The sequence below is a fragment of the Nitrosospira sp. Nsp14 genome (genome assembly GCF_900113575.1).
Taxonomy (GTDB): domain Bacteria; phylum Pseudomonadota; class Gammaproteobacteria; order Burkholderiales; family Nitrosomonadaceae; genus Nitrosospira.
The window spans coordinates 57,672-147,112 of sequence record NZ_FOPV01000008.1 but is presented as its reverse complement, the minus strand read 5'-3'; the positions used below and the strand labels follow the sequence as shown (position 1 = coordinate 147,112).

The following is an 89,441-nucleotide window of genomic DNA, read 5'->3' as shown; positions in this document are numbered from 1 at the left end:
TGCGCTCGCGCTCAACAGCGCGCCACATGCCAGCGTAACCACCCTCAGCCAAGGCTTAAATGCCATCTCTTCTCTCCTATCTTCCGTAGTAATTTCGGTGCTCAGAAAATTAACCCGCTTGCCACAAAAGTCGTCGCCTTGATAAATACCAAATGCAAATCTAAATATTAAATACAACAAAATGCAGATAGCGGCAACAGCAATAGCCGCGACTGTGAACAACCGCCAAACTCAGCAGCGTCCTTCCAGGTCGGCACACTCCTTTATAGTTGTTATATAACCATACTGTATCGCTGGTTTATGTAAACCGGTAGCACCAGTATCAAGACTCTTGCTGGTACCACCTACATGGTTCAAACCGCCTGCTAAAGGTCTCATACTATCTCATACCGGACTATCGATATCTATGAACTGATGAGCCACTCCAAATCTGTCGGAGATATGTTCGCCTAAAGCCTGAACTCCATACCGCTCGGTCGCGTGATGTCCCGCCGAGATAAATGCCACCTCCGATTCACGGGCGGCATGGACTGTCCGCTCGGAAATTTCCCCGGTTATATACGCGTCCACACTCAGCCGGATAGCCTCGTCGAAATAACCTTGAGCGCCGCCAGTGCACCAGGCTACCCGCAGTATTGGTTTTGCTTCATCGCCAATTACCAGAGGCTTCCTCGCCAGGGCATTTTCGATGGTCGTTCCCAACACTTTCAAGTTCGACACTCCCGATAGAACGGTTCCATGCATTGCAATATTTTGATCACCGAAACGACCGGCTTCAACGAAGCCCAATCGGTGCGCCAACTGTATGTTGTTGCCGAATTCGGGGTGGGCGTCGAGTGGCAAATGATAGGAGAGCAGGCCGACATTGTGCCGCATCAGATAGGCGATACGGCGGTGCTTCATTCCGACCAAGCAAGGGTCTTCGCCTCGCCAAAAATAACCATGGTGTACAAGAATGACATCCGCATTTGCGGCCACAGCGGCTTCCAACAGCTCAAACGAGGCTGTAACGCCGCTTACCAGGCAGCGCACCTCATTTCTTCCTTCCACTTGCAACCCATTTGGGCAATAATCGTGAAAGCGGGCCGTATCCAGCAGTTGATTCAAATAGATTTCGAGTTCGTTCAATTGCATCAGAATTCATCCGGTCATTATTGCAAACTATTTAGAATCGAAATCAATATCCACAAATGCGCAAACTCTGGCTGATTTTCGCACAAACGACGACCGTAGTCCTGGCGGCACTGTTCGTTGTCTCGACGCTGCGACCCGAACTGCTCCCGTGGAAGTCGCCTACGGGTGGTGGAACCATGGTCACCATAAAAGAAGCAGTCATTCCGCCGCCGACAGCGGAGGGCATCCCCAAAGCCGGTAGTTTTAGCGCCGCAGCGCAAAAAGCCATGCCGTCGGTGGTAAACGTTTTTACGAGCAAGGAAATCAAAGTATCTTCCCATCCACTGATGGAAGACCCGGTGTTCCGACGCTTCTTCGGTGATCGCTTCGAATCGCAGAGCCGGCGAGCATCGAGCCTCGGCTCAGGCGTGATTGTAAGCCCGGAAGGTTACATTCTTACCAACCATCATGTTATAGAAGCCGCGGATGAAATCAAGATCGCGCTTTCGGATGGAAGAGAGGCTAAAGCACGGGTCATCGGATCCGATCCGGAGACCGATCTGGCAGTGATAAAGGTCGATATGCAAGCCCTGCCGACGATGACCTTCGGCCAGTCGGATAATGCCCAGGTAGGCGACATCGTGCTCGCAATCGGCAATCCCTTCGGTGTGGGACAGACGGTAACCATGGGGATTATCAGTGCACTGGGGCGGACTCACCTGGGCATCAATACGTTCGAAAATTTCATTCAGACCGACGCTGCCATCAACCCCGGCAATTCGGGCGGCGCGCTCGTTGACGTCTTTGGCAATCTGATCGGTATAAATACCGCGATTGTATCGCGGACCGGAGGATCGCTCGGTATCGGGTTTGCGATCACCACCAGTGTTGCCAAGCAGATCATGGAACAAATTATACAAACCGGCGGCGTTGTCCGTGGTTGGATTGGAGTAGAAGTTCAAGACCTGACGCCGGAACTGGCCGAATCTTTCAAGCGTCCCAATATAAACGGCGCCTTGATTGCAGGCGTGCTTAAGGGTGGGCCTGCTGATCAAGCCGGCGTGAAGCCGGGGGATATCATCGTGGCGGTAGAAGGCAAGCCGGTCATAGACTCATCCGGGATGCTCAACCTGATCGCGGCATTGCTGCCGGGGAAGGCCGCAACCATTACAGTCATTCGCAACCAGGCCGAAAAACAAATCAAGATCAACGTTGGCAAGCGTCCCAAGCCGGCACCTCAAGACCAGTATATGGATCCGGAGGCCATGGAATGATTCCCTCATGGCAAGGGCTAAACTTACCCGTTAAAATATTGCTTCGCATGCCTGCGCCGCCCCATGTGACAGGCTTTCGCCCCTCCTGCGGCCTCAGCTTGCGTCAGTTCGTGCTACGCATCTTTTTCATCGATCGATCGAGAAACCGCTGATCTTTCCCGAATATCAGATTTGCCCAGAACAACGGCAACGAGTATTCCAGATTCATAAAGCAGATAAAGCGGGACCGCCAGCATGAACTGCGAAATTACGTCCGGAGGAGTAAATATGGCGCCAATCACAAAGGCGCCGACCAGAACATAGGCACGTATTTCCTTCAGTTTTTCAATCGACACGATGTCCATTCGCACCAGTACTATAACCAGTATCGGTACTTCGAAGGTGATACCGAAGGCGATGAACATTGTCAGCAAGAAGTCGAGATACCTGCCGATATCGGTCATGACAGCGACGCCTTCAGGAGCAAAGTGCGTAATAAATTCAAATACCAGGGGCAGAGCGGCAAAGTATGCGAAAGCCATGCCACATAAAAACAGTATGCTGCTGGCCAGCACCAGTGGCAGCACGAGGCGTTTCTCGTGCGAATATAGCCCGGGAGCGACAAAGGCCCAGATTTGATAGAGGGTGTGCGGCAGCGTGATGACAAAAGCGACCATCATCGCGACTTTCATAGGCACAAAAAACGGCGTGATAACTTCGGTTGCGATCATCTGTCCCCCTTCCGGAAGCTTGTCCAGTAGAGGCTGCGCCAGTAGAGAATAGAGTTCCCTGGCGTAAAAGGCACAGGGGACAAATCCCAGGAGGATTCCGCCACACGCACGGATCAGCCTGGCACGGAGTTCGACCAGATGCGAAATGAATGTCTCGTCGGTACTCATTGTTATGAACGTCGGCCGGTAAGTGGAGCGGATGTTATACCGGTTTATATTAGCGAAGTATAGATTATGGCCGGGCAAAGGCGTGTTCAAACGCCCCTTGGATACGGTTTTGCTGGCCTGCTGGGCATGGAATTGGGCGGGGCTCCAAATAACCAGCCACTCTTGCGAAAGCAGGCGTTCCCATAAGGATGGGCCTGTCCTGCCAATTCCCGTTTGTCATGTTCAGCCGGAAAGCGGCGCGCTGATCTTTATTTTATGGCGTCGTGACTAATCAGCAAAGCGCGCAAAAAGGGCCCGGTGAAGGGTCTGGTAAAAGTTTCCCGATCCTGCACGACACACACGCGTCAGGGTTGTGCCGAGCCTGACTTAGGCTGAAGCGGTGGGGTAGTGGGTTGAACCGGTGTAGCAGGCGGTTGTGCTGCTGGTGCGGGCTCCGCTGTGGTTTCGTGGGGCGGTTCTAGAGCCTCATCAGCGGGATGTTTTGGTTCCGCCTGGATTGCTTCCTGAAACTGGTTCAGTTCTGTGCGTACGGTAGTTTCAACCGAGCGCGCTGCCCCCTCCACCGAATTTTGCCACTTTCTAAGTTCCTCCAGTTCCATCTCGCGCTGGATATCATTCTTCACATCATTGGCGTACCGTTGTGCCCGTCCCAGCAGGTGGCCTAGCGTGCGTGCAACCTTCGGAAGCCGCTCCGGACCCAGCACGATCAGCGCAACCGCCGCTATAACAAGGATTTCGGAGAAACTTATATCGAACATTACGCTGGCGGACTACGAAAGGGAGCCCGGAAGAAAAGCGCCGAGAAGAAAAATGCCCGTGGCCGATTTGCCATTAACGATATTCCAGCGCCCGTCGCTCTCATGCTCTTCATTCTTGCGCTTACTCTCGGCGGGGCATATTCTTCGCTAGCCCCATAAATTCAGGATTTGGTCTGGGTGGTGTCCTTGGCATCAACGTCGATAATTCGAGACTCCGTTTGCTTATTTGGCGACGCTATCTCCTCTTCGTCCGCACTTTTGATTCCTTCCTTGAAACCTTTCACCGCGCCACCCAGATCGCTGCCCAGATTGCGAAGTTTCTTGGTGCCGAATACCAGCACAACGATCAGCAGAACCACAAGCCAATGCCAGATACTGAATGATCCCATGGTTTACTCCTTTATCTCGGGTGAGGGATCATGCCCGGCAGACGATCCCCGCCGCCTATGACGTGAATGTGGAAATGATAAACTTCCTGTCCTCCGACGCGTCCGGTATTGATGATAGTGCGAAAGCCATCGGTACAACCTTGTTGTCGTGCCAATCGGGGTACCAGTACCATCATTTCCCCGAGCAAGCTGCGGTGCTTGTCGTCGACCTCCGCAAGCGAGCTGATGTGCAATTTGGGTATCAGCATGAAATGCACCGGTGCCGCCGGGTGGATATCATGAAATGCAAAAACGTCCTCGTTTTCGTAGATTTTCTCGCTGGAGATTTCGCCCCGAACTATCTTGCAGAATAGGCAGTTATCCATTTATTTTGCTTTCCGCGACGCTTTTTCGTGAATTCCGGAGATTCCTTCCCGGCGCTGCAATTCATCCAACACCGCCTCCGGCCTCATGCCGTGGTGTGCCAATAGCACCAGGCAGTGAAACCACAGGTCGGCTACTTCGCGTACCACATGCGGTTTGTCGCCATCTTTTGATGCCATCAACACCTCGGCCGACTCTTCCGCGACTTTTTTAAGAATCTTATCCTCGCCATCATGCAACAGCTTCGCCACATAAGAGGCCGAGGGGTCGGCATCTTTGCGCGCTTCAATCACGTCAGCCAGATGGCAGAGAATAGTCGAGTTAGTCATTTTCTGTAGATTTCATCCGGGCTTTTCAGGATCGGCGTAGCCGCCTCCCATTGCCCCTTCTCCAGTTTATTGAAGAAACAACTATGTCTGCCGGTATGACAGGCAATCCCGCCGACTTGTTCCACCCTCAGCAACAGAACGTCATTATCACAATCCAGATGGATTTCCTGTACTTTCTGGACGTGACCGGATTCTTCGCCCTTATGCCAGAGCTTTTTGCGGGAGCGAGACCAGTAGTGCGCCTCGTTGGTCTGAACGGTTAGCTTCAACGCCTCGCGATTCATCCATGCGACCATTAACACGTCGTTGCTGCCTGCTTCCTGCGTGACTACCTGTACCAGCCCATCGTCGGACCAGTTTATCTTGTTGAGCCAAATATCGGACATAGATATGCTTGAAGATGAATGTACTACAACCGCACTTCGATACTATGTTGCGCCATGTACTCTTTGGCCTGACGTACCGTGTACTCGCCGTAATGAAAAATACTTGCTGCCAGCACCGCGTCGGCATGGCCGTCTACAATTCCATCAACCAAATGTTGCAGATTACCTACACCGCCGCTTGCGATCACCGGTACATCCACCGTGTCGGATACTGAACGGATCAGCGCCAGATCAAATCCGTTGCGGGTCCCGTCTCGATCCATGCTCGTGAGCAGTATTTCCCCCGCCCCCAGTGCCTGCATCTTCTTTGCCCACTCGATCACATCCAGACCGGTGGCGTTACGGCCGCCGTGGGTGAAGACCTGCCATCCATTTTCCGCCCGCTTGGCATCAATTGCCACCACGATGCATTGCGAGCCGTAGCGGTCAGCGGCCTCTCGGACCAACTCAGGATTCTGGACTGCCGAGGTGTTGATGCTTACTTTATCGGCGCCTGCGTTCAACAGCCTGCGCACGTCTTCCACTTTGCGAACGCCGCCGCCAACAGTCAAGGGTATGAAAACCTGCGCCGCTACTTCTTCGATAATATGCAAAATCAGGTCGCGATCGTCTGAACTGGCGGTAATGTCGAGAAAGGTCAGTTCATCCGCCCCCTGATCATCGTAACGTCGCGATATTTCGATGGGGTCGCCCGCATCCCGAAGCCCGATAAAATTCACGCCCTTGACCACCCGCCCGTTGGTCACGTCAAGGCAAGGGATAATACGCTTTGCAAGCCCCATACATTAAAGACCTTTATTCTAAAGGTAAACAGAAATAGATCCGAAAAAGACGTTGCCGGGGTAAAGGTACTGACGACGGTTTGTTTCTCGCCTTGGCCCAGAATTGATCTTCAGGAAGGGAGGGTCGCATCTACGGATGCCGCTTGAGCGCTGAGCTCATCAGCCAGCGCTTGCGCCTCTTTGAAATCCAGCGTGCCTTCATAGATCGCGCGCCCCGTAACCGCGCCGGCAATACCTTCCGATGCTATGTCGCAAAGGGCCCTTACATCGTCGAGGTTTCCGATACCCCCACTGGCAATGACGGGGATGGTTAGTGCGCGGGCAAGTTGCACCGTCGCCTGAACATTGACGCCGCTCAACATTCCGTCGCGTCCGATATCGGTATAAATAATTGCTTCAACCCCATAGTCCTCGAATTTCTTTGCCAGATCCACCACATCGTGGCCGGTGACCTTCGACCAGCCATTAACCGCCACTTTGCCGTCCTTCGCGTCCAGCCCCACCATGATATGTCCGGGGAACGCGTTACACGCATCATGCAGGAACCCAGGTGTCTTTACCGCTGCGGTGCCGATGATAACGTAAGTAATACCGTCGTCGAGATAACGTTCGATGGTTTCCAGATCACGTATGCCGCCGCCAAGCTGAGTTGGAATTTCGTCGCCGATCGCCTTAATGATTTCGCGAATGGCAAGCTCATTCTTTGGTTTCCCCGCAAACGCACCGTTAAGATCCACCAGGTGCAGTCGCCTCGCGCGCTGATCCAGCCAATGTCTGGCTGTGGCGCCGGGGTCATCGGAAAACACCGTGGCATTTTCCATCACGCCTTGTTTCAGACGTACGCAGTGACCGTCCTTCAGGTCTATCGCAGGAATGATCAGCATTTTAAGTCGGTATCGGGAGTATGGTTGAGTTCGAAGAAGATATGGCTACAGGGTCAGAACCGGCTGCGCGTACCCTTGAATACCGTGGGTTGCCAGTGCACAAAATTGCTTAGCAGCGCCAAGCCTGACTCCTGACTTTTTTCAGGGTGAAACTGGACGGCGAAAATATTATCTTTTGCCACCGCACAAGTAAATGGAAACGGATACTCGGTATATGCCGCGGCGGGCTCAGGGGTGGCCGTTTCGACGTAATAGCTGTGCACGAAGTAGAAGCGCGCATCCTGAGGAATGTCCTTCCACATAGGATGTGCGACCGCCTGGTGTACTTGATTCCAGCCCATGTGCGGTACTTTGAGCCTTTGCTGGACATTGGCGGTCGTCGCCGGAGCGGAGAAACGCCGCACCTTTCCACTCACGATACCGAGGCCCTTTACGTTGCCTTCCTCGCTGCTGTCGAACAGCATCTGCAGACCCAAGCAAATACCCAGAAAAGGCTTGTGCAGCGCTGCGTCCACGACTGCCTTCCGCAATCCAAGCTTGTCCAATTCGCGCAGACAGTCCGGCATCGCGCCTTGACCAGGCACTACGACACGGGAAGCGCTGCGCACCACCTCGGGATTGCTGGTCACGCTTATGGACGCACCTTGTGCGACATGTTCCAGTGCTTTGGACACGGAGCGCAGGTTGCCCATGCCGTAGTCAACGATTGCGATATCAGGCATATCGAGCAATTGAGAGTGAGGGAGCTACAGGGAACCTTTGGTGGAAGGGATGGTGCCAGCCGCACGAGGATCGGTTTCCATTGCCATGCGCAAAGCACGGCCAAATGCCTTGAATACCGTCTCCGCCTGGTGATGGGCATTCACCCCCGCCAGATTCTCGACGTGCAACGTCACCAGAGCGTGATTGACAAAACCTTGGAAAAATTCGTTGATAAGATCAACGTCGAAATCTCCTATCCTTGCCCGCGCGAAATCGACGTTGAATTTCATACCCGGCCTGCCGGAGAGATCTATTACGACGCGGGATAATGCTTCATCCAGCGGAACGTAGGCGTGACCGTAGCGGCGCAGCCCTTTTTTATCCCCAACTGCCTGGGCGAATGCCTGGCCAAGCGTGATTCCGATATCCTCGACGGTATGGTGAGCATCAATGTGCAGGTCACCCTTGGCCGCAATCTCCAGGTCGATCATGCCGTGACGCGCCACCTGGTCCAGCATGTGATCGAGAAAAGGGACTCCTGTGTCCAGTACTGCCTTTCCCGTTCCATCCAGATTGACATTCAGACTGATCTGGGTTTCGAGGGTGTTACGGTTGACCTCGGCTTGTCGCATGAGATTAGTTGGATAGAACAAGGATAGGGAGATCAGTCATTTACCGGTCATTCTTGTAAGGCTGGCGTTACGCGAGCGAACCTTCCAACGCGGCCAGAAAAAGCGCGTTTTCATCAGGCTTGCCCACCGTCACTCGCAGGCAATTTTTCAGCAAGGGATGTGTTCCATCCAGATTCTTGATCAATACGCCGCGTTTTTTGAGATTCTGAAACACGTGACCGGCTTCGCTCAGGCGAAATAGTATAAAGTTTGCATCCGTTGGAAAAGGTTCGATGCCGTGCATCGCCGCCAGCCGCGCACCCAACATCGCCCGCTCATTCTTGATCGCCGCAGCCTGTTGCAGCAGGACATCGCGATGCTGTAACACTTTTTCCGCGATCAGCTGGGTGACGATTCCTACATTATACGGCAATCGCAGTTTTTCCAACTCCCTCAGCCACTCAGGTCCTCCCGCCAGCAGACCCAGTCTCAAGCCAGCCAATCCCAGCTTGGAAAGCGTGCGCATCAACAACAGGTTGGGGTACTGCAACAGTTTGTCCATGAAGCTGGCATTGGCAAAGGCGTGGTAGGCCTCATCCACGACCACTAGGCCGGGTGCAGCTTCAATGATACGTGAGATTGCCCGGGCGTCAAACAGGTTGCCCGTGGGGTTATTCGGATAGGCGATGAAAATGACTGCCGGCTCATGTTGCGAGATCGCTTCAAGCGTTGCATCGATGTCGAGCGAAAAATCGGCCTTTAACGGAACGCCCACGTACTTCATGCCGGCGAAAGCAGCGATCATGCGAAACATGACGAACGCGGGCTCGACACTCAGCAACGTGGCGCCGGGCCTGGCGCAGGCCAAGGCGATGATCTGGATGATTTCGTCCGAACCGTTGCCCAGCATGATCTCCATCCCGTCGGGTACGGCCAGCGCTGCCCGCAACATGGCTTTCAGCGACGCCGCGCTGGCATCGGGATAACGGTTGATGGGTGCAGTAGCGACCAGCTGGGCGATGTCGTCCCGCAGACGGTCCGGTAGCGAATATGGGTTTTCCATCGCATCCAGCTTTACCATGCCGCTTGCGGGGGCAACATGGTAGGCGGAGAGCGATAGAACTTCCGTCCGGATGATCTGATCGGGCGACCTGGACATTATTAAGATGAAGTTGGAATTTGTATCGCACTCAAAGTCGGGGCGGCAAAGCGATAGGTTCACTTATGGAAGAGCCGGATCCATCCGGGATCGCAGCCGCGCTATTCTGAAACCGGTACTCGGCTGACATCGCATGCGCCTGTAACCCTTCGCCATGCGCCAGGGTCGAGGCAATTCGGCCAAGTCTTGCCGAGGCTTCTGCTGATACCTGAATAATGCTGCTTCGTTTCTGAAAATCGTAAACGCCCAATGGCGACGAAAATCGCGCAGTGCCGGAGGTGGGCAATACATGATTGGGGCCGGCGCAATAGTCGCCCAGCGCTTCAGAAGTATATCTTCCAAGAAAGATCGCCCCGGCGTGTCTGATCTTAGTCATCCAGTTTTCCGGCTGCTCCACCGATAATTCAAGGTGTTCCGGGGCGATGCGATTTGCGATGGCGCACGCTTCGTCCAGATCGCGTACCTGAATAAGGGCGCCGCGGCCTTCGAGCGAGGTATGTATGACCCGCTTCCGGGACATTGCTTCCAACTGGCGTGCAATGCTTGCGGCTACGGCGTCAATGAAAACCGGATCCGGAGAAAGCAGAATTGCCTGTGCCAACTCATCATGCTCAGCTTGCGAAAATAAGTCCATGGCAATCCAGTCGGGATTGGTCTTGCCGTCGCAAATCACCAGGATCTCTGACGGTCCTGCCAGCATATCGATGCCCACCACGCCAAATACGCGCCGCTTTGCCGCCGCGACATATGCATTGCCGGGGCCGACGATTTTGTCCACTTGCGGTACGGTATGAGTGCCATAGGCAAGCGCGCCGATTGCCTGAGCACCTCCAATGGTAAAAATACGATCCACATTGCAAATTGCAGCCGCGGCGAGGACTAGATCACTCGTTTCACCACGGGGAGTGGGTGTCACCATGATGAGCTCGCCAACGCCGGCGACTTTGGCGGGTATTGCATTCATCAGCACTGAGGAAGGGTAGGATGCCTTGCCGCCAGGCACGTATAACCCGACCCGGTCCAACGGGGTGATTTGCTGACCAAGCAATGTGCCGTCGGGTTCTACATAGCTCCAAGATTGCATCAACTGCTTTTCGTGATAAGCGCGAACGCGGGCAGCCGCCTCTGTCAGTGCACTGCGCTGATCCGCCGGCAGACTTTGCAACGCCGATTGCATGCGGTCATGCGGTAATTCAAGCTCTGCCATGGACCCCGCGTCGAGATGATCGAAGCGGCGGGTATATCCCAGCAGCGCTTCATCACCGCGTTTTTTTATGTCAGCCAGGATCTCCGCCGCCGCTGCGTCGACTGCTGCATCCTGCTCGTCTTCAAAAGCGAGAAGCCGCCCTAACGCTTCATCGAAGCGGCTGTCGGTTGAGGACAAGCGCCTTATCTGTATCATCCGGTCGGTATTTCTCTGTTTATTGGGCGGGTTGAGCAATGAGCTTGTTTGAAATTGCTGTGGAGAACGCATCAAGCATAGGCTGTATCGTTTCGCGTTTCAATTTCAGCGCGGCCTGATTGATAATCAGGCGGGCTGAAATTGGAATGATCTCTTCCACCGCCTTTAGATGGTTGGCCTTGAGCGTATTGCCACTCGAAACCAGATCCACGATCGCATCCGCCAATCCCACCAGCGGTGCAAGTTCCATCGAACCGTAGAGCTTGATCAGATCCACATGCATGCCTTTTTCGGCAAAGTGTTCGCGCGCCGTTTGCAGGTACTTGGTCGCAACACGTACTCTTGCCCCCCGGCGGACGGCGGATTCGTAATCAAAGTCGTCTCGCACCGCCACCATCATGCGGCAACAGGCGATATTCAAGTCCAGCGGTTGGTAAAGCCCAGCGCCACCATGTTCCAGCAATACGTCCTTCCCTGCGATACCCAGGTCCGCGGCGCCGTACTGTACGTAGGTGGGCACGTCCGACGCACGCACGATGATGAGCCGTACATTATCGCGATTCGTGGCCAGGATCAGTTTACGCGACGTGTCGGGATCATCCAGCGCGACAATGCCCGCGCCTTTCAATAGCGGAGCGGTATCGTCGAAAATGCGGCCCTTGGAAAGGGCAATCGTGATGCGCGTCATGGCAAATTCTTGAAAAGCTGCATTTTACTCCAAAAACGGCTCAGCCGGGCTCGCCCGGCAGTGTTAAGAGACGCGAGAATAGGGCGGGTTTTAAAAATAAATTCGCGGGCGACAAGGCTTTGGTGAGTGGGAACCCTGTTTGGTGAGTGGAACCCTATATAGACGAACAAGCGCTACGAGTTTTCTATTGATTCTCAGGCTTCAGGCCAGCCCACCGAGTGTTATATATGAATCGCGCGTTTCTCCACGCCCAGCGCTGCTTCATGCAGTACTTCAGACAGCGACGGGTGTGCGTGCACAATCCGCGCGATATCTTCGCTGCTGGCGGCGAATTCCATCGCCACCACCGCCTCGGCAATCAATTCGGAAACGTAGGGACCAATCATGTGGATACCGAGGATTCGGTCGGTGTTCGCATCCGCGAGCACCTTTACGAAGCCGCCGGTCTCCCCCAGGGCGCGGGCGCGTCCATTGGCCATGAAAGGGAATTGCCCTGCTTTATATTGGATTCCGGCCGACTTCAATTGCTGCTCGCTTTTTCCAACCCATGCGATTTCGGGGGAGGTATAGATCACCCAGGGAATGGCGTCGAGATTCACGTGCCCCGGTTGTCCAGCGATGCGTTCCGCCACGGCAACACCTTCCTCCGACGCCTTATGCGCCAGCATGGGCCCGCGTACCACATCTCCCACTGCGTACACATCAGGCAGGCTGGTGCGGCAATTCGCATCCACTTCGACGTATCCCCGTTCATCGAGCTTGAGCCCGGTATCTTCGGCCCCAAGGCCGACTGTGTTGGGCATGCGCCCCACGGCTACGATCACTTTGTCTACTTCCAGCTTTTGCGCATTGCCGTCCACGTCGGCATACTCCACTTTAATGCTTTGTTCATCGGTTGTGATGCCGCTTATTTTTATGCCGGTATGAATAACCAGGCCTGTTTCCCGGGTGAAGATTTTCCGGGCTTCTTTTGCTACTTGCTCATCGGCCGCGGTGAGAAATCCGGGCAGGGCTTCGAGGATAGTTACCTCCGAACCGAGCCGCCGCCATAGACTGCCCATTTCCAGGCCGATCACTCCGCCCCCTATCACCGCCAAACGCCGCGGCGCTTCTGTCAGGTTGAGCGCACCGGTATTGTCCAGTATTCGCTCGTTGTCCACTGGCGCGAGCGCCAGGGTGCGGGGCGTGGAACCGGTAGCAATAATCACGTGCTTAGCCTCGATGGTTTGGACGGAATCCGCATTCGTCACTTCGATTTGCCAAAGCGCGCTAGCGCGATTTTCCTGATCGCGCTTGAGTAGTGTCCCTCGTCCATGCATTGAGGCAACCTTGTTTTTTTTGAGCAGCATCGCCACGCCGCCGGTGAAGTTTGCAACGATTTTCTCTTTGCGGGACATCATCACCGGAATGTCGACCGACAGGGCTTCAACTTGAATGCCGTGACTCGAGAATTTATGGGCGGCACGTTCGTAATTCTCGGATGACTCGAGAAGGGCCTTCGAGGGGATGCAGCCGACATTTAGACATGTTCCGCCCAGACTGGGCTTCCCTTGCGGGTTTTTCCACTCGTCTATACAGACGGTATTGAGTCCCAGTTGGGCGCAGCGTATCGCTGCCACATACCCGCCCGGGCCAGCGCCGATTACGGCGACATCGAAGGATTGAGACATATTGGCGCCTTAATGGAACATAAGAAAAAAAAAGGTCTGGGTCGGATTCGGCAGCGTGAGGTCTGGCTTCAGTCTCCCAGCAACGGACTCATGGGATATTCAAGTGCTTCTTTCATCGCCACCAGTGAAAGTACCGCTTCTCGTCCATCTATGATGCGGTGATCGTAGGATAGCGCAAGGTAGCACATGGGACGGATAACCACCTGGCCATTCTCGGCCACTGGACGTTCCTTGGTGGCGTGAATGCCGAGAATCGCGCTTTGCGGGGGATTGATGATAGGGGTGGAGAGCATGGAGCCGAAGACACCTCCATTTGTAATGGAGAATGTACCGCCGGTCAATTCTTCGATGGTCAGTTTCCCGTCCTGGGCGCGTCTGCCGAAATCGGCGATTTGCCTTTCGATCTGCGCCTGCGACAAGGAGTCTGCATTGCGAAGAATGGGAACAACCAATCCGCGGGGGCTGCTCACGGCAATGCCGATGTCGTAATAACCGTGATAGATGATGTCACTTCCATTCACTGACGCGTTGACGATGGGAAACTTTTTCAACGCCGCTACCACGGCCTTGACAAAAAACGACATGATTCCGAGCTTGACGCCATGTTCTTTTTCGAATTTATCTTTATGCCGGGCACGCAAGTCCATTATTGCCTGCATATTGACTTCGTTGAAGGTGGTGAGTATGGCGGCAGTGGATTGCGACTGTACCAGCCGTTCAGCAATGCGCGCGCGCAGGCGCGACATAGGTACTCGCTGTTCCGGGCGGTCGCCTTCGATCTCCGTCGGAGCGGCGGCTTGCGGCGTTACCAGAGTGGGGGCCGACATAGGCTCAGGAGTCGGTTTCGGAGCAGGTTCTGAAGAGGTTGGGACCGAGGGCGCGGCGGCCTTGCGGTCGACATGTTCTGCAACATCCTCTTTAGTAATGCGGCCGCCCCGTCCGCTACCCTTGATCGAGCCGATTTCGGCGGGCGCGAGGTTTGCCTGTGCCGCCATGTTTCGCGCGGCAGGCATCATTGGGGGCACTTCCGATGTTACCGGGGAAGGGGCGGGCGCCGGTTGCCCGCTTGGAAGCGTCGCGCCCGCCCCGGTTTCGGCGGCAGCGGCAGTCGTAGCGCTGGTTGAGGCGATGGTTGAGGCTCCGGCTGCCTCAGTGTCTATGGTGGCGATAATTTCACCGCTGGTTACTGTCGTTCCATCGTCTTTGATGATCTTGGCCAGTATCCCCGCAGCCGGCGCCGGAAGTTCCAGCACGACTTTGTCGGTCTCGATATCAATCAGGTTTTCACCGCGGTCAACTTGTTCGCCTTCTCTTTTATGCCATGAAAGCAGGGTAGCTTCCGCCACGGACTCGGATAACGCTGGAACTTTGACTTCGACGAGCATAGTTCGTCCTCTAGGGTTAAATTTTCTCGCGAAACGCCGCTGCTATGAGTTCGTTCTGTTGCAAGGTATGTTTTGCCAGATATCCCGCTGCCGGGGACGCCGACGATGGACGCAAAGCGTAGCCCAAAACCTGATCCGGGCGCTTGTGCCGAAGAAGATAATGCTGGATGCGATGCCAGGCTCCCTGGTTTCCAGGCTCTTCCTGGCACCAGAGGATATCTTTTGCTTGCGGGTACCGGTCTACCTCAACCTCGAATTCTTCATGCGGAAACGGATACAACTGCTCAATGCGGATAATCGCCACATCCTCGAATTTATGCTTCCGGCGGTACGTCAACAGGTCGTAATATATCTTCCCGCAGCACGCGATGAGGCGGCGCACATTTTTTGGATCGAGTTTTTCAGCTTCTGGAATGACATTCTGGAAACTGCCTTGCGCGAGGTCTTCGAGGCTCGATACTGATTCCTTGTGACGCAAGAGACTTTTGGGGCTCATGATGACAAGCGGCTTGCGAAGCGGGCGGATCATCTGGCGCCGAAGCACGTGAAACATCTGTGCGGGGGTGGTCGGAATGCATACCTGGATATTGTATTCCGCGCATAGCTGCAGATAACGCTCAACGCGCCCCGAGGAGTGCTCGGGTCCCTGGCCCTCATAGCCATGAGGAAGCATCATCACCAGCCCGCACAAGCGGCCCCACTTCGCTTCTCCTGATGCGATAAACTGATCTATTACCACTTGCGCACCATTGGCAAAATCGCCAAACTGCGCCTCCCACATGACAAGTTCATTTGGCTCAGCGGTAGCATATCCGTATTCAAAAGCAAGTACCGCTTCTTCGGACAACACAGAGTCAATGATGACGAAATCAGGTTGATCGGGCGCAATATGGCGGAGCGGGATATATATCCCTTCGTTCCACCGTTCCCGATTCTGGTCGTGCAGCACTGCGTGGCGGTGAAAGAAGGTTCCCCGCCCCGAATCCTGGCCCGAAATCCTTACAGGATACCCATCCTTCAGCAGCGCCGCATAGGCAAGATTTTCCGCCATCCCCCAATCGAGCTGCAGCTTTCCCTCGCTCATCAAACGGCGATCGGCGATGATTTTTTCCACTCGTGCATGCAGCTTGAATTTGGACGGAATATCCGTCAGTCGTTCGGCCAAGTGCCTCAATTCCGTCAGAGGCAACCCGGTCTGTAGCTTTACATCCCATTTGCCACTCTTCAGGAATGGTTTCCAATCCACCCCATCCGGTGATTTGTACCCGTAAACGATGGTTTTGTTGGGGTTACGCCCCGCATCCATATCATCACGATAGGTTTTTACCATCAATTCAGCCTGGCCCGTATCAATGACGCCTTCGGTCTCCAGTTTATCGGCGTAAAGTTTGCGTGTGCCGGGATGGCGGCCGATGATTTTATACATCAATGGCTGGGTGACCATTGGTTCGTCCTGCTCGTTGTGGCCCAGCGTGCGAAAACAAACCATATCGACAACCACGTCCTTATGGAACGTCATCCGGAAATCAAGCGCGATTTCAGTCACCATGATGACAGCTTCCGGATCGTCGCCGTTGACATGAAAGATCGGCGCCTCAATCATTTTCGACACGTCGGTGCAATAAAGCGTCGAGCGCGTGTCGCGTGGATCAGAAGTGGTGAAACCGATTTGATTGTTGATGATGATATGCACGGTGCCGCCGGTTCCATAACCGCGCGTCTGCGACAGGTTCAGGGTTTCCATCACTACACCCTGGGCCGAAAATGCCGCATCGCCATGCAGCAGCACGGGTAGCACCTGATCGCCCTCCCTGTCCTTGAGACGGTGTTGCCGCGCGCGCACCGATCCCTCCACTACCGGGTCCACGATCTCGAGGTGGGAGGGATTGAATGCCAGCGTGAGACGCATCACTCCGCCCGGCGTGGATACCGCCGAAGAAAAACCCTGGTGATACTTGACGTCGCCTTCGGTCAGTTCCTGGCCGTGCTTGCCTTCGAATTCCTGGAACAAATCCGCTGGCAGCTTGCCGAGGGTGTTGACCAGCACGTTGAGCCGGCCCCGGTGAGCCATGCCGATAATGCTTTGCTGCACGCCCATGCCGCCGGCACGCTGCAGCAGATTGTCCAACAAGGGAATCAGGCTTTCGCTGCCTTCCAGAGAGAAGCGTTTCTGCCCGACATAGCGTGCATGAAGATATTTTTCCAGCCCTTCGGCTGCGTTTAGCCGCTCAAGAATATGGCGCTTGTATTCTGCCGGGTAGTCTGGTTGGGCGCGCGGTCCTTCGATGCGGCTTTGTATCCAGCGTTTTTGCTCGGTATCGGTAATGTACATGTACTCGACGCCGATGGTGCTACAGTAGGTTTGCCGCAGAATTTGAAGAATTTCGCCAAGCGGGGCGCGGGGTGGGCCGATCAACGAACCGGTGCCGAAAACGGTGCTCATGTCTGCCTCGGTCAGTCCGTAATAGGCGGGATCGAGTTCGGGAACGTGTGATTTTTCCTGGTGCTTGAGAGGATCGAGGTTCGCCTGGCGCACGCCGAGGAAGCGGTAAGCATTGATGATCTGCAATACCGATATCTGCTTGCGTTCGGTAGTCAGGCCATATTCATCCTGTCCTGTCGGGGGAATGGCAGCGTCGTGGGCGTGGGATGGTTTCCGGGAGCGCGATACATCTGGTGTCGCTCGTCCCCCCCCTGTTTGCTGCAGCTTGTCAAAGTATTCGTGCCACTCTGGCGAGACCGACTGTGGATTTCGCAGGTAAGCGTCGTAAAGCTCCTCGATAAAGGGCGCATTTGCGCTAAACAGCAGCGAATCATCGAACAGTGGGTTCATAGCAGATACCTTGCCGCTAGGCAGTGTTGATTACTCGCGTAACGCAAGCGGTACGACATCGCGTGTCACCGCGCCTGTGTAAAGTTGACGGGGACGCCCGATCTTGCGATCCGGGTCGGCGATCATTTCACTCCATTGCGCGATCCAGCCCACCGTGCGTGCGGTGGCAAATATCGCGGTGAACATGGAAGAAGGTATACCAAGCGCGCGCTGCACGATACCGGAGTAGAAGTCCACATTCGGGTAGAGTTTACGGGAAATGAAGTATTCATCTTCCAGCGCTATTTTTTCCAGCTTGAGCGCAAGCTTGAACAAGCGATCGTCGTGCAAGCCGAGTTCATCCAATACCTCGTGGCAGGTTTCACGCATCAATTTTGCCCTGGGATCGAAATTTTTGTAAACCCGATGGCCGAACCCCACTAGCCGGAAAGGGTCGTTCTTGTCCTTGGCACGGGCTATATATTCGCCAATGCGCGATTCATCGTGAATTTCCTCGAGCATGTTCAGGCACGCCTCGTTGGCTCCGCCATGCGCTGGCCCCCATAGACAGGCAATCCCGGCTGAAATGCAGGCGAACGGATTTGCGCCGCTGGAACCGGCGAGCCGGACGGTGGAGGTAGAGGCATTCTGCTCGTGGTCGGCATGCAGGATCAGAATGCGATCTAGCGCGTGCGCCAGCACCGGATTGGGTTTGTATTCCTCCGCCGGGGTGGCGAACATCATATGCATGAAGTTTTCAGCGTAGCTGAGGTTATTGCGGGGATAGATGAAAGGCTGGCCGACATTGTATTTGTATGCCATGGCGGTAATGGTGGGCAACTTCGCTACCAGCCGGAAGGCCGATAATTCCCGATGTGAGGCGTCCGATATGTCCATCGCATCGTGATAAAACGCCGACAACGCACCGACGACGCCGACCATTACGGCCATGGGATGGGCGTCGCGCCTGAAACCGGTGTAAAAGCGCGCCAACTGCTCATGCACCATCGTGTGTTCCTTGATGGTGTTGTCGAACGATTTCTTTTGCTCGTTATTGGGCAGCTCCCCATTCATCAGCAAATAGCAGACTTCCATGAAGTCGCACTGTTCCGCCAGTTGTTCGATGGGATAGCCACGATAGAGCAGAACGCCCTCATCGCCGTCGATAAAAGTTATCTTGGAATTGCTGCTGGCGGTGGAAAGAAAGCCGGGATCATAGGTAAAGACGCCGCCTTTGGCCTGTAACGTGCGAATATCCACTACATCCGGCCCCATGGTCCCGGATAGAACAGGAAATTCCAGTGGCTCGCTTCCGTCACCGAGATCGAGCGTCGCGTTACGTTTGTGTTCCATATTGTCCTATTCCCTAGTGATGATGGATTCCAAAAGCTAAATAGCCTGCAACAAGCTCAGTACGTACTGCAGCCTCATGTCCGTGGGTTTTTTTTTCAGCGCAATCATATCCCATAAGTCGTTATCAGAAAGGTCCAGCAACATTTCGAATTGCCGGCGCTCGGCTTCGCCAAGGCTGACGTAATGCTCGTCCACAAACCGCTCTAGCGTAAGATCCAGTTCCAGCAATCCGCGCCGGCAGCGCCAGCGCGCCCGCTCGAGCTGTTTCATACCGTTCGTTTCACCATCATATCCTTGATACTTTCGATCGCATTGGTCGGGTTCAAACCCTTGGGGCATACATCCGCACAATTCATGATCGTGTGGCAGCGAAACAGGCGATAAGGATCTTCCAGATAATCCAGACGCTCGGCGGTCGCCTGGTCGCGACTGTCGGCAAGAAAGCGGTAGGCTTGCAGCAGACCGGCTGGCCCCACGAACTTATCCGGGTTCCACCAGAATGAGGGGCACGCCGTGGAACAGCACGCGCAAAGGATGCATTCATACAGCCCGTCCAATTCAGCCCGTTCCGCGGGTGACTGCAACCGTTCAGTTTCCGGTGGCGGATCATTATTGATGAGATAGGGCTTGATAGAATGGTATTGCTTGAAGAATTGGGTCATGTCCACGATTAGGTCGCGTATTACGGGCAGGCCTGGCAGGGGGCGCAGTTCCACGGGCTCCTTCAATCCTGTGAGCGGCGTGATGCACGCCAGCCCGTTGCGACCGTTGATGTTCATCCCATCCGAGCCGCACACCCCTTCGCGGCAGGAGCGGCGCAGACTCAGGCTATCGTCGACCGTTTTGATTCGTACCAATGCGTCAAGCAGCATCCGATCGGCTGGTTCCAACTCGATGTCATAGTCCTGCATGTAGGGTGTCGCATCCGTGTCTGGATCGAAGCGGTAAATAGAAAATTTCACGGTTCTGTTACTCCGGTAATCGGGATTAATCAGTATGCGGTCTAGTACGTCCTTGGCTTGGGAGCGAAAGATTCCACCGTCAGCGGTTTCAAGCGCACGGGCTTGTAGTCCAAACGCCTGCCTTCATTAAAATACAACGTATGCTTGAGCCACTTGTTGTCATCTCGATCGGGAAAGTCATCACGTGCATGCGCACCGCGGCTCTCTGTCCGGGCCTCAGCCGACACCATGGTCGCCATTGCTACCTCGATCAGGTTGTCGAGTTCCAGCGCTTCGACCCGAGCGGTATTGAACACACGGCTCTTGTCCCGGATCGCAGTTTGTCTCGCACGCTCAGCAATGTCGCTCATTTTTGCCACACCCTGCTTGAGCATGTCGGGGAATCGAAATACGCCACAATGGGTTTGCATGGTTTTGCGCATTGCATCGCTCACCTGCGCTACGTTTTCACCGTCCTTTTGACCCTCCAGACGGGCCAGCCTCGCCAGCGCCTTGTCGGTAGCATCTGGGGGTAACTGTTTGTGATGCTGATTCTTTTTGAGATCTTCGATAATCTGATTGGCGGCAGCGCGACCGAACACGAGAATATCGAGCAGCGAATTTGTTCCCAGACGGTTGCCACCATGCACGGAAACACAAGCACACTCGCCAGCGGCATAAAAGCCCTGAACGACTTCCTCAGGTCCCGTTTTATATGGCGCGACGACCTGTCCGTAGAAATTGGTGGGAATACCGCCCATCATATAATGTGCCGTGGGCACGACCGGGATGGGATCACGGATAGGGTCCGCATTGGCAAACTTTATTGCGATTTCACGTATGCCCGGGAGTCGCGCCTTGATTACGTCCGCCCCCAGATGATCGAGCTTCAGAAGCAGGTGATCTGCATCTCTGCCGCATCCTCGCCCAGCCTGCATTTCCATTGTCAGCGCTCGGGACACCACGTCGCGACTGGCCAGGTCCTTGGCGTGAGGGGCATAGCGTTCCATGAAGCGCTCCCCATCCTTATTCAGCAGATAGCCGCCTTCGCCGCGCACCGCCTCGCTGATGAGTACGCCAACCCCGTACACTCCCGTGGGGTGGAATTGCCAGAACTCCATGTCTTCCAGCGGAATTCCTGCACGCGCCGCCATTCCGAGGCCATCACCCGTATTGATGAACGCATTGGTGCTGGCGCTGAATATGCGTGCCGCTCCCCCAGTGGCGAACAGTGTGGCCCGTGCCTGCATCGCCATGACTTCACCGGTTTCAATATCCAGCGCCGTCACGCCGCAAACGTCGCCGTCCTCATCGCGAATCAGGTCCAGCCCCATCCATTCTATGAAAAACTGGGTGTTCGCTTGCACATTGCGCTGGTAGAGCGTGTGCAGCATGGCGTGGCCGGTACGATCCGCCGCCGCGCATGAGCGCGTTGCCTGCGCGCCCCCGAAATTTTGCGACTGCCCTCCAAACGGGCGCTGGTAAATTTTCCCGTTGTCGAGGCGGTCGAACGGCATGCCGAAATGCTCCAGTTCATACACCACCTCGCTGGCTTGGCGGCACATGAACTCAATCGCGTCCTGGTCGCCGAGATAGTCCGAGCCCTTTACCGTGTCATACATGTGCCAGTGCCAGTTATCCTCGGTAACGTTGCCGAGCGCCGCCGCTATCCCCCCCTGGGCCGCCACGGTATGCGAACGGGTGGGGAATACCTTGGATAATATCGCGACCTTTAGTCCCGCTTCCGATAGTTGCAATGCGGCTCGCATACCCGCGCCGCCAGCGCCAACGATTACCGCATCAAATTTTCTTGTAACGATCGCCACGCTAACTCACGCACTCCATAGAATTTCAGCCGACCACACGGTATAAAACAGCAGGGATAGAATGACGAGTATCTGCAACGTAAGGCGCACGCCCGTGGCGTGGACATAATCCATAAGGATATTGCGAACGCCGATCCACGCATGCCAGAAGAGGCTGACAAGAAACAGAAATGCGGCAATACGCATCCATTGATTGGCGAATATTGCCTTCCACCCGGCATAACCCTGGGGCGGAGCAACGAGTAGCGCTCCCGCCAGGCAGAGGATAAAGACCGCCATCACCACCGCGGTGACTCGCTGCCCGAGCCAATCGCGCAACCCATAATTGGCGCCGGTGGTCAGCCGCACTGTGCGCTTTACCATGTCACGACGCCAATTAGGACGGTAATTATGACACCTGCAACCAATACTACTTTGCTGGTCAGACGGGCCTGCTCGAGTTCGATGCCATAATGGAGATCAAGCGCAACAAAACGAATGCCGGCGCAGAAATGATGTACGAAGAACCACAAGGATAGCAGTAGCCCCACCTTGGCCAACGGGCTGGTCAAAATAGCTTGTAATCGAGCATATTTCTCAGGAGAACTCAGGGCCATGTCCAGGCCACAAAGAAGGGCAGGGATACCCGGGAAGAATAGAAGGGCGCCGCTTATGCGGTGCAGCAGCGATACCACCGCCGGCATTGGTTGCTTGATTTGAAACAGATTAAGGTACTTGGGGCGGTTTTTCGGCAATTTTAGCTTTTCCCGGGTTCCATTCGGCGCTGGTTTAGTTTAGACGGTAATATCGGGCGATTCAACCAAGCTGAGCTAAAAGAAAGCCCCGTAGGTGATCTCTTTCGAATTCTGCCCGAAATGATATGGGATATCCACGTGATGGCAATTTGACAGCGAAGGTGAATGTTTTTATAGTCCGGTTCATTTGCCGCTGCTGAACATCGTTTCCAGTATGAATGACGAATGAAATTTGAGCGCATTCTACCGGTTGCAAATCAATAACCTTGGCGGGGAACGCCGGTCTCCGGACACCACCCGGAATTTTTCTGTAGTGGCATCTCCTACAGGAGCGCAAGAATGCGTCATCCCATTCGCGTCGCGATTACCGGCGCCGCTGGTCAGATCGGATATAGCCTGTTGTTTCGCATTGCGGCAGGGGAGATGCTCGGCAAGGATCAGCCGGTCATCCTGCAATTGCTGGACATACCCCAATTGCTGCCCTCGCTCAAGGGCGTGGTAATGGAGCTGGAAGACTGCGCCTTCCCGCTATTAGCCGGCGTTACCATGACTGACGATCCCAAAGTGGCTTTCCGCGACGTGGGAATCGCCTTGCTCGTGGGCGCGCGTCCGCGCAGCAAAGATATGGAACGCAAGGATCTGCTGGAGGCGAACGGCGCCATATTCAGCGCCCAAGGCAGGGCTCTTGATGAAGCCGCACGGCGCGACGTCAGGATCCTCATAGTGGGAAATCCGGCCAATACCAACGCCTACATTGCCATGAAGAATGCGCCGGGGCTGAAGCCCGTTAATTTTTCCGCAATGATGCGGCTGGATCACAATCGTGCTTTGTGGCAGCTCGCGGTCAAGGTCGGGCGTCCCGTTTTGACTGTAAGAAAGATGATCGTATGGGGCAATCACTCATCGACACAATATCCTGACCTGACGCATGCAGAGCTTGATGGGGACAAAGCTATAGACCTCATTGATGACCCTGCATGGATCGAAAGCTACTTCATACCTGTGGTGCAGAATCGCGGTACCGACGTTATCCGGACGCGGGGTTCGTCGAGCGCAGCCAGCGCCGCAAATGCCGCCATCGGACATGTCCACGACTGGGTTTTCGGCACGCGAGAGAATGACTGGGTATCGATGGCCGTTCCTTCTGATGGGAGCTATGACATTCCTGACGGCGTCATGTATGGTTTTCCTGTCGTATGCAGGGGTGGGCAGTACTCGATCGTGCCCGATTTGGAAATCAGCCCGTTCAGCCGGGAAAAAATGGAAATCACTTACCGGGAGCTGGTTGAAGAGCGCGATTCCGTGAGGCATTTGCTCTGATCAACATCTCTTTCGGCGTTTCCACCAGGTTTAGTCAATGATCGGCTCCGCAGGTTATCGTTTCCGCGCCGCGCTTGGTCAGGAAAAGCCTTTACAGGTGGCTGGTTGTATTAATGCCTATTCGGCGCTTCTGGCCGAGCGTATTGGCTTCAGGGCGCTCTATCTGTCCGGCGGGGGCGTGTCGGCCGCGTCGTTGGGCCTTCCGGACCTGGGTATTTCAACGCTTGACGATGTGCTGACCGATGTACGGCGGATTACCGACGCGACGAACCTGCCCTTGCTGGTGGATGCAGATACCGGCTTCGGCGCAAGCGCTTTCAATATCGCACGCACGGTGAAATCCTTGATTAAATCTGGCGCCGGTGCGATGCATATCGAGGATCAGGTGCAGGCCAAGCGCTGTGGCCACCGCCCGGGCAAGATGCTTGTCAGCGAATCGGAAATGGTCGACCGTATCAGGGCTGCGGTCGATGCCAGAGCCGATCCCGACTTCGTGCTCATGGCGCGAACGGATGCGCTGGCCATGGAAGGATTGCAATCCGCCATCGACCGCGCGTGCGCATATGTGGAGGCGGGCGCGGACATGGTCTTTCCCGAAGCGGTGGCGGAACTACACATGTACAAGGCGTTTGCCGCAGCAACGAAGACACCCATTCTTGCCAACATCACCGAGTTCGGCGCGACCCCTCTTTATACCGTCGAGGAATTGGCAAGGGTAGATGTTTCTCTGATTCTGTATCCGCTTTCTGCATTTCGCGCGATGAGCGCTGCCGCCCTGAACGTGTATCGGACCATCCGCAGCGAAGGGTCCCAGAAAAATGTGATCGCCGACATGCAGACTCGTGGCGAGCTATACGATTTTCTCGATTACCATTCGTACGAAGAAAAACTGAACACGCTGTTTTCAGGACCCCAGGGAAAAGCCGAAAATGAGTAAAGCTGTGGAGAGCACTCCTTTCAGGACCAAGAAGTCGGTCGTACTGTCGGGCGTGGTCGCGGGCAATACTGCCATTTGCAGCGTGGGCAGGACTGGAAACGACCTCCACTATCGCGGCTACGACATTTTGGACATCGCGGATAGTTGCGAATTCGAAGAGATCGCCTATCTGCTGGTGCATGAAAAATTGCCCACCTTGAAGGAACTGGTTGCATATAAGAAAAAGCTCGAAAGCCTGCGCGACTTGCCCGGTCGCGTTAAGACGGTCCTGGAAACAATACCTGCAACTGCTCATCCGATGGACGTGCTGCGCACCGGCGTTTCCGTGCTCGGCACTGTGTTGCCCGAAGCGGAGAACCATTCCATAGAAGGCACCCGGGACCTGGCCGACAGGCTGCTTGCGTGTCTGGGCTCCATATTGCTTTACTGGTACCACTATTCCCACCACCTTCGCCGCCTTGATCTTGAAACCGATGAGGATTCCATTGGTGGGCATTTTCTGCGCCTGCTCCATGGCAAGCCTCCGCCCGCGTCCTGGGTGAGAGCGATGCACACCTCTCTTGTGCTCTACGCGGAGCATGAGTTCAATGCGTCCACTTTTACCGGGCGCGTCATTGCCAGCACCGGCTCGGACTTCTATTCCGCCATTACCGGAGCTATCGGCGCATTGCGCGGGCCCAAGCACGGTGGCGCTAATGAAGCTGCGTTCGATATCCAGAAGCGCTACGACACCCCGGAGGAAGCCGAAGCAGATATTCGCCGCCGTGTGGCGAACAAGGAAATCGTAATCGGGTTTGGCCATCCAGTCTATACGGTTGCCGATCCGCGCAACCGGGTCATTCGTGAGGTGGCGAGGAAGCTGTCGATGGAGGCGGGAGACACGAAAATGTTTGATATTGCGGCACGTCTGGAGGCAGTGATGTGGGACATCAAGAAAATGTTTCCCAATCTCGACTGGTTTTCGGCGGTCAGCTATCACATGATGGGCGTGCCCACAGCCATGTTCACCCCGCTGTTCGCCGTTGCCCGTACCAGCGGCTGGGCGGCACACATCATCGAGCAGAGGATCGATAACAAGATCATCCGGCCATCAGCAAATTACATTGGGCCGGAGAAACGGGAGTTTGTGCCCATTGCGGTACGCGATGGTTGAGCATTATGAAGCGTGGAAATAGGAAAAGCGTAGTCGAGAATCAGGCTTATTGAGCCGGCTGGGGTGCCACCCGAAGCCAGCCGCCTGGGCACTTCCTGACATAGGGATAATACCCTTCGAATTCGCGGCAATAATGCCAGTAATAGCTGCTTGGTGCTTCAGGCTGAGATGGCAAGGGCTGTGGTTGCTGTATATAAACGGGAGGTGGTGCCGGCACAATAACCGGCGCCGGCGGGTAGCTGTAACCATAGCTATAGTTAGGTACAAAACCGTACCAGGGCAAAAATCCGTAGCGTGGCGCATAAGGCGCTCTGCCGTAATACCCCGATCCATAGCCACCTAAAAAGCCGAGTACAAAGGCAAGTCCAGAGTCAGATTGGCCCCACGCGGTTGCCGGGTTGACCAAAATCGACCCGAGCACAACGAGAGCAATGGAGGTTCGAGCGTTTTTATTCATTCGAAACTGCTCTCCGGCAGTTAACCTGGGGGTGATTAATCGACCGTTTACATACTTCGAGCGTCGCAAGACCGGATCGGCAGCATGGTTCCTCATATGACCCAATATAGCGCATTCCATTCACCACGCCACGTTAGGTTCATCCTTAGTATGCCATCCGCGAGTACCCGTTTACGATTGCCGCTTTTACAGAATAGGCTTTCTGAATCATGCTCTACTCAAAATAATACGAAACATGACCCTCCGTCTGCCTGATCTTCTTTCCCAACCTGATCAATTATTAGCGGACATTGCCGACTACGTCATCGATCGCGAGATTCGAAGCGACCTGGCTTACGCGACGGCGCGTCATTGCCTGATGGATTCGCTAGGTTGCGCGATGCAAGCGCTTACTTACCCCGCTTGCACCCGACTGCTGGGACCCATCGCGGTCGGCACAGAGGTGCCCCACGGCGCTCGAATTCCTGGAACTCGGTTCGTGCTTGATCCGGTTCAGGCCGCCTTTAATATCGGAACCATGATTCGCTGGCTGGATTTCAACGATACCTGGCTGGCAGCCGAGTGGGGACATCCGTCGGACAACCTGGGGGGCATTCTGGCGGTGACGGATTGGCTCTCACGCAAGGCCGTTGCGGAAGGAAAAGAGCCGCTTACAATGCAGGCAGTCCTGACAGCGATGATCAAGGCTCATGAAATTCAAGGTTGCCTTGCGTTGGAAAACAGTTTCAACAAGGTGGGGCTGGACCACGTGGTGCTGGTGAAGGTTGCATCTGTTGCAGTCGTGACGCATTTGCTGGGGGGCAGTCGCAGCCAGATCATCGACGCCCTATCGCAGGCATGGGTGGACGGGCAACCGTTGCGCACTTATCGGCATGCACCGAATACCGGTTCTCGGAAATCCTGGGCCGCGGGCGACGCCACGAGCCGGGCAGTATGGCTGGCGCTTCTCACGCTCCGCGGGGAGATGGGCTACCCTACTGCGCTGACTGCGAGAACATGGGGATTTTACGATGTGCTGTTCCAGGGAAAGCCCTTCGTTCTCCAGCGGCCGGTCGCGCAGTGGGGCTCGTACGTAATGGAAAACGTCTTGTTCAAGGTTTCCTTTCCGGCGGAGTTCCATGCGCAGACGGCAGCGGAGTGCGCGATGCGGCTTCATGCCCAGGTGAGGGAGCGACTCGGCGATATCCGTAACATCACCATTCGAACTCATGAAGCTGCGATCCGGATTATCGACAAGAAAGGGCCGCTCAACAATTTTGCCGACCGCGATCACTGTATGCAATACATTGTCGCTATTGCGCTTATTTTTGGTCGGCTTACTGCTGACGATTACGAGGATGCCGTTGCCGCCGACCCGCGCATCGACGAGTTGCGAAGCAAGATGACGTGCTTTGAAGACCCGGGATTCACTCGGGCTTATCACGACCAGGAAAAACGCGCCATTGCCAACGGACTCACCGTCGAGTTCGAGGATGGCGGTAGGCTGGACGAAGTGGTCATCGAGTACCCGATCGGTCACAGGTTGCGTCGGGAAGAAGGGCTCCCGTTTTTGGAAGAAAAATTCCGTGCAAATATTGCGCGCCGTTTTTCGCAAAAACGTCAGCAAACGATAATCGCCCTCTGGCAGGATCAACAAAAACTTGCGTCAAGCCCCGTTAACGAATTCGTCGATTTGTTTATGATTTAAGGGGAACGCTCTCCCACCCCAAGGCCAACGCCAAGCGAAACGATGTGACGTTGCTTGGGCTCGCTTTCTTCCGCCTTTCCACACTCTTCTTCCCCGGCGTTTTTATCCAGCAGTATTTTCAGCGCGGCGAGCCTGAGCTTCCATGATGCGCTGTCGGCCGGTTCTACGGATAAGGCAGGGACCAACTGTTGCACCCCATCGACGTTATTTGCATCGCAGGCAGACAGGAAGTACCGCAACTCTTCTCCCGTCGAAAGGCCTGAACGCCGGACAAAGTATGGGTAATCCTCCCGCAGATGAGAGGCCAGCCAAGCCTCGTCTATCCATTGTTTCAACTGGGGATAGCTGAAGCAGGTGCGTACCGCGAGGTCCACAGCGTCGGCATTACTCAAGTTTTCGACGTTGTCAAAGCCTTCTCGTTCCAATCTCAATTCGTGCGCATAGCTCATGCCGGCGAGCATGGAAAGCGGCAGCGCGCGGTATCCGTCACCTGGAATAATATTCCTCATGACCTTGAGTGCAACACGTTCAAGTGCCAGTGCTGCGCGCTTCGGATAAAAGCCAAAGAAAAAAGCCACGATCGGCAGCAGGCTCAGGCTTGCGGGTAACACCCGGTTCATTTCTTGTGCGAGGTCTTGTCTCTCCGTTTGTTCGCTAACCGGGCTGGCAGCGGAGGACGATTCCGTTGAACCCGTGCCTGCCGCAGCGACAGGACCCGGGTCGGATGCAATATCGCCAAGAAGGAGGAAGTCGTAGCCAAAGGAGAGCACGAGCGCGAGTATACTCGCCACGATCATGCGGATAGCGCCGTCCACAAACGTGTGGGAGGTCAAATCCATTGTGAAGTATGCGCGGACAACAGCACCGATGAAGTACACGTAAGCACCCAGAAAACCGAACTGGAACGCAGTCAGATTGCGTATAAGATGGGAATAATACGCGTCGGGATTTTTCGCATACAGCTCGGCAAAAGGCCCCATGGTCAACATATTTGCGCCGAGACTGAAATCCACGCCTACTCCGCCATCGGTAAAGACGGGCTTGAACAGCAACAGGATCGAGGTGCCAAGCAGAACGACCGTTGTCGTCAGCCAGACACTGCCACGGTATGTGCTAAACGATGCTCGGCGCATCATCCGCCTGCGGACCTCGGCGCGTCGCTCAAATGGCACCTCATGCTGGAGGCGACGTTCCTTGCGGGTGGCCATTGTCTGGATATAGCTCAAGGCAAGCGACGGCACCACCAGCACCGTGAGCAGCGCCATGACAAGGTTATATTGGAAAACTATTGGGTCAAACCAGTGGGCAATGGCGCGAAAGTCGCGATGTATGACGCCGTCGGCTGGGCCTGGACCCAGTGCGGACTCCACGCCAAGGCCAATGATAAAGAGTGCTGGTACTGCGAATACCAACCAGTCGTACCATGGCATGTCGTATTTTTTCGTATCGTTTTGATCCATGCTCTTTCCCGTTAGCTTATTTTATTTGCTGCTCCCGCTATAACCACTGCAGCTGCTTCACTCCAGAAAGCGAGGTGATCGAAGGGCCGTTTTGACCGGGCATCTGGCAAATCAATACTCCAGCCGATAAGTTCCAGGTGATCCGCTCTCATGATGCCGCGAAACTGGCCCCATTTTGTTGAGCTCACCGGGACCATTCCATCACTGTCTTCGCGAATGACGCGCCCGTAGGGGCGAAGCCAGAATGGAAGCTCATCAAGCCCCCGACAGCTCGCGTAGGAAGCATAGTCCACATCATCGCGGTCCGGGATCGGCATCGCTGCGCGTGCCTCGGGTGTCAGCTCGCACAGGCCAGGCCTGCCGATGTACCGGACGCAGGCGGGAATGGGCCCCCGTGCTTTGAGGAACCACGTGGCCAGAGGCGAGCCGCGGTGCGGCGTGGCGATGGTAAGGAGGCTCTTGACGCGTTTGTCGGGATCGAGGTGGGTGATCAAATAACGCGCGTCCAGTCCACCCATACTATGCCCCACCAAAGCAAAGGCAGATGCATCGGTGCTGAACAGTTCTCGCGCAAGCGCCTCTGCGCGCACGGCTATCGAGCCCGCGGACGGCAGTTTTGGTATGAGCGGGCGAATACCGGAGCGCAGCAGCATCTTTCGTATCCCACGAAAATACTCGATGGGTCCCCAACGGGAGAAGCCAAGGAAGCCATGAATGAGGACGATAGTAGGAGAGTCCATGACACATGCTCAACAATAAAATTGATACCGGACGGCGCTCCTTACCTAAATCGCGATTCACGCCGTCCGCCGCTTTAAGCATACATGTCGTTAATATTACATGACTTTCTTACTTCATGAGGAAATGATGCAGTGAACATTTTAACTGTGCGTATTCGGCCAGGGCAGGGAGTGGGCACGGGGTGGCGGAATAATTTTCCGGCAATGGGTAGAGATGTCGCGTAAGCAGACTATAATTTAACCACTTGCAAACGGTTAAACCAGTTGTTGGTGGGCCGCGACCCCGACGAAGTGAAGATAACGTGCAATATTGAAGGCAAGATCGCGCTAGTAACTGGCGCGAACAGGGGCATTGGCAAGGCAATTGTCGAAGCGTTCCTGCGTCGCGGCGTGGCGAAAGTGTACGCGGCAGTTCGTAACCCAGCTTCTGCGGACGCCCTTGTCGAGTGCTACGGCGAGAGGGTGGCCATTGTCCAATTGGATCTTGCCAAGCCCGAAACGATCACGGCCGCAGCGGACAGGACGAACGATGTGGAAGTAGTGGTTAACAACGCAGCTGTTTTCAAGGCTTGTACGCCGTTTGATGCATCCTCGCTAGATGCGCTTGAGCTTGGCATGCAAATCAACGTGTTCGGTCTCATGCGTATGGCGCAAGCGTTTGCGCCCATTCTCCGGAAAAATGGGGGAGGGGCATTCGTCCAGATGAACTCTATCGCATCGTTGAAATGCTCGTCCAGTTTTGCGACGCACTCCGCCACCAAGGCCGCGAGTTACTCGATTACTCAAGCCCTGCGTGACTTGCTGAATCAGCAGGGTACGGCAGTGCTGAGCGTGCACCCCGGTCTCATCGCGACCGATATGAGCAATGCCGCCGCCCTGCGGGGGCATGCCGAGCCTCCGTCGGTTGTCGCGGAGGGGATCATCGCTGCGCTGGAATCCGGAGTGTTCCATCTTTTTCCCGATACCATGGCCCAACGCATCGGTAGTGCGTACCAGAGTTTTGCGCACAGCGTAATCGAAGCGGAACTTTCGGAATATAAAAATAACTGATTATGAACGGTTACGTGGTTTTCATTATGAATCGCATAATTCGTCCAGTATCCCTCGACGGCTGTATCAGCTCAGCTGCGCCCATCGTATAAGTCCTTTTTCAATATCTCGGGAGCATCCATGATCCATAATCTGTTCGGCACCTTGAAAGAGATCCCTCTTTCTGCAACCAAACAAGCCCGGTTCTATTCCCTGCCTGCGCTTGAGGCGGCTGGGGTGGGCAGGATTTCACGGTTGCCCGTCTCCATTCGTATTGTGCTGGAATCGGTTCTGCGCAATTGTGATGGGAAAAAGATTACCGAGGCTCATGTGAGACGGTTGGCAAACTGGCAGCCCCATGCTTCCCGCCTGGATGAGATTCCATTCGTGGTATCCCGCATTGTATTGCAAGACTTCACTGGCGTGCCGCTCCTGGTCGATTTGGCCGCGATGCGTGGCGTTGCGGAGAAAATGGGTAAAAACCCCAAACTGGTCGAGCCTCTTGTACCGGTCGACCTGGTTGTGGACCATTCGGTCCAGGTCGATTACTACGGAAACAGCCAGGCGCTCCGCCTGAATATGGAAATGGAATTTCGCCGCAACAATGAGCGGTATCAATTCATAAAATGGGGGATGCAGGCTTTCGATACGTTCAAAGTCGTCCCGCCGGGAATCGGTATCGTGCATCAAGTCAACCTGGAGTACCTGGCGCGCGGTGTCTACCAGAAAGATGGTCTGGTCTACCCGGACACGCTGGTCGGGACCGACTCGCACACGACAATGATTAATGCCATTGGCGTGGTGGGGTGGGGCGTTGGGGGGATTGAAGCTGAAGCGGGGATGCTCGGACAGCCGGTTTACTTTTTGACTCCCGATGTGGTTGGCGTGAATCTCACCGGGAGGCTGCGCAGCGGCGTGACTGCGACTGATCTGGTGCTCACCGTGACCGAAATGCTGCGAAAATCCAACGTGGTGGGCACATTTGTAGAGTTTTTCGGCGAAGGGGCCGCCTCGCTAACCGTCCCCGATCGCGCCACTATCGCCAATATGGCGCCGGAATACGGGGCGACGATGGGTTTCTTTCCCGTGGATGAGGCTACAGTGGAATATTTTCGGGGAACCGGGCGGGACGAAGAGGAAATCGCCGCCTTGCAGTCCTACTTCAAGGCCCAGGAGTTGTACGGTATCCCTCGTAAGGGACAAATCGACTATTCGCGCGAATTGGAGCTTGATCTGGGTACGGTCGCGCCCTCGTTGGCTGGGCCCAGGCGTCCCCAGGATCGCATCGAGATCGCCAACCTTAAATCCAGGTTCATTGAACTCTACAGTAAGCCCGTTTCCGAAAGCGGATATGGAAAAAACGTTGCGAATTTGGATCAGCGCTATGCCGTGCGTGACTGTAGTGACGCCAGTCATGCAGAAAGTGGGGCGGTCGCCAGCAGCTCGAGCGAGGATAAAGCGACAGCGAGACCGGGGGCAGAGAGAAACATTGCCGAGATGTTCAACAATCGTCCGATCCTGGAACAGGCTGAAGCGCCCGTGTGCCTCCAAAATGGTCCAGTTGATCTCGGCCATGGTGATGTCCTGATTGCGGCGATCACATCCTGTACGAATACCTCCAATCCCAGTGTGCTCCTCGCCGCCGGACTGCTGGCAAAAAAAGCAGTGGAAAAAGGGCTGACGGTGAAACGGCATATCAAGACTTCACTGGCCCCGGGATCGAGAGTGGTGACGGAATATCTTACCGTCGCTGGCCTCATGCCCTATCTCGATAAACTTGGCTTTAACCTGGCGGGCTATGGCTGCACAACCTGTATTGGCAACTCGGGACCGCTGTCGGAACCGATCGAGGAGGCCGTGGTAGCGAATGATGTGGTTTGCGCCGCAGTTCTTTCTGGCAACCGCAATTTCGAGGCGCGGATTCATCCCAACATCCGCGCAAATTTTCTTGCTTCGCCCCCATTGGTGGTGGCATATGCCATAGCCGGCTCGGTGCGTCGAGACTTGACGACCGAGCCGCTGGGTTTTGGGGAGGGTGGCAAGCCAGTTTGGTTGAGTGATGTATGGCCGAGCGAGGAAGAGGTTCAGGAATTGATGAAGTTCGCGGCGAATGCGGAAACGTTCCGTCGGCTCTACAGCAACCTGACGAAGGATCATCCGTTATGGAACGAAGTATCCACGATCGCAGGGGAGGTTTACGACTGGCCCCCATCCACCTATATTGCCGAGCCGCCGTTCTTCCAAGATTTTTCTATGCGGCCAGTTCAACCCGGTGGGATTGAAAACGCGCGCGTGCTGGGCATATTTGGCGATTCAGTGACGACCGATCATATCAGTCCCGCGGGCGCGATCAAGGATACGTCGCCTGCGGGCAAGTATCTGCTTGCCAATGGCGTATCGAAGCCGGATTTCAACAGCTACGGCGCGCGGCGCGGCAACCATGAAGTAATGATGCGCGGAACGTTCGCCAATGTGCGCATCAAAAACCTGATGATACCTGGTAGCGAAGGCGGCGTGACCGTGCATCAGCCCGACGGTGAGCAGATGAGCATCTACGATGCAGCCATGAAATATATTGCAGACGGCGTACCGACCCTGGTGTTCGGAGGGGAAGAGTATGGCACCGGCTCCAGTCGGGATTGGGCTGCGAAGGGAACACAGTTGCTTGGAGTCAGAGCTGTAATTGGGCGCAGTTTTGAACGCATCCACCGAAGCAACCTTGTTGGAATGGGCGTAATGCCATTGCAATTCAAGGGCAATGACAGTGTTCAATCTTTGGGAATAAAGGGGAATGAGCAATTTGATCTCGTGCGCCTGCAGGACATTCGCCCACAACAGAACGTCACGCTTGGCATCCGCTACCCGGACGGTTCGCGCCGCGAAGTCGAATTGTTATGCAGGATTGATACCGCCATCGAGGTCGACTACTACCTGCATGGTGGTATCCTGCCGTATGTTCTTCGAGAACTCATGAGCAAGTGAAACAGAGCTTTCGCCCGTAAAAAACCGGTCTACTCAACGTGCACCAGGGTTAGGGGAGGGGGAAAACCTGGTGCTCGCTGAGTAGCCCGGGGCTCTCCTCAGCTCAGTGACCACAACTCTTCGCTTGTCTTTTGGGTTTTTTGCGTAACGGGACGAACGGCGGCGCCTGCAGTTGCGCAGGTATTGCTGCAGAGCAACCGTTCGTACTCATTATTGACCACTGAATAACACTCGCACACTGTATTTTCCAGTTCTTCGCGATCCAGCACGGCGATATGACCGCGGCTGTATTGAATGGCGCCGATCATTTGCAACTTGAGGGCCGCCTGCGTTACGCTTTCCCTGCGAACACCCAGCATGACGGCGATCTGCTCGTGTGTCATCTGCAACTCATGTCCGGGCAAACGGTCGAGGCTCATCAGCAAAAAACGGCACAGTTGCTGCTCGATATTATGGTGCCGGTTACAAACGGCATTTTGCGCCGTTTGCGTCATCAGCGCCTGTGTGAAGGACAATACCAGGTATTGCAGCTTTCCCTTAAAATCGAACTCCTTCTTTATGACATTCGTTTTTACCCTGTATCCATTGCCCGAGGTTTGCACCACAACGCCGGCCGGAGTGCCGCCGCCACCCAACAACGTCGAAATGCCGGTAAGTCCCTCATTACCGATAATCGCAAGCCGCACCGAGGCCCCGTTCTGCATTCCGTACAAGGGGGCAACGATGCTGTTCGTCGGAAAATACAAATGGGTAATAGGCGAGCCCGGCTCATAAATTGTTTGGCCCAGCGGCATCGGCGTAAATTCCAGATAAGGTAGAAGCCGTGCATAATCCTCCGCCGGCAGTGCGGCAAGAATCCGGTTTTGCTTCGGGCTATGCAGGGAAAACATAATGAACATACCTCCTTGTATTGGGCTGTGTCGCCAAATCCATGTCTCGTTGCGACGCCATCAAAGCAGGTGTCCGAAGGGGATTGCCTCAACTCGATGTGCGTCATGCTTTTGTAGCCGGGCCAGTTGTCATGGCTGGGCTTTTTTTCTACAGACTCATGGTGGGTTTGATGTGCTCGTTTTGGAGAACAGCATCCCACGGCGAGTCCCTGCTTCAAGTAAGCATTTTCCATGCCAATATTTATATACACGTTATAACAGGTACTTATCCGTGCATGAGGCGGTGATTTAAGTCTTTCCCGGTTGCTGATTGTTGCCTTCCAGCAACGAAAAACCAATCGGTGGATTTAAGAGCCTGAAAGATAAGTGTTTTTGCGTGTCGTCAGGTAGAGACGAAAAATAGAGTATTTAAATCAAGGAGTTGTGAGGTTAAAAAAATCGGTAGAGTAAGAGGTCGGTTTGACGACAGGACGCTCATATTCCCGTGTCTAACCAATGCTGGTGCACGAAACCACGTCGGAACATGAATCAGCATCGGGCTCTGGTGTGCGACGAAGGATTATGGAGCAGCTGCGAGCTTGATCGTTATACCAAGCTCATTGCGAGGTCGAAGACGACTTTCCCCCACCGAGAGTGTCGCTTGCCCAAGCTATTATGGGCGGAACTTATATTGGGAAGGTGTGATGTGATGCAAAATGACCTGGAAGAGTGAGAGTGGGGCTTGCGGGCGATCATTCCTTCGCGCACGATTCGCGTCGCAATTCCACATTGTCTATTAACCGGATTGTCCCCAGCCGGGCGGCGCCCAGTACCACCATGTCCTCATCTTCCGTCTTGGCCGGGGCAAGGGTATGTGCGTGCCGCACGGCCACGTAATCCGTTTTCCAGCCATGTTGAGAGAGAATTCGTGCCGCATTTTGCTCCAGATCATGAAAACATGTATTGCCGTCTTCTATTTGACGCTTCACTTGGGTAAGGACTTGATACAGCCGCGCTGCCTCGACGCGCGCCTCGGTCGAAAGATAGCGGTTGCGGGAACTCAGCGCCAGATTATCGGCTGCTCGCACCGTTTCCCCCGCCACAATTTCGACAGGATAATTGAACTGCTTCACCAGCTCGCGCATGAGGTGCAACTGCTGGTAGTCTTTTTTGCCGAACACTACGATCTGAGGTTGCACAATATTGAAAAGCTTTAGCACTACCGTTGCCACGCCCTGGAAAAATCCAGGGCGGAATTTGCCTTCCAGCGTGTTCGCCGCTGGCGCAGGTTCTACCATGAATTCCTGCCGGACGGGATAGAGCGTGCGCTCTGCGGGAGTAAAGACCACGGTTGCGTCCTGCTGCGCCAAGAGTCTACAGTCATCCGCCAAGGTCCGCGGGTACTGTTCGAAATCTTCGGTTGGCGCGAATTGCAGTCGATTGACAAAAATGCTCGCCACCACGCAGCCCGCCCTCTCCCGGGCGATGCGCACCAGCGACAGATGACCTTCGTGCAAACCGCCCATGGTGGGTACAAAAGCGACGGAAGATTCGTGCTTAAGCCGTGCCCGCAAGGACGAAATATCGGTTACGACTTCCATCCTCAGCCCAAACTAAAATGCATGCTCCGGGCCGGGGAATTCTCCACTCTTGACTGCCCGCACATAGGTTTTTACCGCCTCATGGATACTGTTTGCGCCGCTCATGAAGTTCTTCATGAATCTCGCTTTCTTGCCGGAGTAGATGCCCAGCATGTCATAAAGTACCAGTACCTGGGCGGAACAATTGGCGCCTGCCCCAATGCCAATGGTGGGTATAGATAGGGTTCGGGTAACCTTTTCGGCCAGCGCGGCAGGAACGACCTCCATCAAGAGCATGCTTGCCCCCGCTTTTTCCAAGGCAACTGCGTCCTCAAGAAGCTGTCGAGCCTGGTAGTCGGTCGTGCCCTGCACCTTGTATCCCCCTAACTGATGCACTGATTGGGGTGTTAATCCGATATGACCACAGACAGGTATGCCGCGCTGGGTTAGGAATTCGACTGTTTCAGCCATAATGGCGCCGCCTTCCAGCTTGACCATGTTTCCCCCCGCCGCGAGTAGCGCTGCGGCATTTTCGAAGGTTGCCTCGGGGCTTACCTGAGATGTCCCGAACGGCATGTCCGCCATGATGAGTGCCTTGCTCGAACCCCGCTTCACACAACGGGTGTGGTAGATCATGTCATCCAGCGTAACAGGCAGGGTGCTTTCTTCCCCCTGGAGCACGTTGCCGAGGGAATCGCCCACCAGCAGGATATCCACGCCGGCATTTTCGAGCAATACCGCAAAGCTTGCGTCGTAGCAGGTGAGGACGGCAATCTTCTCGCCGTCATCCCGCATCTTTTGTATGGCGTCTTGTGTGGTTCGCATGCCTGAACTCCCTACTGTAGTGCATCGGATGATTGAATCAATATGCGCATGCCGTGCGCCTTCAATTTCGTATATTTAATCGCAAAGTCGGCATTACGTGGGTGCGGATCATGCAAGTAGAACTGATGCCAGGAACGTTGAATAAGTCATCTGGGCCACGGGATGGATGCTCGACAGGTGACAGCGCAGACGGTTTATCCAATGAGCGCTCTCTTTCCAGGAGGACGACAAAGCAATCCTGCTCCAAAAGCCTCTTCTTTCCGCTTAGTGCAAAACTAAACGCTAAAGATATTACCGCCCGCACTCCTGGGCATCGTGGTCCGAGCCACGGCCGCTCAGAGGACGGGCCCACCTATGGTCAAGCCGATTTTACCAGCAACATGCTCGGCCGAGGATTTGTTCAGAAGTTGCGAAATTCCCTAAGCTCCGAAATTAAAATATTCCCGGGGACCGCGCATTTGCTCCACCTGCTGCAACAACAAATCAAAATCCTCCTGCCTATCGGCGAAATTCAAATTTTCGCTATTTATGATCATCACCGGCGCATCTTCATATTGATGGAAGAAGCGCGTGTAACTGTCAGCCAGTTGCCGCAAGTAGTCTTCCGAAATGCGATTTTCAAAAGCGCTGGCGCGCCGCTTTACGCGTTCGACTAGCGTGGAAGGTGCTGCCTGCAAATAAATCACCAAGTCGGGGAGGGGAGCTTTCGGTTGCAAATGGTTATAAATTTTACGGTACAGATCGTATTCAGGGTCACTCAACGTAAGTCTGGCAAAAAGCGGGTCCTTGTCCAGCATGAAGTCGCTCACGGTCGTATTGTCAAACATATCGATCTGAGCCAGTTCCTGTAACTGATTGGCACGCTGAAATAAAAAGAACAACTGTGTGGAAAGTGCATAACGAGGAATATCCTCGTAAAATTTTTCGAGAAACGGGTTTTCGGCCGGTCTTTCAAGCAGGAGTCCGCTTCCCAGGCGAGCGGCCAGGCGCCGCGCCAGGCTTGTCTTGCCAGCGCCGATTGGTCCTTCGATAACGATGTAACGATAATCCGCGAGATTCATTTATTCCAGCGCTCGTTCGAGCTGCTGTCCAGAGCATTCCTTGAGCAGTTCCGCAAGGGTGCCATGACCGGCAAGGCGGCAGTCAGGGGCAATTTCGCAAAGCGGCTGCAAAACAAACGCCCGTTGATGCATGCGCGGGTGCGGCAGGGTGAGGTGGGCGTCGTTGCATTGCAGGTCGTCATATAAGAGGATGTCGAGATCGAGGGTCCGGGGACCGTTGCGGTATTCGCGCACCCGCCCGTGATAATGCTCGATTTCAAGCAGGGATTTGAGCAGGTCTTGCGGGGTCAACTCTGTTTCTATCAGAGCCACCGCATTGATGAAATCGGGCTGGTCGAGTTTTCCCACGGGGGCGCTGCGATAGAGTGAGGAAACTGCCAGCAGACGACTTGATGGGAGGTGTGCCAACTCATCCAGCGCCTCCCTGACTTGCGCCACCGGATCCGCCATATTACTGCCCAGGCCGATATATGCCTTATGATTGATGCCGTGTTGTGACATTGCCAACTATTCCGGAGCCTCAGCAGCGGTATCATCGATGGCGGCCGTATCGACGGGAACTGATTTTTTTCGTCCACGGCTCCTCCGGCGCTTTCTGGGCATGTCGTCCTTGAGCAACATGGCTTCCCGTTCTCCGGCAGTCGCATGCTGGAATGCTTCCCACCATTTACCCAGCTCCATATCGATCTCGCCGCTTTGGCATCGCAGCAACATGAAATCATACGCGGCGCGAAAGCGCGGATGCTCCAGCAATCGAAATGGCCTGCGCCCGGAGCGGCCGGTAAAGCGCGGTTGAATTGCCCAGATTTCTTTCATGATGGCATCGTAGCGGCGCGGAATCGCCAAATTCTCGTTCTGTACCGCAAGCACGTCGTTCATCGCCTGATGCAACGCATGGATTGGTTTCTCGCCAGCGGACTGGCGTGCGTTCCAGGTCGCCAGCACCTCATGCCAGAGCAGCGCCGCGAAAAGAAATCCGGGGGAAACCGGTTTTTCCTGGCGTACGCGCTCGTCGGTATTTTTGAGCGCGAGCGTAATAAAGCGTTCGCCAAGGGGTTGCTCCAAGATCACGTCCAGCATTGGTAGCAGACCGTGGTGCAGCCCTCTGGTACGCAAATCCACGACACAGGATAATGCATGGCCGGATAGGAGCAGCTTCAACATCTCTTCAAACAATCGGGAGGGGGGTACATTCCGCAACAGTGGAGCAAGATCACCAATCGGCGCTGCCGTATCGCGGTCTATCTGCAGATCTAGCTTGGCGGCAAGCCGAACCACGCGCAGCATGCGTACCGGATCTTCCCGATAGCGCCGCACCGGATCGCCAATAATCCTGAGGTGGCGTACCTTGATATCTTCATAGCCGTTCAGGTAATCCCACAGCTCTTCCCGGACGGGATCAAAAAATAGTGCATTCACAGTGAAATCGCGCCGTTTTGCATCCTCCTCCTGACTGCCAAACACGTTGTCACGCAGCAGCCTTCCGTGCTCGTCGGCGTGAGCATGAAGCGAATTGCCGTTTTCATCGCTACCTGAGGGACCGCCGCGGAAGGTCGATACTTCCACGGTCTCGGCCCCGCACATTACGTGGACCAACTGGAAGCGCCGGCCGATAATACGGGAGCGGCGGAAAATCGATCGTACTTCCTCAGGGGTGGCATCGGTTGCTACGTCAAAATCTTTTGGTTCCAGCCCCAGGAGCAGATCCCGCGCTGCTCCGCCGACAATGAAAGCCGCATATCCCGCTTCCTGCAATCCCGAAGTGACTTTCAGTGCGCACGGGTGGATATGGTCGCGCGCGATGCCGTGTTGCTCACGAGTGATGATGCGCGGGCTGGAGGATGAGACACCCTTGGCAGAAGCAGGGGTGGACGAGTTACGGCCGAAAACGCGGTCGAGAAGTTGACGGATCATTACATACCAAGAAGAGCATCAAGTTGCCAATTATACACTTGACGTCACGTCTGGCATGAAATGACGCCCGCTTCCCACCTGGAGTTCGTTTATCCTGCACTGATATAAAGCTTCAAGATTATCCCGGTTGAGTACCGCCGCCACCGGGCCGGCAATCGTGCGGCCGTCATCGAACAGCATGAGCACATGATCGCAGAAATGGCTTGCCCAGCCGAGGTCGTGCAGCACCATTACCACTGCCTTACCCCGCGTTGCCAACTCCCTGAACAACGCCATCGTGCCCACTTGGTGGCGCAAATCGAGATATTGCAGAGGTTCGTCAAGCAACAGGCATTGTGGCGACTGGGCAAGCAACAGTGCAATACGCGCGCGTTGACGCTCGCCCCCGGAAAGCGTGACGAGGGGACGCGCGGCGAGGGCCGCTAGTTCCATGCGCTCGATCGCTTGCGTCGTCATTTCGTGGTCCAGGGGTCGAAAGCCAAACAGGCTGCCTGAATGCGGATGCCGCCCGAGCAACACGTATTCATACACATTGCTCCAGAAATCTCCCGTTTCTTCCTGCAGTAGAACGCCGAGATAACGTGCGAGGTCGCGCCGCGCCCAGGCTCGGGGCGCTTTCCCCGACACCATGATCGACGCTCCATCGCCTTCGCAGCCGCGATTCAGACCCGCCAGCGCGTGTAACAAAGTGCTCTTGCCACAACCATTTTGGCCGAGTATCGCCCAGCATTCGCCTGGATAAACGGTGAAGCTCAAGTTACGACAGAGCAGCTTCCCGGGATACTCCAGAGTTAGATTGTTGGTTTGTAGAATCATTCATCGTACCCGGCAAAATTTCGCCGGATAGACAAGCACGTCCGGAATAGACGAACCTGAATTGAAAGGGATTGAGTATCGATCGGTTTATACCCGCAGGTATTCGCTCCTGTTTCCCAGCCATCGCTGCACATGCCGTTGTGCATGTTCCGGGTAGTCGCGCAAAAGCTGCTCCGCGGCAGCGCGGGCGGCCTCAAGCAACGCCTCATCCTTTTCCAGGTCCGCAAAGCGTAGCATGGGGAGGCCGCTCTGGCGCGCGCCCAAAAATTCGCCAGGGCCGCGAAGATGTAGGTCATGTCTTGCTATTTCAAAACCATCGGTTTGTTCGTATATGACCTTGAGCCTTTCCTGTGCGGTTGCCGACAGGGGTTTCTGGTACAGCAGTATGCATATCCCGCCTGTCGTGCCGCGTCCGACGCGGCCACGCAGCTGATGCAATTGCGCCAGGCCCATGCGTTCCGCATGCTCGATAACCATCAGCGAGGCATTTGGCACATCCACGCCGACCTCGATTACCGTAGTGGCCACCAACAACTGAATCTCTCCCTGTGCAAACGATTCCATAACCGACGATTTTTCCCCGGGTGCTAGCCGCCCATGAATCAGGCCGATTTTCAATTCAGGAAAAATCAGAGTCAGCGTTTCATAGGTATGAAGAGCTGTCTTAAGTTGCAAAGCCTCGGATTCTTCAATCAACGGGCAGACCCAGTAAGCCTGTTTCCCGACCAAGCAGGCTTCGCGGATGCGTGCGGTGACCTCATCGCGGCGGGTATCCGCGACCAGTCTGGTTACCACAGGAGTTCTGCCCGGCGGCAGGCCTTCGATCACCGACACATCAAGGTCGGCAAAGTAACTCATCGATAGCGTGCGTGGAATAGGCGTGGCGCTCATCATCAACTGATGCGGTATCGAGCTCGCAGTGTTCGCCGTATCTTTCTTCGCCCCTTTCTCTCTTAACGCCATGCGCTGGTGAACGCCGAAGCGGTGCTGCTCGTCAATCACAGCCAGCCCCAACCGGTTGAATTCCACTTGTTCCTGAAACAACGCATGGGTGCCAATCGCAAGCATGGCGTTGCCTGAAGCAATATTGGCAAGTATGATTTCTCGCTGCTTCTTTTTCTGGGTGCCGGTCAACCAGGCAATTGATGCGTTTAAAGGGGTCAATAACGGGTCAAGCCAGGCGCGGAGTTTCTGATAATGCTGTTCGGCCAGGATCTCGGTAGGCGCCAGTAGTGCGGCTTGGTAACCATTTTCGATCGCCTGCAACGCCGCCAGGGCAGCCACAATCGTTTTACCGCTGCCGACATCGCCCTGCAATAGCCGCTGCATGGGATGGACGGCCGCCAGATCGCGGCTGATTTCGAAGAAGGCTTTCTTCTGACCTCTGGTCAGTTCGAAGGGCAAGGACGCCAGCAGTGCGCTGGTCAATCTGTTCTTTGGCGGCATAGCCGGCGCGCTACCGTGGCGCCGCTGCTGGTAATGCAAGCGCATGGATAGCTGTTGCGCCAGCAATTCATCGAACTTGACGCGCCGCCACGCGGGATGGGTACGTTCCTGCAGTAAATCGGCTGGCGCATCCGGGGGCGGCTGATGCAAAAAAAACACACTGTCGGCAAAACCTTGAAGGTGATGTCGCCTTAGAACTTCTTCTGGAAGGGTCTCCGATAAACAAGGCTGGTTCCCCGCCTCTCGCAGCTGCCGTAGCGTTCGATAAATCAGTTTACGAAGGGTGTCCGAGGAAAGCCCCGCGGTGGCGGGATAAACCGGCGTGAGTGTGTCTTCCAGCGGTTCCTGTTCACCCACAACGCGGCATTTGGGGTGAACCATTTCAATGCCAAAAAAACCCGGACGCGCTTCACCCAGCAAGCGCACACGCGTACCATTGGCATATGCTTTCACCTGACTGCCATAAAAATTGAGGAAGCGCATGCATAGCACCCCGCTACCGTCATCGACTTGGCATACCAGTTGCCGCCGTGGGCGGTACATGACTTTATTGTCAATGATAATGCCTTCAACTTGTGCGGTTTTTTGTGCAGGAAGGTCGCGGATGGGATAAAGATGCGTTTCATCTTCATAACGCAAGGGCAAATGCAGCACCAGATCGAACTCATCGGCGATACCCAATCTGGCCAGTTTTTCCTGAATCGCGCTGTTGCGAGGACGATCGGTGGTGTGGGATATTGGCGTCGCTTTGATATTGCCTCTCAGTCAGTCAGCCAATACCAGCACCGCATCCATTTCCACAAGGGCCCCGCGCGGTAGCGCTGCAACCCCTATCGCGGCGCGGGCTGGGTAGGGAGTCGTGAAGTAGCTTGCCATGATCTCGTTGACCTTCTGGAAGTTGCCAAGGTCAGTCAGGTAGACGTTCAGTTTCACAATATCGCTCAGATTTCCGCCGCTTGCCTTTGCAACAGCGGCCAGGTTTTGAAATACGCGGTGAATCTGTTCATCGATTCCCGTTACCATCTCCATGGATACAGGGTCCAGCCCGATCTGGCCGGACAAATAAACCGTGCTCCCCCCACTAACCAGTATGGCCTGAGAATAGGGGCCGATGGCCTGGGGTGCATCCGACGTCTGAACTGTTCTTTTTTTCATGTGATCTCCTTGAATTGACATCCCGGCAGGGGCTCGAAATGAAACCGTAAAGGTAGGCTTTGCGATATGATGACGGGAACCCGTTCACATTTCAACTATGCAAAAGCTAATCATACAGGGTGGCGTCCCGCTATCCGGTGAAGTACATATTTCCGGAGCCAAAAATGCGGCGCTCCCTATCTTATGTGCTTCGCTTCTTACTAACGACACGCTCTCGATCAATAATGTCCCTCACCTGAACGATGTTCAGACAATGCTGAGCCTGCTGGAACAGTTGGGCGTGAGTATCGTGACGGATGGGGATGGGATCAGGCTAACGGCTGCTACTCTCTCCAATGTGGTTGCGCCATATGAAATGGTAAAGACCATGCGCGCCTCGATTCTGGTGCTGGGTCCGATGCTCGCGCGAGCAGGCGAGGCTCGAGTTTCGCTGCCGGGCGGCTGCGCCATTGGCTTGCGTCCCGTTGATCAGCATATCAAGGGCCTGCAGGCCATGGGGGGGGAAATCGAGATTGAGCACGGCTATATTCATGCCAAAGCAAAGCGGCTTAGTGGTGCGCATATCGTGATGGATATCGTTACTGTCACCGGAACCGAAAATTTGATGATGGCCGCGACGCTCGCAGAGGGAACAACCGTACTTGAAAACGCGGCGCGCGAGCCGGAAGTGTCGGACTTGGCTTATTGCCTGATTGCGATGGGCGCCAAAATTCAGGGAGTTGGCACCGATATTATTACAATTGAAGGCGTTCCGGCCTTGCATGGGGCTAGTCATAGCGTCATGCCGGACCGAATCGAAACGGGGACATTTCTTGTTGCCGCTGCGGCAAGCGGGGGTGAAATTCATCTTAGAGGAACCCGGTCGGATACCCTCGACGCAGTGCTCGACAAGCTCATGGAGGCGGGGGCGGCGATCGAGTCAGGCGAGGACTGGATACATCTGAAAATGAACAATCCACTGAAATCCACCAACTTACGTACCGCTCCCTATCCCGCCTTTCCCACCGACATGCAGGCGCAATTCATGGTATTGAACAGCATTGCCTGCGGGACGGCGATAATCACGGAGACGATCTTTGAAAACCGCTTCATGCACGTGCAGGAATTGAAACGCATGAACGCGGACATCAAGGTAGAGGGGAATACAGCGGTAGTATGCGGTGTGCCAGCGCTGGACGGCGCGAACGTAATGGCTACAGATCTTAGGGCCTCGGCGAGCCTCGTGCTCGCGGGTCTTATCGCCAAGGGAGAGACGGTAATTGATCGTATCTACCACCTCGATCGAGGGTATGAGCGGATTGAGGACAAGTTATCCCGGTTAGGGGCGAGGATCTGGCGCGCAAACGGAAAAGCCGTGAGCAGTCCGGCGTAATTCCAGTAGGAAGTTCTTCAGTGAATCGACGTCGCTTTCATGCCTTTCTAATTTATTCACGGGAAACAAAGTAACGCGCCACATCTTGCAGGTCGCGTATGTCCACAGTGCCTGCCGCCTTGCGCAACCGCAAATAGCTGAGGAGGTAATTGTAGCGCGCCTGCGTCAGGTCAAGGGTTGCTTCGAAGAACTGTTGCTTGGCATTCAGAATATCAATGTTGGTCCGCGTGCCGCCAATGGCGCTTTTCCTGGTTGCATCGAGAAGAATGCTTCTGGAATTGACGGATGACACCAGGGCGTCGATACGCCGGGCGCTGCTAAGGTTCAGGTTGAATTGTCTCCGTAATTCGATCAAAACCTGATTCGTTCTCGATTCCAGCTGAGCCTTTGCTCTTTCGTGATTGGATACCGCCTGGCTCGTCATTGCGTTGACCAGGCCGCCGGCGTACATAGGTACATTTACCTGCACCCCGATGCTGCGGGTAAACGTATCCAGACCTACGAAAAGGACGTTGTCCGACATGGATTTGTTGATGGCGCCCACAAGATCAACACGGGGTGCGTGTCCGGCGCGCTGCTTGTTTATCTCCTGGCGCGCGACCTCTACCGCGTGCCGTTGCGAGACTACCTCAGGATTTTGCTCAAGGGCAATCTCTTTCCATTCCTCGAAGCTCGGCGGCTGCATTGGCTTTACGCGGAAGTCATCCAGCAACGGATTCAGCAGTTTTACTTCCTCCCCCACGATCGATGCCAGCACATTGCGCGCATTAGTCAGATTATCCCGCGCTTCAATCACCTGTGCTTCGGCCAGATCGAAGCGTGCCTGCGTTTCGAGCATCTCAGTCCGGGTTCCCTCTCCCTTCTCGAACAGACGTTCGTTGGTTAAACGCTGTTCCGCAAACGAACTCATCTGGGAAGACGTAATCGCCAGCTGGTCTTCTGCGAATCGAGTGTCCATATAGGCTGCGGCAAGCCGGACGATCAAGTCCTGGTTTTGCACCAGAAACTGGGCGTCCGCCGCGCTGGTTTGCGCCTGCCCCTGCTTATAGCGGGCGAATGATTCAAAGTTGATCACTGGTTGACGCAGCTGGAGTAAAGCGGTTTCGTTGCGGTAGGTTAACTGGTCGGTTCTGCCAGTAAAGGTACGATCTGCATCGACGTAATTGGTTGAATAACTGCCGGACAAAACGGGCAGCAGGCTGGCGCGGCCAATTGTCTTGAATTGCTGTCCGGCTTCGTTTTCATGTATCGCAGCCTGGTACAACGCGTCATTGTTCAACGCGGCCTCATACGCCTGCATGAGCCCGAGAGCCGAAACCGTGTTGATTGGAAGTAGCGCTATGAAAAAGGTCAGGATTATCCAGAGGCGGTATGGGACCACACGCATTTTATTCTTCTGTCATTGACATCTTTAAATGGTCAAGTATCGGCTTCAAAATGTAGTTTATCATGGTCCGTTCGCCGGTTTTTACAAATAATTCCACGGGCATGCCCGGACGGATTTGCAAATCGGAGATCATTTTCATTCCTTCAGGTGCAACTTTGGCTCGTACCTTGTAGTAGGGAACCCCCGTCTGTTCGTCAACAAACCGATCGGCGGAGACATGCGTAACGACGCCAGGAATATGCGGAGTGAGATTTCGATTAAACGCGGAGAAGATCAGTTCTACCGGAAGATCTGGGTGGACCTTATCGATCAAATGCACTGGCAGGTGTCCTTCCACGTCCAATGAGTCGCCGCTTGGTACGACATCCATCATTTTGAAACCCGGACTGACGACGGCCCCTTGGGTAAATATTGCCAAGCCCACAACGGTGCCGTCCACCGGGGCTTTTATTATGGCGTTCGCCATATCGTAATCGAGCCCTTTGAGCTGATTGCCAAGTGCTTCCGCTTCCCGTTGCACATCGGAGAGTTGGGAACGGACTTCCTTTTGGTATTCCTGTTGCCGCTGTATACGGCGCAGTTTCAATTCCGCAATCTGGCGCTGTGCCCGGCCAATATTGCCAATATCCTCCGAAATCGCGCCGCTGATTTGAGCGTAGGTCCGCTCTAAATCCAACAATCGGTTACGCGCAACGTAGCCTTCTTTGGCAAGCTCCCGCATCCCGTCGAGCTGTTCCTTCAAAAGCGCCATTTGCGCCTTTTTATTGTCTCGCGATTCCTCCAATCCGCTCGTTTGCAACTTCAATCCCGAAATATTTTCGTCTATCGCGGCCAACTCGCTTTTAATCGCCATTAATCGTGAATTCAATAGCTGTTCCTGCATGCGCATATTATTTGCCACGCGCGGGTCGTCTTTTTCGTGGGAGAGGTCCGGGGGGAAAACGATCTCATCCGTTCCGTCACGCTCTGCAATCAAGCGCGCCTCGGCCGCGCGCGCCGTGAAATATCTGACCCGCGCCATTTCCGCGCTGGCGGTCACCTGCACGGCATTAAAGCGAACCAGCGGTTGGCCCGCCTGGACATGGTCTCCCTCCTTCACCAGGATGGCTTCCACGGTACCACCGGTCGGATGCTGTACGGCCTTTCTGTTCGTCGATACAGTGACCGTGCCGCTGAGCGGGACACCCTTGTCCAACGGTGCGAGAGAAGCCCACAATAAAAATCCACAGACCCCGGCAATGACAATCCACCAACCGATCCTTGTATACACCCGCGGGTCCGTGTTGACCGCGTAAGGTTTGATTTCTTCGCCGTAGACGACAGCGGCAGATGCTGCGCCTGAGCTAGGCTGAAGCTTGTTTTGCATCTTCTACCCGTTTCGGTAATTGTTGACTCATCCTGATCAATTCTCGTTTTACCTGATCGCTGGGGCCAAACAATTGAGCTACGCCATCGCGAAGAACCAGCAGTCTGGTGGTGGTTCCGAGCGTGCTTTCCCGATGAGTGATCATTACAATGGTTTTGCCGCGATTGCGCAGATCGTTGATCGCTGCAATCAGCGCCAATTCTCCGGTTTCATCGAGGTTCGAATTGGGCTCGTCCAGTACGATCAGGGATGGATCTCCGTAAATTGCGCGAGCCAGACCAAGGCGTTGTTTCTGCCCGCCGGCAAGTCCGGCGCCGTCCTCGCCCAGTGGGGTATCGTACCCTTGAGGAAAACGCAGAATCAGGTCATGAACGCCGGCACGCTGGGCTGCGATAATCACCTTCTCTGCATCGACTTCTCCGAAACGGGCGATGTTTTCGCTGACCGTCCCCGCGAACAGCTCTATATCCTGCGGCAAATAACCAACATAGGGGCCCAATTCGTCCTTGTTCCATTGATAAATGTCGGCCCCATCCAGTCGGACTTTTCCTCCCATCGTGGGCCATATCCCGACCAGGAGCCGCGCGAGAGTGGATTTCCCCGCTCCACTCGGCCCGATAACGCCCAGCACCTCTCCCGGCGCAATGGCAAAACTCAGGTTTCTAAGCACGGGGCGCGTCGCCCCTGGCGGGCCGGCAGTGACGCCTTCCACAGAGAGTTTGCCAATTGGTTTTGGCAAAGACATTCCCGGCTCGCGCGGCGGGTTGGCTTCCAGCAGATCGTTCAAGCGCTGGTATGCGCTGCGCGTACCGCTCCAGTTTTTCCAGCCGGAAATCAGCTGCTCAACAGGACTTAGCGCTCTACCCATCAGAATCGATCCGACAATCATTATGCCAGGCGTAATTCTCCCATCCAGCACGAGCAGGGCGCCCAGGCCAAGTATCAGCGATTGCAGCGACATGCGCACGAACTTTGTGACCGCAGCGATGGTTCCCGCCTTTTCGCTCGCTTCCGCTTGCAATTGCAAGAAGCGGCTGTGTAACCCAAACCACCGCGACATCAAGTTGGGCAACATGCCCATGGCGGCTATCACCTCCGCGTTGCGCAGGTTATTGGTCGCGAGGTTGCTCGAAGCAACAGCCATGGTGTTGGCCTCGCTCAACGGTTTCCTGGAGATTGATTCGTTAAGGAACGCGAGGGCTACCAGAATAATTGTCCCCCCTAGGGCAAAGAAACCCAATAGCGGGTGGAATAGAAAAATAACGATCAGGTACACCGGAAACCAGGGCGCATCGAAGAATGCGAATAATCCATGGCCAGTCAAAAACTGCCGGATATTTGTCAAATCCTGCAAGGCTTGCCCGGCATTGCCGCCACCGCGTTTCAGGTTTTGCTCGAACGCCGCTGTGTATACGCGCTTATTCATCCTCATGTCGAATTGGGCGCCGACCCGGATCAGCACGAAGCTGCGCACGAATTCAAGCGAGCCCATCAATAGATATGCGCCGACGATCATCAGTGTCAGCATCAATAGCGTGGTCTCGTTGCGGCTGGCCAATACCCGATCGTAGACCTGCAGCATGTACAGGGCTGGGACGAGCAACAGCATGTTGATGATTGCGCTAAAGACGCCAACCGTTGCGAATATTCGCTTGAATCCAACCAGGACTCGTGCAAGTTCGGTTTCGGGAAGCTTGTATCCGGGCTTCATCTAAAGGACGGCCTCGTAAATATCATTGTTATTATTCTTGTCCTGAATAGTCGGTTACGAGTAATCCGTCTGAAGTTTAAGGGTCTGACGTGAGTCACATGCGGGACGCTATCTGGGTGTTTTCCCGCCAAACAGCATTTGCAGCTTGCCTACCTGCGAGTCCGATATTCCATAAGCAGCAGCGTGGGCCCGTTCACGTTTATTTTTATGCAACGTTATTTACTTATCCATACCAACGTTCCCAACATTCCGACAGTTCCAGCAAACGGTGAGCCTATGGTCTAACTTATATGAATGAAAAACATTTCGTCTGTTCGTTGGCGCACGCAAACTTAACTATGCGTTTAGGTGAGCAGGTCATTAGAACCTGGTTTTGTTTCAATACCGCCTCCGTTAAGCGAGTCGAGGCTGGACTACTGCACAACGATCGTCGAAAAACTGTCGTTTTTTGACGACAAAATAAATTATGCGTGGTTTAACGCCTTAGAGATAAATTTACCTTAAGAAAATTAAAATGCCTGTCTCCAAATGGAGACAAGACTCTATCTATATAGGCAGGGCCGATTTCCCGTTCTAAAAGAAGGGTTTTTTTTCTTACAAGTAGGGAAATGTCGTTCTTCAGCGACGCGATCCACCTTTCTTGATGGGTATTTGCTTGGGTATTCGGTTTATGCAATATAAACGGCTGAGCATCATCTCAAACAAACTATTGTTTATATGAGGCAGCGTAAATCGGTGGCACGGGAAATGCTATCTATGGAATTGCAGCTCGAAAGGGCGGCATAACGGGGTAGTTATAAAGTTGTGAGGGAGCAGCCTATATTCCGTTGAACTCCAGTAACTGTCGTTTAAAAAAAATAAAAAGCTTAAAGCTTTAAGGCAGAGCCCATCCGGGCAATTACTTTTTAAAAATATACTTACAGGAGATTCAAATGGCTATTATCACAGGCACCCGCCGCAACGACGTTCTTAACGGTACTCCCTACGGCGATACGATCCGCGGACGGGACGGAAATGATCGCATCGATGGAAAAAATGGCAACGATAAACTCTTCGGCGACGATGGCAACGACACCATATACGGCGGCAGGGGCAACGATCAGCTGTACGGCGGTGACGGCAACGACAAGCTCTATGGCGGCGACGGCAACGACCGGCTCTTTGGCGACGATGAGAAGAAGGACGACAAAGACGACAAGGACGACAAGTGGAGTAATGCCAGGAATAACGACGTGCTCTATGGCGGCGATGGCAATGATTACCTGGACGGCGGCAAGGGCAACGACAAGCTCTTCGGCGAGGATGGCAATGACACGCTGTACGGCGGCAAGGGCGATGACTACCTAGACGGCGGCAAGGGCAACGACAAGCTCTTCGGCGGGGATGGTAACGACGTGCTCTATGGCGGCGCTGGCGATGACTACCTGGACGGCGGCAAGGGCAACGATAAGCTGTTCGGCGGTGACGGCAACGACACGCTCTATGGCGGCGATGGCAACGACCGGCTCTTTGGCGACGATGAGAAGAAGGACGACAAAGACGACAAGGACGATAAGGACGACAAGGGGCGTTATGCACGGAATAACGACGTGCTCTACGGCGGCGATGGCGATGACTACCTGGACGGCGGCAAGGGCAACGATAAGCTGTTCGGCGGCGACGGCAATGACACGCTCTATGGCGGCGATGGCAACGACCGGCTCTTTGGCGATGATGAAGAAAAGAAGGACGACGACGAAGACGACCACAAGGACGACGACAAGGGGTCCTATGGCCGGAATAACGACGTGCTCTACGGCGGCGATGGCGATGACTACCTGGACGGCGGCAAGGGCAACGACAAACTCTACGGCGGCGACGGCAACGACACGCTGTACGGGGGCAAAGGCGATGATCGGCTCTTTGGCGATGATGAAGAAAAGAAGGACGACGACAAAGACGACCACAAGGACGACCACAAGGACGACGACAAGGGGTCCTATGGCCGGAATAACGACGTGCTCTATGGCGGCGACGGGAATGACTACCTGGACGGCGGCAAGGGCAACGACAAACTGTACGGCGGCGACGGCAACGACACGCTGTACGGGGGCAAAGGCGATGACCGGCTCTTTGGCGACGATGAAGAAGAAAAGAAGGACGACCACAAGGACGACGACAAGGGGTCCTATGGCCGGAATAACGACGTGCTCTATGGCGGCGATGGGAATGACTACCTGGACGGCGGCAAGGGCAACGACAAGCTCTACGGCGACGATGGCAACGACAAGCTCTATGGGGGCAAAGGCGACGACCTCCTCGTAGGTGGAAAGGGCAATGACACCATCAACGGCGGCGAAGGTGACGATACCATCGTGTTCAGCGGAGTGACGTCATCGTCCAACGGCCGGGATACGATAGAAGGGTTCGAGTCGAAGGACGATACCTTGCAATTCAGCCTGAAAGATGTGAACGATGCAATATGGGGCACCCGGAACGATTTGGACGCTGGCAAGCTCGATGATGACAATTTCGCCAGTAACAGATGGGGTAGAGCAGAGGAGCGGGACGATTACTTTGTCTACAACGAAAAGACGGGCGTTCTGTCGTTCGATGCCGATGGAAGCGGACGGGGTCATGCCGTTGAGCTGGCAACGATAGTCGGTCACCCTGATGTTAATGCACACGATATCGTGTTGGTCTAAGGCGTTTGAGAAGCAAACAGGCTATGGAAGGTATGAGGTTTGTACTTGAGAAACATAGCCTGAACCAGTAATAGAATTGCCCCACGGCCTGCGCCGCGGGGCAATTTTTCGTTGTTTCGCGAAGCTTCAACAGTTTAAGCAGGTGGAACGTCTGGAGCCACGATGGGAACGTGCACCTTACACACAGTTCACGCACCCATCTCATCCGTTCCAGTTCCCTGCTTGCAGGAAGGGCAAGTAGTGGACTCCTTCAGCCTCGGTGTCGTCAAGGAAGTGTCATCGCAACGCGGAATCCAAGGTAACGCATGCGCTTGTTGGTGTCGAACCAGTTCCGAGTACTAGCGCGCATATCTTCCGGCCTGTGATTCCATGATCCGCCGTAGAACAGGCGTCTTGAGCAATTATCCTTCCAGCAGCTGTCCGTCCATTGCCAGACGTTACCCATCATGTCGTAAAGGCCGAAAGGATTCGGTTTAAAGCTGCCGACAGGTGCTGTTTTCCTGTTATCCCACTCGCTCCCGCAACCATCGCAATTGGCATTGTTGCGTCCAACATCGTTACCCCAGTAATAGTTTGTGGCAGAGCCTGCGCGTGCGGAAATTTCCCATTCCTCCGCGGTAGGCAAACGATATGTCTTGCCGGCTTTTTGTGACAGCCACTGAACGTAGGCTTGAGCATCGTTCCAGCTTACGTTGATTACCGGCCTGTTGCTCCGCCCCCAGCCATTATCCGGTGGCTGGTAGCCACCACAGCCACCATCAGCCACGCAGGCATCCCACTCGGCGAAGGTGACAGTGTATTTCGCAATTGCAAATTTATTACCCGGGATGGGTATCATTTCCGGGCAGGCGCCGCACTGGCGGGTACCCACATCGGCGGGGGCAATTGAGGGTTGTGGAACAGTGACCTGCTGCTTGCCTGATTCATGTTGGGCGGCCAGATGTCTTCCACTCAAAGAAGCGGCTACGTCCGCTGTGTCTTTAGGAACTGCCTTTATTAATAAATCGCTTCCGGTGCCGTTTTCGTTTTCAATACGGTCACGAGCGTCCGGGATGGTTTGGTTCTGTTCCCGGCTGATAGCAGGCGTTCGTGCGATCAGGGTGCTGCTTTCACCCTTCAAGGTAAGACTGGATGGGGACGCGCCCAAATTAGCCAGCGCCGAAGGGCTCAACAAAAACAGAAAAAGTAGCCATGCTGACTTCATGAAATTACCTAAAAAACCAATCCGAATATCAGCGATCCCGCTGTGAGCGGGATGGATGCGTTGCACTCATCTCCCCCGCTTCCTTTCGGAACATTATTGATAAAAGCGCCATGGTAGCCGATGCTGATCTCGATGGCGAGGAACAGGTGTTTCCGAAGCGCAGCGGGCTTGCCGCAAAGGGGCAGTGGAGTAGCAGGATTCCCGAGCGCGGGGGATGTCGATAAAATATTAATAGACGAAAAGTCATGCAACTCGGATGAGGACGCGGGGCTGCGTATGCATGGCCCCGAATTCGTACTCTAAGGCCTCATCCTTAACACCATTTTATCTTCCAGTTGAAGGACATCGACGTTCCGTAAAAAGTTTTGCCCCAGCAATCCCACATCGCCGTGTATACCCACCCCGACACTAATGCCCTCCACCACAATGCCGCCTGCTTCAACGCTCTGTTCCGCCACGACCTCGCCGGCGACCATCCCCCCCGCGGTGGAGAAATTGGCTGGTATTCCGGCAGGCAGGTTGGCTTTACGTGCAACAGCCCGGCTGACCGATACAATGCTGGCCCCCGTATCCACCATGAAATCGACAGTCTGACCGCGGATGGCACCCCGTATGTAATAATGCCCATCCCTCGATCGAGGAATGACCACCTGGCCGCCCGCCAGATCCGCCCTAGCGGTGATAATGGTAGGTTTCTGCCGGGCGTCGAAATATAGATAAGCTGCACCAGAGATGGCGATCCATATTGCGAGAGCAGTCACGTGGCCCCAGGCGAGACGGGTACTCATCACAATAAAATGCAGTCAGATAGGTCCTGGGCCAAGCTCAGTTTTGCTTCGGAAGCACGAAAAGAGTGGCGACTGTAAGGAATTGCCAATGCTTTACTACACCTTGGAAGAGGTGAAGAGGTGAAGAGGTGAGCGTTTGGCGTCAACCGCAGAGTCACCGACTGATCGGCTTGAATCTGATCCGTTTTGGTTTAGCGCCTTCCTCACCCAGCCGCTTGCGCTTGTCGGCTTCATATTCCTGATAATTGCCGTCGAAGAATGTGACCTGAGAGTTGCCTTCAAAGGCCAGAATATGGGTAGCGATGCGGTCGAGGAACCAGCGATCATGGGATATCACGAGTACGCAACCGGCGAATGCCAGCAACGCGTCTTCCAGGGCGCGCAGAGTTTCGACGTCAAGGTCATTGGAGGGCTCGTCCAGCAAAAGCACGTTTCCACCGGAGATGAGCATTTTCGCCAGGTGAAGGCGCCCGCGCTCGCCGCCTGAAAGATTTCCCACGATCTTCTGCTGGTCTCCGCCCTTGAAGTTGAAACGTCCGAGATATGCGCGCGCGGGGGTCTCGTATTTGCCAACTGTCAGCATGTCGTGCCCGTCCGAGATCGTCTCGAATACGGTTTTATCACCCTCCAAAGCATCGCGCGCCTGATCCACGTGCGCTATTTGGACGGTCGAGCCGATTGCTATTTCACCCGCGTCCGGCTGTTCCTTTCCCGTGATCATACGGAACAGTGTGGATTTGCCGGCGCCGTTGGGTCCGATGATGCCTACGATCCCCCCGGGTGGGATTTTGAAGCTCAGGTTGTCGATCAGCAGACGTTCGCCGTAGGCTTTCGAAACTGCTTTGAACTCAATTACTTCATTGCCCAGCCTGTCCGCAACGGGAATAAATATTTCCTGCGTCTCATTGCGCTTCTGATATTCCTGTGAGTTGAGTTCTTCGAACCGGGCAATACGCGCTTTGGATTTCGCCTGGCGTCCCTTCGCATTCTGGCGTACCCATTCGAGTTCCTGTTTCAGCGATTTTTGACGAGCGGATTCGCTGGATTCTTCCTGTTTCAAACGGGTTTCCTTCTGTTCGAGCCATGAGCTGTAATTTCCCTTCCATGGAATACCATGGCCGCGGTCAAGCTCCAATATCCACTCAGCAGCATTATCGAGAAAGTAACGGTCGTGGGTGACCGCCACGACAGTGCCGGGAAAGCGTGTCAGAAATTGCTCGAGCCATTCCACCGATTCGGCGTCAAGGTGATTGGTGGGTTCGTCGAGCAACAGCATGTCAGGTTTGGATAGTAGAAGCTTGCACAACGCCACCCGGCGTTTTTCACCCCCGGAAAGATTCCTAATTACGGCATCCCACTCAGGCAAACGCAGCGCATCTGCGGCGATCTCCATCTGCTGAGTAGCGTCTCCGTTTCCCGTAGCAAGTATCGCCTCCAGTCGGACCTGTTCGGAGGCGAGCGCGTCGAAGTCCGCGTCAGGTTCGGCATAAGCCGCGTAGACTTCGTCAAGACGCCGCTGCGCGCTGAACACGTCACCCAGCCCTTCCTGTACAGCGTCTCGCACCGTCTGGGCAGGCTCAAGCTCGGGTTCTTGCGGCAAGTATCCAATTTTGAGGTTAGGCATCGCCGTAACCTCGCCTTCAATATCCTTGTCTACCCCCGCCATGATTTTAAGCACCGTGGATTTGCCGGAACCATTCAGTCCCAGCAATCCTATCTTTGCCCCGGGAAAGAAACTGATGGAAATATCCTTGAGGATCGTACGCTTGGGCGGAACGATTTTGCCCACGCGATTCATCGTTAGCACATATTGAGCCATAAATTTATTGAAAAATGAAATTGGTCAAGTTTAACTCATGGGCTGCGCCGCAAGAAGCTCTTTACGTCCGTGTGTTCCAGGTCATAAAAGCCAGTTCCCCGACGGTATGGAGCGGGACGAGCAGATTGTCGCGCTCGTCCTCAACTTCGGCCACTCGCAGCGTACAACTGCAGACAGGTATTGACAGAATACCCAGGACCTTCGGAGGAAGTGCGCGGAATTTCGGACGGCTCTTCAGGGAAAACTTTTTGCACGTGTTTTTGGGGATGCGCTCCCCGGGTTATTCTCGGGTTTGACTGGCGCTTCCGCGTGTTTTCACCCCTTTAGCCAACCTCGCAAGTTCTTCCACAGGCCGTGGCTCGTGAAACTTCAGAAAACTTCAGAACTCAGCACGGTTTGTCTCGCGATGTCGCCCGAGTGAGTCGCTCAGTGTTATCCTTGGTATCGTAGATGTCGATCAACGCTCGACCTTCTGCAGTCTTCGCCATGCGCGTGCGAATCTCTGCCGCCATCCGATTACTGCGTTGCACCGCTGGACGGGCCTCCATGCGCTCGGACCAGCGCAGGAAATTCGGAAAAGCAGTCTCATCAATGCCGCGCTCCGCATGGCTTTTGCACCATGGGTAGGTGGCAATGTCGGCGATGGTGTATTCATCGCACCCGATCCAGGGCACTTCGCCCAGGCGGTTCTCCAGCACGTGGTACAGCCGCAGCACCTCGTTGTTATATCTATCCCTAGCATATTGGTTGTCCCTCGCCTGCCGATTGAAGTGATTGGCCTGGCCGAACATGGGTCCGATATGTGACACCTGAAAAAAAAGCCATTGAAGCGTGTCGAAGCGCTTGCGCACATCGGCGGGCAGAAACTTTCCGGTCTTCTCCGCCAGATAAACGAGTATCGCACCGGATTCCATCATTGCGTATGATTTCCCGTCCGGGCCGTCCGTGTCGATAATCGCAGGAATTTTGTTATTGGGATTGAGCTTCAGGTATTCAGGCTGGAACTGTTCCCCAAGCTGGATATTGACGTCGATATGCTTCCACTCGATCCCGATTTCTTCCAGCATGATCATCACCTTCTGGCCGTTTGGAGTTGGACTCGAATGCAATTCAATCATGATTCCTCCTTTGGTACCCGCAATCTTGTTGATGCTCCGGTTCACGTATATAAAAGATGCCTGGCGCGCTGGCGCAGGGAGCGGGGGATAGCATAAAAAATTACTGATATGATCTTGCTGCGCCGTTTACATGGCGGCGCCATAAACCTGGGGCCTTGCTTTCCCATCCCTTCTTCAGGAACTTGCCTTGTTTAAAATAATTCTAGCCTTATTGGGCTACTATCTCTTCGGTATTTTTGGCGCATTTCTCGGCTATATTGTCGGAAGTGTTATCGACCGCTATAGGGCCTACGGCCCGGGCGCAATCAATCCCCTCACCAGCGCGCATCGCCAAACGGTTTTTCTTGAAACCGTTTTTATTCTCATGGGTAAGCTCGCCAAGGCGGATGGGCGTATTTCCGAGGATGAGATCACCCACGTCGAAACGTTCATGCAAAAGCTGGGCATGACGCCTGAACACCGGCGGCTTGCAATTGCGCTGTTCAAGCAGGGTGCTGTGCCGGATTATGATATTTCGCCCAAGCTGAACGAATTCATGAGCGTATGCGGACATACGCACAGCCTGAAGCAGATGCTGCTGGTTTACCTTGTCGTTATGGCGATTTCTGATGGACGCCTCGATTCAGCCGAGGAGAGCTTGTTGAGAGGCATTGCGATTCACCTTGGGTACGACGAGCCCGCATTCAGGCATCTGCTCGAGATGATTTTGAATCAATCTCATTTCGCGGGCGGTCAGGTAACAACCACCGATGCTCTGGAGGATGCTTATAAGGCGTTGGGCGTGAGCAAGGAAAGCAGCGATCACGAGATAAAGCGGGCGTACCGGAAACTGATGAGCCAGTATCACCCCGATAAGCTGATGGGTCAGGGCGTTCCTGAGGACATGATCAAGATGGCGACCGCCCAAGCTCAGGAGATCCAGACTGCATATGATTTGATCAAAAAAAGCCGCAACATGACCTGATCACTAGAGCCGCGATCTAGAGCCGAAGTGGTTTGACATATCCTGTCATTTCAAAATAGCCGCGACCGGCTGGATTGCCGTCGCGCGTGATAGTAACCGCGCCCTCCCAGTAGACCGCGCCTGTCGTCTGCCGCGAGTCGAGCTCCTGATCGTCATACAGGGGGCTGAGGGACCAAACAGTCGAGCCAACATGAATCCGAATGCCCACAGGATAGGTGGCATCGGTGCGCGGAGAACGCCATGTGCGCTGGGGCTCGAAATTAACCTGTTCCGGCGCGAACTTCGTGAATCGCCCGTTGGCATCCCGTAATCCCGCGTAGGCCCACACTTTGGTTCCGTCCTTGCCGCGTATTTGAAACGCCATTAAAGCGGAGCCATCGTCGAGATTGGCGCCAACCCAATCCCATCCGTCGGCATCGGGATCGAGATATTCGCTTGACCACTCGTGGTCGAGCCAAGCCGTGCCGGTCACAGCTTTTTCCTCGCCATTATGAAAAACGGTTCCCGCCACTCGCAGGTGCGGCTCGCTGTAGTAATAGCTCGCCTGCACTGCGTGCGGCCCCTTGCGTGAAAAGCCATTATCGCCTTGCAGCATGGGTGGCTGGGTGGGAGTAAGCGAAAAGCGCACGACGAAGTTATCGGCTGTTATGCTGGTTTGATAACGCCCATCCTCTTGGCGCAGAATGTTCCAGTCGTCCAGTTTGACATCCGTATCGCCCTGTTTGGCGTAGGCGAGGCCGAAACCCTCGCGCGCGCTTTTTTGGTCGTGCAGCAGCTTGCCAGCGGCTGGGTCTGACAATGCGGCGTGGGCAATGATGAGCTGCCGCGGTGCGAAACGGCTTGGATTGGAGGGATCGTGGTCGGTGGCAGAGCGGAAAAAAGTGATCTGAAACCCAAGCGGTTTTTTATCCCGGGTTTCCAGCCAGCCGGTTACATACCACCATTCGGTACGGAACCCTGGATGGGCGCCGTAATCGCGTGGAAAGGCAAGCGGAACGCCTTGGCGTACATGGGGGAACGTGGGAGGGGAAGCGGCAACGGGAGGGGTGGCGGCGAAACAAGCGACGAGCAAACCCAGCAATAGCGCTATCAACCTCGACCGCAGGGGAATACCCATCACTGCTGTTCCACCAGCATGGCGAAGAAAGCCAATGTGCATGGGACGGTGTGTATAGAATGGCATTACCAGTCCTCGCGTACCGCACGAATCGCGCTGCCGGAGACCGAATGGCGACCCGACGCCACCGCGGTGAGCGCGGCGGAAAGTAGTAGCGCAATGGCAACAGCTATAAGAGCCTTCCATGGCAGGGCGAGCTGCATGGTCCAGTGGAACGATTGCGGGTTTACGATAAAGACAAGGATCAGGCTGATGCACCAGCCGAGCCCGAAGCCAAGCATAATGCCCAACGAAGTCAGGAGTGCGCCTTCCACCGCCAGCATACCTAGGATTTGGCGCTGTGTCACCCCGATATGACGTAGCGCGCCAAACTCCTTCCTACGCGCCAGGGCTTGCGCCGAAAAACTCGAAGCCACACCTAGTAGCCCAATTATGATCGCGACGGCCTCCAGCAGATACGTGACGGCAAAACTGCGGTCAAAGATATTCAGGCTCAGCGCGCGTATTTGACCGGGTTCCGCGAATTCCAGTGCCTGGCCGAACGGAAAGAGCCGCAAAGATGCGATTACTTCCTCTGGTGTAATCCCGGCTTCCAGCCAAAGTGCAGCATCATTTACCTTCAGATCACCCGAGAGCGCTTGATAATCCTTCAACCGCATCTGTATTGCGCCGAACTGGCGCCCATAGTCACGCCACACGCCGGCAACGACGAAATCAGGTGCGGGAACTGCTATGGGCAGCGTAATCCGTTTGCCTGGTGTAAAGCCATATAGATCCACCATTGCCTCGGATACCCATATGGGTATCGCCTCCATCGGGAGCTGCGCTGCAGGAACCACGTCGCTGGTCAAGGGGAGCGTGTTGCCAGGGTCGGTAATATCGATGGGTCGGGCAATGAGCGCGACCGCAGGCCTGCCGGCGTCGAGCATCAGCTGGGATGAGCGGAAGAAATCAGCTCGCAAAATGCCGGGGACAGCTGCAATCCCGTTTTTTTCGTCCGGCGTAAGGCCTCGCGTGTCTCCGCTCACTGCGGTCCGCACGTACAAATCTGCTGGCAAGACATGTTTCAGCCAGTCGTCCACGGAAACCCGGAAGCTGTTCACCATGATGGCCATGGCCACGATCAGGGTAAAGCTGGCAAGGACTCCCCCAAGTGCGACCGAAGCCTGGTTGGGAGCGTTGGCGAGACGGGCCAATGCCAATACGGGCGTGGCTGCGGAACCATGCCGGGATGCCGCAACGGATATTGCAGAGAAAATCAGCGCAGAAACACGGGGCATGAGCGCGATGCCACCGATCAAGAGGAGCGCCACGGCGAGGTACCCAAAGAGGGGCAAGTCGAAAATGGGCGGCAATCGGGTAAGAACTCCGCCCAGGGCCAGGCAGAGCAGTGCGGGCCAAGGCCTGGCAAGTTTTGCTAATGCGACGTCTTCGCTGCCCGCTTTTAATGCGGGAGCTGGCCGGGTGTTGGCCGCTTCCCACGCCGGAACTGCGCTTCCCAGCAAGGTCACGCCCAATCCCAGAATAAAAAACACCATCGCCGCCGACGTATCGAAATTGACGCTGGGCTTTATACCCGGAAAAAACCCGCCTCCCAGATCGCCTCCAAAATAGTGCAGCGCCACCGCAGCCGTCAAATACCCGAGCATGAGCCCGGCTATTGAACCGGTCGCGCCGAGCACGCTTCCCTCCACCAGGATCTGCCGCAGCAGTTGGCTGCGGGTAAAGCCGAGCACACGCAATAGGGCGAACTGATGTCGCCGTCGAACAACCGATAGCGCTTGCGTCGAGAATACCAGGAACGCGCCGGTAAACAATGCAACCATGGCCAACATGTTCAGGTTGACGCGGTAGGCGCGCGACATGTTGGCAACGCGGACCTCCTGGTCGGCCGTTTCGCTGATGAGGAAATGGCCCCGTGCCGCTAGTTCCTGCCCCAGTTCCGTTTTGAATGCGCTGCGGTCGACTCCCCGTACCAGCTTGAGTTCAATGCGTGACAATTGGCCTAAACGCTGGAAGCGCCATTGTGCGGCGCCAACGTCCATGACCGCGAGACGCTGTCCCGCCCGGACTCGTGCCAAGCCGCCAGCCACCCGCAGGGTTATCGGTTGAGTTCCAACGCGAAGCTGCAAAAGGTCGCCCTGTTTTACCTCCAGCCATTCCATGGCCGCAGGCGAAAGGAAAATCGCGTCATCCGCCAGGATATCGAACAGCTTATCCTCAGCCGGAATGCCGATGAGGTCCGGGGCCATGACCGAAGCGCGGAAGATGTCCAGGCCGAGAATTTTCAGCGGGGCCCTCTTTCTTTCTTCATCGCCTCCCGGGAGGGCGGCATCGATTTCCAGCACGGGGTTGGCGAGCTCGACACCTTTGTGCCGGGCCAGCAGCGGATAGATCGACTCATCAAAGGTGGATTGCGCGCTCCGAACCTGAAGATCGGACTGGCCGGACAGACTCCGGGCCGCAGCGGAAAACTCGTTGAAGGCAGCCGCATTGATCAGATGAATTGCATACCCGAGCGCGACCCCGAGCGCAATGGAGATGATGGCCGTGGCAGCCTGCACCTTGTGAGCCTGCCACTCGCCCAACAGCAGCCAGCGCGACAGTGTCCGCTTATGACCCACCGGCATCACCGGCTCGGGGTCGATCTCCCGAATTTGCCGGGAGCGGGTGCAATCCATCTTTTGTCAGCAATAGCACATAGTCCGCCGTCGCGGCGGCCGCGCGTGAATGGGTGACCAGGATGGCGGATGCGCCATTGCTCCTTATTTCATCACGCATCAGCATGAGTATATCCCGCGCGGTATCCGGGTCAAGGTTGCCCGTCGGCTCGTCGGCCAGGATCAGTTTGGGGTGGTGTATCAACGCACGGCCGATGGCCACACGCTGCAGTTCGCCGCCAGAAAGTTGCCGGGGAAAATGCGCTCCCCTACCGCGAAGCCCGACGGCTGTCAACATTTGCTCGGCCCGCTCTGACGCGAACCCAGGCTGGGCCCCATTTAGCAGCAGAGGCAGGGCAACATTCTGATTGAGTGTCAGATGCGGCAGGACGTGAAAAGCCTGAAAAACGAACCCAAGTTTTTCCCGGCGCAGGCGGGTGGCCGCATCATCATCCAGGGACGATACGGCGACCCCGTCGACGACTATCTCACCTGTATCCGGCGCGTCGAGTCCGGCAATGAGATTCAATAATGTTGATTTTCCTACGCCAGACTCTCCCATGATGGCTACATACGCGCCATCTTCCAGAGCGTAGGATAAACCGGCGAAGACCTTGCGGCCGCTTGCATAGGCTTTGTCAATATTGCGTAGTTCGAGCATGTGGTTTCGTTAGCAAATTCTGTGGCACCGTATAGGGCGGCTATTCCTCGAGGGGAACTTTGTCTCGGCAACAGAGCAGGCAGAACGTGCGATAACGAGAGTATGCATGGAAATAAACACGAGAAAAAACTATTATTGCAAATGCGATAGTCCCCGCCAAGCCTGCGAAAGGGTGCTGTGCTTGATATGTTTGGGCTAGAAAGTGCGTAGGCGCTGAACGGCTCGCAAAAAAAATTGGCCCCGGGCTGGACGGCTACTGACCGAGATTCTATATTCGAATTTGTTACTAGAAGGGAGAAGGTCAACGATGCGCCATTTACACGCGATCAAGTCCTCTATTCAAGACCGAAACGCGCGACTGGTTGCACTTTCCGTTGCGCTGGTGGTGGGTTTATGCCTCAACGCGATCAATCAGGGCATTCCTCTGCTTTTGGGTGAACCGATGACATTTGGGCGCTGGGTTTCAGCTATTATTACCCCAATCGTTCCCTTCTTCGTCAGTTGTCACGGGCAGGGAATGAGGAGAAACGGATAAGTTTGGGGCGGATTTAGCTGAGTGCAGGGAAGCTAAGCCGACCCGGGCTTGCGGCTATTCATAACGCAAGAACTCTTCCGCGAGCGAGTCCCCGCCGTGGCGCCTGATCAGCCCTTCAAGCTCCGCCAGCAAGGCGTCATCTTCATCATCCTCCAGCACACCATCGCCGATCAGCCTTGCAGGCAGACCCGAAATGATTGCCTCTTTTATCGTTTCAAGGGTTGGCGGATATTCCCGATTCTCGTCATTCATTACCGCCTCGATTACTCGCGAGAGCGGCTCGCTGGCGTCGCTGCGGGCAAAGTCAATCGCGAGTGCTGTTTCTCCAAATTCTTCAATCAGCGCATCCAGTTCATCCAGAAGCGATGCGTCGATATCAAAATGGTGTAAGTGCTCGGTCTCGCTCAAGGATGGCGGTACCAGGTCGGCGACAAAGGAGCGAACCGAGCCCAGCGTTGGGGGTTCATCCGCGTCTGGATCGTTGACACGGCTTTCGATAAGCGCGGAGAGGTTGGGGCTGATACGGGTGGAAATATCGATTGGATTTCGAATCATGGCAATGTCCTTTTGGAAGCTTTGGAGCGCGGTCCTTGTTTCAAGCCGCGACTGGAATGCACGGCTACTTATGGGCATTATTCAATTTTTAGTCGAGGTCGCGTCCAACGAAATTGAATGGCACAATTGGTGGGTTCCGGTGAATCAGAGGTGCTGTTCGACCAGATTGTGTTTTGCGTTGTACTACGCTAACGCTCAAAAGCAGGTACTTTCAAATACGGGTTCGATCAATGGCCGTCGCCGGAAGCGGACAGGGCGGCGATAACTTCGTCGTCCGAAACTTGCGGAAAATCCATGTAGAACTGAGCCACCGCGCCAAAGTTCATCGGCGCTGAAAGGCATACTACCCGATCCGCTTTCGCGCTTACTTTTTCGATCGTATCGGGAGGCGCCACGGGTACTGCGCAAATCAGTTCCTTGGGCTGTTTCGCCTTAAGCGCATGCAATGCAGCAATCATGGTTGCACCGGTAGCAAGTCCATCGTCTATTACGATGACTACACGCCCGGCAGGATCGATCGGTTCTCGCACAGGGGTATATTGGGCTCTGCGCTGTCTTATCGCCTCAAGTTGCGTGGCAACTTCCTTCCTGATGTATTCATCGCTGGCGCCAACTTGGGAAGCATAGTCCGCGAGGTACACCCAGCCACTTTCATCGATGGAACCGATGGCGAATTCAGGATTACCGGGGGCGCGCAACTTGCGCACCAGCACCACATCCATTTCTCCGCTCAGCTCGGCCGCAATGATCTTTGCCATCGGCACGGCGCCCCGCGGAATAGCCAGCACCAGCGGGTGCTTCCCGCGGTATTCGGAAAGAGCCGCGGCAAGTTGTCTTGCCGCCGTGACCCGGTTGGCAAATATCATGGTTAACGTCCGTCGTAATCTTGGTTATGCGGAATCCATCGTATTAAAAGCTGGGCATGATACCTGTGCTCGCTTGAAGTATAGGCGGTCGCGCCGTTTTTTCAATTTTATTGCCTTCGGAATGCTAAAGCATTGTTTAAGAACAGCGGAGGCACAGGCTCTCGCACTGTTTGCCTTTCTCTAATCTACATCGTGCGACTGATGAGTGTGCGGAGTTCGCCCAGCGGGCGCGTGTTGAGCACGTTTTGCCTTTCCAGCCAGCCGCGGCGTGCTTGTCCAATACCGAAGCGCAGGTTTTCAAATTCAAATGTGCTGTGCGCGTCCGAGTCGACGCCGATCAGGACTCCCTCTTCCTTTGCCATTTGGCAATAAATGTCGAGCAGGTCGAGCCGGTCGGGATGCGCGTTAAGTTCAAGAAAACAACCGCGGCGCCCGGCTTCGCGAATAATCCGCGGCATGTCGATATCGTAGGGCGGACGCTCATGGATGATTCGACCGGAAGGGTGAGCAAGCATGGTAAAGTGCGGGTGCGACATTGCACGCAGAACGCGTTCCGTTTGCCTTGCTCGCGACAGGTCGAATTTGCTGTGTACAGCGCCGAGCACCAGGTCCAGTTTGGCAAGGACGCGGTCCGGCAAGTCCAGACTCCCATCTTCCAGGATATCCACCTCGATCCCCTTGAGCAACGTTATGCCTTCCAGGTTTTCGTTAAGCGCATCGATTTCGTCGCATTGACGCGCCAGCCGCAGCGGATCGAGACCTCTCGCAACGGTTAGGTGGCGTGAATGATCGGTGATCGCAAGATATTGCAGACCATGCGACCGGCCAGCGATTGCCATCTCAAGCAAGGTATTGTGGCCATCGGTAGCGCTGGTGTGGACGTGCAGATCGCCCTGGAGATCGCTGAGTTCCAGCAAACGCGGGAGCCGGCCGGAGCGGGCCGCCGGGATTTCGCCGCGGTTTTCGCGAAGCTCTGGCGGAATGTAGGACAGGTCCACTGCCCGATAGACCGATTCCTCGGTTTCTCCCGCGATGCGTGTTTTTCCCCGATACACGCCGTATTCATTAATCTTTAACCCGCGCTTCTGCGCAATTTGGCGGACGGCGATGTTATGTGACTTGGAGCCCGTGAAGTAGTGCAGCGCTGCGCCATAGCTTTCTTCCGGCACGACCCGCAGGTCGACCTGCAAGTCGCACTTGAGGAGGATACTGGCACGCGTTGGACCCACTACAAGTATTTCGGCAACCTCATCATAGGCGGTAAAATCCTGCATCACGTTGCTACCGGGCGCAGCGGTTACGATGATATCGAGGTCGCCCACTGTTTCGCGCATGCGCCTGAAACTTCCGGCGACTGTTACCTGTTTTACGCCGGGCACAGCTGCAAGATAAGATCGTAATGCTTCCGCATATTGTGCCGCCACGGCCAGCTTGAAGCGACGGATCTGTTCAGCATGAAGTTCAACGGCCTGGAGAATATTGAGTTCGGTTTTTTCGCCGAACCCGGCCAAGGCGCGTATGCGCCCCTGGCGCGCAGCAGAGTAGAGCTGTTCGACGGTTTGTACATCTAAGTCGTGATAGAGATGCCTCACCCGTTTGGGACCAAGCCCTGGAACCCTTAAAAGTTCAGTGACGGCCGGCGGAAGCTCGGTGCGCAGACGGTCCAATAAAGCGCAATGACCAGTGGAAGTGATTTCCTTTATCTTTTCGGAAAGATCGTGGCCAATTCCAGGAAACCGTGTCAAATCCTCGTCCTTTTCCACCATCGCGTATGCTTCGGTGGAAAGCTCGCCAATAGTGCGCGCCGCGTTACGGTAAGCGCGAATTCGAAACGGATTTGCCCCCTCTATTTCGAGCAGATTTGCAATCTCTTCAAAGATCGCGGCAATATCAGCATTATGGCTCGGCATGCAGATCGTCCACGTTCGATTTTTTTACACGGCGGGAGTAAGGACGCAGCGGCAGTTTTGACGTTACCGCTCCCAGTTTAGTCTATCCTGATAATCATGGAGGCTGTAAACCTCAGCGCCTAGTCGCTGCCAGGTGTGCTCCATTAGCAGCTTTGCGCTGCGCACCTATAATCAATAACTGTACAGAAACACGCATGGGGGTGAGGATGAATCCACCGGTATCGCATGTTGAGCGTGTTGGGCTTGGTCAAACTCGAGGATATTTCGATCACGACGCCGATATTGGCATTATCGGTGGGGGAACCAGTGTTGAGCAGGCGTTTGAGGCAGCGGCAGAGGCGGTATTTGGCATTGTTACCAACCTGGACTCGGTCGAGGCCTCGAGCGTAGTGATGATCGAGTTCGAAGAGCCCGATCCGGAGTTCGCGCTGGTCACATGGTTGAATCTGTTGCTAGGGAAGGCCCGAGAGCTTGGCATGGTGTTTTGCCGTTTCCGGGTTCAGCATCAGGGCAATCATTGGCATACGGAAGCGTCGGGCGAGAAGTGGCACCCGGGTCTGGAGCGCGGCGTCGAAGTGAAAGGCGCCACGCTGACCATGCTCGCTGTCAAGAAAGCCGGCGCAACGTGGGAAGCGCGTTGTGTAGTCGACGTATGAGACGCGCACGGCAGTGGTCTTGCTATGCAGATGGTATCTGAGCGATAGGATGATCGGCACGTAATGAATCTACAGCAGCTACAGCAACTGCAACCTTATCTGTGGAGCCTGCCCAGGTTGCCCGGCCAGAAGCGGGCAGAGGTTTTGCTCTACGGAAGCGCTCCGTTGCTGGTGAGCATGGATGACAAGGTGCTGGAGCAGATTGCCGATGTCGCTTCTCTGCCCGGCTTGGTGGGCGCTGCCATGACCATGCCCGACGCGCATTGGGGCTATGGGTTTCCAATCGGCGGTGTTGCCGCGTTCGATGCGGAACGGGGTGGAGTGATTTCGGCCGGGGGAGTGGGGTTCGATATTTCCTGCGGAATACGCTGCCTGCGCAGTAATCTGGATATAAACAATGCTGCGCCCGAGTTCGCTCGGCTCGCCGATGCGCTATTTCATGCGATACCGGCAGGCGTCGGGGAAGAGGGCGAGATCAAGCTGACCCCCGCGCAGCTCGATGAGGTGATGCAAGACGGCGCGCAATGGGCGGTCAAACACGGTTATGGCGATGCGGCAGATCTCGAGTACATAGAAGAACGCGGTCGCGTCATAGGCGCTGTTACCGATCATGTTTCAGAGCTTGCAAAAAAACGCCAGCGAGGCGAGATGGGTACGCTCGGTTCGGGCAATCATTATCTCGAAGTTCAGGTAGTGGAACATGTGTACGATGCGGCTGCCGCGCAGGCTTTCGGCTTATCCGAAGGGCAGATCATCATTTCGATACACTGCGGTTCCCGTGGCCTCGGACACCAGATCGGCACTGACTATATGGTCCTGTTGGCCAAAGCAGCCAACCGCTTCGGCATCCATTTACCCAACCGTGAACTGGCCTGCGCGCCAATCAAATCACCGGAAGGCCAGCAATATATTGGCGCCATGAACGCTGCTATCAACTGTGCGCTTGCGAATCGGCAAATCCTTACTCACCTAGCGCGCAGCACGTTCATGCAAGTATATCCCCATGCCGAACTTGAAACCCTGTTCGATGTTTCGCACAATACCTGCAAGGTCGAAACGCATGACATTGACGGCGAACTCAGATCCCTTCACGTGCACCGCAAAGGCGCCACACGCGCATTCGGCCCGGGGCACGAGATGCTGCCGGAGCGTTATCGAGCCGTGGGCCAACCGGTCGTCATCGGCGGCAGCATGGGAACGGGGTCGTACATTTTGGCCGGCGCCAGCGGAAACCCGGCGTTTGCCTCGTCCAGTCATGGCGCCGGCCGCGCCATGAGCAGGCATCAAGCGCTGGCACGGTGGAAAGGCCGTGCGTTGATTGATGAACTGGCGCGACAGGGCATACTGATACGGACCCGATCCATGCGGGGCGTAGCGGAAGAAGCTCCCGGCGCATATAAGGATGTTGATCTTGTCGCCGAGGCAACGGAACAGGCAGGGCTGGCGCGGCGAGTTGCTTTCCTTCGTCCCAAAGTTTGCGTCAAGGGATGATTTCGAAATGGCCATGTATCAGCGTATTCTGGTGCCCATTGACGGGAGTCCAACTTCCCAACGGGCACTTGAGGAAGCGCTTGGCCTCGCCCGGCAAGCGGGGAAGGGCACGCAACTGGAATTGTTGCATGTTGTCGAGATAATCCTTTTTCCCGACAGTGAGATTTACTTCAACTATGCTGAGCTTCAGAAAATCATGAGAAACAGCGGCGAAAAAATACTGGCGGAGGCCGAAAAAATGGTCCGACAGGCGGGTGTCGCAGTGCAGAAAAGATTGCTCCAGGCTGATGGAGAGCGCATCGCCAACGTCATCGTCGAAGAAGCCCGGCGTTGGCCCGCCGACTTGATCGTCATAGGCACCCACGGCCGTTCCGGTTTCAGCCGTATTCTTTTTGGAAGTGTGGCCGAAGGCGTTGTGCATACCGCTGATGTCCCCGTGTTATTGATCCGCGGGGCATAATCCGCGTCAAATTGAAATTTGTGCCCATATCGTGAAAGTCCTGTTTTTTTTCGATGGGCCTTGCAACGTAAACATCGGAGGATATCGTCATGAAATTACAACTGCAGATTACCACCAGGGACGTTCCCCATTCTGAAGCGCTGGAGACTCACATTCGGCAGAAAGTGGAAAAGCTCGAAACGTTCTACCCGAAAGTCATGGGCTGCCGAGTGGTGGTCGACGTTCCGCACAAGCATAAACATCAAGGGCGCACGTTTAACGTGCGTCTCGATATTACAGTGCCTGGCAAGGAACTGGTGGTGAATCATGAAGCGCATGAGGACGTATATGTCGCGGTCCGCGATGCCTTTGATGCGGCCAAACGCCAGTTGGAGGATTATGGCCGGCGGCAGCGCGGCAGTATTAAGGCACACACGCCGGTATTGCATGGGAAGATAGTGCGTCTCATAACCGAGGAAGGCTACGGGTTTATTGAAACCCCGGAAGGAGAGGAACTCTATTTTCACCGCGATAACCTGGCTGAAAATAACTTCGAGAAATTGGAAGAGGGCAGCGAAGTCAAGTTTCTTGAAGATATTGGTGGCGAAGGTCCTCAGGCGAAGCGTGTAAGCGCTGCCAAGCGCCACATCTCGGAGGGCGAAGCAGAACAGGAGTGATGAGTCCTGGCCGTTGCGCTCTTCGCCCGAGGTCTCCCCCGCTTTTTCTCTGTTCCATGAGTGCCCAGCCTGAGGCGCTTATGCCGACGCTAGTCACGCGATTCTCACGGGTGCCGGCGTCGACACCGAAGTTTCGGTCGACAGCACAAGCAGTGAGTAAATCCTATGAGTGAGGGTCGGCACGCGAAAATCGGTCTTCAGGCTGGCGATGCCCTGATTCTGGTGGACGTGCAAAATGACTTTCTTCCCGGCGGCAGTCTCGCCGTACCCGCCGGTGACGAGGTCGTCCCGGTGCTCAATCGCTATCTCACGCTATTCCATTCGCATCGTTTGCCTGTTTTCGCCACCCGCGACTGGCATCCCCCTGATCACTGCTCCTTCCAGCATCAGGGCGGTCCATGGCCGCCTCACTGCATTGCGGCAACCCAGGGCGCGGCCTTTCCCGCCAGCCTTCGCCTTCCCGCTGATACTTTTGTCATATCCAAGGCGACCGCACGGGAGAGGGACGCCTATTCGGGCTTTGATAACACCCAGCTCGATTCATTACTAAAATCCGCCGGCGCCGTGCGCGTATTCATAGGCGGCTTGGCGACGGAGTATTGCGTGCTCAATACCGTGAAGGATGCCCTGCGTTACCATTACACAACATTTGTTCTCGAGGACGCGATCCGCGCCATTGACACCAGCCTGAACCACGGCGGCGCCAGTGAGCAGATGAAAACCCTGGGCGCGATTCCCATTCACCTTGAAATGCTTGACGCATGAATCCCGGTTCCAGTCCGCTTCTGACCGACCATTATCAACTTATGATGATGCAGAGCTATCTGGAGCAGGGGATGGAAGAAACTGCAGTGTTTGAGCTTTTTGTACGTAAGCTTCCATCGTGCCGCAATTTCATGCTCGCAGCGGGTCTGGAGCAGGTCCTGGATTTTCTGGAGAACCTTACGTTCTCTCCGGACGAGCTGGCATGGCTGGCCACGCGTTTTCGACCTCATTTCATTGATTACCTGGAACGATTCCATTTTGAGGGCGACGTACATGCCATGCCAGAGGGGAGCCTTTTTTTTCCGGAGGAGCCCATCCTGAGGATAACCGCACCGCTGCCACAGGCCCAGCTGGTCGAATCGCGAGTCATGAATCTGCTGCACTTCCAGAGCATGATTGCAACCAAGGCCGCGCGGTCGGTGTTGACGGCGCCGGGCAAGCTGCTGGTGGATTTCGGCATGCGTCGTGCCCATGGCGCTGAAGCAGCCCTCCTCGCCGCGCGGGCGAGCTATATTGCCGGATTTTCCGGCACCGCCACTGTGCTGGCCGGGACGCTGTATGGAATCCCGCTATTCGGTACCAGCGCTCATTCCTACATCCAGGCGCATCCAGACGAAGCCACGGCGCTCGAGCATTTTGCACGTTCTTATCCGGACAATGCAGTTCTGCTGATCGATACTTACGACACCGAAGCGGCTGCTAGGAAGGTGGTGACGCTGGCGCGCAAACTTCGCGTGGATGGGATTGGCATCAAGGGTGTTCGGCTGGACAGCGGCGATCTTGCCATGCATGCCAGCCGCGTGCGCCGCATACTTGACGAAGGTGAACTCGAGAACACGACCATCTTTGCCAGCGGAAACCTGGACGAATACCGCCTGCGTGCGCTATTGTCACCCGTCGGATCACCACCAGCGCCAATAGATGGTTTTGGCGTCGGTACCGCGCTGGATGTCTCAAGCGATGCCCCGTCTCTTGACTGCGCCTACAAGTTGCAGGAATACGCCGGCAAGGCGCGCCGCAAGCGTTCGGAAGGAAAGGCAACCTGGCCGGGAAGAAAGCAGGTTTACCGCGAATATGACACGGCCGAGGGGCGGATGGCGCGCGACATCGTGACGCTGGAGGGGGAAGGTTTTCATCGCGGGGAGCCGCTCATCGTTCCCGTGATGCTGAAGGGAAAGCGTATTGACGAAGGCGTCAAGCTTGACGAGATACGCAAGCGTACGTTGGCAAGTTATGCCCGTTTGCCGAAACCGTTGACCATACTTGACGCAGCGTCGCCAAGTTATCCAGTGGAGATTTCGGCCCGGTTACAGGCCCTGGCCACCCGATTGGACGCGGAAACAGGAGCACAATCGTTGCAGGCGCGAGCATCATGACGCGCTATTATTTGATGGCGTTGCACCTTGCAGCACGCCATCAGGCAGCCCTGATATGTTTGGTACTACTGCTTCGGCGAGGGATTTGAGGATGGCGCTACGTAGCAAGCGCCATTGGCGGCCGCCCTTGAGTACGTGTTTCTGGTTGATTTCGAGCTCGATAGCGACGTAAGCATCGACAGGAAACCGCCGGCGCAGGTAGGCGGGAAAACCATTAGCCTTGCCGAAATATGGGTAGTTGCGACGCACTATCAGCGCCGGACTGTTTGCTCTGAAGCTGGCGCGCAAGCGGTTGCAAATGTCGCGCTCCAGCGCGCGTGAAGGATCATAAAGCAGACCGATGTCCGCATTGCGAACCTCTCCGTTCAATTCGGGTGTGAAGCTGTGCGAGGAGATGTGAATCACACTCTGTCCGCCCCGAATCGCCTGGGAGATGTTCGTTTCGACTCTGTTGCGATAAGGCAGATAGTAGCATTTCAGAATCTCACTCCTGACTGTGGCCGGGGCTGGGCGTGTCGCCTCCGAGTACAGCTTGGGATGCCCGATGGAACGGTTAAGGTCTATCAGCAACCGAGATACCGTGGCGGAAAAAAAGTCGGCGTGCAACATGTCCGCTACTTGCCGCGCCAGTTGCAGCGCGCCGGCATCGTACCCTCGGTGACTGTGCAACAGGCGTTGGTATCCGCCGAAGAGTTGCTGGTAGCGACGCGGAATCCGGTTTCCTCCGTGCTCGCAGGTGACGACAAAATGAATTTTGGCAGACAAGCTGGTACCTTATCTTGAAGCGCCTTCTTCGCCCGTTTTGCCCCTTTTTAGAACTCAGCAGAATGAGCGCACGCTAATCCAATCCCAAAAACATCGTGCCCGCTTCGAGGCAATCGCATAGTTTCTTGTACACTTCCATCAGCCGCTTTTTACTGCACTCCGGCCCCACGGCACCTTTGATTCGGCGTGCAAGCGGACCATAATCCAGCATAACCTGTAGCGGTGGGCGCGCGTGTTCGCGCTGTTCTGGTTGATTCCACGCGATTGACCCGATCAGATGGCGCCAGAGCTCACCGGCATCGCATCGGTGATCCGGAAAGCCCAGCAGCCGCAGATACTCGGCGTTGGTGATTACCGCCTCCTCCGCACTACGGATGCACGCGTGCATGATCTCGACAAGCACATCGGTCTCCATGGCCTGCTGCTCGGGGAGGGGCGCGTTTACTTCATCATAGAGCGTACGCAGAATATCGGTCGTAGCGGCAGCAATGGCGAGGTCGGCCTGGGGACATTCCTGCGTGTCAATAACACGGATTTCGATTGCATTGCGGTCAAAGCGGGGGACGGCCCCGCGAACATTGAGCCACTCGTGCTGCAAAATTCTCTGTGCATCGAGCGCCCTGACCTCTTGATACATCGGTGCCAGAATGTCGCGCTCGTAGGCCGCGCGACTGCTGGCGGTATCCGGAATCACTTTCCCCATGGTCAGGGGCACCCTTGCCTGATGGGTAAGATAGCTTTCCATCCGAAAATCCATCCAACCGGCATCGCCACCCTCAACAATCGGGGAGCTTGCTGCGAGCGCGGGGAGGATGGGCAGCAACAGCCGGACGGCAGCGTGAAGACGGGCGAACTCATGATCATTCGCGAACGGCACGTTGAGCTGCATGCTTTGCAGATTGGCCCAGCCATGCCTACTGCAGTCAAAAATCCGGTCGTATGCAGTGTAAATTTCCGCGTTTTCACGCTGCCATATCCGCGTCTCGATTCGCGGGTTCATCCATGGGTGCATGGCGGTGGGCATGAGCCGAGCCCCCATCGGTTCGAGCAAGTCGTTTATCCGCTGAATCTCGCTTTGAAACCCGGCCGCGAGCGCGTCTATATCGTTATCGGGTTCAACGTTTTTGAGCTCAATAAGATGCAGCACCAGCTCGTGGGACCATGCCAGCTCGTCGCATCTGAGCCCGGAAGCGCACGTTTCGGAAATCCGTTGCAGTACCTTTTCGGCGATGGGCAGGATCGCCAGCGTCGTGCGATTCACGATCATGTACTCCAGTTCGATGCCATAGCCCGAAAAAGCGGACAACGTGAGGCTCATCCTCCTTCGTCAGGATGATCCTGATGCCCGCGAGAATGGATTACCAGCAAATTGGCGTCATGCGTAACAATTCCCAGCAGCACCGCGCCCAACACGCGGTCGATATTGCACCAGTACTCCTGAAAAGGACCATAAGGATCGGCCACAAGCACGGTGCGCTTGCGGCGGTCATAGCCGGTCAAGACTACGAAATGTCCCGCGGGGAACCCCCGGACGTCATCGGGCGTGTCGTCCGGCCCGTATTCCCTCGCGGCGCGGTAAAGGTATGTTGAGCTCAATCCGGTCAGAATCGGAAGGCCGCGGCGCAAGAGGCCGTGGACGAGCGATTGCGATAGGTCGGTCAGGCGCAACCTTCCGCCTAGGCGGAGGAACTCCAGATAGCCCTCGGTGGCATGCCGCAATCGCGGTTCCCGCTTTAGCTCGCGCTGCTGCCTCAGCCGTTCGGCGATGTCCATCCCCGGTGCGAACCAGGTCGGATCGAACATCATAAGGTTATATGTATATATGGTGGCTTGAAAACCATTGCGCAGGGCATCGCAACCCAGAAACACTGCAAAGGTACCGCTTCCGCTTTCCAGTTTCCGGGTGCGGATGATGACGCTCTTGAGTGGTTCAGTCTTGCCCCAATAGTTGTACATGGCATGCAGGCAGGTAGGGCCGCAGGTTGTTTCATCCGGCTGTGGCAGGCTTCTGACCGGTAAGCGTACTGTTGTCCTTAGCATGGCAATTAGTGGGTGGGGACTGGGCTGATTCTGAATCTCTGGGCACTCGCCTCGAGGATTTCTTAAAGAAAGGTTATCACGGAGATGGGTTGAAGTGGAATGCCGTTTCCCTGAAATATAGATAAGCCGGGGAAGACCTTAATTAATTCGATAGTTCGAACTGGGCCTAGTCGGCGTTTCCTGGTCGACTGTTCATGTTCATTGTCCTCAGCGTGGTATCAGCCGATCGATCTTCTCCCAAGTGTATGCATCGGCAGCAAATTCCTTGCCTTCATTGAAAAACTCTATGGTGTTATGTTGCTCAGCGGGTGTCAGCATTTCCTGTTGTGCCTGCAATGATTTCAGCACGGCGAGATCTGCTTCGGAAGCGTCGTTCGACTCGTTCCGCCGTCGGGTTATGCGCGCCTTCAAGGCCGTCGTACTGGCTTGCAGCGACGCGATGGCAAACGGTACCGCGAGTTCATGCGCCAAACCACGGAAAAGTTCACGTTCATGCCGCCTGAGAAAGGCGGCATCCACGATCACGGCGATGCCTGCCGTCAGCAGTTCGCGTGCGAGTTCATAAAGGCGTGCGTAGGTTTGTTGCGTCGCGTTGGCAGTGTAGATGGGCTCCGCAAGCGCGCCGCTGTCCGCGAGCGGCGCGAGTCCAAATAAACGTTTGCGCTCCACGTCGGAACGGATGCGGATTGCCTGCAGGCGTTCCAGCGCGACCTGCGAAAAAGTGGTTTTGCCCGACCCGGGCAACCCGTGGGTAATGATGAGCGCTGGCCGGTCCCATGCGAGGCGCTGCGCGGCCAGAGCGACGAAATCGCGGCAATGTGCAATTGCTTCCGTCCGCGCCCGCTCGCCCAAGCTCGTCTGTCCGGCGCGAATGGCATTGACCATGGCGCGCACAACTGCGCGATAGGCAACATAATATCGCAGCAACGGGACGGCGCTATAATCTCCAGTAGACTCCAGATAAGCGTTCAGGAAACGGAAGGCGAGCTCAGGCCGCTGGTAATGCAACAGATCCATGACTGTAAAGGCAACTTCATTCATCACGTCAATCCAGCGCAACGCCGGGTTGAATTCGATACAGTCAAAGGGGGTGGGTTGATTGCGGATGAGTGCAATATTGCCAAGATGCAGATCACCATGGCACTCGCGTATGAAGCCCCGCATATGGCGCTGCTCAAGTCGATATTTACATTTGTCATATTCGGCCTGCAGCGCCTGGTGCAGCGCGACTACGCTGGTTTCGTCTTCCCCACCGGCTAGGGCAGCCTGCAATTGCTCGAAACTTTTCGATACTGCTGAATGCGTGGCAGCGGCTGTACCAAACTGGCTTGCGGTCTCCCCCGCGGGTAATCCGTTATGAAAATGAGCAATGGTGACCGCCAGGGTATCGATATGTGCGGGCAGAAGCTTGTTGCGCGCGACAAGGCGATCCAATTGCCTGGATGTGGGAAAGCGTCTCATTCTAACGGCATATTCAATCGCAGGCTTCGCGCCAAATAGGGGCGATTCCGACGTACCGCCGATGGGAATGACATCGAGATATAGCTGCGGCGCCAGCCGGCGGTTCAGCCGGATTTCTTCTTTGCAATAATCGCGACGCAATGCGAGGCTGGTAAAATTCAGGAAGCCGAGATCAACCGATTTTTTGATTTTGTATGCATAGCGTCCTGCCAGCAGCACCCAGGAAATATGCGTTTCGATCAGATGCACACGTTTCGCCGCATGAGGATAGCGCCCCGGGTCCAGCAAGGCAGTGACCAGCCTGACCTGACGATTGTCATCGGATTGCGGCGTACGAGGATGGGGTTTTGAATGCTTTACCATTGCATGCTTTCAGCCGACAGCACGGCATGCCCCGGCAGTACGGGCGACCAACATCGTCTAGGGAAACTGTTCAGCGAACATTGCGAGGAATCCGTCAAGAGCATCTGCGGGGAGACGGTTGATGCCGGCGGCGGCGCGGCGTCCGCCCCCCGTTTCGAACTTGAGGCAAAGCGCGTCGGCGCCTTGTGGATTTGCGACTGGGGCGCGCACGCTGATCGTATACTCGCCAAACCGGTTCGAGGTGATTACGGCATGAGCGCGCATCGGATCATCGTTAGCCAGCTTGTTTGCAAAAATCCCGTTTACTCGCCTCGCCCAGGCCTCGTCGGGTAACAGATAGGCTGCGTGGTGTCCTCGTGCCTGTATCGGGCGTAGCGAAACAGTCATGTTTATGTCATGATTGAATCCCTCCGCAAGCCGATCAAAGGCGGGTGATTTGGCAATGAAGTCGAATGGATCGGGATAGGGCTGCATTTCCTTATACAGTTTGACGGGATCGAAATGCAGGTCCTGAAGACGGTCGCCGTAGCCGTTATAATTCAGGTATTCGCCAAGAGACGCGAGCTTTTCTATTTGAGGTTTTGCGAGTCCCGCGTCTTTCGCAAGGGTGCGAGCATTCTGCCCAAGGTTGTCACCAAAGGCGGCGACGATGGTCCACAGGCGAAAGCGTCCATGCAAGTGCCGATCAACAAGGATGCTGGTGCACACGTCCGCGGATAAATCGATATGAACGGCAAGATTATGATGCAGCGGTATCTCTCCGGCATAATGATGGTCGAAATAATCAACGCTTGCGCCCGCCTCCAACAATCGCATGAGTCCGACACGGTTACTGTCGAGTGAGATATCAAGCACGGTTACGTGGTCCCCCGCGCCGGCTTTCACCCGGTCAAGCAGCTTAATGTCTCGTTTGACGCCGGTAACCAGTTCCGCCAACGCCGGATTTGCCAGTCGGAGCTGATGCAAGGCGCACAAGCCGTCGGCATCGCCGTTGAATACATCATAATTCATGGGTTCTGGAAATCCCAAATCTGATCGCCGTAATGATTTTCAATAGTACTCTTAGTAGACCCGCAGTGGTCAACAGGAGATGCGCATTGTTACGGGAGCAGGAATAGTAACCAGCCTTCGCTCATCCATTTCAGTCCGCGCAATGCAAATCCGATTATTTCTCGAATATCATCAGAACAGTGATATTTGCATTTGCCGCGATATTGTTTTTCGCAAATCCCTTGGCGTAGGCGTCAGAGGCGCAACAGGCCGCATCTCCGCAGCGGCATCATCGGGACCCTTATAGGTGGCACGCTAGGGCGAGGAAGCAGGTTACTCAACAATGGGCATCGAAGGGCACGGTGCCGAAGGACCAAGCATCATATGGAGCGGGTTGAGCCAATCTTCAGTGGGTGGGCTGCGGGGAAAGCGATTTATTTTGCCGCAGAAGCTCTTCAACCTTGTCGCAGGTGACGCCGGGGCTAAACAAGTATCCCTGCATTTCATCACATTCGAGCGCCCGCAAAAGCGCTGCCTGCTCATGGGTTTCCACTCCCTCCGCGATCACCTGCAGATGCAGGGAATGGGCCAAGGATATGATGGCGGAAACGATCGTAAAGTCGTCGGGGTTCGTGGTCATATTAATAATGAAAGCGCGGTCGATTTTAAGCACATTGACCGGCAACTTGGCGATGTAGCTGAGCGAGGAGTAGCCAGTACCAAAATCATCTATCGCGACTTCGATATTCATGTCGCGTATGCACCTGAGCTTTTTTATATTCGCTTCTATGTCCTGCATGATCACGCTTTCGGTAATCTCAAACTCAAGGCCGATGTCGACGTTGTTTGCGGCATTCAAAACGCTGGCAACCATATCGACGAAATCACTCTGTCGTAATTGTATTGGCGAGACATTTACCGCTATCTTGGGTGGATTCAATCCCATGGCTTGCCATTTCCTGTAATCGGATATTGCCTTGCCCAACGCCCAGCGACCCGCCTCGAGTATCATCCGCGTTTCTTCGAGCAAAGGAATGAAACTCAGCGGCGGTATCAGGCCGATTTCCGGATCGCGCCAGCGCATCAGGGCCTCCAGGCCGCTGATCTGTCCGGTTTTGAGATTGATTTTCGGCTGGTAGTGCAGCACCAGCTGTTCCTGCTCCAGGGCCTGCCGCAACTTGGTTTCAAGCTTGAGCTTCTCGGTTATGCGGGCATTGAACTCAGGGGCATAGAACAGGTGTCTGTCGCAAGAAACCTTGGCCCTTTTCAGCGCTGTTTCAGCGTGCCGCAAAAGTGTATCGGTATCCCGCCCGTCGCCGGGATACGACGATGTACCGGCTCTGGCGGAAACGTGCAGCTCCTGCCCACCTATCAGGAAAGGTTGGTTCTGGATTCCGAGTAAAAGCTTATCCAGAACATGGGCAATGATTGTACTTTCTCCTTCATGCGTGGTGGCAATGGCAAAATGATCCGCGGAAAGATGGGCCAAAATGTCAGTTTCCCCGAGTAGCTGCTTCAGTCGTTGCGCGAGCTGGCGCAGCAGGCTATCTCCCGCCTGATGCCCAAGCGACTCGTTTATACTGCTGAAGCGCTCGAGGTCGAGAATGATCACGGAAAGCACTTCATGATTGTGTTCGCTCGTTCTGATGCGCTGATCGACGCGGTCTAGAAAAAGCGCTCGATTAGGCAGATTCGTGACCGCATTAAAGAAAGCCAGATAATTAAGGCGTTCCTCTTTTTTCAAGTGATCCATGGCGAACGAAATATCCCCCGCCATCTCGCTAAGCAGGGCCATTTCCTCCTCATCGAAGAACCCGATTTCGGACGCATAGAGCGCGAACATGCCGATTACATGGCCTTCAAGCGTCAGCGGCAGTACCACAGTGGAATAATAGCCGCGCTCCACCGCTGCCGCATGGGTGAGCCGCAGGCGCTGGTCGGTAAGATCGTTGCAAATTGCTGGCTGGGCCTGCGTTATCGCCTGCGCAATCAGGAATGAGTTTCCTGGAGATTCGAGCACATTATCCAGGCTTAGCTGTGACAGGTAACCGTCGTCGCGACCGGCCTTGGCCATGGGGGTGATGTTCCTTGTGTCTGCGTCGAACATGCCGATCCAGCAAAACACGAATCGTCCGTGATCGACTGCAAGACGGCACGCGTCGTCAAAAAGCTCTTGCGTTCCCCGGACGCGCACGATAGTGGTGTTAATACCACTTAACACGCTGTAAAGACGGTTGAGCCGGACAATCCTGGCCTCGTACTCTTTACGCAGGGAGATTTCCGCAGTGAGCGCCGCAGTCCGCTGCGCAACCAGTTGTTCCATGTTTTCATGCAACCAGGCGCGCTCGAGCGCAATGCTTACCTGATGGCCGATACCATATAACATTTCCAGTTCGTTATCGCTGAACAGAGCTCTTTCGTTCCCCACCAGATTGAGAATGCCCCGGTTTCGATTGCCATTCCGCAGCGGGACGCTGGCATGGCAGCTCGGGCTGGTGGCGTCCGCTTCCGGTTCCACGAGATGCCTGCAACCGATAATATTGGTAACCTGGGCTAGCTCTCCGTCGAGGAAAAGGCGTTGACAATGGCATGGTCCATCTGCCGTTGGCACTGCCAACAATGTGGGGGGCGCATTGCGCGCCGCAGCCAGCCTGAAAGTGTTGTTGTTTTCGAGGTAGAGCCATCCTGCTCGCAGCCCCGGTAGCTCCATTGCATACTCAAGCGCTTTTTCACAAACCTCGCGTTCGGTTACCGCCTGGTTCAACCCCTCGGCGATGCGGTAAAGACCGTTGAGCAAGTGATTCGAGTGGGCCAACTCCAGTTGCCGCGCATGAAGCTCATTGTTGAGGCGGATTGCATCCTCATAGATTGAAATCAGCAAGTCCAATATCTGCTGGCGTTCGGCCGTTATGAAATGCTTTTGTCCACCCAGGAAAATTTCCATTCCCATCTGCATCTTCTGATTCTTTCGTAACGTCAGATTCATGAGCAGATAGCTGATGCGGGAGAGGAGATACTCGTTGTCATAAGGCTTGCGGATGAAATTATCCGCCCCGCATTCCAGCCCTTTCATGATGTCCCTGATGTCGGACAGCGAGGTGAGCAGTACGACAGGTATATCCTTGAGCTCTTCAGTCCGTTTGATCTCCCGGCAGAGCATGTATCCATCCATCTCGGGCATCACTACGTCACTCACGATCAGGGTGGGCTTGCGTCGGTGAGCTTCTGCGAGGGCCTGTCTGCCATTTGACACGGCGATAACGGAATAGCCATGCTCCTCCAGCAGGTAGCGCAGTTTTTCCGCTTGAGTCGGGCTGTCCTCCGCGATCAAAATCTCCGCATGGCTGGGTTTACTCTGAATGTCGCTCGTCGCGCTCACGCTCTAATTTCTCCCCTATGATTCACAAGATTGGTTAGGACGGCGGCGATTTTCTCCAGCGGCAGGACCAGCATCGCGGCATCCAGCTTGATAGCTTCACCAGGCATGCCGTGCACCACAGAACTGTCCCTGTCCTGCGCAAAAGTAACGGCGCCATGCTCCTTGAGCAGTCTCAGTTCGCTTGCTCCGTCGCGCCCCATTCCCGTCAATAATCCAACCACGGCATCTGCGCCATATACAGCGGCAACAGCACGGAAGAGGTATGAAATCGAAGGCCGTAGTCCATGCTCGGGATCGTTTTTTGTCAGTGCAATCTTTCCTTCGCGCTCCACTTTCATCTGGTGATCATCGGGCGCTACATAGACATGCCCGGGCAGCAGGGACTCGCCGTGTGTTGCGACATGGACGGGCATGCCCGTTGAAGTCGCCAGCCAGCGGGCGAAGCCCTTGATAAAGCCGGGCGCCATGTGCTGGACGATTAAAATTGGCACCGGAAAATCTTTGGAAAGCGCCGCCAGGATTGTTTCGAGCGCCGGTGGCCCTCCCGTGGAAGCGCCAATGGCGACAACCCGTATTCGGGCTGATGCGCGCGCCAATCCCATGTTTCCTGTGCGGGGAGTCGGCGCCGCGGGCCGCTTGCGTGGCCAGCGTCGTATTACCTTCACCTCGGACATCAGTTTTACCGTTTGTATCATGTCTTGAGCCATCGCCTCGTGGTCGGGATGGCCTATGCCAGCCGGGCGGCGCAGCACCGCCAATGCGCCGGCGTCCATTGCATTAAACGTAGTGGCGACTTCAGTGGGATCTTCAGTACCGCTGACGATAACAATTGGTGTCGGGTCCGTCTCCATGATCAGGCGTGTCGCGTCAAGCCCGTTCATTTTGGGCATATGAATGTCCATTGTGATTACGTCCGGCCGTTGGCGACGCACAATGTCGAGTGCTTCCTCGCCGTCATCTGCTGTACCTATAACGGTAATAACAGGGTCGGAACTTAGGATGTGAACAAGGAATTCACGCACTACGGGCGAATCATCCACTACCAGGACCTTGATCATGCGAGCGAAGTTGATGACCTACCAATAAGTCGCCGGATAACCTCCAGCAGGTTGCTCTGATCAAAGCTGGTTTTGACAATGTAGGCATTGGCACCCACGTCAATGCCGCGCTCACGGTGTTCGCGCGATTCCAGTGCCGTTACCAGTACGACAGGCAACCCCGCAAACTGCTTCTCGGCACGAATTTGTGCCGTGAGGCCAAAGCCATCCATGCGTGGCATTTCCACATCCGAGACGACCAAATCGAAGGCGGCAGTCTTGAGCAGGGTGTATCCATCTACTCCATCCACTGCCGTGCTGACACGATAGCCTGCCGACTCCAGGATGTTTTTGAGCAATACGCGCGAAGTGATCGAATCCTCCACCACAAGAATCGATTGTTTTTTTTCTTTTTTATCCTTTGGGGGCGATAACGGGTGGGTAAATTTCCGCGTTGCGCTCGGGCGCTTCACGGCCGACTTGAGCAAATCGGTTGTGTTGAGCACGGGCGCCACGCGACCGGAGCCCAGCACGCTCGCCCCTGCAATGTTGCGCACTCGGGTCAAAGGTCGAACTAGCGCTTTAACCAGTACCTCTTGTTCACCGACAATTTCGTCCACTAAAAACGCTACCCGAAGAAGCCCTGATCCGAGCACGACTGCTGTCGCATCATCCGTCGGTTCAAGGGGTGCCGCGCGGCGAGGCAATTCAAGCACATCGCTCAGCCATACGAGAGAAACCGGCTGCTTATCCACCAGGATGGTCGGCCGGTTTTCCACGGTCAGGATTTCCTTACGGGAAATCCTGACTACGCGCTCCACACTCGTAGAGGGAATAACAAAAAGCTGCTCGCTAGCGTGAACAAGGACGCCGCGGAAGTTCGCCAGTGCCCGTGGAAGTGAAATATGGAAAGCAGTCCCGACGCCAGATTTTGTCTTAACGACTATACTGCCGCCGAGGTGTTCGACCTTTTCATGGACAATCGCGAGCCCGAGTCCGCGTCCCGATATATCCGTGACGATGGGGCTGGTTGTGACCCCAGATTGAAAGGCTAGGGCGGTGGCTTCAGCTTCACCCAACTGCTCCGCCTCGTCGGCGGAAACGACACCGAGCTTATAGGCCGCCTCTTTCATCATGGGGATGTCAAAGCCGGCACCGTCGTCAGCGACGAGCACTTCAATCGTACTACTGTCTTTTTGGGAGCACGCTATGGTGATGGTTCCCTGGGGCCGTTTGCCCTTGCCTACACGTACAGGCGATGGCTCGAGGCCGTGGTCGATGCAGTTACGTACGAGGTGAATGAGCGGGTCTTTCATCTCTTCCAGGATGTGGCGATCCATCTCAAGCTCGCTTCCCTGAATTGTCATTTCCAGGCTTTTGCCCTGCTCCCGTGCCAGCTCACGCGAAAATCGCGGGAGGATGTTCAGCAACGACGAAAATGGCAATAGCTGCATTTCCTTGACATCCTGGCGCAGGGAATCGGTCATGCTCGCAAGCATGCGCTGATCCTGCGCTGCGGCCTGCTGCAACCGGGCGAGCTGATCCTCAAGCATTTTCATCTGAACTTGCTCGGCATCAAGATATTTGAGGAGCTTGGGGAGCTCATGCGCCGCAAGGGAATGATGATTGCCGTCCCGAATACCGTGCGTAAGCTCACGATCAACGACTCGCAATACGGATTGAATTTGAAGCCGTTGCTTCTTCCAGGCCGCAAGTGTTGTCGCGGCATGGCCAATCTCCTCGACGCGATGGCCGACCGTCAGACGTGGTAGCAAAAGCTCCTCAACCTGGCGCATCACCATATCGAGTTTTTCCGCGGAAACCCTTACCGTGGCCGATGCCCGGGTAGGAGCGGGACTCGGAGTCGTATTCGCGCCGGACCCGGCGGGCGTATTATCGGAGGGTACTGGCGCAATCTGACGTGGCGGCTTCGGCACCGGAAATTCATGCGCCGGGCTTATCAATGCGTCGTCGAGCTGCCGAGTGAGCGTGGCTGCCGGCAGTTTGAGCGCGCTGGCATCGGCATCATTCATGTTAACAAGACGCTCCAGCACGTCTGTTGCCTGGAGCAGCAGGTCGATCAAGTCCGATGAAATGACCAAGCGACGCTCTTTCGTTGCTGAAAACACATTTTCCAAAGATCGGCACACGGCTTCGACGTGTGTAAGATTTACCGCTCGGGCGGCCCCTTTCAAGCTGTGTGCGGCTCGAAAAATCACTTCAACCAGAGCAGATTGCTCAGCTACAGGTGTTTTTTCCAGGGATAGCAGACCCGCAACCATGTTTTGCAGATGCCCATCCGCTTCAAGTCGAAACGTGGCAAGGAGTTTTTTCAGGAGCTCATCATGCTTGCTTTTCATGGATATCGCCCATCAGTCGGTATGGAAATCCTTGCCGCCGACCAGTAATCTCAGCCTGACTCCCATCTGATGAAGCCCCTGTGCGGCCAGCTCGGCCTGCCTCGTGCCTGCAACGTTCTGCTCGCTTGCCTCCTTGATATTATTCATCGCCACCGCCACCTGATCCATGCCAACCATTTGCTGGTGACTGGACGCCGCGATCTGTGTGGCCGCCTGCGCCGCCTCGTTGATGCTCGCAGACAGAAGCCGGATTGCTTCATCCGTTTCGGATGACTGCTTTACCCCCGCTTCAACTGCCTTATTGCCCTGTTCGGTAGCGAGAACGGCGACGTTGGTGGCCTTCTGAATGTCGCCAAGAATGGTGCGCACTTGGCCCGTCGCCTGCTTGGATTGCTCGGCAAGACTTCTGATCTCATGCGCCACCACGCCAAAACTCTTGCCTTGTTCGCCGGCCCGGGCCGCCTCGATCGCGGCATTAACCGCGAGGAGGTTGGATTGCTCAGCGAGGTCGTTGACCGTGGCGATAATCTGACCGATGGCGTGACTCTGCTCAGATAGCTGGACGATGCTTTCCGCGATGGAGCCCATTTGTTCCCTGATGCGGTGCATCACATGAAGAGCCTCTTCAACCGATCGGCGCCCCGCTTGGGAGACGTTGGAAGCTTTCTGCGCGCTGTCGGAAACGTACTTCGCTTTCTGGCTTGCATGCTGCGCGGTTTGCTTCACTTCCTCCACAGTGGCCGTTGTCTCGCTTACCGCGGCTGCGGTCTCGGCTGCGCTTGATGCGACCTGTGTGGTAGTAGCAAGAATTTCTGCTGAAGATGACGACAATTGAGCGATATTTTCCCGAAGTTCGCGAGTGATAGCGCGGCTGAGATGGGTTGCGATCGTTAACCCGACAATTATTGCAAACAGGGCAGCTATTATTAATGTCAGCGTGTAAGAATTCACCTTCTCGGCGAGTTCGATTCTTCCTTTCTCCAGCAACTTTGCTTGTTGTTCATAGAACCGTTTGGCCTTCTCGATGAGCGCTATGCTGCGAGGACGAAATTCCTTGATGGTATAGGCGATTGCCTCTTCAGTCTTTTTTTCCAGCGCCAGGCGTACTGCCTGCTGCTGAGCCTGTTCCAGTTGCTGCTGGAGGGTTTCAAGATCTTCCAGCAGGTCATTTTGGGCGGTATCTGTCAGGCCGCGCATTCTTTCGAAAATGAGCTTGAACTGCCGGTCATTGGCTTCAAGAAGCCCTTGATTCACCTGATGCAGTTCTGGATAGAGCAACATGCCCCGTACGTAGGTCTGCTGCGCAAAAGTGACAGAGCGCAGCTCATTGGCGGCCTCAAGGAGGCGCTCATCGACGTTAAGAAAGCGGTTATACGTTGCCTGTGTCTGATTAAGCGCGTAAAAAGCAACGCTGGTTACGAGCACGAGCAGCGCCAGTACGACGACGTAGCTCCCGATTATTTTCTTGCTAATGGTCATATTTTCCCTTCACCCCTAGTCCTTGAACTTACGGCGGCCACAAAAGCCCTGTCTAGCCGTCGAGCGTTTATGTCGCTCCAACCGGTAAGTCAAGATTTCTACTCGGCGACTTGCTCCTGTACGATAATGTTTTCCGATATCAAAAGCTTTTCCGCATCGAGCAGGGTTACCCTTTCAGGTGTTACACCCTTCAGATAATCCTTTCGTACGCCGGTAAGTGTGGGGAGTGAGGATTGAACGTCCCTCAGCAGGATATTACGTACGCCAACGATCTCATCCGCTAGAATGCCGAAGAGGATTTTTTCGGATTGCAGCACGATAATCTTGTTGAGATCGGTTAAACCTTTTACGGGTAATTCGAAGAAATTCTTGAGATCAAGAACCGGCAGTATGGCGCCTCGCAAGTTAACAATGCCACGCACGAAATCGGGTGTGCACGGCAACGGTATGAGTTGTTCCAGCATGGCAACCTGATTCACATATTGCGTCTCAACTGCGTACCGCTCATAGGCGAGGGTGAATTCGAGGACCTCGGTGACGTCTTCCACGCCCTCACCGAGCGAAGCTTCCTGTGCCAGTGTCAGCGCCCTTGTTTGAAGAATACGCCGTGTTTCTTCCGCCGAGGGAACCCAGATATTTTCAAGCGCGGCACGCGCAGTTTCGAGACGTTGCTCGATTTCACTGAAATTGGTGGATTTCGGGTTTGCCTTATCCTGCCGGAGGGGGTCACGCGTGCCAGTCACTATGCTTCTCTTTCCGTGGATGCGAGCACGATGTTCGCGCGCGCGGATGTAACAATGTCCCTAAGCCGTCCTGCGGTCAGGCCGTTCGATTCCGGCAACAGTTCATCGTCGGTGCGCGGTGACAGCAGCCCCAGCGCAATGTCGAAATGGCGTTCTGCCTCCCCCGGTTGGCCGTGAAACGTGCAAAGGTTGCCCAGGGAGAAGTGCGCGAGTACGAAATCCGGATCGAGGTAAAGCGCCCGCCTCAGCGATCGTATTGCCTTTGGGCCTTCCCCGAGCTCCTGGCATATTATGGCAAGCAGATAATGAGCCGTCGGCTTCAGCTTATTGGTGGCGATTGCTTTTTCACACCAGCTTGCGGCTTCAGTGAGCTTCCCCAGATTGGCGTAAGAGCGTGCTGTGTGGAAGAGCGCCTCGAATTCCTCCTCATCCTTCTGTACCGCGGGTTGGCACAGCTCTGCGGCTTGCGGAAGAAGTGGCACTTCCTCATTCTGAACCCAGGAAGGCGGCCACGAGCCTTGCTCAGGCGTGGTGCCGCCGTCGAGCTGCTGCGGGGGCAACGGCGCCTCGTACTCGATTATCGCTACCTGTGGCTCGGCGATTTTGGTCTTGTGATAAAAAATTGCCGTGGGAAAAGCAGTTTGCTTGAACTGTGGATATAACTCTCTTGCCACCTCTACCGGACTCAGAATGAGCCAGCCACCGTCTATGAGTGACTGATAGAAGCGTTGTCCAATCTTCATAGCCCTGTCGGGACTGAAATACATCGATACATTGCGACAGAAAATCACATCCATCGTGTCAATCCCATTGATGATATCGGGATAGGCCTCCTCGGCCAGGTTGAGGTATGAAAAAGTCACTCGCTTTCGAATATGGGGCAGTATCTCGAATTGCCCATTTTTTCGTGGTTTAAAATATCGCTCCTTGACCCCCGGGGGGGTACCGCGAAATGACCATTCGCCGTATAACCCCTTGGACGCTTTTTCCAGGAATACCGGATTGATATCGGTGGCCAATATTGTTGCGTCGACATTCGCGCTGTTTTGGCTCAGACGGTCAAGGAGTATGGCAATCGAGTAAGGCTCTTCTCCGGTGCAGCAGCCCGCGCTCCAGATTTGCAGCGGGCGGACCGAACGTGCGCACGCGCGAATTAACTCCGGGAAAATGTGCTCCTCGAGGACATCGAAACATCCCTTCTCTCGAAAGAAGTATGTTTCCCCCACGGTTAGATGACAAGCGAGTATTTCAACCTGTTGTCGCGTCAGAGGAGCTGACAGGAGCCGACGAACACATGATTCCGTATCCGACATCCCAAGCGCAGGCGCGGCGGCAGAAACACGTCGCTGGAGATCACCCCAGCTTTTTGTCGGGTAGTACAGGCCCATCTCATTTTCAAGTAGTTTGCTGAGTTGGGAAAGCAGTGGCTGGCTGAGAGCGCTCTTCATACTTGTTTAGGTCGCAGCAACGGCCAAATCCAGGGCCGCCTCTTCCTCAAGAGAAAGAAATTTGTCGAGATTGTGGATAAGGATCAGTCCGTCCTCCAACTTGATAACACCTTCGACGTGCGCGAGCTCCGGTAGGATACGCTCGGCGGAAATCAGGCTGTGCTCCGAACATTCGATAACGCCTGTCACGGTATCTGCCACCAGCGCCACTGAACGCTGCCTCGTGCGGGCGAAAATGAGCCGGTCGGACAGGGAGATTTCCTGTTCCGGCAGATTAAAACGCTGGCGCACATCCATGACCGGTATGACCACTCCCTCCAGGTTGACTACGCCAAGCAGAATCTCGGGCGCGCTCGAAATCGGGGTGATACGGACCATGCGCACCACTCTGTCTACCGTGGACAGATGCAGGGCATAGCGTTGATCATCCAAAAGAAAGACAAGATACTGGGTAGTCATACTTTTGCGGGCGTATGTTTATACACGATAAGGCACCTTGCACCAACGACGTCACAGGCAGGAAAGTGAGTTGTCGACCTAAGGCCGATGCGCAAATGTTCTGTGCGAACGAGTGCGAATGTATTGCTATGAGACAATAAAAGGGAAATCTTGGATAGCTGTAAAATCTTACAGGTCAGTATGAGATATCGGGTCGGAGGCTCATGATGTTCGCATGGACTGACGCGAACTCAGGAATTGATCCTTTGGCTTGTTGCACTTTTCTTCGAAAGCTGCCGTGTACTGGTAACGCGCGGGCCCAAGGAAAACCGCAATCGCCCGTCTGTCGATGCCCTGTTTCGCTCTGCAGCATATAATCACGGTTCAAAGGTGATTGGGATCGTCCTGTCCGGTGCGTTGGTCGACGGCACTTCCGGGCTTTGGAGCATCAAACGAATGGGGGGCGTGACCATCGCCCAGGATCCTGGGAAGCGCGCCAATAGCTTGATCGACGAGGCGGAGAAAGATGGCCGTCCTTATAACCTTAATAGTCAGTCGGCCATCCCGCCCTGAATAACGCTTCCTAGCACCCGACGAGCGTTTTCATTCCCCTGAACAGTGATTCGGCTTGTCGCTCCCTAAACTTCCCCAATTGGACGGGAACATTTCGTCATATGGCGGCAATTCCCGGTATTTCACTTTATAGGTCGTCAAAAAACCGGTCGGTTTTCTTCGCGTAATCCATGCAACTTTTTACCATCCAGCAATCCCGCTCACATCCGAGGGTTGCGAGCTTCCCCGCAGAGCTGCTTTCGCGGTGTGGGAGACGATGAATCTGGATAGTAACTATTGGTACTGCGAAAGCTCGTCGACAGGGTCAAGGACAGTTGTGTTGAAAGGCCGTAATGCGGGTTACGCGTAAAATATCGTTTGGTTTATCGGGGAGT

General features: G+C 55.1%; 79 protein-coding genes. 18 read left to right on the top strand and 61 right to left on the bottom strand.

Features of this window, described 5'->3' with window-relative positions; all coding sequences use genetic code 11:
• Together BM022_RS15740 and BM022_RS07205 are read right to left on the bottom strand one after the other, a co-directional pair.
• The coding region (locus BM022_RS15740; RefSeq protein ID WP_218146847.1) for a hypothetical protein at nucleotides 1-222 on the bottom strand (222 nt) is incomplete at its 3' end.
• Nucleotides 223-384: 162 nt separating this feature from the next.
• Nucleotides 385-1,134, bottom strand: a complete 750-nt coding sequence (locus BM022_RS07205) for a Nif3-like dinuclear metal center hexameric protein (RefSeq protein ID WP_091138081.1) — start codon at nucleotides 1,132-1,134, stop codon at nucleotides 385-387.
• Nucleotides 1,135-1,190: 56 nt separating this feature from the next.
• Here BM022_RS07205 and BM022_RS07200 point away from each other — a divergent pair, with 56 nt between their 5' ends.
• The gene (locus tag BM022_RS07200) at nucleotides 1,191-2,387 is read left to right on the top strand and encodes a Do family serine endopeptidase (RefSeq protein WP_091138079.1); all 1,197 of its coding nucleotides are present in this window, start codon (nucleotides 1,191-1,193) and stop codon (nucleotides 2,385-2,387) included.
• A 113-nt stretch (nucleotides 2,388-2,500) separates the two neighbouring features.
• Here the strand turns inward: BM022_RS07200 and tatC are convergent, their stop codons facing one another.
• From tatC to sdhC, 22 genes are all read right to left on the bottom strand, one after another.
• Nucleotides 2,501-3,265, bottom strand: a complete 765-nt coding sequence (tatC, locus tag BM022_RS07195; RefSeq protein WP_091138077.1) for a twin-arginine translocase subunit TatC — start codon at nucleotides 3,263-3,265, stop codon at nucleotides 2,501-2,503.
• Between the two features lie 344 nt (nucleotides 3,266-3,609).
• Nucleotides 3,610-4,023 (bottom strand): Sec-independent protein translocase protein TatB, encoded by a 414-nt coding sequence (gene tatB, locus BM022_RS07190; protein WP_091138076.1) that lies wholly within the window; start codon nucleotides 4,021-4,023, stop codon nucleotides 3,610-3,612.
• Between the two features lie 161 nt (nucleotides 4,024-4,184).
• Nucleotides 4,185-4,412, bottom strand: coding sequence for a Sec-independent protein translocase subunit TatA (tatA, locus tag BM022_RS07185; protein ID WP_091138074.1), 228 nt, complete (start codon nucleotides 4,410-4,412; stop codon nucleotides 4,185-4,187).
• An 11-nt stretch (nucleotides 4,413-4,423) separates the two neighbouring features.
• Entirely contained in the window at nucleotides 4,424-4,777 is a 354-nt protein-coding gene (locus BM022_RS07180; protein WP_091138072.1) for a histidine triad nucleotide-binding protein, read from the bottom strand.
• Nucleotides 4,778-5,104, bottom strand: a complete 327-nt coding sequence (locus tag BM022_RS07175) for a phosphoribosyl-ATP diphosphatase (RefSeq protein WP_091138070.1) — start codon at nucleotides 5,102-5,104, stop codon at nucleotides 4,778-4,780. It abuts the gene before it with no gap.
• The gene (gene hisI / locus BM022_RS07170; RefSeq protein WP_091138069.1) at nucleotides 5,101-5,490 is read right to left on the bottom strand and encodes a phosphoribosyl-AMP cyclohydrolase; all 390 of its coding nucleotides are present in this window, start codon (nucleotides 5,488-5,490) and stop codon (nucleotides 5,101-5,103) included. Before hisI ends, BM022_RS07175 begins: the two co-directional genes overlap by 4 nt.
• A gap of 23 nt (nucleotides 5,491-5,513) precedes the next feature.
• Complete coding sequence (hisF, locus tag BM022_RS07165) at nucleotides 5,514-6,272, bottom strand: imidazole glycerol phosphate synthase subunit HisF (RefSeq protein WP_091138067.1); 759 nt, start codon at nucleotides 6,270-6,272, stop codon at nucleotides 5,514-5,516.
• Between the two features lie 110 nt (nucleotides 6,273-6,382).
• Nucleotides 6,383-7,156, bottom strand: a complete 774-nt coding sequence (gene hisA / locus BM022_RS07160) for a 1-(5-phosphoribosyl)-5-[(5-phosphoribosylamino)methylideneamino]imidazole-4-carboxamide isomerase (RefSeq protein WP_091138065.1) — start codon at nucleotides 7,154-7,156, stop codon at nucleotides 6,383-6,385.
• A gap of 53 nt (nucleotides 7,157-7,209) precedes the next feature.
• On the bottom strand, nucleotides 7,210-7,878 hold the full coding sequence (hisH, locus tag BM022_RS07155; protein WP_091138063.1) for an imidazole glycerol phosphate synthase subunit HisH: 669 nt from the start codon (nucleotides 7,876-7,878) through the stop codon (nucleotides 7,210-7,212).
• A gap of 24 nt (nucleotides 7,879-7,902) precedes the next feature.
• The gene (gene hisB / locus BM022_RS07150) at nucleotides 7,903-8,490 is read right to left on the bottom strand and encodes an imidazoleglycerol-phosphate dehydratase HisB (RefSeq protein WP_091138061.1); all 588 of its coding nucleotides are present in this window, start codon (nucleotides 8,488-8,490) and stop codon (nucleotides 7,903-7,905) included.
• Nucleotides 8,491-8,557: 67 nt separating this feature from the next.
• Nucleotides 8,558-9,628, bottom strand: coding sequence for a histidinol-phosphate transaminase (hisC, locus tag BM022_RS07145; protein ID WP_091138059.1), 1,071 nt, complete (start codon nucleotides 9,626-9,628; stop codon nucleotides 8,558-8,560).
• 31 nt (nucleotides 9,629-9,659) lie between these two features.
• Complete coding sequence (gene hisD, locus BM022_RS07140) at nucleotides 9,660-11,030, bottom strand: histidinol dehydrogenase (protein WP_177191648.1); 1,371 nt, start codon at nucleotides 11,028-11,030, stop codon at nucleotides 9,660-9,662.
• A 19-nt stretch (nucleotides 11,031-11,049) separates the two neighbouring features.
• Nucleotides 11,050-11,718 carry an ATP phosphoribosyltransferase gene (gene hisG / locus BM022_RS07135; RefSeq protein ID WP_091138057.1) on the bottom strand — a complete coding sequence of 223 codons (669 nt, stop codon included), beginning with the start codon at nucleotides 11,716-11,718 and terminating at the stop codon, nucleotides 11,050-11,052.
• A gap of 221 nt (nucleotides 11,719-11,939) precedes the next feature.
• On the bottom strand, nucleotides 11,940-13,388 hold the full coding sequence (gene lpdA, locus BM022_RS07130; protein ID WP_091138056.1) for a dihydrolipoyl dehydrogenase: 1,449 nt from the start codon (nucleotides 13,386-13,388) through the stop codon (nucleotides 11,940-11,942).
• Between the two features lie 68 nt (nucleotides 13,389-13,456).
• Entirely contained in the window at nucleotides 13,457-14,773 is a 1,317-nt protein-coding gene (gene odhB / locus BM022_RS07125; protein WP_091138054.1) for a 2-oxoglutarate dehydrogenase complex dihydrolipoyllysine-residue succinyltransferase, read from the bottom strand.
• Nucleotides 14,774-14,789: 16 nt separating this feature from the next.
• Nucleotides 14,790-17,606, bottom strand: a complete 2,817-nt coding sequence (locus BM022_RS07120) for a 2-oxoglutarate dehydrogenase E1 component (protein WP_091138052.1) — start codon at nucleotides 17,604-17,606, stop codon at nucleotides 14,790-14,792.
• 30 nt (nucleotides 17,607-17,636) lie between these two features.
• A complete protein-coding gene (gene gltA, locus BM022_RS07115; RefSeq protein WP_091138051.1) occupies nucleotides 17,637-18,938 on the bottom strand; it encodes a citrate synthase in 1,302 nt (433 codons plus the stop codon).
• 36 nt (nucleotides 18,939-18,974) lie between these two features.
• A complete protein-coding gene (locus BM022_RS07110) occupies nucleotides 18,975-19,208 on the bottom strand; it encodes an FAD assembly factor SdhE (RefSeq protein ID WP_091138049.1) in 234 nt (77 codons plus the stop codon).
• Nucleotides 19,205-19,900: a succinate dehydrogenase iron-sulfur subunit gene (locus BM022_RS07105; protein WP_091138048.1), complete on the bottom strand. Its 696-nt coding sequence runs from the start codon at nucleotides 19,898-19,900 to the stop codon at nucleotides 19,205-19,207. Before BM022_RS07105 ends, BM022_RS07110 begins: the two co-directional genes overlap by 4 nt.
• Nucleotides 19,901-19,941: 41 nt before the next feature.
• Nucleotides 19,942-21,705 carry a succinate dehydrogenase flavoprotein subunit gene (gene sdhA / locus BM022_RS07100; protein ID WP_091138046.1) on the bottom strand — a complete coding sequence of 588 codons (1,764 nt, stop codon included), beginning with the start codon at nucleotides 21,703-21,705 and terminating at the stop codon, nucleotides 19,942-19,944.
• A gap of 6 nt (nucleotides 21,706-21,711) precedes the next feature.
• Nucleotides 21,712-22,068 (bottom strand): succinate dehydrogenase, hydrophobic membrane anchor protein, encoded by a 357-nt coding sequence (gene sdhD, locus BM022_RS07095; RefSeq protein WP_091138044.1) that lies wholly within the window; start codon nucleotides 22,066-22,068, stop codon nucleotides 21,712-21,714.
• On the bottom strand, nucleotides 22,062-22,439 hold the full coding sequence (gene sdhC / locus BM022_RS07090) for a succinate dehydrogenase, cytochrome b556 subunit (protein ID WP_177191647.1): 378 nt from the start codon (nucleotides 22,437-22,439) through the stop codon (nucleotides 22,062-22,064). Before sdhC ends, sdhD begins: the two co-directional genes overlap by 7 nt.
• 339 nt (nucleotides 22,440-22,778) lie before the next feature.
• On the opposite strand from sdhC, the gene BM022_RS07085 reads away from it, so the two are divergent.
• The 3 genes from BM022_RS07085 to prpC are packed head-to-tail and all read left to right on the top strand — an operon-like array spanning nucleotide 22,779 to nucleotide 25,849.
• Nucleotides 22,779-23,759: a malate dehydrogenase gene (locus BM022_RS07085; RefSeq protein ID WP_091138042.1), complete on the top strand. Its 981-nt coding sequence runs from the start codon at nucleotides 22,779-22,781 to the stop codon at nucleotides 23,757-23,759.
• Between the two features lie 37 nt (nucleotides 23,760-23,796).
• Nucleotides 23,797-24,696, top strand: coding sequence for a methylisocitrate lyase (gene prpB / locus BM022_RS07080; protein WP_091138040.1), 900 nt, complete (start codon nucleotides 23,797-23,799; stop codon nucleotides 24,694-24,696).
• The gene (prpC, locus tag BM022_RS07075) at nucleotides 24,689-25,849 is read left to right on the top strand and encodes a bifunctional 2-methylcitrate synthase/citrate synthase (RefSeq protein ID WP_091138039.1); all 1,161 of its coding nucleotides are present in this window, start codon (nucleotides 24,689-24,691) and stop codon (nucleotides 25,847-25,849) included. The genes prpB and prpC overlap by 8 nt, the downstream gene beginning before the upstream one ends.
• Before the next feature lie 46 nt (nucleotides 25,850-25,895).
• On the opposite strand, the gene BM022_RS07070 is transcribed toward prpC, so the two are convergent.
• On the bottom strand, nucleotides 25,896-26,306 hold the full coding sequence (locus BM022_RS07070; RefSeq protein WP_091138037.1) for a hypothetical protein: 411 nt from the start codon (nucleotides 26,304-26,306) through the stop codon (nucleotides 25,896-25,898).
• A 235-nt stretch (nucleotides 26,307-26,541) separates the two neighbouring features.
• Between BM022_RS07070 and BM022_RS07065 the strand changes: the two genes are divergently transcribed.
• Nucleotides 26,542-27,993 carry a bifunctional 2-methylcitrate dehydratase/aconitate hydratase gene (locus BM022_RS07065; RefSeq protein WP_091138036.1) on the top strand — a complete coding sequence of 484 codons (1,452 nt, stop codon included), beginning with the start codon at nucleotides 26,542-26,544 and terminating at the stop codon, nucleotides 27,991-27,993.
• Here the strand turns inward: BM022_RS07065 and BM022_RS07060 are convergent.
• A complete protein-coding gene (locus BM022_RS07060; RefSeq protein WP_091138034.1) occupies nucleotides 27,990-29,453 on the bottom strand; it encodes a hypothetical protein in 1,464 nt (487 codons plus the stop codon). The two genes, BM022_RS07065 and BM022_RS07060, sit on opposite strands and share 4 nt — an antisense overlap.
• An 11-nt stretch (nucleotides 29,454-29,464) precedes the next feature.
• Nucleotides 29,465-30,193: an esterase/lipase family protein gene (locus tag BM022_RS07055; RefSeq protein WP_091138031.1), complete on the bottom strand. Its 729-nt coding sequence runs from the start codon at nucleotides 30,191-30,193 to the stop codon at nucleotides 29,465-29,467.
• Nucleotides 30,194-30,463: 270 nt separating this feature from the next.
• On the opposite strand from BM022_RS07055, the gene BM022_RS07050 reads away from it, so the two are divergent.
• Nucleotides 30,464-31,243 carry an SDR family oxidoreductase gene (locus tag BM022_RS07050; protein ID WP_256209013.1) on the top strand — a complete coding sequence of 260 codons (780 nt, stop codon included), beginning with the start codon at nucleotides 30,464-30,466 and terminating at the stop codon, nucleotides 31,241-31,243.
• A 120-nt stretch (nucleotides 31,244-31,363) separates the two neighbouring features.
• The gene (locus BM022_RS07045; RefSeq protein WP_091138029.1) at nucleotides 31,364-34,204 is read left to right on the top strand and encodes an aconitate hydratase; all 2,841 of its coding nucleotides are present in this window, start codon (nucleotides 31,364-31,366) and stop codon (nucleotides 34,202-34,204) included.
• Between the two features lie 98 nt (nucleotides 34,205-34,302).
• On the opposite strand, the gene BM022_RS07040 is transcribed toward BM022_RS07045, so the two are convergent.
• From BM022_RS07040 to BM022_RS07000, 9 genes are all read right to left on the bottom strand, one after another.
• Nucleotides 34,303-35,094 (bottom strand): Crp/Fnr family transcriptional regulator, encoded by a 792-nt coding sequence (locus BM022_RS07040; protein WP_091138089.1) that lies wholly within the window; start codon nucleotides 35,092-35,094, stop codon nucleotides 34,303-34,305.
• A 731-nt stretch (nucleotides 35,095-35,825) separates the two neighbouring features.
• Nucleotides 35,826-36,674: a pantoate--beta-alanine ligase gene (gene panC, locus BM022_RS07035; protein WP_091138027.1), complete on the bottom strand. Its 849-nt coding sequence runs from the start codon at nucleotides 36,672-36,674 to the stop codon at nucleotides 35,826-35,828.
• Nucleotides 36,675-36,686: 12 nt separating this feature from the next.
• The gene (gene panB, locus BM022_RS07030) at nucleotides 36,687-37,478 is read right to left on the bottom strand and encodes a 3-methyl-2-oxobutanoate hydroxymethyltransferase (RefSeq protein ID WP_091138025.1); all 792 of its coding nucleotides are present in this window, start codon (nucleotides 37,476-37,478) and stop codon (nucleotides 36,687-36,689) included.
• 419 nt (nucleotides 37,479-37,897) lie between these two features.
• Complete coding sequence (locus BM022_RS07025) at nucleotides 37,898-38,539, bottom strand: deoxynucleoside kinase (protein WP_091138023.1); 642 nt, start codon at nucleotides 38,537-38,539, stop codon at nucleotides 37,898-37,900.
• The gene (folK, locus tag BM022_RS07020) at nucleotides 38,540-39,040 is read right to left on the bottom strand and encodes a 2-amino-4-hydroxy-6-hydroxymethyldihydropteridine diphosphokinase (protein WP_091138021.1); all 501 of its coding nucleotides are present in this window, start codon (nucleotides 39,038-39,040) and stop codon (nucleotides 38,540-38,542) included. It lies immediately after the preceding gene.
• A gap of 6 nt (nucleotides 39,041-39,046) precedes the next feature.
• A complete protein-coding gene (gene pcnB / locus BM022_RS07015; protein WP_091138020.1) occupies nucleotides 39,047-40,453 on the bottom strand; it encodes a polynucleotide adenylyltransferase PcnB in 1,407 nt (468 codons plus the stop codon).
• Between the two features lie 30 nt (nucleotides 40,454-40,483).
• Entirely contained in the window at nucleotides 40,484-41,269 is a 786-nt protein-coding gene (locus BM022_RS07010) for an ABC transporter ATP-binding protein (RefSeq protein ID WP_091138018.1), read from the bottom strand.
• An 87-nt stretch (nucleotides 41,270-41,356) separates the two neighbouring features.
• Nucleotides 41,357-43,453 (bottom strand): ATP-dependent DNA helicase RecG, encoded by a 2,097-nt coding sequence (gene recG / locus BM022_RS07005; RefSeq protein ID WP_091138016.1) that lies wholly within the window; start codon nucleotides 43,451-43,453, stop codon nucleotides 41,357-41,359.
• 27 nt (nucleotides 43,454-43,480) lie between these two features.
• Nucleotides 43,481-43,870: a RidA family protein gene (locus BM022_RS07000; RefSeq protein WP_091138015.1), complete on the bottom strand. Its 390-nt coding sequence runs from the start codon at nucleotides 43,868-43,870 to the stop codon at nucleotides 43,481-43,483.
• A 97-nt stretch (nucleotides 43,871-43,967) separates the two neighbouring features.
• On the opposite strand from BM022_RS07000, the gene murA reads away from it, so the two are divergent.
• Nucleotides 43,968-45,242 carry a UDP-N-acetylglucosamine 1-carboxyvinyltransferase gene (gene murA, locus BM022_RS06995; protein ID WP_091138013.1) on the top strand — a complete coding sequence of 425 codons (1,275 nt, stop codon included), beginning with the start codon at nucleotides 43,968-43,970 and terminating at the stop codon, nucleotides 45,240-45,242.
• Nucleotides 45,243-45,294: 52 nt separating this feature from the next.
• Here the strand turns inward: murA and BM022_RS06990 are convergent, their stop codons facing one another.
• Genes BM022_RS06990 through BM022_RS06980 form a run of 3 tightly spaced genes read right to left on the bottom strand, consistent with a single transcriptional unit; the run spans nucleotide 45,295 to nucleotide 49,706 of the window.
• Nucleotides 45,295-46,629 (bottom strand): TolC family outer membrane protein, encoded by a 1,335-nt coding sequence (locus BM022_RS06990; RefSeq protein WP_091138012.1) that lies wholly within the window; start codon nucleotides 46,627-46,629, stop codon nucleotides 45,295-45,297.
• 1 nt (nucleotide 46,630) lies between these two features.
• Nucleotides 46,631-47,995, bottom strand: a complete 1,365-nt coding sequence (locus BM022_RS06985; protein ID WP_091138010.1) for an HlyD family type I secretion periplasmic adaptor subunit — start codon at nucleotides 47,993-47,995, stop codon at nucleotides 46,631-46,633.
• The gene (locus BM022_RS06980; protein ID WP_091138009.1) at nucleotides 47,973-49,706 is read right to left on the bottom strand and encodes a type I secretion system permease/ATPase; all 1,734 of its coding nucleotides are present in this window, start codon (nucleotides 49,704-49,706) and stop codon (nucleotides 47,973-47,975) included. Before BM022_RS06980 ends, BM022_RS06985 begins: the two co-directional genes overlap by 23 nt.
• A 932-nt stretch (nucleotides 49,707-50,638) precedes the next feature.
• Here BM022_RS06980 and BM022_RS16270 point away from each other — a divergent pair.
• Nucleotides 50,639-52,390 (top strand): calcium-binding protein, encoded by a 1,752-nt coding sequence (locus tag BM022_RS16270; RefSeq protein WP_091138007.1) that lies wholly within the window; start codon nucleotides 50,639-50,641, stop codon nucleotides 52,388-52,390.
• Nucleotides 52,391-52,655: 265 nt separating this feature from the next.
• Here BM022_RS16270 and BM022_RS06970 read toward each other — a convergent pair whose 3' ends face one another.
• The 4 genes from BM022_RS06970 to BM022_RS06950 all read right to left on the bottom strand — a co-directional run bounded on the left by BM022_RS06970 (nucleotide 52,656) and on the right by BM022_RS06950 (nucleotide 57,319).
• Nucleotides 52,656-53,594, bottom strand: coding sequence for a formylglycine-generating enzyme family protein (locus tag BM022_RS06970; RefSeq protein WP_143079546.1), 939 nt, complete (start codon nucleotides 53,592-53,594; stop codon nucleotides 52,656-52,658).
• Nucleotides 53,595-53,893: 299 nt separating this feature from the next.
• Nucleotides 53,894-54,382 carry a retropepsin-like aspartic protease family protein gene (locus BM022_RS06960; RefSeq protein WP_091138002.1) on the bottom strand — a complete coding sequence of 163 codons (489 nt, stop codon included), beginning with the start codon at nucleotides 54,380-54,382 and terminating at the stop codon, nucleotides 53,894-53,896.
• A gap of 154 nt (nucleotides 54,383-54,536) precedes the next feature.
• On the bottom strand, nucleotides 54,537-56,201 hold the full coding sequence (gene ettA / locus BM022_RS06955) for an energy-dependent translational throttle protein EttA (RefSeq protein ID WP_091138001.1): 1,665 nt from the start codon (nucleotides 56,199-56,201) through the stop codon (nucleotides 54,537-54,539).
• A gap of 386 nt (nucleotides 56,202-56,587) precedes the next feature.
• Nucleotides 56,588-57,319, bottom strand: coding sequence for a glutathione S-transferase N-terminal domain-containing protein (locus BM022_RS06950; RefSeq protein ID WP_091137999.1), 732 nt, complete (start codon nucleotides 57,317-57,319; stop codon nucleotides 56,588-56,590).
• 187 nt (nucleotides 57,320-57,506) lie between these two features.
• Here BM022_RS06950 and djlA point away from each other — a divergent pair, with 187 nt between their 5' ends.
• Nucleotides 57,507-58,283, top strand: a complete 777-nt coding sequence (gene djlA, locus BM022_RS06945) for a co-chaperone DjlA (RefSeq protein WP_091137997.1) — start codon at nucleotides 57,507-57,509, stop codon at nucleotides 58,281-58,283.
• 16 nt (nucleotides 58,284-58,299) lie between these two features.
• On the opposite strand, the gene BM022_RS06940 is transcribed toward djlA, so the two are convergent.
• The 3 genes from BM022_RS06940 to BM022_RS06930 are packed head-to-tail and all read right to left on the bottom strand — an operon-like array spanning nucleotide 58,300 to nucleotide 62,721.
• Entirely contained in the window at nucleotides 58,300-59,466 is a 1,167-nt protein-coding gene (locus BM022_RS06940) for a lipocalin-like domain-containing protein (RefSeq protein ID WP_091137996.1), read from the bottom strand.
• Nucleotides 59,466-62,081: an FtsX-like permease family protein gene (locus tag BM022_RS06935; RefSeq protein ID WP_371264305.1), complete on the bottom strand. Its 2,616-nt coding sequence runs from the start codon at nucleotides 62,079-62,081 to the stop codon at nucleotides 59,466-59,468. Before BM022_RS06935 ends, BM022_RS06940 begins: the two co-directional genes overlap by 1 nt.
• Nucleotides 62,014-62,721 carry an ABC transporter ATP-binding protein gene (locus BM022_RS06930; RefSeq protein WP_091137993.1) on the bottom strand — a complete coding sequence of 236 codons (708 nt, stop codon included), beginning with the start codon at nucleotides 62,719-62,721 and terminating at the stop codon, nucleotides 62,014-62,016. The genes BM022_RS06935 and BM022_RS06930 overlap by 68 nt, the downstream gene beginning before the upstream one ends.
• A gap of 307 nt (nucleotides 62,722-63,028) precedes the next feature.
• Between BM022_RS06930 and nrtS the strand changes: the two genes are divergently transcribed.
• Nucleotides 63,029-63,256, top strand: coding sequence for a nitrate/nitrite transporter NrtS (nrtS, locus tag BM022_RS06925; RefSeq protein WP_091137992.1), 228 nt, complete (start codon nucleotides 63,029-63,031; stop codon nucleotides 63,254-63,256).
• A 54-nt stretch (nucleotides 63,257-63,310) separates the two neighbouring features.
• Here nrtS and BM022_RS06920 read toward each other — a convergent pair whose 3' ends face one another.
• The 3 genes from BM022_RS06920 to polX form a co-directional block, all read right to left on the bottom strand.
• Nucleotides 63,311-63,811, bottom strand: a complete 501-nt coding sequence (locus tag BM022_RS06920; RefSeq protein WP_091137990.1) for a hypothetical protein — start codon at nucleotides 63,809-63,811, stop codon at nucleotides 63,311-63,313.
• Between the two features lie 227 nt (nucleotides 63,812-64,038).
• The gene (locus tag BM022_RS06915) at nucleotides 64,039-64,677 is read right to left on the bottom strand and encodes a phosphoribosyltransferase (protein WP_091137988.1); all 639 of its coding nucleotides are present in this window, start codon (nucleotides 64,675-64,677) and stop codon (nucleotides 64,039-64,041) included.
• A gap of 185 nt (nucleotides 64,678-64,862) precedes the next feature.
• Nucleotides 64,863-66,587 (bottom strand): DNA polymerase/3'-5' exonuclease PolX, encoded by a 1,725-nt coding sequence (polX, locus tag BM022_RS06905; protein WP_091137985.1) that lies wholly within the window; start codon nucleotides 66,585-66,587, stop codon nucleotides 64,863-64,865.
• A gap of 206 nt (nucleotides 66,588-66,793) precedes the next feature.
• Between polX and BM022_RS06900 the strand changes: the two genes are divergently transcribed.
• The 6 genes from BM022_RS06900 to BM022_RS06875 all read left to right on the top strand — a co-directional run bounded on the left by BM022_RS06900 (nucleotide 66,794) and on the right by BM022_RS06875 (nucleotide 71,991).
• On the top strand, nucleotides 66,794-67,243 hold the full coding sequence (locus BM022_RS06900; protein ID WP_091137983.1) for an archease: 450 nt from the start codon (nucleotides 66,794-66,796) through the stop codon (nucleotides 67,241-67,243).
• Nucleotides 67,244-67,306: 63 nt separating this feature from the next.
• Nucleotides 67,307-68,734 carry an RtcB family protein gene (locus tag BM022_RS06895; protein WP_091137982.1) on the top strand — a complete coding sequence of 476 codons (1,428 nt, stop codon included), beginning with the start codon at nucleotides 67,307-67,309 and terminating at the stop codon, nucleotides 68,732-68,734.
• Nucleotides 68,735-68,741: 7 nt separating this feature from the next.
• Nucleotides 68,742-69,194, top strand: a complete 453-nt coding sequence (locus BM022_RS06890; RefSeq protein ID WP_371264304.1) for a universal stress protein — start codon at nucleotides 68,742-68,744, stop codon at nucleotides 69,192-69,194.
• A gap of 89 nt (nucleotides 69,195-69,283) precedes the next feature.
• Entirely contained in the window at nucleotides 69,284-69,850 is a 567-nt protein-coding gene (gene hpf / locus BM022_RS06885) for a ribosome hibernation-promoting factor, HPF/YfiA family (RefSeq protein ID WP_091137980.1), read from the top strand.
• A gap of 165 nt (nucleotides 69,851-70,015) precedes the next feature.
• The gene (locus tag BM022_RS06880) at nucleotides 70,016-70,615 is read left to right on the top strand and encodes an isochorismatase family protein (RefSeq protein ID WP_091137978.1); all 600 of its coding nucleotides are present in this window, start codon (nucleotides 70,016-70,018) and stop codon (nucleotides 70,613-70,615) included.
• Nucleotides 70,612-71,991, top strand: a complete 1,380-nt coding sequence (locus tag BM022_RS06875; protein WP_091137977.1) for a nicotinate phosphoribosyltransferase — start codon at nucleotides 70,612-70,614, stop codon at nucleotides 71,989-71,991. Before BM022_RS06880 ends, BM022_RS06875 begins: the two co-directional genes overlap by 4 nt.
• Here the strand turns inward: BM022_RS06875 and BM022_RS06870 are convergent.
• The 12 genes from BM022_RS06870 to BM022_RS06815 all read right to left on the bottom strand — a co-directional run bounded on the left by BM022_RS06870 (nucleotide 71,986) and on the right by BM022_RS06815 (nucleotide 88,515).
• Entirely contained in the window at nucleotides 71,986-72,756 is a 771-nt protein-coding gene (locus tag BM022_RS06870; protein WP_091137975.1) for an N-formylglutamate amidohydrolase, read from the bottom strand. The genes BM022_RS06875 and BM022_RS06870 overlap by 6 nt on opposite strands.
• 73 nt (nucleotides 72,757-72,829) lie before the next feature.
• Entirely contained in the window at nucleotides 72,830-74,074 is a 1,245-nt protein-coding gene (locus BM022_RS06865; protein WP_091137974.1) for a carboxylate-amine ligase, read from the bottom strand.
• Complete coding sequence (locus BM022_RS06860) at nucleotides 74,071-74,796, bottom strand: C39 family peptidase (RefSeq protein ID WP_091137972.1); 726 nt, start codon at nucleotides 74,794-74,796, stop codon at nucleotides 74,071-74,073. Before BM022_RS06860 ends, BM022_RS06865 begins: the two co-directional genes overlap by 4 nt.
• Nucleotides 74,797-75,003: 207 nt before the next feature.
• Nucleotides 75,004-76,620 (bottom strand): bifunctional aminoglycoside phosphotransferase/ATP-binding protein, encoded by a 1,617-nt coding sequence (locus tag BM022_RS06855; RefSeq protein ID WP_091137971.1) that lies wholly within the window; start codon nucleotides 76,618-76,620, stop codon nucleotides 75,004-75,006.
• 57 nt (nucleotides 76,621-76,677) lie between these two features.
• Nucleotides 76,678-77,631, bottom strand: coding sequence for a DHH family phosphoesterase (locus tag BM022_RS06850; protein WP_091137969.1), 954 nt, complete (start codon nucleotides 77,629-77,631; stop codon nucleotides 76,678-76,680).
• Nucleotides 77,632-78,016: 385 nt separating this feature from the next.
• Nucleotides 78,017-80,989 carry an EAL domain-containing protein gene (locus BM022_RS06845; RefSeq protein ID WP_091137968.1) on the bottom strand — a complete coding sequence of 991 codons (2,973 nt, stop codon included), beginning with the start codon at nucleotides 80,987-80,989 and terminating at the stop codon, nucleotides 78,017-78,019.
• Nucleotides 80,986-82,047, bottom strand: coding sequence for a chemotaxis-specific protein-glutamate methyltransferase CheB (gene cheB / locus BM022_RS06840; protein ID WP_091137967.1), 1,062 nt, complete (start codon nucleotides 82,045-82,047; stop codon nucleotides 80,986-80,988). Before cheB ends, BM022_RS06845 begins: the two co-directional genes overlap by 4 nt.
• Nucleotides 82,044-84,386, bottom strand: coding sequence for a hybrid sensor histidine kinase/response regulator (locus BM022_RS06835; RefSeq protein WP_091137966.1), 2,343 nt, complete (start codon nucleotides 84,384-84,386; stop codon nucleotides 82,044-82,046). Before BM022_RS06835 ends, cheB begins: the two co-directional genes overlap by 4 nt.
• A gap of 12 nt (nucleotides 84,387-84,398) precedes the next feature.
• Nucleotides 84,399-85,865: a methyl-accepting chemotaxis protein gene (locus BM022_RS06830; RefSeq protein ID WP_091137965.1), complete on the bottom strand. Its 1,467-nt coding sequence runs from the start codon at nucleotides 85,863-85,865 to the stop codon at nucleotides 84,399-84,401.
• A gap of 98 nt (nucleotides 85,866-85,963) precedes the next feature.
• Nucleotides 85,964-86,608, bottom strand: a complete 645-nt coding sequence (locus BM022_RS06825) for a chemotaxis protein CheW (protein ID WP_256209010.1) — start codon at nucleotides 86,606-86,608, stop codon at nucleotides 85,964-85,966.
• A complete protein-coding gene (locus BM022_RS06820) occupies nucleotides 86,608-88,056 on the bottom strand; it encodes a CheR family methyltransferase (RefSeq protein WP_091137963.1) in 1,449 nt (482 codons plus the stop codon). The genes BM022_RS06825 and BM022_RS06820 overlap by 1 nt, the downstream gene beginning before the upstream one ends.
• A 6-nt stretch (nucleotides 88,057-88,062) precedes the next feature.
• A complete protein-coding gene (locus tag BM022_RS06815; RefSeq protein ID WP_091137961.1) occupies nucleotides 88,063-88,515 on the bottom strand; it encodes a chemotaxis protein CheW in 453 nt (150 codons plus the stop codon).
• A 237-nt stretch (nucleotides 88,516-88,752) separates the two neighbouring features.
• On the opposite strand from BM022_RS06815, the gene BM022_RS15720 reads away from it, so the two are divergent.
• Entirely contained in the window at nucleotides 88,753-89,067 is a 315-nt protein-coding gene (locus tag BM022_RS15720) for a chemotaxis protein CheB (protein ID WP_218146846.1), read from the top strand.
• Nucleotides 89,068-89,441 lie beyond the last annotated feature (374 nt).

What these genes read in the sequence shown, in the direction of transcription:
- BM022_RS06820 (WP_091137963.1), bottom strand. Translation starts at nt 88,056, where the DNA reads ATGAAGAGCGCTCTCAGCCAGCCACTGCTTTCCCAACTCAGCAAACTA.
- BM022_RS06940 (WP_091137996.1), bottom strand. Translation starts at nt 59,466, where the DNA reads ATGCCATTCTATACACACCGTCCCATGCACATTGGCTTTCTTCGCCAT.
- BM022_RS06865 (WP_091137974.1), bottom strand. Translation starts at nt 74,074, where the DNA reads ATGAGCCTCACGTTGTCCGCTTTTTCGGGCTATGGCATCGAACTGGAG.
- BM022_RS06930 (WP_091137993.1), bottom strand. Translation starts at nt 62,721, where the DNA reads ATGCTCGAACTACGCAATATTGACAAAGCCTATGCAAGCGGCCGCAAG.
- polX (WP_091137985.1), bottom strand. Translation starts at nt 66,587, where the DNA reads ATGCCGAGCCATAATGCTGATATTGCCGCGATCTTTGAAGAGATTGCA.
- BM022_RS07205 (WP_091138081.1), bottom strand. Translation starts at nt 1,134, where the DNA reads ATGCAATTGAACGAACTCGAAATCTATTTGAATCAACTGCTGGATACG.
- BM022_RS06830 (WP_091137965.1), bottom strand. Translation starts at nt 85,865, where the DNA reads ATGACCATTAGCAAGAAAATAATCGGGAGCTACGTCGTCGTACTGGCG.
- BM022_RS07110 (WP_091138049.1), bottom strand. Translation starts at nt 19,208, where the DNA reads ATGAAACAGCTCGAGCGGGCGCGCTGGCGCTGCCGGCGCGGATTGCTG.
- tatA (WP_091138074.1), bottom strand. Translation starts at nt 4,412, where the DNA reads ATGGGATCATTCAGTATCTGGCATTGGCTTGTGGTTCTGCTGATCGTT.
- BM022_RS06990 (WP_091138012.1), bottom strand. Translation starts at nt 46,629, where the DNA reads ATGCGTGTGGTCCCATACCGCCTCTGGATAATCCTGACCTTTTTCATA.
- BM022_RS06880 (WP_091137978.1), top strand. Translation starts at nt 70,016, where the DNA reads ATGAGTGAGGGTCGGCACGCGAAAATCGGTCTTCAGGCTGGCGATGCC.
- BM022_RS06920 (WP_091137990.1), bottom strand. Translation starts at nt 63,811, where the DNA reads ATGATTCGAAATCCAATCGATATTTCCACCCGTATCAGCCCCAACCTC.
- hisA (WP_091138065.1), bottom strand. Translation starts at nt 7,156, where the DNA reads ATGCTGATCATTCCTGCGATAGACCTGAAGGACGGTCACTGCGTACGT.
- BM022_RS07055 (WP_091138031.1), bottom strand. Translation starts at nt 30,193, where the DNA reads ATGGACTCTCCTACTATCGTCCTCATTCATGGCTTCCTTGGCTTCTCC.
- hisF (WP_091138067.1), bottom strand. Translation starts at nt 6,272, where the DNA reads ATGGGGCTTGCAAAGCGTATTATCCCTTGCCTTGACGTGACCAACGGG.
- odhB (WP_091138054.1), bottom strand. Translation starts at nt 14,773, where the DNA reads ATGCTCGTCGAAGTCAAAGTTCCAGCGTTATCCGAGTCCGTGGCGGAA.
- pcnB (WP_091138020.1), bottom strand. Translation starts at nt 40,453, where the DNA reads ATGATCCGTCAACTTCTCGACCGCGTTTTCGGCCGTAACTCGTCCACC.
- BM022_RS07040 (WP_091138089.1), bottom strand. Translation starts at nt 35,094, where the DNA reads ATGTTTTCCCTGCATAGCCCGAAGCAAAACCGGATTCTTGCCGCACTG.
- BM022_RS07180 (WP_091138072.1), bottom strand. Translation starts at nt 4,777, where the DNA reads ATGGATAACTGCCTATTCTGCAAGATAGTTCGGGGCGAAATCTCCAGC.
- BM022_RS07175 (WP_091138070.1), bottom strand. Translation starts at nt 5,104, where the DNA reads ATGACTAACTCGACTATTCTCTGCCATCTGGCTGACGTGATTGAAGCG.
- murA (WP_091138013.1), top strand. Translation starts at nt 43,968, where the DNA reads ATGCAAAAGCTAATCATACAGGGTGGCGTCCCGCTATCCGGTGAAGTA.
- BM022_RS07010 (WP_091138018.1), bottom strand. Translation starts at nt 41,269, where the DNA reads ATGATTCTACAAACCAACAATCTAACTCTGGAGTATCCCGGGAAGCTG.
- BM022_RS06915 (WP_091137988.1), bottom strand. Translation starts at nt 64,677, where the DNA reads ATGATATTTGCCAACCGGGTCACGGCGGCAAGACAACTTGCCGCGGCT.
- BM022_RS07060 (WP_091138034.1), bottom strand. Translation starts at nt 29,453, where the DNA reads ATGGATCAAAACGATACGAAAAAATACGACATGCCATGGTACGACTGG.
- BM022_RS07085 (WP_091138042.1), top strand. Translation starts at nt 22,779, where the DNA reads ATGCGTCATCCCATTCGCGTCGCGATTACCGGCGCCGCTGGTCAGATC.
- lpdA (WP_091138056.1), bottom strand. Translation starts at nt 13,388, where the DNA reads ATGTCTCAATCCTTCGATGTCGCCGTAATCGGCGCTGGCCCGGGCGGG.
- nrtS (WP_091137992.1), top strand. Translation starts at nt 63,029, where the DNA reads ATGCGCCATTTACACGCGATCAAGTCCTCTATTCAAGACCGAAACGCG.
- BM022_RS07070 (WP_091138037.1), bottom strand. Translation starts at nt 26,306, where the DNA reads ATGAATAAAAACGCTCGAACCTCCATTGCTCTCGTTGTGCTCGGGTCG.
- BM022_RS07065 (WP_091138036.1), top strand. Translation starts at nt 26,542, where the DNA reads ATGACCCTCCGTCTGCCTGATCTTCTTTCCCAACCTGATCAATTATTA.
- panC (WP_091138027.1), bottom strand. Translation starts at nt 36,674, where the DNA reads ATGGAAGTCGTAACCGATATTTCGTCCTTGCGGGCACGGCTTAAGCAC.
- BM022_RS06900 (WP_091137983.1), top strand. Translation starts at nt 66,794, where the DNA reads ATGAATCCACCGGTATCGCATGTTGAGCGTGTTGGGCTTGGTCAAACT.
- BM022_RS06860 (WP_091137972.1), bottom strand. Translation starts at nt 74,796, where the DNA reads ATGCTAAGGACAACAGTACGCTTACCGGTCAGAAGCCTGCCACAGCCG.
- BM022_RS06855 (WP_091137971.1), bottom strand. Translation starts at nt 76,620, where the DNA reads ATGGTAAAGCATTCAAAACCCCATCCTCGTACGCCGCAATCCGATGAC.
- BM022_RS06895 (WP_091137982.1), top strand. Translation starts at nt 67,307, where the DNA reads ATGAATCTACAGCAGCTACAGCAACTGCAACCTTATCTGTGGAGCCTG.
- BM022_RS07025 (WP_091138023.1), bottom strand. Translation starts at nt 38,539, where the DNA reads ATGAATCTCGCGGATTATCGTTACATCGTTATCGAAGGACCAATCGGC.
- BM022_RS16270 (WP_091138007.1), top strand. Translation starts at nt 50,639, where the DNA reads ATGGCTATTATCACAGGCACCCGCCGCAACGACGTTCTTAACGGTACT.
- hisD (WP_177191648.1), bottom strand. Translation starts at nt 11,030, where the DNA reads ATGATACAGATAAGGCGCTTGTCCTCAACCGACAGCCGCTTCGATGAA.
- sdhD (WP_091138044.1), bottom strand. Translation starts at nt 22,068, where the DNA reads ATGGTAAAGCGCACAGTGCGGCTGACCACCGGCGCCAATTATGGGTTG.
- prpC (WP_091138039.1), top strand. Translation starts at nt 24,689, where the DNA reads ATGAGTAAAGCTGTGGAGAGCACTCCTTTCAGGACCAAGAAGTCGGTC.
- hisH (WP_091138063.1), bottom strand. Translation starts at nt 7,878, where the DNA reads ATGCCTGATATCGCAATCGTTGACTACGGCATGGGCAACCTGCGCTCC.
- hisI (WP_091138069.1), bottom strand. Translation starts at nt 5,490, where the DNA reads ATGTCCGATATTTGGCTCAACAAGATAAACTGGTCCGACGATGGGCTG.
- hisB (WP_091138061.1), bottom strand. Translation starts at nt 8,490, where the DNA reads ATGCGACAAGCCGAGGTCAACCGTAACACCCTCGAAACCCAGATCAGT.
- ettA (WP_091138001.1), bottom strand. Translation starts at nt 56,201, where the DNA reads ATGGCTCAATATGTGCTAACGATGAATCGCGTGGGCAAAATCGTTCCG.
- BM022_RS06950 (WP_091137999.1), bottom strand. Translation starts at nt 57,319, where the DNA reads ATGATTGAATTGCATTCGAGTCCAACTCCAAACGGCCAGAAGGTGATG.
- BM022_RS07000 (WP_091138015.1), bottom strand. Translation starts at nt 43,870, where the DNA reads ATGAAAAAAAGAACAGTTCAGACGTCGGATGCACCCCAGGCCATCGGC.
- panB (WP_091138025.1), bottom strand. Translation starts at nt 37,478, where the DNA reads ATGCGAACCACACAAGACGCCATACAAAAGATGCGGGATGACGGCGAG.
- tatB (WP_091138076.1), bottom strand. Translation starts at nt 4,023, where the DNA reads ATGTTCGATATAAGTTTCTCCGAAATCCTTGTTATAGCGGCGGTTGCG.
- hisC (WP_091138059.1), bottom strand. Translation starts at nt 9,628, where the DNA reads ATGTCCAGGTCGCCCGATCAGATCATCCGGACGGAAGTTCTATCGCTC.
- BM022_RS06815 (WP_091137961.1), bottom strand. Translation starts at nt 88,515, where the DNA reads ATGACTACCCAGTATCTTGTCTTTCTTTTGGATGATCAACGCTATGCC.
- BM022_RS06890 (WP_371264304.1), top strand. Translation starts at nt 68,742, where the DNA reads ATGGCCATGTATCAGCGTATTCTGGTGCCCATTGACGGGAGTCCAACT.
- prpB (WP_091138040.1), top strand. Translation starts at nt 23,797, where the DNA reads ATGATCGGCTCCGCAGGTTATCGTTTCCGCGCCGCGCTTGGTCAGGAA.
- BM022_RS06980 (WP_091138009.1), bottom strand. Translation starts at nt 49,706, where the DNA reads ATGAAGCCCGGATACAAGCTTCCCGAAACCGAACTTGCACGAGTCCTG.
- cheB (WP_091137967.1), bottom strand. Translation starts at nt 82,047, where the DNA reads ATGATCAAGGTCCTGGTAGTGGATGATTCGCCCGTAGTGCGTGAATTC.
- BM022_RS07120 (WP_091138052.1), bottom strand. Translation starts at nt 17,606, where the DNA reads ATGAACCCACTGTTCGATGATTCGCTGCTGTTTAGCGCAAATGCGCCC.
- BM022_RS06960 (WP_091138002.1), bottom strand. Translation starts at nt 54,382, where the DNA reads ATGAGTACCCGTCTCGCCTGGGGCCACGTGACTGCTCTCGCAATATGG.
- BM022_RS07200 (WP_091138079.1), top strand. Translation starts at nt 1,191, where the DNA reads ATGCGCAAACTCTGGCTGATTTTCGCACAAACGACGACCGTAGTCCTG.
- BM022_RS06970 (WP_143079546.1), bottom strand. Translation starts at nt 53,594, where the DNA reads ATGAAGTCAGCATGGCTACTTTTTCTGTTTTTGTTGAGCCCTTCGGCG.
- BM022_RS06850 (WP_091137969.1), bottom strand. Translation starts at nt 77,631, where the DNA reads ATGAATTATGATGTATTCAACGGCGATGCCGACGGCTTGTGCGCCTTG.
- BM022_RS06985 (WP_091138010.1), bottom strand. Translation starts at nt 47,995, where the DNA reads ATGCAAAACAAGCTTCAGCCTAGCTCAGGCGCAGCATCTGCCGCTGTC.
- hpf (WP_091137980.1), top strand. Translation starts at nt 69,284, where the DNA reads ATGAAATTACAACTGCAGATTACCACCAGGGACGTTCCCCATTCTGAA.
- BM022_RS06875 (WP_091137977.1), top strand. Translation starts at nt 70,612, where the DNA reads ATGAATCCCGGTTCCAGTCCGCTTCTGACCGACCATTATCAACTTATG.
- hisG (WP_091138057.1), bottom strand. Translation starts at nt 11,718, where the DNA reads ATGACGCGCATCACGATTGCCCTTTCCAAGGGCCGCATTTTCGACGAT.
- BM022_RS07045 (WP_091138029.1), top strand. Translation starts at nt 31,364, where the DNA reads ATGATCCATAATCTGTTCGGCACCTTGAAAGAGATCCCTCTTTCTGCA.
- folK (WP_091138021.1), bottom strand. Translation starts at nt 39,040, where the DNA reads ATGTCACAACACGGCATCAATCATAAGGCATATATCGGCCTGGGCAGT.
- BM022_RS06935 (WP_371264305.1), bottom strand. Translation starts at nt 62,081, where the DNA reads ATGGATTGCACCCGCTCCCGGCAAATTCGGGAGATCGACCCCGAGCCG.
- BM022_RS06835 (WP_091137966.1), bottom strand. Translation starts at nt 84,386, where the DNA reads ATGAAAAGCAAGCATGATGAGCTCCTGAAAAAACTCCTTGCCACGTTT.
- tatC (WP_091138077.1), bottom strand. Translation starts at nt 3,265, where the DNA reads ATGAGTACCGACGAGACATTCATTTCGCATCTGGTCGAACTCCGTGCC.
- gltA (WP_091138051.1), bottom strand. Translation starts at nt 18,938, where the DNA reads ATGGAACACAAACGTAACGCGACGCTCGATCTCGGTGACGGAAGCGAG.